The following is a 91,030-nucleotide window of genomic DNA, read 5'->3' on the forward strand; positions in this document are numbered from 1 at the left end:
AGCCCAGACGTTTTCGGGAACCCTGGTACAGGCAGGCCGGGACTTCCCTTCTTTACACCGGGACTCACACCGCTCACAGCGACGAGTCCCAAACGCTTTCGGGGACCCTGATACAGGCAGGTCAGGACTCCCCTTCTTTACACCGGGACTCACACCGTTCGCAGCGACGAGTCCCAAACGCTTTCGGGGACCCTGGTACAGGCAGGCCGGGACTCCCCTTCTTTACACCGGGCTCATACCGCTCACCGCGACGAGCCCAGACGTTTTTGGGAACCCTGGTACAGGCAGGCCAGGAATTCCCTCTTTAACACCCGGACTCATGGCGCCCAGCGCGACGAGCACGACAGCGGTTCCGGGAGCTTCGGTACAGGCAGGCCGGAGATTCCCTGTTTTATTCCTCCCGCAGATTGATCGCCAATCTCCAGCGGCCGTCCACCTTGGCCCCGGCCCACTCGCCGTGCAACGGACGCGCCGCCAGCAGCGTCAGCAACAACCCCTTGTCACTCAAGCGCACACGCCAGTTGGCGTCCTTGCCGGCCACCTGCAAGTGGCCGTTCTGCGCCTTACCCTCGGCATCGAACAGCAGCGCCACGGTACCGTCAACCTGCTCGCCATGTACCTTGGGCTCGGCGCTGAACCACAGCACCACCCCTTCGGGCACCACGTCGACCTGCTGCAACTCCAGGGGCTGGGGCGCGGTCAGGCGACCGATCATCATCCCGACCATCAAGCCGACAAGCGCCAGCGACCCCAGCACCCGCGGCAATAGCTTCGGTCGCGGGTCCTCTTCAGGGGTAGAATGCAGCTCATCTTTATCTTCGGAGCCGTGCATGTTTCACGTCATCCTCTTTCAACCAGAAATTCCGCCGAACACCGGCAACATTATCAGGCTGTGCGCCAACAGCGGCTGCCACCTGCATTTGATCGAGCCCATCGGTTTTGAAATGGACGACAAGCGCCTGCGCCGCGCCGGCCTCGACTACCACGAGTACGCCACGCTCAAGACCCACGCCGACCTCGCCAGTTGCCTGGAAAGCCTCGCTCACCCGCGCCTGTTCGCCTTCACCACCAAGGGCTCGCGGCTGTTCCACGATGCGCGCTTCGCCGAGGGTGATGCGTTTCTCTTCGGCCCGGAAAGCCGTGGCCTGCCAACCGAGGTGCTCGAGGCCCTGCCCGGCGAACAACGCCTGCGCCTGCCGATGCGCGAAGGCTGCCGCAGCCTGAACCTGTCCAACACCGTGGCGGTGGCAGTCTACGAAGGCTGGCGCCAGTTGGGCTTTGCCTGAAAACCAGGCGCCGCCTGAACAAAAAAAGCGCCGGACAGGCGCTTTTTTTCTGTGGGAGCCGGCTTGCCGGCGATAAGGCCCGTGAGGTTTGCATCGCCTGATCGGTCGCTATCGCCAGCAAGCTGGCTCCTACAAAGACTGTGCAATCCGCTTATTGAACGGTTTGCGCGCCTTCTTCCTGCAGACGCTGCAGCTCTTGCGCGTACAGGGCATCGAAGTTCACCGGGGCCAGCATCAACGCCGGGAACGAACCACGGGTCACCAGGCTGTCCAGGGTTTCGCGAGCGTACGGGAACAGGATGTTCGGGCAGAACGCACCCAGGGTGTGGCTCATGGAAGCCGCGTCGAGGTTCTTGATCAGGAAGATACCGGCCTGCTGCACTTCAGCGATGAAGGCCACTTCCTCACCGTTCTTCACGGTGACCGACAGGGTCAGTACCACTTCGTGGAAGTCGCCTTCCAGGGCTTTCTGACGGGTATTGAGGTCCAGGCCAACGCTCGGCTCCCACTGCTGGCGGAAGATCGCCGGGCTTTTCGGGGCTTCGAAGGACAGGTCGCGCACGTAGATACGCTGCAAGGAGAATTGCGGTTGGCTTTCTTCTTCGGTAGCAGCAGTGTTCTGTTGGTCAGTCATCGCAGCAGATCCTTCTTGATCTTCAGGTCTTTAAAGGGTTGGGGGAGTCAAGCTTCTAGCAACGCATCCAGCTTGCCGGCGCGCTCGAGGGCGAACAGGTCATCGCAGCCACCCACGTGCCGGTCGCCGATCCAGATTTGCGGCACGGAAGTACGCCCCGCTTTCTGGGCCATTTCAGCACGCACCTGCGGCTTGCCGTCGACCTTGATCTCGTCGAAGGCAACGTTCTTGCTGCCGAGCAACGACTTGGCCCGCATGCAGTAAGGGCAGTAATCACTGGAGTAGACGACGACCTGGCCCATATCACTTCACCAGCGGCAGATTGTCGGCTTTCCAGCTGGAAATACCGCCGGACAGCTTGGCGGCAATAAAACCGGACTTGAGCAGTTCGCGGGCGTGAGTCCCGGAGTGCTGGCCCTGGGCGTCGACCAGAATCAGGGTCTTGGCCTTGTGCTTTTCCAGTTCGCCGATGCGAGCCATCAGTTTGTCCTGGGGAATGTTCAGCGCACCGACGATGTGACCGGCGGCAAAATCCTTGCTCGGACGCAAATCGATGACCACGCCCTGCTCCTGGTTGACCAATGCAGTCAACTGGCCGGTGCTGAGGCTGGCGCCACCGCGGCTCATTTCATGGGCAATCAGCAAGGCCAGCAGGAGCACGAAGGCGCCGGCTAACAGATAGTGGCTAGTGGCAAATGCAATCAGGTGATCGACCATCAGGAGGTTCCAGGGCGTTAAAATGTGGGCCAGTATACACAGCCGTCAAGGTCGGCCAAACCCCGCCCGGCGGTGACGGCCTGTGAACTTGGCTTTAAACTGCGACTCTTTTTTCCATGTCCTTTCAATCCAGCCGCGAGAGCCATCCATGACTACCACGCCTAAACCTTTGGTCCTGATCATCCTGGATGGCTTCGGTCACAGTGAGAGCCATGACTACAACGCTGTCTATTCGGCGAAAAAGCCCGTATTGGACCGCCTCGTCGCCACCCAGCCCAACGGCCTGATCTCGGGTTCGGGCATGGATGTCGGCCTGCCGGACGGGCAGATGGGCAACTCCGAAGTCGGCCACATGAACCTCGGCGCCGGCCGCGTGGTGTACCAGGACTTCACCCGCGTGACCAAGGCGATCCGCGACGGTGAGTTCTTCGACAACCCGACGATCGGCGCAGCAGTCGACAAGGCCGTGGCCGCGGGCAAGGCCGTGCACATCCTCGGCCTGCTGTCCGAGGGTGGCGTGCACAGCCACCAGGACCACCTGGTGGCCATGGCTGAACTGGCGTTCAAGCGCGGTGCCGAGAAAATCTACCTGCACGCCTTCCTCGACGGCCGCGACACCCCGCCGAAAAGCGCCCAGTCATCCATCGAACTGCTCGACGAAACCTTCCGCACCCTGGGCAAGGGCCGTATCGCCAGCCTGGTCGGGCGTTATTTCGCCATGGACCGCGACAACCGCTGGGACCGCGTGGCCCAGGCCTACAACCTGATCGTCGACGGTCAGGCCGAATTCCAGGCCGCCAGCGCCCAGGAAGGCCTGCTGGCCGCCTATGAACGTGGCGAGAGCGATGAATTCGTCAAGGCCACTAGCATTGGCGAGAAAGTCACGGTCGAAGACGGCGACGCCGTGGTGTTCATGAACTTCCGCGCCGACCGCGCCCGCGAACTGACCCGGGTGTTCGTCGAAGACGGCTTCAAGGACTTCGAACGCGCCCGCCAACCGAAGCTGGCCGGCTTCGTCATGCTCACCCAATACGCCGCCAGCATCCCCGCGCCATCGGCCTTCGCCCCGGGCAGCCTGGAAAACGTGCTGGGCGACTACCTGGCGAAAAACGGCAAGACCCAGCTGCGGATCGCCGAAACCGAGAAATACGCCCATGTGACCTTCTTCTTCTCCGGCGGTCGCGAGGAACCCTTCCCGGGCGAAGAACGTATCCTGATCCCGTCGCCGAAAGTCGCGACCTACGACCTGCAACCGGAAATGAGCGCGCCGGAAGTCACTGACCGCATCGTCGAGGCCATCGAACAGCAGCGCTACGACGTGATCGTGGTCAACTACGCCAACGGCGACATGGTCGGCCACAGCGGTGTATTCGATGCGGCCGTTAAAGCAGTGGAATGCTTGGATTTGTGTGTAGGACGTATCGTCGAGGCCCTGGACAAGGTCGGCGGCGAAGCACTGATCACCGCCGACCACGGCAACGTCGAACAAATGGAAGACGAATCCACCGGTCAGGCCCACACCGCCCACACCACCGAGCCGGTACCGTTCATCTATGTCGGCAAACGGCCGCTGAAGGTCCGTGAAGGTGGCGTGCTGGCGGATGTCGCCCCGACCATGCTCAAGCTTCTGGGGCTGAAACAGCCGCAGGAGATGACCGGCACGTCGATCCTGACTGACCTCTAAACACCGTAAATCAGGCCGGCCGCTGGCCTGCGGCCTACCTCTTTATCGGAAACGCCTGAAAGCAACCGCTTTTGGGCGTTTTTTTTGCAGCGCGCGGCGGGCATACTAGGACGTCCCGTTCCCAGGTGTCGCCCGCCCCATGCTTCGCGCCCTTATCGCCCTAGCCCTGATCTGCCTGCTCCAACCGGCCTTTGCCGACGAGCGCGCGCAAACCCAGCAACAATTGGACGCCACGCGTCAGGATATCGTTGAGCTGAAAAAGCTCCTGGGCAAGTTGCAGGAAGAAAAATCCGGCGTGCAGAAAGAGCTGCGCGGCACCGAAACCGAGATGGGCAAGCTGGAGAAGCAGGTCGATGCCCTGCAGAAAGAGCTGAAAAAGAGCGAAAGCGAACTGCAGCGGCTCGATGGAGAGAAAAAAAAACTCCAGAGCGCGCGGATTGAACAGCAACGACTGATCGCCATCCAGGCCCGCGCCGCCTACCAGGGCGGCCGCCAGGAGTACCTCAAGTTGTTGCTCAACCAGCAAAACCCGGAAAAATTCGCCCGCACCCTGACTTATTACGACTACCTGAGCCAGGCGCGCCTGGAGCAGTTGAAGAATTTCAACGAAACCCTGCGCCAACTGGCCAACGTCGAGAACGACATCAACCTGCAGCAAGCCCAGTTGCTGGTGCAGAAAAGCAGCCTGGACAGCCAGCGCGACGAACTGGACAAAGTCCGCAAGGAACGCCAGGCGGCCCTGGCCAAGCTCAATGACGACGTGAAGGTCCGCGACCAGAAGCTCGCCGCCCGCGAACAGGACCAGGCCGACCTGTCGAAAGTTCTCAAGACCATCGAAGAAACCCTGGCACGCCAGGCCCGCGAGGCGGAAGAAGCGCGTCAGAAAGCGCTGCTCGCCCAGCAGGAAGCCGAAAAAAAGCGCCAGCGTGAGGCTGCGCTCGCCAACGACGACAGCCCACGCCCTCCGCGTAAAACCACGCCTGGAGCCCTGGTCTCGAGCGCGGGAGAATCCTTCGGCGGCCCTTTTGCTTCAGCGCGCGGCAAACTTCCATGGCCGGTTGATGGTCGATTGCTTGCGCGCTTTGGTGAAACCCGTGGCGATGACGCCCGGACCAAGTGGGACGGGGTGATGATCAGCGCCGCCGCCGGTAGCCAGGTGCACGCCGTGCACGGTGGCCGCGTGGTGTTCGCCGATTGGTTACGGGGCGCCGGTCTGCTGGTCATTCTGGACCACGGCAATGGTTACCTGAGCCTCTACGGGCACAACCAGACGCTGCTCAAGTCCGCGGGCGATGTGGTAAAAGCCGGTGAGTCGATCTCTACTGTAGGCAACAGTGGCGGTCAGGACGCACCCGCACTGTATTTCGCTATACGTCAGCAGGGTCACCCGAGTGATCCGGCCCAATGGTGCCGCGCCCAAGGATAGGCCCGCCTCTTAATCAGGAGTTCGTTCGACATGTTGCATTTGTCCCGCCTCACCTCGCTGGCCCTGACGATCGCACTGGTGATCGGTGCGCCCCACGCGTTCGCTGCGCAACCTGCCCAGCCCGCGCCGGCCGCCGCTCCGGCCGTCACCGCCAAGGCCCCGCTGCCGCTCGACGAGCTGCGCACCTTTGCCGAGGTCATGGACCGGATCAAGGCCGCCTATGTCGAACCGGTGGACGACAAGACCCTGCTGGAGAATGCCATCAAGGGCATGCTCAGCAACCTCGACCCGCACTCCGCCTACCTCGGGCCGGACGATTTCGCCCAGCTGCAGGAAGACACCAGCGGCGAATTCGGCGGCCTGGGTATCGAAGTCGGCATGGAAGACAACTTCGTCAAGGTGGTCTCGCCGATCGACGATACCCCGGCGTCCAAGGCCGGCGTGCAGGCCGGCGACCTGATCGTCAAGATCAACGGCCAGCCGACCCGCGGCCAGACCATGACCGAAGCCGTCGACAAGATGCGCGGCAAGGTCGGCCAGAAGATCACCCTGACCCTGGTGCGCGGCGGCGGTGCACCGTTCGATGTGACCCTGACCCGGGCGATCATCCGCACCAAGAGCGTGCGCAGCCAGTTGCTGGAAAACGGCTACGGCTATATCCGCATCACCCAGTTCCAGGTCAAGACCGGCGAAGAGGTCTCCAAGGCCTTGACGGCCCTGCGCAAGGAAAACGGCAAGAAGCTCAACGGCATCGTCCTCGACCTGCGCAACAACCCCGGTGGCGTGTTGCAGGCCGCGGTGGAAGTGGTCGACCACTTCATCACCAAGGGCCTGATCGTCTACACCAAGGGCCGGATCGCCAACTCCGAACTGCGCTTCTCGGCCACCGGCCACGACGAAAGCGAAGCGGTGCCGATGGTGGTCCTGATCAACGGCGGCAGCGCCTCGGCTTCGGAAATCGTCGCCGGCGCCCTGCAGGACCAGAAACGCGCCGTGCTGATGGGTACCACCAGCTTCGGCAAGGGCTCGGTACAGACCGTGCTGCCGCTGAGCAATGATCGCGCGCTGAAGATCACCACCGCGCTGTACTACACCCCCAACGGTCGCTCGATCCAGGCCCAGGGCATCATCCCCGACGTCGAAGTGCGCCAGGCCAAGGTCACCGGCGCCCAGGACGACGACACCTTCAAGGAAGCCGATCTGCAGGGTCACCTGGGCAACGGCAACGGCGGCGCGGACAAACCGAGCGTCAAGGCGACCAAGGCCAAGCCGCGCCTGCAGGATGACGACTACCAGTTGGGCCAGGCGCTGAGCCTGCTCAAGGGCCTGAGCGTGACGCGCGGCAACTGAGGTGCGCTGCTGGCTGCTGCTCCTGACCTGCTGTTGGATCGGCGTTGCCCAGGCAACGCCGGTCGAACCGCCGGTTCCCGCCAAAGCCTACCTCAGCCTGATTATCGATGACCTGGGGCAGAACTTGCCCCGGGACCGTCGGGTGCTGGCCCTGCCCGGGCCGGTCACCCCATCGATCATGCCCGACACCCCGCATGCCGCCGAACTGGCCCGCGAGGCCCATGCCGCCGGCAAGATCATCATGCTGCACATGCCCATGGACCCGGCCACCGGCCCTTTCGCCTGGCATCCCGAACTGCCCCTCGATGAATTGAAAACGCGCCTGGCCGCCGCCTTCAAGGCCGTGCCCTTTACCAGCGGGATCAACAATCACGAAGGCAGCCGCATGACCGCCGAACCAGTGGCCATGGCCTGGCTGATGGGCGAATTGCAGCGGCGCAACAAGTTTTTCGTCGACAGCCGCACCAGCGCCAAGACCGTCGCCGCGGCCGAAGCACAGAAGATCGGCCTGGCCAGCGTGTCGCGGGATGTATTCCTCGATAATGAACGCACCGAGCCGGCGATTACCGCGCAACTGGAAGAGGCGATCAGGCTGGCGCGCAAGCACGGCTCGGCGGTGGTGATCGGCCACCCGTACCCGCAGACCCTGGCGGTCCTCGAACGCGAGCTGCCCAAGCTCAAGGAGCAGGGCATCGACTGGATCGATATCAAATCGATGATCGCCCTACGCGGCAACCAGGCGAGCGAGGCCCACGGCAAGCAAGGCGTTTATCGCTGATATCTATCCATACACACCCGCTCCAACGGCGCCAGTAAGTTCAGGACTCACGAACTTGACTGAGCCGACATGAAACACACACAGAAAAATACCCTGTACCTCACGCTACTGTTCCTGCCCTTCAACCTCCACGCCCAGGTCGACACCCGCAGCGCACAAGGTATGGCGCCCCCCGGCCTCGTCAGCAACTTCGACGGCCGCTTCAAGCAATGGAGTGGCATCGGCCGGATCAAGAACCAGAGCCAGGCACTCTGCACCGCCAGCCTTCTCGACACTCGCACGCCAAACATCCGTGCCGATGCGCCCGCCTATATCGTCACCAGCAACCGCTGCCTGCACAAAGACAACCGTGAGGTCCAGAAAGACTTGCCCATTACGGGCACGGTCGCGTTCAACTACTTCGCCGACAGCATTGAGCAACTCCAACTCTATCGACTCAAAACCCTGGCCTGGAGCAGCAGCACCGGCATCGACCTGGCCATTATCGAGCTTGAAAAGCCCTTGGCCGAATTGCTCGCCGAGGGTATCGAGCCGCTGAAACTGGCTGCCGTCGAACCTCGTCCACGGAGCGATATATTGGCGCTTGGCGTACCCGAATGGGCGACGCTGCAGGTGTCCGCCTGCACACACCTGGCCAGCGTGGAGATCCTCGAACAGCCCTGGGTCTGGCGCTCGACCATGAAAAACCGTTGCCGCGGCATCACCGCGGGCAGCTTCGGCGGCCCTTTGCTGAACAGGGCGACCGGCGAACTGTTCGGCATTATCGCCACCACCACCCATGACACGCGCGAAGAGAAACAGTGCCTGGAGGGATCACCTTGCGAGATCACCAAAGGACAACCCGACTGGCAACCCGGCACCAACTACGGAAGCTCACTGGTCTTTCTGAACCACTGCTTTGCCGATGGCCGCCTGACGGCCGACCGGCAAAAGTGCGACCTGTATCCGACCACCTCGATCAGCTTTGAAAACCCACAGCCGATCCAGCAGTACTTTGTCGCGCGCCCCAACGGCAATAGCGACATTATCCCCAACTGGAAAGCCCCGCTCACCCTCAGTACGCCTTTCTACCGGTTCAAGACCGCGCGCCGGGCGACCGATTGCGAAGACCCGACAGGCTATGGCCCCACCACGCCCAGTAACAACGCCACGATCGACCTGCCCATCGGCCCGCAAACCGGTATCCAGATGCTCTGCATCCTGGGGACGGAAACCCAAACGCAGCAACATACCCCGGCGCAGATGAAAGGAGCCCTGACCCTGGCCGTCGAACTGGCGGAGCCGGGACCGGCGAGATCGCCAGACATGAGCATCGCCCTGGACAGAACACTGCTGGGAACCTACGCAGTGACCTGGCAGCACTACCCACCGTTCTATGCCCGCTATGAATACAAGTACGGGCCCGCCCACTCGACTGACTGCGACAGCGACACCGGTTTCCAGGAAATTCCTCCGCCGCTGGAAGCGGAAGAAGAAGATATCTTGCTGCCCACCGACCCTAACGTTCCGCCCATCATCGAAATAGCAACGAAGACGATCAAAGTCCGCATCGACGAACTGCCCAACGGGCAATACAAGGAGCTGTTCTCGGTGTACCGGGAGCCGATCAAGCTGTGCACACGCTCCTACGACCAGGCCAACCAAGTCTCGCCGGTCAGGACCGATATCCTCAGGCCGCGCTGATCGTCCTTACAGGTAGCGACCGAAAGCCAGATCCACCGCGCCTTCACGGCGCAACTGATCGAGCGCCGACTGCAACCTGGCAACGACTGTATCGGGCACCTCTTTGTTGAGGGCCAGGTAAAGGGAGGCACTGTTGAAGCGCAAGATCGTCTTGAGCCCGGCCACACCCTCCTGCCGGGCCAGGTAGCGTCCGGCGGGATCGCCCGAGGCCCACAGGTCGATCTGGCCGTCGACCAGCTTCTTCGCGTTATCCTGGTCACGCAGGGCCAGCACCGGGTTGAACCCGTGCTGCGTCAGGTATTGGCCGATAGCGTCGCCCTTGTAGGCGCCGATCCGGTAGCGGTGAGCCTGCTCCAGGCTCGACAAGGCGATCGGGCTACCCGCTTTGCCCAGCAGCACCCAATCGTCAGGACCAATCGGGCCGACCCACTTGAACAGCCTCTCGCGCTCCGGCAGCCGGGCCATGACGAACACCCCGTAGCCGGGCTTTTCCAGGGCGAGTTTGTAGATCCGCTCCCAGGGGAATCGCAGGGTCAGGCTGTAGGGAATACCGGCACGTTTGAAGGTCTCGCGCACAATATCGGCGGCGATGCCTTCGATGTTCTCGTCCTTGGCGAAGTTCTTGCCGTTTTTCGCCATGTTGTAGGGCGGGAAGTTCTCCGTCAGCAGGACAATGCCGTCATCGGCTGCGTCCGCCGCACCCGCCGTGCCCGACAACAGCCCGATCAGGCAAAACAGTGCAAGGAAAAAGCGTTTAGACATAGTAGGCAACCGGAATCCATGGCGGCCTCAAGAGTGACTTGAGGCCGCCATGCTGTCCAGTGGCCTGTTGCCCTCAGCGCACCACAATACCGCGCGCGGCCATATAGGCCTTGGCTTCCGGCACGGTGTACTCGCCGAAGTGGAAGATGCTCGCCGCCAGCACCGCGCTGGCGTGGCCTTCAAGAATCCCGTCGGCCAGGTGCTGGAGATTACCGACGCCCCCCGAGGCAATCACCGGAATGCCCAGGGCATCACTGATGGCGCGGGTGACGCCGAGGTCGAAGCCGTTTTTCATGCCGTCCTGGTCCATGCTGGTCAGCAGGATTTCACCGGCACCGAGGCCTTCCATTTTTTTCGCCCACTCCACCGCATCGAGCCCGGTGGGCTTGCGCCCGCCGTGGGTGAAGATCTCCCAGCGTGGGGTTTCGCCTGGCAGCGAAACCTTCTTCGCGTCGATAGCGACAACGATGCACTGCGAGCCGAAATGCTGCGCCGCTTCACCGACGAACTCGGGGTTGAACACCGCCGCGGTGTTGATCGAGACCTTGTCGGCCCCGGCATTGAGCAGGTTGCGGATGTCCTGCACGGTACGCACGCCGCCACCAACCGTCAGTGGGATAAACACCTGGCTGGCCATGCGCTCGACGGTATGCAGCGTGGTGTCACGGCCATCGACGCTGGCGGTGATGTCGAGAAAAGTGATCTCGTCCGCACCCTGCTCGTCGTAACGCCGGGCAATTTCCACCGGGTCACCGGCATCGCGGATGTTCTCGAACTTGACGCCCTTGACCACGCGACCGTTGTCGACGTCCAGGCAAGGGATGATGCGTTTGGCCAGCGCCATGGTGAGTCCTCAGCCTTGGTACGAATCGCAGAAGGCTTGCGCCTCGGCGACATCGAGGGTGCCTTCGTAGATCGCCCGACCGGTAATCGCGCCGATGATGCCCGGCGCCTTGGCGTCCAGCAGGGCCTTGATATCGCCCAGGTTGTGGATACCACCGGAAGCGATCACCGGGATCCGGGTGGCCGCGGCCAGGGCGGCGGTGAAGGGCACGTTGCAGCCCTGCATCATGCCATCTTTGGCGATATCGGTATAAACGATGGCGGACACGCCGTCGGCTTCGAATTGCTTGGCCAGGTCGATCACTTGCACGGTGCTGATTTCAGCCCAGCCGTCGGTGGCGACAAAACCGTCCTTGGCATCCAGGCCGACGATGACCTTGCCCGGGAACGCACGGCAGGCTTCAGCAACGAACGCCGGGTCTTTCACCGCCTTGGTGCCGATGATCACGTAGCTCACGCCAGCCTTGACGTAGTGCTCGATGGTTTCCAGGGAGCGGATACCGCCGCCGATCTGAATCGGCAGGTGCGGATAACGCTTGGCGATGGCAGTGACCACCTCGCCGTTGACCGGCTGGCCTTCGAACGCGCCGTTCAGGTCGACCAGATGCAGACGGCGGCAGCCGCCCTCCACCCACTTGGCAGCCATGCTCACCGGGTCATCGGAGAACACCGTGGAATCTTCCATGCGGCCCTGGCGCAGACGTACGCAGGCACCGTCCTTGAGATCGATAGCGGGGATAATCAGCATCTGGAAAACCTTAAAGTCGTTTTTTCAGCTTCACTCGGAAATCAGTTTTTCTCGAGCGCCCACAGGTCGCTTTCGATGCTCTCGAACCTTTCTTTAAGGTGCGTCTGCACATCGAAAATCGCCCTGTTGTAATAGTGCGGAGCAATTTCACGGGTAAACAGGTCGAGGATTTCCGCCGCTTCGAACGAACCCAGGTTCAGTTCGAAGCGATCTTCCATGAAGCGCTTGATCTTCTGATTGGCCTCGTTCTCCTGTTCGGGAGCGAGGGTCAGGATCGGCGGCTTGATCTTCTTCGCGGCCATTTACCAGCGCCCATCCCAGGCGGCGAAGTTCTGCAGCAATTGCAGGCCGTGGGTATGGCTTTTCTCCGGGTGGAACTGCACCGCGAAGCGCGAACCCTCGGCCAGCGCCGCGGCGAAGTCGACGCCGTAGTGCCCGCTACCCACCACCTGCCGCGGGTTGCCGGCGGCGATGTAGTAGCTGTGCACGAAGTAGAAACGCGCCAGGTCCGGAATGTTGTGCCACAGCGGGTGATCCACCACCTGTGTCACTTCGTTCCAGCCCATGTGCGGGACCTTCAGGTGCTCGCCGTCCTCGTGCTGGTCCTTGGCGAAGAGCTTCACCTGGCCGGGAAACAGGCCGATGCAGTCGACGCCGGCGTTCTCTTCGCTGTGTTCGAGCAAAGCCTGCATGCCGACGCAGATGCCGAGGAAGGGACGATCCTGGCTGACTTCACGCACCAGCGCATCGAAGCCCAGGCGGCGGATCTCGGCCATGCAGTCGCGAATCGCGCCGACACCCGGGAAGACCACCCGGTCGGCTTCGCGGATCACCGCCGCATCGCTGGTGATCAGCACCTTGCCGGCCCCCACGTGCTCGAGGGCCTTGGCCACCGAGTGCAGGTTACCCATGCCGTAATCGATAACCGCGACCGTCTGCATTACAGGACGCCCTTGGTCGAGGGCATTTGCCCGGCCATGCGCTCATCCAGTTCGACCGCCATGCGCAGGGCACGACCGAAGGCCTTGAACACGGTTTCGATCTGGTGGTGGGTGTTGCTGCCACGCAGATTGTCGATGTGCAGGCTGACCAGCGCGTGGTTGACGAAGCCCTGGAAAAATTCCTGGAACAGGTCGACGTCGAAGCCGCCGACGGTGGCACGGGTGTAGGGCACGTGCATCTGCAGGCCAGGACGGCCGGAGAAGTCGATGACCACCCGCGACAGCGCTTCATCCAGCGGGACATAGGCGTGGCCGTAGCGACGGATGCCTTTTTTGTCGCCGATGGCTTTGGCGAAGGCCTGGCCCAGAGTGATACCGACATCTTCCACGGTGTGGTGGTCGTCGATATGCAGGTCGCCCTTGCACTCGATATCCAGGTCGATCAGCCCGTGACGGGCGATCTGGTCGAGCATGTGTTCAAGAAAAGGCACACCGATATTGAATCGGGCCTTTCCGGTGCCATCCAGGTTGATCGAGGCTTTGATCTGGGTTTCCAGAGTGTCGCGCTCGACGGACGCCTTACGTTCGGCCATCACCAGCTCCGCAAAATCATTGGGCGAAAAAGGCAACCATTATAGGGGCGCGGGCGGCAAACCGAAACACACAAGGTGAACTCCCGGACGGGCTGAATCCAGCGGGTCGGGGATATACCTGTCAGGACCTGTAGGAGCGAGCTTGCTCGCGATGGGCGTCAACGATGACGTGGGGTATCAGATACCCCGCCGTGCCTCGACTACCATCGCGAGCAGGCTCGCGCCTACAGGGTGAGGACAGGGTTTTAGTGGAACAGCACCGCCGTCTTCTGCAGGGTGACCCACACGCCCCACACCAACGGAATGCCCACTACCAGCCAGGCGGCAATCGCCAGCGGCTTGCTGCCCGCAGCGGCCTTCCACTCCAGCACGGTCCGGCTGTCGGCGCCCTTGTCATGGCCCAGCGCCTGCTCGACAGCCAGTTCGGCGTCGCTCATAAAGTACTTGTCGGCCACCGGACGCACCAGCAGGTTGCAGATAAAACCCAGCACCAGCAGGCCGGCGAGGATGTACAAGGTGATGTCGTAGGCCGCGGCGCGCTCGACGCCGAGGCTCAGCTGATACTCACGCAGGTAGTTCACCAGCACCGGCCCCAGCACGCCGGCGGCGGCCCAGGCGGTCAGCAGGCGACCGTGGATCGCACCGACCATCTGCGTACCGAACAGGTCCGCCAGGTAGGCCGGCACCGTGGCGAAACCACCGCCGTACATCGACAGGACCACGCAGAACGCCGCCACGAACAGCGCGATGCTGCCCAGGTGACCGAGGCTCGGTACCGCCGCATAGAGCGCGAAACCCAGGGCGAAGAACACGAAGTAGGTCGCCTTGCGGCCGATATAGTCCGAGAACGAGGCCCAGAAGAACCGACCGCCGATGTTGAACAGGCTGAGCAAACCGGTGAAACCGGCGGCGATCGCGGCGATCTGGCCCAGTTGCGCGGCGTCCAGCTGACTGAAGGTCAGGCCGTTGCCGAGCAGTTTACCGGCGAAGACTTCCTGCAGCAGTGGCGAGGCCATGCCGAGGATGCCGATACCGGCGGAGACGTTCAGGCACAGCACCAGCCACACCAGACGGAACTGCGGGGTCTTCCAGGCCACGTTCACATGCACGTGACGGTGGGTGATCATCGCATTGCTGGCCTTCTTCACCGGCGCGGTCCAGCCCTCGGGCTTCCAACCAGTGGGGGGCACGCGGTACGACAAGGCGCCGCCGATCATGAAGACGAAGTAGATCGCCGCCATCACCGCAAAGCTCTGCCACACGCCGACGCTGGCAGGCGAAGCGAAATGACCCATCAAGGCCGCCGCCAGCGGTGCACCGACCATCGCCCCGCCGCCGAAACCCATGATCGCCATGCCGGTGGCCATGCCGCGCTTGTCCGGGAACCACTTGATCAGGGTCGACACCGGCGAGATATAACCCAGGCCCAGACCGATACCGCCGATCACCCCGGAACCGATCCACATCAGCCAGATCTGATGGGTATAGACCCCCAGCGCCGAAATCAGCAGGCCACCACACCAGCACAGCGCAGACACCACACCAGCCTTGCGCGGCCCGGCATGTTCCAGCCAGCCACCCCAGATCGCCGCCGAGCAGCCGAGGAAGATGAAGAACAGGGTGTAGATCCAGCCGAGCATCGAGATCGGCCAATCACACTGCGACGAGAACACCTGTGCGATAAAGCTCATGTCCGGCGCGCAGGCGACCGGCGCGGTGATGCCCAGTGCCTTGGACAGCGGCAACCAGAACACAGAGAAGCCGTAAGCCATGCCGATGCACAGGTGGATGGCCAGGGCGGCCGGTGGAACCAGCCAGCGGTTGAAACCGGGCTTGGCGATGATGCGCTCCTTTGACAGGAACGCGGGCTCGACGGCATAAGTGTCCGCCGTAATGCTGCTGCTCATGAAGTGTCTCCCCCAATTGGAATAATGGTCCGCCGGCCACACATCACTCCCGGCCTTGGTGCACGCAGGCTTGGCCGTGTTATCGGGTGATGCTGGTTACGCGACAATCAGTCGCAGAAGGACGGGCGGACCGGGAAAGGTTACCATTTACCCATGACAGAACAACCAGACTGATACGCTCGTTATGTAATGCAACGGCCCTGTTTTTGACATCCCCCCGACCCCTGTAGGAGCGAGCTTGCTCGCGATGGACGTCAACGATAACGCGGGGCGCCTGATACCCCGCGGTGCCTGGACTACCATCGCGAGCAAGCTCGCTCCTACAAAAAGCCCTTCCCGGACATTCGAGGATTTTATGCCCATCGTTGTCGAGTCCCTCACCGAAGCCACCTACCAGGACCAGCAGGACCTGCAGAAGATCTACCAGGACGCCCCGCCCTGGCTCTTCGCGCCGCAAGCCGACGGCCAGCAACTGATCGAAACCGCCCTGGCCGACGGCAGCCTCATCGCCGGACGCTTCAACGACCGCCTGCTGGGCGCGGCGCGCCTGGAACGGCACGCGGACTTCTGGCTTTTATCCCAACTTTGCGTCAGAAAAGTCACCAGGCGCCGCGGGGTAGCCGAACGACTAGTGGCAGAAGCCTCACGAATGGCCAGACTGTCAGGAGCGCAGCTGCGACTCCAGGCGCCCGCCGGGCATCTCGAGGCCCAGGCGCTGGCGGCCAAGCTGCAGATTGCCCTGGACCCGCTGTAAGGAGCATCCGTGTCCTGCCGCCAGCGCCGTGACGCTATACTCGCGAGCTAAATTTCAAATTCCACTGACTACAAGGATTCGCCCATGAAAGCGTTCGGCAAAATCCTGGGTCTGGGGCTTCTCGGCTTGTTGCTGATCATCGTGGCGGCAGGCTTTGCCCTGACCCACCTGTTCAATCCCAACGACTATAAAAACGAGATTCGCCAGATTGCCCGCGACAAGGCCCACATTGAGCTGACCCTCAATGGCGACATCGGTTGGAGCCTTTTCCCCTGGCTGGGCCTGGAGCTGCACGATGCCAGCGTGGCGACCCTGGCCACCCCGACCCAGCCGTTTGCCGATCTGCAGATGCTCGGCCTGTCGGTACGCGTACTGCCGCTGCTGCGCCGTGAAGTGCAGATGAGCGATGTCCGTGTCGAAGGCCTGAACCTGCGGCTCAACCGCGACAAGGACGGCCACGGCAACTGGCAGGACATCGGCCACCCGGCCCCTGGCGCCAGCATCACCGCGCAGACCGCCAAGGCCGCCGAACCGGCCATTGCAGAGGCGGAAGAAAAACCCTCGCAACCCATCCGCCTGGACATCGACAGCCTGACCGTCAACAACGCCCGGATCGAGTTCAATGATGAAAAGACCGGCCGCCAGATCACCTCGGAAAGCATCCAGCTGAGCACCGGCGCGGTGCATGATGGCAAGGAAATCCCAGTCAAGTTCACCGCCTTCTTCGGCACCAACCAGCCGGTCCTGCGGGCCCGCACCGAACTCAGCGGCAACCTGCGTTTCGACCGTGTGCTCAAGCGCTACCAGTTCGAAGACATGCGCCTCGGTGGCGAACTGTCGGGTGATCCGTTGCAAGGCAAATCGCTGACTTTCTCTGCCCAGGGCCAGTTGCTGGTGGACATGGCGGCGAACGTCGCCGAATGGACCAGCCTGAAGTTGTCGGCCAACCAACTGCGCGCCCTCGGCGAGCTGAAGGCCAACGACCTGAACAAGACCCCACAACTCAACGGGACGCTGTCGATTGCCCAGCTGGACCTGATGAAGTTTCTCGACAGCATCGGCCAGCCCCTGCCGAGCGTGGCCGACGGCAGCCTGAGCAAAGTCGAGTTGATCACCCACCTCACCGGCACGCCCACCAGCCTGGTACTGGACGGCCTCAACCTGAAGCTCGATGACAGCAACTTCACTGGCCGCGTCGCCATCGAGGATTTCGCCAAGCAATCCCTGCGCGTGCAACTCAAGGGCGACACGTTCGACGCCGACCACTACCTGCCGCCGAAATCGGCCGACGCCGACAGCGCCTCGAAAGTCCGCCAGGCCGACGTGATGAACAGCGAAGCCAACGCCATCGCCAGTAGCTCGCCATTGCCGGAATCCCCGACCAAGGGCGCCTGGAGCAGCGACAAGCTGCTGCCCATCGAACGCCTGCGCAGCCTCGACATCGACGCCGATCTCGGCTTCGACCAACTGACCCTGAAGAAGCTGCCGATCAACAACGCCGCCCTCAAGGTCACCGGCCTGGGTGGCGTGCTGACCCTCAACGACCTGCGCGGCGAGCTCTACGGCGGCAGCTTCAGCGCCAAGGGCAGTCTCGACGTGCGCCCCGACGTGCCACGCCTGAGCCTGCAACCGCGGCTGAACCGGGTGCCGGTCGAACGCATCCTGCAAGCCCAGGGACAGAAACCGCCGGTCAAGGGCGCCCTGACCCTCAGCAGCGACCTGACCGCCACCGGCAACAGCCAGAAAGCCCTGATCGACAGCCTCAACGGCACGGCCAGCTTCACCCTCAACGACGGACTGCTGCTCAACGCCAACCTCGAACAGCAACTGTGCACCGGCATCGCCACCCTCAATCGCAAGACCCTGAGCAGCGAACCGCGGGGCAAGGACACACCGTTCCAGGACCTCAAGGGCAGCCTGAGCCTGCACAACGGCGTGGCCAACAACCCGGACCTGAAAGTCAATATCCCGGGCCTGAGCGTCAACGGCAACGGCGATATCGACCTGCGCGTGCTGGGCATGGACTACCGCATCGGCATCATCGTCGAAGGCGACAAGAGCGACATGCCGGACCCGGCCTGCCAGGTCAACGAACGCTTCGCCGGGATCGAATGGCCACTGCGCTGCCGTGGCCCGCTGGAGCTGGGCGCCAAGGCCTGCCGTATCGACAAGGACGGCCTCGGCCAGGTCGCCGCGCGCCTGGCCGGCAACAAACTGAACGACAAGCTTGAAGAAAAGCTTGGCGACAAGGTCAGTCCCGAACTCAAGGACGCACTCAAGGGGCTGTTCAAGCGATGAGAGCCGAGCAGTTTTCCAGCGCCGTGCTGGATTGGTACGACCGCCACGGCCGCCACGACCTGCCCTGGCAGCAGGGCATCACGCCGTATCGGGTGTGGGTGTCGGAGATCATGTTGCAGCAGACCCAGGTCAGCACCGTGCTGAACTACTTCGACCGTTTCATGGACTCGCTGCCGACGGTGGAAGCCCTGGCCGCCGCGCCGGAAGATGAAGTGCTGCACCTGTGGACGGGCCTGGGTTACTACACCCGGGCGCGCAACCTGCAGAAGACCGCGAAGATCGTCGTTGCCGAGCATGGCGGCGAGTTTCCCCGCGACGTCGAGCAACTCACCGAGCTGCCGGGCATCGGTCTGTCCACCGCCGGCGCCATCGCCAGCATCAGCATGGGCCTGCGCGCGGCGATCCTCGACGGCAACGTCAAGCGCGTGCTGGCGCGCTACACCGCCCAGGAGGGCTACCCGGGCGAACCCAAGGTGGCCAGGCAGCTCTGGGCCAACGCCGAGCGTTTTACCCCCGCCACCCGGGTGAACCATTACACCCAGGCGATGATGGACCTGGGCGCGACCCTGTGCACCCGCAGCAAGCCCAGCTGCCTGCTGTGCCCGCTGAAAGTCGGCTGCGAAGCACACCTGCTCGGCCTGGAAACCCGCTACCCGATTCCCAAGCCGCGCAAGAGCGTGCCGCAGAAGCGCACCCTGATGCCGCTGCTCGCCAACCGCGAGGGCGCCATTCTGCTTTACCGTCGCCCTTCCAGCGGCCTCTGGGGCGGTTTATGGAGCCTGCCGGAGCTGGACGACCTCGACGACCTGCCGCACCTGGCGGCGCAGCACTCGTTGGAACTGGGGGCACAACAGGCGCTGCCGAACCTGACCCACACCTTCAGCCACTTCCAGTTGGCCATCGAGCCGTGGCTGGTGCAGGTCGAGGCGAGCGCCCATCACGTGGCCGAGGCCGACTGGCTCTGGTATAACCTCGCCACCCCGCCGCGCCTGGGCCTTGCCGCCCCGGTGAAAAAGCTGCTCAAACGGGCAGCCGACGTTTTGAATGCAGGAGAGTCGTCATGACCCGCACCGTAATGTGCCGCAAGTACCACGAAGAACTGCCCGGCCTTGAGCGCCCTCCGTACCCGGGTGCCAAGGGCCTGGATATTTTCGAACATATTTCGCAGAAAGCCTGGGGCGACTGGTTGAAGCACCAGACCCTGCTGATCAACGAAAAACGCCTGAACATGATGAACGGCGAAGACCGCAAATACATCCAGGGCGAGATGGACAAGTTCTTTTCCGGCGAGGAATACGCCAAGGCCGAAGGCTACGTGCCGCCGGCCGAATAATCAGGGCTGGAACAGCTTTGGGTCGTAAGCGACGGTAATAATTAAATATTTTTTGAAATCGTGCTTGACGACCCCTCGAAAAACCCGTTTAATGCGCCCCGTTGCCCAGATAGCTCAGTCGGTAGAGCAGGGGATTGAAAATCCCCGTGTCGGCGGTTCGATTCCGTCTCTGGGCACCACTAATTAGTTTCAGGTGGTGTCAGCATCATCTGAAAGCCCACAAGAAACCCGCCTAGTGCGGGTTTTTTGTTGCCTGAATTTCCTCCCCATCCTTTTCACCTGCAGCCCTGCCCACGGCCCGATTTGCGCAACGCCACTGGCCTCTTCCACTTCGCACCACCACGCTCCCATCCCCTCGCCCGGCAACTGTCATGGTCGACCAACAAGACAGTTCGTTGCACGCCTTCCCAACCGTACCGGTACTCACCCCATCAGGCTGATTAGTCTGCACCTGTCCTTCAGGCACGCAGGAGCCAAACATGAATATCGCCAACTGGCTGGACGCAGCCGGCCTTCGCCAGCCGAAGCGTGCGGCCTTGTTCGAGGGGCGGCAGCAAGTCGCCAACTACGGCGCCTTTGTCGCCCCCGAGAGACTGCCCCTGGGCTGCCACGAACTGGATCGGGAGGACATGGGCGCACTCACCTCAATAACTTCGTCACCGGGCACACCCTATCCGCGTCACGCCGATGACCTCGCCTGGTTGTTCTACACCGCCAGCAGCACAGACGACGCCAAGGCAGTGATGCTCAGCCACGGCAACTTGACGGCCATGTCGCAAGACTGTTCGCCCGATGTCGATCCGTTCGACGCCAATGAGGCCGTGGTGTATGCCGCACCGATGTCGCACTGCGCCGGGCTCTACAGCCTGATCCATGTGCGTCGGGCCGCTCGCCATATCGTCCCGGAATCCCGCGACTTCAAGGCCGAAGAGCTGTTCGAGCTGACCAGCGGGCTCGGCAATATCACCTTGTTCGTGGCCCCCGCCATGTTCACCGGCATGGTCGAGCAGGCCCGCCGCCAAGGCCACGACGGCAAGGGAATCAAGACCATCATCTATGGCGACGCGCCTATCTACCCGACAGACCTGCGCAACCTACTGCTCAAAAACAGCTACGGCGAGCTCCTCAAGACGGAGCTGCGTCTGTGGTTGAAGGCCAGCGCCAATGACGCCTGCACGCTCTGAAGAGCATTTTCACGGATCTCCAGCCAGCCCCGGATCCCTCCCCAGCACCGAAAGGAGCCGTCAGCATGACGCAAGCCAACGTAGCAAGCCTTCCCGAGATCAAGAGTCAAGACCTGCAAGCCTATTTCCTGGGCCTGATCTCAGTGGCGGCCTTTGCCATGACCCTGCCCGCGGCAAAAATGCTCGCGGGCGATCTGAGCGCCGTCCAGGTCGGGATCTTCCGTTCGGTGATCGCGGCCTTCGCCGCGATTCCCTTTTTGCTCATTGGCCGCGCCAAGTTTCCTAACCGCTCACAGATCAAGCGCATGCTGCTGACCTCCACCGGGATCGTCTACGGTTTCCCGATCCTCACCGCACTGGGCATGCAGTACGTGCCCGTCAGCCACGGCGGCGTGGTCCTGGCCGCCTTGCCGCTGTCCACGGCGATCTTCGGCACCCTGATCACCGGCACCCGGCCGTCCAAGGCCTTCTGGGCGATCTCCAGCCTGGGCTTCCTGGTGGTCATGTCGTACACGGTGATGAAGTCGAATGTTTCCGACATCTACGTCGGCGACCTCGCCCTGCTCGGCGCTGTCGCCCTGGCGGGCTTCGGCTATGCCCAGGGCGGCGCGCTGTCCAAGGAACTGCCAGGCTGGCAGGTCATGTGCTGGACCCTGGTCATCAGCCTGCCCGTGCTGCTGCCGGCCAGTCTGTGGCTCTTCGACAGCAACACCATCGCCCACCTGCCGAGCACCGGTATCGCCGCCTTGTTGTTCCTGGCGCTGGTCAATTCGCTGCTGGGCTTCTTTTCCTGGAACCGTGCCCTCGCACTCGGCGGTATCCAGCGAATCAGCCAGCTGCAGTTGCTCCAACCGTTCTTCACTTTCGGCTTCTCGATCTGGCTGATGGGGGAAGCCTGGAACTGGCTGACACCATTGGTCTGCGCTATTGTCATCATCTTGGTATGGCTGTCCAAACGTACCTGAGCCCCTGTTCGGCGGTCGAGCCGCTCTCATCCTTGAATAGAATCTCAACGACATCTTTTTGTCAGAGCGGTGAGCCGCAGCAAAGGGGCGTGTTGCGGGATGAGCCTGGATTGTTCGATTGCCCAATGGCTAAAAATGTTCGGTGGCCGCTACCTGGCACTGTTGCCCAGCGCCTCTCAAGATGGGTTTTTGAATGAACTGAGCGACGAACTGTCCACCGAGCTTCTGGACAGCAACAACCAGTGGACGCTGGACTGCACATGCCTGCGGTTCAAAGCCGAAAAAAAGTGAACTGGAGCCATCCATGTCGACGAAAACCACTGGAGCCGCACTGAAATCCTTTTATGCCGAGCCCGCCGTGTGGCTGAGCCATGACGGCAGGCCACTGCACTGGATCGAGAACATCAGACTGATCATCAACAACGCGGAAGTGGATGACGAGCTGTGCATTCAGAATTTGCAGGACAGCGATGAGGTCATCATCCTTGAGGGCACCATCTTCTCCTATCAGAACCTGAGCGAAGTCATGAGCCTGGAACGCTACTTCAAACTCTGGCAGCGCAGCCTCGGCTCGGTCTTCCTCGGCGCCTTCATCCCCGAAGCCCAATATGAAAAGCTCAGCTCGATAATCGAAGCGGCAGGCGGACAGATCCTACGCAGCACGACCAACGCCTGAGCTCACGCGCCACGCCCTCAGGCACCGTGCTCGATGGGCAGCACCGACGCGATATGCGCCTGGAGAAAACGCTTGAACCCAGGATGATTGCAGTGGCTGACATTGAAGCGGATGTACTGGTCATATTCGCCGGTATTGCTGAACAAGGCGCCTGGTGCCAGTAATATGCCGGCGTGATGGGCCTGTTCGACCAGGTTCGGGATATTCACCTGCTCCGGCAGACGCCCCCAGAGAAACAAGCCTTCAGCGCCGCGCTCATCAAACACCACACCGACAGCCCCCAGCCACTCCCGCGCCCTTGAGCGCTCCTGCATGACCCGCTGACCCAGCACATCCAGATGATGCTGATAACGACCGGACTCCAGCGTGTGGGTCACGATGGTTTCGTCAATCGCCGAGCCGCTGAGCAAGTTGTACATTTTCTGCTCGACCAGTCGCTCGACAAAGGCCGCTGGCGCCGCCACATAGCCCAGGCGCAGCGCCGGACTCAGTACCTTGCTGAAACCGCTGATATAGAAAATCCTTTCGCAGCCATCCAGGCTGGCGAGCCGAAGTGTCTGGCGCGACGACAGCGCTCCGAAAATATCGTCCTCAATGATATGAAAATCATACTGGCGGGCCAGCGACAACAGCTTGAACCCCTTCTCCGGAGACGTACTGCCGCCAGTGGGGTTGTGGATCAGGGTCTGGGTCAGGAACAGTTTCGGTCGATACTTGATCAGCATCGCTTCCATCGCCGCCAGGTCCGGACCGTCATCCAAGCGCGGCACGGTGATGATCTTGAAGTCGCGATCCTTGATCAGCTTGAGTTGCAGCAGCAGGTAACTGGGGTCCTCCACCAGCAGGTAATCCCCGGGACTCAGGAGGATGCTGCGCAGCAGGGAAAACGCATGGGTAGCACCCATGGTGACCACGATCTGGCTACTGGACACGCTGATATGGACTTCGCGCAATTTGCGCGCAATCACCGCGCGCAGGTCCGGGCTGCCGGCCGCCGGCGCTGGAGTGCTGCAGGAAAGTGTGTTACGAATCAGCCGCCCGGTCACGGATGCCGGGACCGCGTCGGCCAGCCAGGCCGGGGGAAAGTAGCCGGAACTGACGGGAATATCGTATTGCGTCGGATCCAGTGCACGGAAGATAAAACTCGAGTGCTCACTGGACGGCGGCACCAGCGTGTCAATGTCCTTGAGCGGGCCGACCGAATGGCAGGCCAGGATGAAATAGCCCGCGCCCGGACGCGACTCGATGATGTGCTGCGCCACCAGGTCCTCGTAGGCACTGCTCACCGTGAAGATGCTGACGCCCAGCTGCTTGGCCAGCGCACGGACAGACGGCAGTCGCCCGCCCTGGACCCACTGAAAGGATTCAATACGGGCAATGATCGCGTTTCTGATCTGGTCTACCAGCAGCGTCTTGCTGTTGCGGTCTATCTGGAACATGGCATTCCCTTGTTGAAACAGCCGCCGTCTGAAGGTGAGCGTCTCGTGATCCGATAGCAACGGCAGTATCGGGCATCGATTTGTCCAGCGGCAAGCACTGTATCGAGACGCCAATAGCGTTCAAGGATCAGACACATGCCATGCCAGGAAGCCGTCCAATGAGCTCGATCAACAGCCAACCCTGTCTCTCGCCCGACGCAGTGCGCGCCGAGCCGTTCATCGAACGGGCCGCCGACGGCTTCGCGCTGGGCGGTTTCGCCTGGCGCCACGGCGACGGCAGCCGCGTGCGGCCCGTGGTGATCATCAACGCCGCCACTTCGGTGCGCTGCCGCCATTACGCGCGCTTTGCCGACTACCTGTTTGCCAACGGCATGGATGTCATCAGCTACGACTATCGCGGCATCGGCGAATCGCGCCCGGCGACGCTGCGCGGGCTCAAGGCGTCCTGGACCGACTGGGGCGCGCTGGATTTCGAAGCCATGCTGCAACGGGCGGCGCGCGAGCACCCCGGCCAGCCCATCGATGTCGTTGCCCACAGCTTCGGCGGCTGCGCGGTCGGGCTGGCGGCCTCGGGCCCGTTGATTCGCCGGGTGGTCAGCGTCGGCGGGCAATTCGCCTACTGGCGCGACTATGCACCCGCCAGCCGCTGGCAGATGTTCGGCAAATGGCACCTGGTCATGCCGCTGCTGACCGGCCTCTACGGCTACTTCCCCGGCAAGCGCCTCGGCTGGCTGGAGGACACCCCGGCCGGAGTGGTACGCGACTGGAGCACCCCGACCGCGCGCTACGAAAAGCGCCCCAGTGGACGCCAACTGGCCACGCTGCCGTTTTCCCGGGTCAAGGCGCAAATCCTCGCAGTCAGCCTGACCGACGACCCATTCGGCACGGTCGCCGCCATCGAACGGCTGCTGGCCTACTTCAGCGCCAGTGCCCGCACTCACCTGCGCATTGCGCCTGAAGATATCGAAGAGTCAGAGGTGGGGCATTTCGCCTTTTTTCGTAGCCAATACCAGGAAAAGCTCTGGCCGATTGCGCTGCACTGGCTGGAGAAAGGCGCACTGCGGGCGGGAACGCCGGGGAAGATTGGAATTGCGGCGGCTCACGGAGGATAATTGCCCGCTTACCTCTTTGTGAAAGCACCCGAGTCCATGGCATCCCAGAACAAGCAAGACAAACGCGCGCAACGGGCGAAAGCCAAGGCCAAGCAGAACCGGACCCGCCGTGCCAGCGAGCCGGTCGAGGCGCTGCCGGTGGACGACGACCGGATCGACTTCGCCTCGGTCGACCTGACGGACCTGTTCAAAAGAATGCGTGATGCCGAGCATGGCAGCCAGTTGGCCATGTGCAGCGTGTTCCTGGGGGACCCGCTGCTGGAGCTGGTGCTGGAACAGGAGGGAGAGGAAGAAGCGACGGACTTTATTCTTTCGGCACTGATCGAGTACCGCCAGTGGTCCACCGAGGCCACTGAGGAAGCGGCCCTGGCCTGGATCGAGAGCCCGGCCTTCCAGGCCGATTATGTGGCGGCCTCGCAGGCGCTACAGAAAGCCGCCGGCTAGCAACGTGGGGGATCAGATGCCCCGCGTTATTGTTCACGGCCATCGCCAGCAAGCTGGCTCCTACAGTCCGGTGTCCTACGCAGGTTTTGTGTATGACACAACCCTTGTAGGAGCCAGCTTGCTGGCGATGGGGCCCTGACTAACACCAAAGACCCCACAGACAAACTACGCCAGCTCCGTCACCACCGCCCCACCAGCCCCTTATTAGTTCAACACCACCCGCCCGGCTTTCTCAAGTCGGCGACGGCGAGCCACCAGCAGCCCGGCGGCCACCACCAGCACACTGAGCAAGCCCGTGGCGAGAATTTCGACACGATGGGCTTCCTGGCACAGCATCACGGCCAACACCGCCACGATGAACACAATCACCGCCCAGGTCAGCCCCGGGAACAGCCACATCTTGAAGTCGATCTTCTCGCCCTTGGCCATGCGCTGACGACGCATGCGCAGCTGCGACACCGCGATCACCAGGTACACCAGCAGCGCAATGGCACCGGAACTGGCCAACAGGAACTCGAACACCGCCGCCGGCGCAACATAGTTGGCGAACACCGCCAGGAAGGCTGCCGCCGTCGACAGCATCACCGCCCAATAAGGCGTGCCGCTGTCATTGGTGCGTTTGGACACGGCTGGCGCATCACCACGCTTGCCTAGGGAGAAGAGCATCCGCGAAGCGGTATACAGCGCCGAGTTCAGGCAACTGGTCACCGCCACCAACACCACCAGGTCAACGATCAGTTTGGCATTCGGAATGCCCATGCGATCCAACACCACCTGATAGGAACCGACCGCCGCCAGGCTCGGGTCATTCCACGGCACCAGCGCGACAACGATGAAGATCGACACCAGGTAGAACAAGCCGATCCGCCAGATCACCGAGTTGGTGGCCTTGGAGATCTGCTTGCCCGGGTCTTTCGATTCAGCCGCGGCAATGGTGACGATTTCCGTGCCCATGAACGAGAACATGGTGGTCAGCATCGCGGCCAATACCGCGCCCATGCCATGGGGCATAAAGCCCACGGTGTCCACCAGATGCGACACGCCGCTGACCTGGCTGGTCGGCAACAGGCCAAAGATCGCCAGCACACCCAGCACGATAAAGCCGATGATCGCGATCACCTTGATCAGCGCGAACCAGAACTCGAACTCGCCATAGTTCTTCACGCTGAACAGGTTGGTCGCGGTCAGCAACAAGGTAATGATCAGGGTAAAGGCCCAGATCGCCACATTGGGGAACCAGGCATGCAGGATGGTCGCGGCGGCGTTGGCCTCCAGCGGGATCACCAGCACCCAGAACCACCAGTACAGCCAGCCGATGGTGAAACCGGCCCAGTGCCCGATGGCACGGTCGGCGTAAGTCGAGAACGAACCGGTATCCGGCGAGGCCACGGCCATTTCGGCGAGCATGCGCATCACCAGCACCACCAGGGTCCCGGCCGCGGCGTAGGCCATCAGCACAGCAGGGCCGGCTTCGGCGATTGCGTGCCCGGAACCGACAAACAGCCCGGCACCGATCACCCCGGCGATCGACAACATGGTCACATGCCGCGACTTGAGCCCCTGCTCCAAATTATTGGAATTATGCGTACTGCTCATTGAGGTTACCTTTGCAATGAAGAGCGCGCCCTACACATCGGGAGACCTTGTTGCAGGAATCCAACGGGGGCGTATTTTATTTTTTACGCAAGATTTGCGCCAAAATGTTACATATCTCCGGTTTCCGGGGCCTGCAAGCCGACACACCGTAAAATCGTAACCCGTTGAGATTAATGGCTATTTGCCAAGATGTTACCGAGACACTCAAATTCAGACGCTCGAATCGCACCAGAAACGCCCAATAAATAGCGTAACGCCCTATTTCGGGGCAAGCCTATGCCCACTCAGCGGGGTTACCCTTCCCACCCTTGGCCAAAGCTGGCACCATCGCGCCTTTTTTTAAGCGACTGCCGGGTCAGGACGACAGATCAAACAGCTGTTCGGTTGTTGATGGGGCGACAGACTGCTGTGCCGATGCGACAACCTGTCACCCATCCGTCCTGTACCGGCTTTTCCCTATGCTAGCTTGGCGCTCGCCAGGAAGGCCGCCAATAGCAGGAGCACGACAGAAGACAATGAGGACCGCACATGGCTGAGGCCACGCCCGCGCTTGAAATCCGCAACTTGCACAAACGCTACGGTGAGCTGGAGGTGCTCAAGGGTATCTCGCTGACCGCCCGCGACGGTGATGTGATCTCGATCCTGGGTTCCTCCGGTTCCGGCAAGTCGACCTTCCTGCGTTGCATCAACCTGCTGGAGAACCCGCACCAGGGCCAGATCCTGGTCAATGGCGAGGAACTCAAGCTCAAGGCTGCGAAAAACGGCGAGCTGGTGGCCGCCGACGGCAAGCAGATCAACCGCCTGCGCAGCGAAATCGGCTTTGTGTTCCAGAACTTCAACCTCTGGCCACACATGAGCATCCTCGACAACATCATCGAAGCGCCACGGCGGGTGCTCGGGCAGAGCAAGGCCGAGGCCATCGACGTGGCCGAAGGCCTGCTGGCCAAGGTCGGCATCGCCGACAAGCGCCACGCCTACCCGTCGCAACTGTCCGGTGGCCAGCAACAGCGCGCGGCCATTGCCCGGACCCTGGCCATGCAGCCCAAGGTCATCCTGTTCGACGAACCGACCTCGGCCCTCGACCCGGAAATGGTCCAGGAAGTCCTCAACGTGATCCGCGCCCTGGCCGAAGAAGGCCGCACCATGCTGCTGGTCACCCACGAAATGGGCTTTGCCCGCCAGGTCTCCAGTGAAGTGGTGTTCCTGCACCAGGGCCTGGTGGAAGAACAAGGAACCCCGCAGCAGGTTTTCGACCACCCGCTGTCGGCGCGCTGCAAACAATTCATGTCCAGCAACCGCTAACGGAGCAACACGTATGCAGACCTACAAAAAATTCCTCCTGGCCGCTGCCGTCTCCATGGCCTTCAGCGCCAGTGCCTTTGCCGAAACCCTGAAAATGGGTATCGAAGCCGCTTACCCACCGTTCAACAACAAGGATGCCAGCGGCCAGGTCGTGGGCTTCGACAAGGACATCGGCGACGCCCTGTGCGCCAGGATGAAGGTCGAGTGCACGGTCGTGACGTCCGACTGGGACGGGATCATTCCGGCCCTGCAGACCAAAAAATTCGACTTCCTGATCTCCTCCATGTCGATCACCGAAGAGCGCAAGCAGGCCGTCGACTTCACCGACCCGTACTACTCCAACAAGCTGCAATTCATCGCCGCCAAGAAAGACGCCGAGTTCAAGACCGACAAGGCCTCGCTCAAGGGCAAGATCATCGGCGCGCAGCGTTCGACCCTGGCCGGTAGCTGGCTGGAAGACCACCTGGGCGACGACGTCACCATCAAGCTCTACGACACCCAGGAAAACGCCTACCTCGACCTGCAGGCCGGGCGCCTGGACGCCATTCTGGCGGACAAATACGTCAACTATGAATGGCTGAAAAGCGAGGCCGGCAAGCCTTACGAGTTCAAGGGCAACCCGGTGGAAGAGAGCGACAAGATCGGTATCGCCGTGCGCAAGAAGGACAACGAACTGCGTGAGAAGCTGAATGCCGCGCTGAAGGAAATCATCGCCGACGGTACTTACAAGAAGATCAACGACAAGTACTTCCCGTTCAGCATCCTCTGACCTGCCCCGATGGCCGGCACCTCAACGCAAGGTGTCGGCTGTCCCTGGTAAAGCCGGCCTCTGCCCATGAATATCGACCTCTATGGATTCGGCCCGGCGCTCGCCGCCGGCGCGCTGATGACCGTCAAGCTTGCGCTCTCGGCCCTGTGCCTGGGACTGCTGCTCGGGCTGCTCGGCGCCTTGGCCAAGACTTCACCGTATAAGCCGCTGCAATGGCTGGGGGGTGCTTATTCGACCCTGGTCCGTGGCGTGCCGGAACTGCTCTGGGTGCTGCTGATGTACTACGGCAGCGTCAATCTGATGAGCGCAATGGGCGAAGCATTCGGTAACCCCGAACTGGCCCTGAACCCGTTCGCCGCCGGGGTGATCGCCCTGGGCCTGTGCTTTGGCGCCTACGCCACGGAAGTGTTTCGTGGCGCGATCCTGGCGATACCCAAAGGTCACCGGGAGGCCGGGGTTGCACTGGGCATGTCCAAGGTGCGGATCTTCACCCGGCTGATCATGCCGCAGATGTGGCGTATCGCCCTGCCGGGCCTGGGCAACCTGTTCATGATCCTGATGAAAGACACCGCGCTGGTCTCGGTGATCAGCCTGGAAGAAATCATGCGTCAGGCGCAGAACGCCGTGCTGTTCAGCAAGCTGCCGTTCACCTTTTACCTGGTGGCGGCCTTTATGTACCTGGGCCTGACCGTCCTGGCCATGACCGGCATGCATTTCCTGGAAAAACGTGCCGCTCGCGGTTTTGTGAGGACCACATAATGGAATGGGAAGTCATCTTCAAATGGCTGCCGAAGTTCTATCAGGGCGCGGTGCTGACCCTGGAACTGGTGGGCATCGCCGTGGTGCTGGGATTGATCCTGGCGGTGCCGCTGGGCATCGCCCGGGCTTCGAAGCTCTGGTATGTGCGATCCCTGCCCTACGCCTATATCTTCTTTTTCCGCGGGACGCCGCTGCTGGTGCAACTGTTCCTGGTGTATTACGGACTGGCGCAGTTCGACGCGATTCGCGACAGTTTCATGTGGCCTTATCTGCGCAACCCGTTCTGGTGCGCGACGGCAACCATGACCTTGCACACCACTGCGTATATCGCGGAAATCCTGCGGGGGGCGATCCAGGCCATTCCGCCGGGCGAGATCGAAGCGGCGCGGGCGCTGGGCATGTCGCGGGCCAAGGCAATGATCTACATCATCCTGCCGCGCGCGGCGCGGATCGGCTTGCCGGCGTATAGCAACGAAGTGATCCTGATGCTCAAGGCCAGCTCGCTGGCGAGTACCGTGACACTGCTGGAACTGACCGGCATGACCCGGACCATCATTGCCCGCAACTACCTGACCGTGGATATGTTCTTCACGGCGGGGGTGTTCTATCTGGTGATCTCGTTCCTGCTGGTGCAGGCGTTCAAGCAGGTGGAGCGTTGGATGCGGGTGGATGCCTGTCAGGGGCGGTGACTTGGTTGGCGCAAGGGACTTAAAATCCCCTGCGCCCAGCCCCTAGGATTTTTGCTGGCTTCAAGGGCCTCTTCGCGGGCAAGCTCCGCTCCCACAATGTATTTGAGTCGTACCTGAGTTTTAAGTACGACTGAAAACCCCTGTGGGAGCGGAGCTTGCCCGCGAAGAGGCCAGCCCAGCCACCCCGGAACCCGCAGCATGCCCCCAATCCTCCAAGGCCCCACCCTGCAAACCCGCTTCAAGGCCCTGGACACCTTCCTCTCGGCGCACCAACACCTCTGGCGCCCACGCCCCTTCACCCATCTGCATCTGCCGTGGGAAACCCAACACCCGGAACTCGCCACCTGGTTACGCCAACGCAGCCTCGACGACGCCGAAGCCAGCCACAACCACCCGGAACACCTCGCCGCCCCCGCGCCGTTTCCCGCGCTGGCTGCCGAATCCGCGGCGTTGACCACTGTCGGAACACTCCCCGACAGCGCCCTGCCCCCGGCCAATCAGCGCCTGAACGTCGGCGTCCCAGGCCGAAAATGGCAACAGATCGAAGCCTTCGCCAGCCGCCTGGACTTCGCCCAATCGCCCAGCCACTGGCTCGACTGGTGTTCCGGCAAAGGCCACCTTGGCCGCCGCCTGCTGCAACCCGGCCAACACCTGACCTGCCTGGAATACGACCCGTCCCTGATCGCCAGCGGCCAGCAGCTCAGCCAGCACCACCACCTGCCGGCCCAACACCTGCAACAAGACGTCCTCGCGCCTGATGCCGCCGCCCGCCTGAGCGCCGAGCACACCCCGGTCGCCCTCCACGCCTGCGGCGACCTCCACGTACGCCTGATGCAACTCGCCAGCCACGCTGGCTGCCGGCAACTGGCAATCGCCCCCTGCTGCTATAACCGCATCAGCGCCGCGAGCTACCAAGCTTTATCCTGCGCAGCCAAAGCTTCAACCCTGCATCTATCGCTGGACGACCTCGCCCTGCCCCTGAGCGAAACCGTCACCGCCGGCGCCCGGGTGCGCCGCCAGCGCGACAGCTCCATGGCCCGACGCCTGGCCTTCGACCTGCTGCAGCGCCGTCTACGGCAAACCGACGACTACCTGCCCACCCCTTCGCTGCCCAGCGCCTGGCTCGAAAAACCCTTCGCCGACTACTGCCGCGACCTGGCCGCACTCAAAGAGTTATCCACAGTCGGCGAGCAGAATTGGTCGGAATTGGAAACCGCGGGCTGGCAACGACTGGCGCAGGTACGCAATCTGGAACTGCTCCGCGGCTTGTTCCGCCGCCCGCTGGAACTCTGGCTGGTACTCGACCGCGCACTGTTCCTGGAAGAGCAAGGCTACGCCGTACGCCTGGGCCTGTTCTGCGAAAGCCCATTGACGCCACGCAATCTTCTGCTAATGGCAGAGCGCCACTAATCTCCAGATTACGTAGTGCAGCCTGTGGATAACTCTGTTGATTCTTTTCCAACAGACGCCCTGAAAACAACGCTTACAGAGGAAAAAGCTGTCTGGTTACTTTTTGCTCACAAAATAAAGCACCGAAAAAACAGATAGTTGCGCGCTTATGAGAACGCGTCCACAAAATCGCATTCTCGCCGCGCTAACGACCAACCACTTGTGCATAAGCGTTCTGGTCAATGGACATAACGCCGCCTTTTTCAGGGTCTGCCACCCCTCCCCCGAGAACACCACAAACCTCTGTAGGAGCCAGCTTGCTGGCGATAGCGGCCGATCAGGCGATACAAGACTCACTGGCCCCATCGCCAGCAAGCTGGCGCCTACAGGTTTCCGTATTAGCCTGAAGCTCCCTCAGCAACGCCTCCCGCATGACCGCCAGGCCTTGCTCAACCGCCTCACCACCACGGACGGTGCCTTGCAGATAGATAAACGTCAGCTGATGAATGCCGATGGAATTGAGAATCGCCTTTAAATAAGGCGCGAGAAAGTCCGGCTGACGCGCGTTTTCTCCCTCAACAAAGCCCCCGGAACTGACCAGTACAAAGGTCGGGCGATCCTTGAGCAAGCCAAACTTCTCCCCCGCACCGTTCACCCCGAAGCTGCGCTGAATGCGCACCACATGATCGATCCACAGCTTCATGGCGGCAGGCAGCGTGAAGTTGTGCAGCGGCGTGCACAACACCAGCAGATCGCTGGTCTCGAGCTCGACGATCTGCCGCTCGGACGCATGGATGGCCACATTGTCCATACCGGCTACCGAAGTCACGGCCGTCGCATAGTCGCGGGTCAAGGCCGGCAGCGGTTCACCGCCCAGCTGGCGATCCATGATGGTGCTGATGCCCGGCCAGTCGCCCAGCACGTCGGCGGCCAGGCGATAAACCCGAGCGGCCTTGCCATGGGGGCTGAAATTCAACAACAGGGCGCGGCTCATTGCGACGGCCCCGCATTCAAGTCCTGGGAAAAGTGCATGCCCTTGGCCAACAGCCCCTGGCGGAAATAGAAGCGTTGCGCCAAAGGCATATGCATCCCCGTATCGAGCACCAGATAGCGATAACCCAAGGCCCGCGCATGACGACGCACCTCCTCCAACAGCCCGGCGCCCAGCTCGCGACGCTGTTGCGAAGCCGTCACCACCAGGTCATCGACATAGACGAAGCGCCCATACAGGGTGTTCTCCGTCACCCGAAAACCGGCCAGGCCGATCACCTGCCCGTGTTCACGCAGCGCCAGTAGGCGAAAGCCCTGCTCGCCCTGACGAAAGACCTGCTCGACGAAGGACTCCACATCGATCAAATGCGGTCGTAGCTCCTGCATCACGGCAAAACACTCGCGGCACTGGGCTTTGCTTTCGATCAGTGCGTATTCGAGATCATTGCCCATGGGACACATCCTCCTGCTGGCGCACACCGGCTGGTACCAAGCGGAAACTGACACCCACACGGTTAAGCGCATTCATCAGGGCGACCGCCAGGGTCAGGTCGGCCACTTCCTTTTCGCCGAATACCGCGCAAACGGCCTGGAAGTCCTCGTCCGGCACCTCGGTCTCGTGCACCCGGGTCACGCTTTCGGCCCAGGCCAGGGCCGCGCATTCACGGCGATCGAACAACGCACCGCCTTCGCGCCAGACCGGCACCAGCAGCACCTTGTCGAGGCTCACGCCCAGCTTGATCAGGTCGCGGGAATGCTGGCTGATGCAGTAAGCGCAGCCGTTGAGCTGCGAAACCCGCAGGTACACCAGATCGATCAAATGCGCTTCGAGCCCGCAGCCTTGCAGATAGCTTTTAACGCCAAACAGCGCTTTGTAGCCCAGGGGCGCTGCGTCGAAGTAGTTGAGACGTTGAGTCATGGAGGGTTCCCCTTTGCGGTCGGTAAAGTCATGGCCGGCAGTCTGCGGTGCGTTGGCATCGGCCAACAGGGCCAAGATCGAGCAAGCCGTTTGGGACATAACCGCTGCTGATCCGCCCACCCATGGGGTTAAACTGCGGCCGATCTGCATGCCCACGGAAAACGCCATGCCCATTGCCAAAGCCGCCACTGAACCGGGTCTGCCCAAATACCTGGTGGTCTATCGACGCATTCGCAGCGCCATCGATGAGGGCCAATTGCGTCCCGGTGATCGCGTGCCTTCGGTGCGCGCCCTGGCGACTGAACTCAACCTGGCGCGGGGCACGGTCGAAGCGGCTTATGAGCTGCTGATCAGCGAGGGTTATCTGACGGCGCGGGGGCAGGCTGGGACCGTCATTGCCCTTGATCTGCCGGTGACAGCGGCTCCCAGCCCGCCAACGGAAAGCACCGCGCCGACGACCGAACAGGATCAACCGCTGCCCCTGCAAATGGGGCTGCCGGCGCTGGATGCTTTTCCGCGGAAACTCTGGAGCCGACTGATCACCCAACGTGCTCGGCAAACCGATATCGCCGGTCTGGGTTTCAGCGATCCGAGAGGCTACGCACCGCTGCGCTCGGCCATTGCCACGTACCTGGGGTTGTATCGGGGCGTGCAGTGCACACCGGACCAGGTGTTTATCTGCACCGGTTACAACGCCGTGCTCGAACTGGTCTGCGAAAGCCTGGAAATGACGGGCCAGGGTTGCTGGTTCGAGGACCCCGGTTATGTGCATGCACGGCAGATCCTGCTCAATCGCGGCGTAGAGTTGGTGCCGGTGCCGGTGGATGCCGATGGTTTGCGGGTGGCGCACGGTATTCGCCTGAGTCCGACGGCGCGCTTGGCGGTGGTCAGCCCGGCCCATCAGAGCCCATTGGGTGTGGCGTTGAGCCCGGAACGGCGGCGGGAGCTGCTCGATTGGGCGCAGGTGCAGTCAAGCTGGGTATTGGAAGACGACTATGACAGCGAGTTTCGTTATCGAGGCCGGCCGTTGCCCGCACTGAAGAGCCAGGATGTGCATGACCGCGTGCTGTACGCCGGGACCTTCAGCAAGATGCTGTTTCCGGGGTTGCGGCTGGCGTATCTGGTGGTGCCCCGGGAACAGGTCGGGAGTTTTGAACAGGTTGCGCGGCTGTGGCGCAATCGCAGCCCGGAACTGCTGCAGGCGACGGTCAGCGACTTTCTGAGCCAGGGCCACTTCACCCGGCATCTGAAGAAGATGCGGCAGTTGTACAGCGCGCGTCGGGCGTTGCTGGTCAGGGCGCTGGAAGAGGTGGGCAGTGGGATATTGAGGGTCGACCCGCAGGCTGGGGGGATCAATCTGCTGGTGCGGGTGTTGATTGATGTGCCGGATTCCCGGATAGCCGAGCAGGCACGGGCGGCGGGATTGTCGATTGAGCCTCTGTCGCGCTGGCAGGTGGCGGCCGGGCAGGAAGGCGGGTTATTGATGACCTTTACCAACGTGGCGTCGGCCAAACAGGCGGCTGAAATAGCGGGCCGGTTGCTCGCGGCGATTGAAGCGGCGCGGCCGGTGGATCAGGACAAAGTCTAGGGTTGCTGACGTGGGCGGATCACGAGAACGTTGCCTCCGCAAAAATAGTCAGATATCAGGGGTTTACAGAACCTCGCCAATCGCTATAATCGTCGCCCTAACACGCCGGTATAGCTCAGTTGGTAGAGCAACTGACTTGTAATCAGTAGGTCCCGGGTTCGACTCCTGGTGCCGGCACCATACATCAAAGCCCCGTAATACGGGGCTTTGGCGTTTCTGGACCTTTAGTTTTCGCGCTTTCAAAAAGCTGAAAATGTCCACAACGTGTCCACACTTAAAAAAATCCAAGGCACCAACCCGTTACAATTTCACATCAACGCGACGTTGACGGGCTCTGACACCTACCTATAATGCACCCCAACACACCCGCCAAGCCTAGGTTGACCCACAGTCAGCAAGCTCAAATCGTGCGGGTTTTTTTTGCCTGGAGAAAACTACATGAGGCCCTTCGACAAGCCGGCCCTCAGCGTAGAACAGCAATTGGAACTGTTGAAGCAACGAGGCCTGCACGTCACCAACGACGATAGGGCATTGCGCTTTCTCGAAGTGGTAACGCTGTTTCGCTTGAGCCCCTACATGCGTCCCTTTCAGGAGCCGGATCCCGAACACACCTTCAAACCCGGCAGTACCCTGAAAGCCGTGGTCGACATCTATCGCTTCGATGGTTCGTTGCGACGCATAACGATGGATGCTATCGAACCTGTCGAAGTTGCCATCAGAGCATCGATCAGCAATCACATGTGTCCAAAATATGGGCCTGACTGGATAGCTGACTCGTCAGTTTTTTCCTCGTCATACTCGCACTCTGACTTGCTACGCCCCCTGCGAGATCAGTTGAACAAGGAGCAGACCAGACTCCGACGCGAGATTGATCGCATAAAAAGCGGTCGTCATGTCGATGGCGTTCACCAACAGCGGATTGAAAATCGCATTCGCGATAACTATTTCCGATTCTACGGGGCGACTTATACCCATCCTGAGCTACCGCCCGCCTGGGCCGTTCTGGAAGAGCTCAGCCTTGGGACGGTCTCTACCCTATTCAACGCCATAGGTAAAAGCGCTGACAAAAAAGCGATCTCTAGCAGATTCAATCTGCCCTTCGATGTATTGGCCTCCTGGCTGCACACCTTGACCTTTATCCGGAACTGCTGCGCCCACCATTCACGGTTATGGAACCGAGAGCTTTCGATTCGACCGTCCTTACCCAAAGAGTGGGTGATTCCGCATGTACCTGGCGACGGTCCTCAACCAAAGCAACGCCTGTACATCGTATTGACGATGCTGGCCTATCTAACCGACCTGATCAGCCCAGACAGCCAATGGAAGCTTCGCCTTGCGGAGGTCATGGATCAGCGAGAGTTTGGGAGTTTGAGGCTCATGGGGTTTCCAAATGATTGGAAACGTCAGCAGCAATGGCATCTTGAGTAACGAAGCCAGTAGCTCGTCACGTCAACGCAGCTTGCCGTTGACCACATCGTCAGCATGCTTAAAAATGCCCACCGAGGACTGCAACTGCGCATCTTTGGGCTTGAGCTCCAGTATCGCTCCCCCAGACTTCGGCAGCAGAGAACTGGCGCTCTCTGAAGTAGTGACGACCAAGCCTTTGGGCGGATTCTGAACCCACGGTCAGCAATGATCCGGAGCTAAAGAATCGCTGCGACTACTCCTCGACAACATTTTAGAAGGCGCTCATTGAGCGCCTTTTTTATTCCGTTTTAGCCGGCCTCGTAAACACTTCGACTACCGCAATCATCTGATAGCGTCTATCGATCTTCACGCGTATGCCACAGCCGCAGCAGATAGACGGTGGACTCCTGAATCTCGTAGCGCATTTCATAATGGCCGATCAGGATTCGGCGCACATCTCGTGGTTCGAACTCTTCCAGCCGTTCGCCAATACGCGGATTAGTCAGCAATATGCTTGAAGCCCCCGTGAGCTGTTGAACCGTATGCGCGGCAGCGGGCCGGTTCACTGTAGCCAGAAACTCGTACAACCGAGCAACGTCTGAAAGCGCCTTGCTGGTCCACTTCAACTCCATCAGCGCGGTACCGGCAGCGGGGTGTCGGTACTAAGGCTGTCGGCCCAGGCCTGGACCGCTTGGTGGTCAATTACACGACCGGCATCAACATCCGCCAGCGCCTCGCGAGTCAGGCGACTGCGCTCTTCTTCCTGGTCTATCCAGGCGGACAGAGCCTGCTTGAGGATCCAGTTCTTGGAGCGCTCCAGCCGCTCAGCCATCAAATCGATTCTCTCGGCCAGTTGCACCGGGACGTGAGCCGTAACGGACCGGGTTTTCGCGCTAGCTGCCATGGTGGATGACTCCTGTGTTGCGAGAATCAGCAGGCTCTCGCTAGATGGATGGTCGCTTCGGGTATCGCGACCAGCCATCGTGATGAGTTTCGATTAATAGTTAATCATAATTAATAATCACACATCGTCAAGAACCATCGGCACCACGCCAGTCCCTCTTTCAGCACTTCGGCAGGGATTTTTCCGAGCATGGCCTCACCGGTTACCTACGCTGAGGGTACAGATAGAGGTATGAAAAACCATGCCCACGATATTTCCCTTTATTTTTCAATAACAAAGGGATTAGTTCGACTCCTGGTGCCCATACAAAACGAAGCCTCGCAGCGATGCGGGGCTTTTGTTTGTCTGCTGAACGTAATGTGACCGCTCCCAGCCAGACGTCCCATTCGTCGGACGCCCCCAATGCAGTGAAGTGAAAAAAAGCACTCGAAATCGTTTCCGGACTAATAGGTGAGTGATTTCCCTTCCTCGTCCGTAGCTCCCCAGCGCCTCGTAATGAGGAGAAATGGCTTTCCAAAAAAACTAATATTTCCTACATGTTTTGGTCGTGGGAGAATGTTGTGTGCGCTCGCGGCTGGAGCTACATTCCTGTCGTCGCTGCAAATTCAGCGATACGGGTTTCGCAGCCCGGCGGTTTCTGTTGGCGCACAGCGCCGCGTAAGCGGCTTTTTCATGTCTGCGTTATGGCGGGCTGTGCGCAGGAGGCTTATGCCTGCCGGTGTCCCAACAGACCGGTCTGCGAACCTGCGTACAGTTCGCCACCCTTGTATCGCAGCAAGAGTGGAGATCTCCTTAACCTGTTGGAGATTCACCATGGCTAAGAAAATCACTCCCGATCCACCTTCCGTTTCCAACGGCCCTGTGAAATCAATGCGGCCAGATGCGGCCCGCTTGCTCGATACCCTCGCTTTAACACTATCCAAAACCATCAATTACGCCGACCCTCTCAGACCCACGATTTTTGCCATCCAGCCAGGCGTCAACGCTCAGGACGCGCTGACCTACGTGTCGAAATTGCTCGAAGTAGCCGAACTGAACGGTGACGAAATCAGCTTGCATACGAACCCGGTGGAGCGGTCTCTGTTCTGGGGCATGCTTCACTCGGTAGAGATGGCGCGGGCTGTGGTGGATGCGCTGCTTGCGGGTTCGTCCTCGGCACATCACGCATCACCCGCATTAGACGACCATCCATTTAGTTGAAGTGTAATCAGTAGATTCCGGGGTCGTTTCCCGGCACCAAGCACCCTACAAAACGAAGCCCTCGCAGCAATGTGAGGGCTTTGTCTGGCTTTTCCCCTTCGCCGGGGAATCAACCCAACTGATCGATCATCACCGCATTGGTATAGATCAAACTGCCGTCGCTCGCCCGATGCCCGACCAGGTGGAACTGGCCGCGTTGGTCGCCTGCGCTCAAATAAACGCGCAATTGGCAATCAGACAACGGGCCGCATTCCTCAGGCGTGATCAACTCCATTGTGCTCATATCCACATCGATCATCACTTCAGGCTCGTGGGTCTGCTGCAGATGTTCTTCGGCCTCCTCCATACGCAAATGGTCGTCGTCATTGACGTGAAAATGGATCTCCCCCATCGGGGTGGACCGTTGATCGCTGCTGGCTTTGCACCAGCCTTTGATGGTTAAGGTGTTCATGACGAAAAACCTCCTGGGACAGTCGCTTTGGGGACGACCCGACCTCCTATTAAATTCTAGACAACAGGCAAGGAACCGCTACAGCCTCAACTCGCCCACCAGCCCGCCGCCCCCAACACCCGGACCAGGCTGTTGAAAAACCGGTCAGGAACAGCACGGGAGGTCTCCCGTGCCCTGGTGCATTGCGCACAGCCCAACGTGCTCGGGCTCCGGGCGGCCATGGCGTTGAAAAGGGCGGTGCTATACTTTTTTGGTAGCAATGAGCGTGCAACGTGATCCAGAGAGACAGGCTAACGCTCTGGAATTTCAGATAACCACTGCAGAAAAAAGGGGACACCTGCGGATAGGCGGTAGGAGGTGACTCATGAACCGACACTTTTACATCAGCGATAATCTCGACGACCTGGAAATCGTTGAAAGCGAACTGGAAACCAGCGGTATCAGTACTGAACAGATTCATGTGCTCAGCGATCGGGATGCCGAAGTGGAACAGCATCATCTGCATGATGTGAACTCATTCATGAAGCAGGATGTTGTCCGTTCTGGCGAGATTGGTGCGGTCATTGGCATACCGCTCGCCGCCTTGGCGCTGGGGGGGGCCTATCTGGCAGGCTGGACCGCCACCGCGGCAGGCTGGATGCCGTTCGTTTTTCTGAGCATCGTGATACTCGGATTCAGTATCTGGGAAGGCGGCTTTTTTGGTATTCAGGTGCCCAATGCCCACTTCCGCAAGTTGAAAGAGCGGATAAAAGAAGGCGAGTATATTTTCTTCGTGGACGTTGAACCCAATCAGGAGTCGACGCTGGATCGGGTCATCAAACATCACCCACAGCTGCAAGCGGCCGGTACTGGCCCAGCGGCCCCCCATTGGATAGTGGCCTGGCTGTATAGATGGCATCAGTTCAAGCGAACGATATAGGAGGCGGTCCGAGTGCGCAGGAGGCGGAAGCCTGTTATCACCCGAGGAACATCCCACGGGTGAAGAACACGTAGTCCGCCTCTGCCACCATCAGACCTACCAGCACCAGCAGACACAATGGCGGTACCAGTATGGCGTAGACCATCGCCAGACGCTCCCAGGCCATGTGCATGAAGACGGAGACGATCAGGCCAGCCTTCAACAACATCAGCACCAGAATCAGCGACCACCTGAAGTAGCCCTGGAAGTGAAAATAATCGACCAGATAGGACAGGGTACTGAGTACAAACAACAATCCCCAGATCTTCAGGTACAAGCTGAGTGGATGTTGTTGACCTTGTGCATGCGCCATCGCCAGTACTCCTCTACAGACTCACCATAAATAGAACAACGCGAAGATAAATACCCACACCAGATCCACGAAATGCCAGTACAGCCCGGCTATCTCGACGATCTGATAGTTTCCGGAGCGCTCGTAATCACCTCGCAATACCTTGAATGCAACGACGCAGAGGTAAATGACGCCGGCTGACACGTGCAGCCCGTGGAAACCGGTAATCATGAAAAAACTGGCGCCAAATTGCGCTGCACCCATGGGGTTCGCCCATGGGCGAACACCTTCGGCAATGAGCTTGCTCCACTCGAACGCCTGCATGCAGACGAAGGTCGCACCGAAGGCGGCGGTGGTCAGCATCAGGGCCGCGCATTTACTGCGCACACGGCGATAGGCGAAATTCACCGCCATGGCCATGGTGCCGCTGCTACTGATCAGCACGAAGGTCATGATCGCGATCAGGATCAGCGGGACTTCAGCGCCGCCGATGGTCAAGGCAAACACGTGGCTGGGGTTCGGCCAGGGGACGGTGGAGCTGATGCGTACCGACATGTAGCCAGTCAGGAAGCAGCTGAAGATGAAGGTGTCGCTGAGCAGGAAGATCCACATCATCGCCTTGCCCCAGGGGACGTGCTTGAATGCGTCCCGATCCGAGGACCAGTCGTTGGCGACGCCCTGCCATCCCGGTACCAGCGTATCGGGTGGGGTCAGCGGTAAGGACAGACCGGGCTCTTCCGGACCGGCTGGGGACGATGCCATGGCTTCACCTCAGACCGCAGAATGCGGCGATGCTTTCATAGGTTTCCGGCGTGCTGGTCAGCAGGGCGAAGAGGACGATCCAGACGCCCAGCAGGTAGTGCCAGTAGATGGCGCAGAGCTCCACGCCGGGCTCCAGCTGCGGCAGCGGAACACGTCGCAGGAACCGGGCGCCGACTCGACCCCAAGCCACCAGGCCGCCCAGCAGGTGCAGCCCGTGCACACCGGTCAACAGGTAGAAGAAGCTGTTGGCCGGATTGCCGGAGACGAAATAGCCCCAGTCGACGAACTGTTTCCAGACCCAGAGTTGCCCCCCCAAAAAGGCAATCGCAAAGACGCCTCCCAGGGCGAATCCGAGGGTGGCGCCGTTCAACGCGCCTCGCCGGGCCGCCACCCGCGCCCACTGCAGGCTGATACTGCCCAGTGCCAGCAGGATCGTGTTCAGCCAGAGTGGCCTTGCACTGGCCAACGGTGCCAGCGGCTCGGTGAGAGGCTGCCAGTCCGCCACTTGCGAGCGCGTAATGAAGGCCAGCAGCAAGAGAAAGAACAGCGAGGTCACCACACCCAGAAACACGCGCAGGCCCACTTTTGCGGTTTTCGCCCTGTCGATGCCATCCGCCGCCCAGGTGTCGTCGGGGGGCTGGCTCCAACGGCCTCCGGTGTTGGCGCTTGCCGTGTTTTTCAATAGCGGCCTGTTCATGGTCCTTCACCCGCAATCTTCGCCTCTGCGGTGCGCTGCCTCATCTGTTCCAGCGCCTCGGCGGAGACCGTCTGTGGAACGAAGTCCTGCTCTATCCCGGGCACGCTGTAGTCATAGGCCCAACGATGCACGACCGGCAGCTTCTCTCCCCAGTTGCCGTGTACCGGCGGGGTGTTCGGTGTCTGCCATTCCAGGCTGGCCGCACCCCAGGGGTTTCCGCCTGCCGGTTTGCCTTTGAAGGCACTCCAGAACAGGTTGAAGAGGAACAGCAACTGGAACACGCCGACAATCAGTGCGGTAACGGTAATGAACGCATTCAGCTGCTGCGCCGACTGCGGGATGAACTCGTAGTTCGGATAGGCGTAATAGCGCCGCGGCATACCCAGTAAACCCAGGTAATGCATGGGGAAGTAGATGCAGTAGGTCCCCAGGAAGGTGACCCAGAAATGCAGCTTGCCCAGGGTGTCGTTAAGCATGCGCCCGGTGATCTTCGGAAACCAATGGTAGATGGAACCGAATACCACCAGTATCGGCGCAACCCCCATGACCATATGGAAGTGGGCCACGACGAAGTAGGTGTCCGACAGCGGGATATCCACGATCACGTTGCCGAGAAACAACCCGGTCAGGCCACCGACCAGGAAGGTGAGGATAAAGGCCAGTGCAAACAGCATCGGCACCGTCAGGTGAATGTCGCCATGCCATAGGGTCAGCACCCAGTTGTAGACTTTCAGCGCGGTCGGTACCGCGATGATCAAGGTGGTCACGGCGAAAAAAAAGCCGAAGTACGGGTTCATCCCACTGACGTACATGTGGTGCGCCCAGACCACGAAGCTCAACACGCCGATGGCGATAATGGCCCACACCATCATGCGGTAACCGAAGATGTTCTTGCGCGCATGAGTGCTGATCAGGTCGGAGACCAGACCGAACGCCGGGAGGGCGACGATGTAGACCTCCGGATGGCCGAAGAACCAGAACAGGTGCTGGAACAGTATCGGGCTACCGCCCTGATGCGCGAGCTGTTGCCCCATCGAGATCATCGCCGGCATGAAGAAGCTCGTACCCAACAACTTGTCGAACAGCACCATCACCGCACTGACGAACAAGGCGGGGAAGGCCAGCAGCGCCATGACCGAGGCCATGAAGATGCCCCAGACGGCGAGCGGCATACGGAACAACGTCATGCCTCGAGTGCGTGCCTGTAGCACGGTGGTCACGTAGTTCAACCCGCCCATGGTGGCGGCAACGATGAAGATGGCCAGCGACACCATCATCAACACGATGCCCCCTGTGGAACCCGGGGTTCCCTGGGTCATGGATTGTGGCGGATAGAGTGTCCAGCCCGCCCCGGTGGGCCCGCCTGGGACGAAGAAGCTTGAGAGCAGCACCAGCACCGAGACCAGGTAGAACCAGTAGCTGAGCATGTTGACGTAGGGGAAGACCATGTCACGGGCGCCCACCATCAGCGGAATCAGATAGTTGCCGAAGCCGCCCAGGAACAGGGCCGTCAACAGGTAGATCACCATGATCATGCCGTGCATGGTCACTGTCTGATAGTAAGTGCCGGCATCCATGAATGAGAGACTGCCGGGAAACCCTATCTGCATGCGCATCAGGTCGGACAGCACCAGGGCGATGACGCCCACGAACATGGCCGTCAAGGAATACTGGAGGGCGATGACCTTGTGGTCCTGGCTCCAGATATATCGCGTGACGAAGCTTTTCGGTTCGTGCAGGACCGCTGTTTCCGCGTGCTCCACATAAGCCATCAAAACATCCTCCGAACGAGCGTGGGAGTGTTTCCGGCTGTTTACTTACGGCGACTTGCCTGGTTCCACCTTGCCGGTATCAGCGTCGACATTGCCTTTCGACTTGATGAAGGCGACCAGAGCATCCAGTTCCTTGTCACTGGGGGTAAAGGCCGGCATGACCGGGGGATAACCCTTGACCCTCTTGGCAGCAGGCGTGAGAACGCACTCCCTCAGATAGGCCTCATCGACCTTGACCTGAGTGCCACCCTCCAGGTTTTCCATTTTGCCGTACAAGCCCTGCCAGCTTGGGCCGACAGCCTGGCTGCCATCAAGACTGTGGCAGGCAAGGCAACCCATCGATCCGGCCAGCCGCTGTCCCTGCGCCACCCGATCACCCGCTGTGCCTGCAGCTTGGCTCGCAGCGCCTTGCTCCTTCTGCCCCGTGGCGCTCAGCGATTTGATGAAGGCAACCACGGCGCCCAGCTCATCTTGGGTGAAAGTATAGGCCACCATGACCGGCGGGTAGCCTTGGACCCGTCTGACCGTGGGCTCGAGGATCGCCGACTTGAGGTAGGTTTCGTCGACCTGAACGCGGCTGCCATCGGCAAGCTGTTCCGAGCGGCCATACAAGTCCTTCCAGCTCGGGCCCAGGCTGGCGCTGCCATCCTGGCTATGACAGGCCCGGCAGCCATGGCTTTCAACCAATTGCCGGCCTTTTTCCAGCAGGCTGTCCTGGCTGGGGGCGGCGGCGCTCGCCAGGGCCTGAGCAAACGTCGGTTGGCTAGCGAGCCATTGATCGAAAGCCTCCTGCTCCTCGACGATCAAATGGCCACGCATGTTGTAATGACCCAGGCCACAGTACTCCAGGCAAATGACTTCAAACTTGCCGAGTTTGGTCGGGGTAAACCAGAAGTAAGACACCATGCCCGGAACCATATCCATATTGGCGCGCATCTGCGGAACATAGAAATTGTGTATGACATCTTTTGAACGCAGCAGGACTTTTACCGGCCGATTGATGGGCAGCCGAACTTCATTATTCATGATGAGGACATCGTCCTGTCCCGCGGGGTCATTGCGGTCAATACCGAAGGGGTTGGTGGAATCGATCCATTTGACATCCGATTTGCCGAACTTCCCGTCGCGGCCGGGAAAGCGAAAGGACCACTGCCATTGCTGGGAGGCCACTTCGAGCTCAATAGCGTCTTTCGGTACCCGGATGAAGTCGTTGTAGACGACCAGGCCGGGCGCCAGCATGCCGATGATGCCCAGCGAGGTGACGATGATCAGCCACCCTTCCAGCTTCTTGTTTTCTGGCTGGTAGACCGCCCGGGAGCCTTCCCGGTGACGGAATCGAATCACCGCGATCGCCATGAATACCGTGATGGCGATAAAAAATATCCCGGTAATGATCAGGGTTATCAGTAGTGTGGTATCTATCGATCCCCAGTTGGAGGCGGCCGGAGTCAGATGCCAAGGAGCGAACAGGTGGAACAGGACTGAGGCGACAACGACTAGAACTAAGATGATTGCGATCGCCATTTTCTCTTCATCCTGCGCCTGTTGCCCTGTGGTCATGCGAACGCAACGGCGCCAAGCCGCAACGTTACGTCAATGACTCATCCACCTCCCGAGCCTGTTGGAAAATTGCCTCTTTCCTCGGGGCAAATTTCATAAAAAAGTATAGTGCGCATCAGGAGACGTGCGCCCGCGTTTCCCGTGGCGGGTGAAAAAAGCGGTAAGGCCCCTGCCGGTCATCTCAACGCAGATCAGGGGGCAGCGTGATTGAGTTCAGATCCATCACCACGACGCCTTTGGCCCTCTGCACCTATCAGGGGTCATCATTCCCAGATACCGCTCCTGCCTGGGGCCCGTTGCCGAGCAAAGGGGCGGTTTCCACCTCCAGCATCAGCAGCACCATTTCCGTCAACTCGGCGTCGGACTTGCGTCCCGCATAGAGGTCATGGAGGGCTTTGGCGAACGGGATGCGCAGGTCCTGGTTATCTTCGCGGGCGGTATCGCTGTATTGCATCAGCGTGCTGATGGCGCGCAGCACCGCCGCTTGCCACCGGGCGGTGGTCCTCGGACCATCGCCGGTGATTGCAATCAAGTGATCCTTCGTCAGTTGGCGAAGGGCGGGGTCCCGCAACGGCCTAAGCGGCCTTGGGTTGCGAGTGATCTTTGACATACCGAACGATACTCAGTGTTTCCTGACGGAACTGCTCGTAGTCGATCTGCTGGGCGTTAATAAAGGTGCTGCCCATCATGGTCACCGCCCCCATCAAGCTGGCTTCGGCAATTTCCTCGTCGCTCGCGCCAAACAAGCGCGCGGCTTCGGTATGGAACAGGGTGCAGTACTTGCAACGGGTCGCCCCGGAGACCGCCAGACCAATCAACTCCTTATACTTATTAGGGATTTTGGTATCTGCCAGCCAAAAGTCCCGAGCCACTCCCCAGAATCCGTTCGCGCCGCCTTCCGGCATCTGCTTGATCCACTCCGGTACCACACCGAGGGCCTCTTCAATTTCCCGATAGGTATCATAAATAGCCATTTGACACCTCCTGAACGCTCTGGAGACACCTGCTTCAGAGGTACAAGCAGTTTAGTTCGCGGGTGGCGATACCAGAGTCGGCAGCAGGACGACTCCAGTAACAAACTATTAAATGTCGTAGAAACAACAGGATGGACTTAGATTCTTTTGGAGCAATGACGTACCGCTAGGTACTTGGGGTTATCAACCGTGATGGGCGTGGGCCACGACGCGGCCCTAAGTACGAGCCACATTTTGAAAAGAATCAAAGCGAGACCTGGAACAGAGCCATACCTTTTTAAAAACAAAGAGTTGTGTCACTAAAGGCCGATCAGGCCCACCCCAGGTCGGGCAAGCTGGCTTGAAGCGGTTATCACCGATATCCATAATTGGGACGTTACCAGCGAACGCTGGCAGGAGCCTGGATCCCTCCTTGGTTGATCCAGTAGCGCGGAAAGGGCGATGCAAGCTCAACTGCGTATCGATTGAAGCCGCCTCCGGGCGGCTTTGCATTTTATGGGGATCAAGGGTTGCCTCTCTACTTTCCAGGCTTTCCGACTGATCTGAATCCAACCTCACCCTGATTAGACCACTACTTTTGAGTACGGAAACTGATCCGCCAAAAATCTCAGAAAAGAAAGGGCAACCTACTTGGCTTGATAGCAATCTGCCTGATTTGCGTACCCTCGAACGCGACCTTCGCTGCCAAGCGATGGAGGAGGTGCCGGATGCAGCTACGCATGAGGATACGATTGAAATCGTTGCTCAACACCTGGGCTTCAAACGCTGAAACCGCCTCAAACAGTGAAATTCTCTAATCGCCCCACCGTCCAAGACCGACGCCCAAAGCCCCCACCCCTACCAGATCTGGTAGGTGCCAAACCCCCACCGCTGCTCTATATAAATCGACGCCCGCCGTCCTTCACCAATAGAGAAGCCCTTATGCACATGGAAGAGCACACCCTGTCCTCAATGAGCGACAGTCTGCGGCTGTCACTCGGCCGATACCGCTATCAGCAATTCGTCGAGAAACTGGGTTGGCAACTGCCCCTGCCCCCCGATGCCCCGGGGTGTGAATGGGACGCCTACGACCACGTACACGCCCGCTACCTCCTGGCCCTCAGCCCAACCCGCGAACTGATCGGCTGTGCCCGACTGATCCCCACCACCGCGCCCAACCTGCTCGAAGGCGTATTCAGCCACACCTGCGCCGAGGGCGTGCCAGCCAGCGCCTTTATCTGGGAAATGACCCGCTTCACCACCTCAACCCCGGAGTTGGCCATGCCCTTGTTCTGGAAGTGCCTGGAAACCGCGCATCGCGCCGGCGCCGAATATATCGTCGGGATTGTCAGCAAGATCATGGAGCGCTACTACAGAAAAAACGGCGTCCACTATGAACGCCTCGGCGAGATGATCCGGCACCAGGATGAGCAGATTGTCGCGATACAACTGCCGACGGATCGTAAACGCCACTTCAGCAGTCTTGCACCAGTATTATTTATGTACGAGGAATTAAAGCAAATCGCCTGACACGCCAAACCCCCTGTTGCAGAACAGGCCTGACAACCCTGTTCCGCAACAAACACCGAACCTTGGTTAGATATAACCCAGCGCAACCGCATAGGTCACCGCCTGCACCCGGTTACTCGCACCGATCTTGCGCTGAATATTCTTGTGATGGTAATTAACCGTATCCGTACACACGCTCATGATCACACCGATCTCTTCTGACGTCTTACCATCCGCCGTCCAGCGCAACACTTCGCTTTCCCGCTCGGTAAACACGACGTCATTATCTCGTTCCAAGGTGCCCTCCAGTTCCGACAACTTGGCATAGGCGGCATCGGCAAAGGCTCTGGTAATGGGCGCCAATTCCGTAAACTCGTCGGCGCTGATCTTCTTGTCTTTACGCGCCAGGCTCAACAACCCCACACGCCCCCGGGCATTGAACGACGGCTGGGCCAGTCCATGACGCAGCTGCGAATCATTGGCCTCCGACCACAAGCCAGGGCTGCCCTTGAAGATGTCATCGCTCCACAAGATCGGCGTCGAGGCCAGCCGGCTGTGCTTTACCGTAGGATCGATCACCGCGTAGTTCATGGCTTGGTAACGCGCGACCCACTCCGCCGGGTAGTTGCTGTACAGGTGGGTTTTCGGCCGCATGAACGGCGTCAGGCTGCACAGGCCATAAGCATAGAAATCAAATTTCAAATCAGTGATGGCGTTCAGTGCGATGCCGGTAAACTCCTCCATGTTCATGGCTTTCGCAAAAAGCGAATAAAAGTAAATATCCCAAACCCAAAGCTGTGCTAAGTCCATTTTAGCTATCCAAGATGAAAATCGGTTTGTCATCCTAGTCCAGCTGTTCGCCCTGTCAATGGGGACAACCATAAAAAGACCATAACCATTTGCGCTAACTATAGAGCGATCTTATTTTTATATATACTACATGGCCATCTGCAACTACCTCACCACCCGTTTATGTTGCAACAACACCTCCAGCCCCCATTTTCCGAAGGCGCGCGGAGGTTAAGCCGGGCACAAAAACTTGACACCTACGAAATCTGGTAGCTTAACTTTTCCAATCGCGCCCCTGTATAAATTCCCTCCAGCCAGTTCGTCAAAACAGGAACGAGTAGTCCCTCTGTGACCGAACGGTATTGTTTATTACATCGTGCTTACCATTTAACCCCAGTTCTCCTGAAACAGGCCCGTATATCAATCACGACACCTCACTGTCGTCGTCATGAAAGTGTCTTGTATTGCTGAATAACCCGGCTGATTGAACACGCCCAAAGGAACATGAGCATGCCAACTACCGCGATCCAAACAGGGTTTGCCGACGCCCCGGAACTACGGCGCAAGAACCGCTCCACCGTCGAGCAGTACATGCACAGCCACGGCGTCGCCCGCCTGCGTCGACACGAGCTGTTCACCGAGGACGGCAGCGGTGGCTCCTGGAACACCGCCAGCGCCACCCCGCTGCTCTTCCACGGCCACGCCAAGCTGGCGGCCCTGGGCATCTGGCTGAACCAGTGCTTCCCGGACTGGCAGTGGCACAACGTGCGGATCTTCGAAACCGCCGACCCGAACCACTTCTGGGTCGAAAGCGACGGCCGCGGCATCGTCAAGCTGCCCGGCTATCCGGTGGGCCATTGCGAGAACCATTACATCCATTCCTTCGAACTCGAGGATGGCCGGATCAAGCGCAATCGCGAGTTCATGAACCCCTTCCAGCAACTGCGCGCCCTCGGCATTCCCGTGCCGACCATTCGCCGCGCCGGCCTACCCGCTTAATCCACCCGAGAGGCAAGACCATGTCCAATCCAGACAAACACGATGGGTTTGCAAGCAGCACCGAGCTTCGCCGCAAGAACCGCCAGGTCGTCGAGCAGTACATGCAGACCAAAGGCCCGGCCCGCCTGCGCCGCCACGAACTGTTCACCGAAGACGGCAGCGGCGGCCTGTGGACCACCGACACCGGCGCGCCAATCGTCATTCGCGGCAAGGACAAGCTGGCCGAACACGCGGTCTGGTCGCTGAAGTGCTTCCCGGACTGGGAATGGTATGACGTGCGCATCTTCGAAACCGATGACCCGAACCACTTCTGGGTCGAATGCGAAGGCCACGGGCAGATCCTCTTTCCCGGCTACCCGGATGGCTACTACGAGAACCACTTCCTCCATTCCTTCTCCCTCGAGAACGGCAAGATCAAGCAAAACCGCGAGTTCATGAATGTGTTCCAGCAACTGCGGGCGCTGAATATCCCGGTGCCCGAAATCAAACGCGAAGGCATACCCACCTAACGGCATTGCGCCAGGGGTCTCATCATGGAAACAATTGTGCGACGTGTTCTGGGTTGTGAAGCACTGCAGCAACCCCAGTGGAGCGATCTCTCACACCTGAGGGACGTACAGCAACACCTGAGAGACAGCCAGTCCTTGATCAGGGCCCAGGACATCCTGGCCCTGCGCGCGCTCCTGGCGCGAGTCGCCGAAGGCGAAGGCAAGGTCATCCAGTCCGGCGATTGCGCCGAGGATATCAACGACAACCAGCACGGCGCCGTGGCCCGCAAGGCTGCGGTGCTGGAGATCCTCGCCGGGGCCTTTGGCCTGGTCACCCAGCAACCGGTGATCCGCGTCGGGCGCATTGCCGGGCAGTACGCCAAGCCCCGCTCCAAACCCAGCGAACGCATTGGCGAGATCGAACTGCCGGCGTATCGCGGCGATATGGTCAACAGCCACGCCGCCCATTCGGACAGCCGCCAACCCGATCCGCAACGCCTGCTCAAGGGCTATCAGGCCGCCCGCGAGATCATGGAACACCTGGGCTGGCAGGACCGTCTCGCAACCGCTGGCTCGCCGGTCTGGACCAGCCACGAAATGCTGCTGCTCGACTACGAATTGCCGATGCTGCGCAACGATGAGCAGGGCCGGACCTTTCTCGGCTCGACCCACTGGCCGTGGATCGGCGAACGCACCCGCCAGGTGGACGGCGCCCATGTCGCCCTGCTGTCCGAGGTGCTGAACCCGGTGGCCTGCAAGGTCGGCCCCGATATGACCCCCGCGCAATTGCTGAGCCTGTGCGAACGCCTTGACCCGGCCCGCGAACCCGGGCGCCTGACGCTGATTGCGCGGATGGGCGCCGAGAAGGTCGCAGAACGCTTGCCACCGCTGGTGGAGGCGGTCCGCGCCACGGGGCACAAGGTCATCTGGCTGAGCGACCCGATGCACGGCAATACCATCCTCGCGCCCTGCGGCAACAAGACCCGCATGGTCGAGACCATCGCCCGGGAGGTCAGCGCCTTCAAACATGCGGTGCTGTCGGCTGGCGGGATCGCCGGTGGCCTGCATCTGGAGACCACCCCGGACGATGTCACCGAGTGTGCATCCGATGTCGCCGGGCTCCACCAGGTCAGCACCCATTACACCAGCCTGTGCGACCCGCGGCTGACGCCTTGGCAAGCGATCACCACCGTGCTGGCCTGGAAGAACCCACCCGCCGCCTCCCATGCAAGCTTTTGACAGGAGTCTGTTGCAATGACCGGTATTCCCGCGATTACCCCCTATGCGTTGCCCACCGCGCGCGACCTGCCGGCCAATCTGGCCCAGTGGCGGATCGACCCGCAACGCGCCGTGCTGCTGATCCACGATATGCAGCGCTACTTTCTCCGACCGCTGCCCACACCGCTGCGCGACGAGGTGGTGGGCAATGCCGCGCGCATCCGCCAATGGTCCGCGAGCCAGGGCATTCCGGTGGCCTACACGGCCCAGCCCGGGAGCATGACCGAGGCCCAACGCGGCCTGCTCAAGGACTTCTGGGGCGCCGGCATGCAGGCCAGCCCCGCCGACCGCGAGGTGGTCGACGCGCTCAAGCCCGCACCCGGCGACTGGCTGCTGACCAAGTGGCGCTACAGCGCGTTTTTCAACTCAGACCTGTTGGAGCGCATGCGCGCCCATGGTCGTGACCAGTTGATCCTCTGCGGGGTGTACGCCCATGTCGGGGTGCTGATTTCCACGGTGGATGCCTACTCGAACGATATCCAACCGTTCCTGGTGGCCGATGCCATCGCCGACTTCAGCAAGGAACATCACTGGATGGCCCTGGAGTACGCCGCCAGCCGTTGCGCCATGGTCGTCATCACCGAGGAGGTGTTGCCATGAGCCTGGCCGCCGAACACCTTATCGCCCAGGTCCTGCGCTCGGACCCACCGCCCTTCGCCCTGTTGTACCGCCCGGAGTCCAATGGCCCGGGCCTGGTGGATGTCCTGCTCGGCGAAGTCTCGCTGCCGTCGTCACTGACGCAGATCGAGTTGCGCGAGCCCCTGGCAGGCGAAGCCCGCCTGGAAACCCTGGTGATCATTCCCTACCGGCAGATCGCCGAACGCGGCTTCGAGGCGGTCGACGATCAAGCCCCATTACTTTCCCTCCAAGTGGTCGAGCAGGCGCAGATAGGTCTCGATACCCTGCTGGAGCGCCTGCCCGAAGTGCCCATCGCCTTGCTCAACGAACGCTTCGACCTCAGTGACGCGGCCTATTCGGAGATTGTCAGCCAGGTGATCGACAACGAGATCGGCACCGGCGAAGGCGCCAACTTCGTCATCAAGCGCACCTTTATGGCCGATATCGGCGACTACGGGATCGCCGGTGCCCTGACCTTTTTTCGCCATCTGCTGGAACGGGAAAAGGGCGTCTACTGGACCTTCATCATCCACACCGGCGAGCGCACTTTCGTCGGCGCGTCACCCGAGCGACATATCAGCCTCAAGGACGGCCTGGCGGTGATGAATCCCATCAGCGGCACCTACCGCTATCCGCCGACAGGTCCGAACCTGGCCGAAGTGATGCAGTTTCTCGCCGACCGCAAAGAGGCCGACGAGCTGTATATGGTGGTGGACGAAGAGCTGAAGATGATGGCGCGGATCTGCGAGGATGGCGGCCATGTACTCGGGCCTTATCTCAAGGAAATGGCCCATCTGGCCCACACCGAATATTTCATCGAAGGCCACACTCGCCGCGATGTCCGCGACATCCTGCGCGAAACCCTGTTCGCCCCCACCGTCACCGGCAGCCCGCTGGAAAGTGCCTGCCGGGTGATCCGCCGTCACGAGCCCAAGGGCCGCGCCTATTACAGTGGCATCGCCGCGTTGATCGGTAGCGACGCGCAAGGTACCCGCACGCTGGACTCGGCGATTCTGATCCGCACCGCCGATATCGACCGCGAAGGTCAATTGAAGATCAGTGTCGGCTCGACCATCGTCCGCCATTCCGATCCCCAGGCCGAGGCCGCCGAGACCCGGGCCAAGGCTGCCGGGCTGATCGCCGCGCTGAAAAACCAGGCGCCGGCGCGCTTCGGTTCGAATATCCAGGTACGCGCCGCCCTGGCCAGTCGCAATGCGCTGATTGCCGACTTCTGGCTGAGCGATGCACTGGAGCGCCAGCAGTCGCAGGCCGATCTGTCGGGACGGCGGGTGCTGATCGTCGATGCCGAGGACACCTTCACCTCGATGATCGCCATGCAACTGCGCGCCCTCGGGCTGGCGGTGAGTGTGCGCAACTACAACGACGCCTATGCCTTCGACGGTTACGACATCGTGATCATGGGCCCGGGACCGGGCAATCCTACGGCGGTCGAGCAACCGAAAATCGACCACCTGCATGTGGCCATCCGCTCGCTGCTGGACGAGCAGCGACCGTTTCTCGCGGTGTGCCTGAGCCATCAGGTGCTCAGCCGTTGCCTGGGCCTGGACCTGCAGCGCCGGGCCATTCCCAATCAGGGCGTGCAGAAGCAGATCGACCTGTTCGGTGCTCGCGAGCGGGTGGGTTTCTACAACACCTTCGCCGCCCAGAGCCGCGAGGATCGCATCGAGGTCGACGGCCTCGGGTTGGTGCAGGTCAGCCGCGACCTGGAAACCGGCGAGGTCCATGCGCTGCGCGGGCCGCATTTCGCCTCGATGCAGTTTCATCCCGAGTCGGTGCTGACCCAGGAAGGGCCACGCATCATCGCCGACCTGATGCGCCACGCCCTGTCGGCGTAAACCGTCGCGCCCCCCTTGAACACAATGGAGCAAACCATGCACAGGTATGTAGTGATCGACGCTTTCGCCAGCGTCCCGATGGAGGGCAACCCGGTCGCGGTGTTCTTTGACAGCGACGACCTCCCCGCCCAGCGCATGCAACAGATTGCCCGGGAGATGAACCTGTCCGAGGTAACCTTCGTCCTGACCCCACGCCATGGCGGTGATGCGCGCATCCGGATTTTCACCCCGGTCAACGAGCTGCCATTTGCCGGCCATCCGTTGCTGGGCACGGCCATCGCCCTGGGTGCCGAAACCGACAAGGACCGGCTGGCGCTGGAAACCGAGATGGGCACCATCCCCTTCGAGCTGGAACGCCAGAACGGCCGGGTGGTGGCGTGCAGCATGCAACAGCCGATTCCAACCTGGGAGCCGTTCGAACGCATGCCGCAATTGCTCCGGGCCCTGGGGATCGGCGGCTCGACCTTTCCGGTGGAGATCTACCACAACGGTCCCCGACATGTGTTCGTCGGCCTGGAAAGTGTCGCCGCGCTGTCGGCGTTGAACCCCGATCATCGCGCGCTGGGGCACTTCCACGACATGGCCATCAACTGCTTCGCCGGTTCCGGCCGGCGCTGGCGCAGCCGGATGTTCTCGCCGGCCTACGGGGTGGTCGAGGACGCGGCCACCGGCTCGGCGGCGGGGCCCCTGGCGATTCACCTGATCCGTCATGCCCAGGTCGACTACGGCCAGCAGATCGAAATCCTCCAGGGCGTGGAAATCGGTCGGCCGTCGCTGATGTTCGCCAAGGCCGAGGGCCATGGCGAGACGGTCACCGCGGTACAGGTCTCGGGCAATGGCGTGGCCTTCGCCCAGGGCACGGCTTTCATATGAACACCCAGGTCATCGGAGCACCCCAATGAGCGCACATCTGCTGTCGGAATCCCTTACAGGCACCATCGAGGCCCCGTTTCCGGAGTTCGCAACACCACCCGCGAGTCCCTTTATCGTGCTGAACAACTGGCTGGAGCGCGCCCGACGCTATGGCGTACGCGAGCCCAAGGCCCTGGCACTGGCAACGGCGGACGCTCGGGGACGGCCTTCGACCCGGATCGTGGTGATCAGCGAAGTGTCGGACGCCGGGCTGGTGTTCAGCACCCATGCCGGCAGCCAGAAAGGTCGCGAGCTGGTCGAGAACCCCTGGGCATCCGGGGTGCTGTACTGGCGCGAGAGCAGCCAGCAGATCGTGCTCAACGGCCGGGCCGAACGGCTCAGCGATGCCCGGGCCGACGCCGCCTGGCGAGCACGTCCCCACGTGACCCACCCGATGTCGGCGGTGTCGCGCCAGAGCGAAGACCTGACCGATGTCGAAGCCCTGCGCGCCAGGGCCAAGGCGCTGTCAGGTACCCAAGCGCCCTTGCCGCGTCCCGACGGTTACTGCTTGTTCGAGCTGCGGTTGGAGTCGCTGGAGTTCTGGGGCAATGGCCAGGACCGGCTGCACGAACGGCTGCGCTACGACCGCACGCCCGAGGGCTGGTCCGTGCGGCGTTTGCAGCCCTAGAAAGCGGAGGAAAAGAGGGGGGCTTGGATGATACGGACAGGCGAACGAGCCATCCCCCAATCACCCCTCCTCCCCACCTCGATAAACCCCACGCAAAAAACTCTCCAGCGCCTGCTCTTCAACTGACCATTGCCCATGCCCAAGATTGGCAATCAGATCACGCTTGCGCATCCGCTCCAACCCGGCCTGGACTTGCTGTGTAGTCGGCACCAGCCCGCTCGGCAGTTCATCGGCGAGTGACCGCCGATATTCATCGGCGTACAGCGACTCCCCGGTAACAATGCCCCTGAGCAACAATTGATCCAGTGGCGGCAAGTCTTGCAGCAATGTCGTGAACTGGCCTTCGTCCACCATCCCCGCCCAGACAATCTTGTCGGCCTCCTTGACGGGAATTCCCTGGGTCAGGCTCGTGGTAAACAGCGTGCGCAGATAATGCGGCGTCATGCCCCGGGCGACGTACAGGCGATAGGCTTGTTCCACTTCCCAGGTCTTGCCCGTGGTTTCCCAGTAAAGCCGGCCGAAATGCTCCGAGAACTCTCGTCCCAGATCAGGGAAATTCAGCTGTGAGCCAAACTGATAGAACGGCGCTTTGCTACGCCGAAACATATTCGTCAGACCGTCCTGGGAGGAGCCGGTGAAGACCGCGAAAACGCGCCCTTGGCTAGTCGTCAGCAGGGAGCGGAGTGTGGCGGTGAAGTTCTCGAAGGCCGGGCGGGTGGCCAGATGCTGCACCCCGTCAACGATCAACAACGCCTTGCCCTTGCCCGCGATGTTGAAGCGTTCGAATAGCTCATGGATGGAAGGAATCCAGGCCTCCGCCAGCTCGGCTTCCGCAGAAGCAGAGTCCATTCCCAAACCGACCTTCATGCTCTTGAGCGAACGCTTTGGTCTGGCCCACCAGGTTTCAATCCGGGTTAGTAGGCTCGTTTCATGCAGCGCTTTGGCGAGTGCCGCACAGATCACCCGCTCAGGATCGTCCTTGTTGGACCAGAGATCCGCATAGGCCACTACAAAGCCTTGCGCTTCAGCCATGGGCACAAGATCGCGCAACAGAAATTGCGTTTTGCCCTTACGACGCGGGGCGAACAGCGTGGTGGCTTGCTGAAGCTGGTTCTCGAAGCCCATCAATACCAGCTGGGCAAGGACTGCGCGAGGGAAATAGAGACGATCAGGCGTCATGGTTATGCCGAATTATGTGAAAAAACATAATTATGATTATTTGCATAATTCCACATATTGCAAGCCCGGCAATGACACGGCCCTCCTCACGTCGCCGCGAGGAGGGCCGATATCAACCATCACTTCATATCTCAGCCAGCAGAAAAGGCAGACCTCTTTCGCCTCAGTGATGCGCCCCCATCGTTGTCCCCCCCACTCCATCCGGCAGCTCGATGCTGACGTTCTGCATCATGCCCTGGTCCTCGTGATCGAGGATGTGGCAGTGCAGCACGAACTCACCGATATAGCGCTGGTAGCGGGTCCGCACATACAAGGTGTACACGCCGCTGTTATCGGTTTTACCTTTGACGAACAGCGTGTCTTTCCACACCCCTTTCATACCCGCATATTGCGCGTCGTTCTTGTCGGTCTTGTCCACCGCACCAGGCTCACTGAGATCCACGCCATCTGGACCGATGATTTTCTCGACCTGGAACGGGTTGACGTGAATATGGAACGGGTGACTGGCAAACGCCGATTGCAGGACCCAGGTTTCGGCATCCCCCAGCTTCAGATGCCGATCGACCACCCCCGGCTGATAAGGCACGGCATTTTCAGCGGTAGTGCCCACGGCGAACTTGGTGTGGTCCGGATCCTTGAAATCGATCAGGAACACCAGTTTCTGCTCACCCTTGATTTCGCTGTCGGTAATGCTCGGGTGCGGGATGAACTTGTCAAACCGCAGGTCCTTTTTCAGATCCGCCACCACCGTGGCCTTGATGTCCGCCGGCATGTTGCGCTCCGCCGCCGCTACCAGCTCCTGAGTCAGGCGCGCCTTGGTGTCCGCCACTTTCGCCCCAGGCCCCACATCGACAAAGCCCAGCAGTTGAAGACCGCTGGCCTCCTGGCCGACACCCCCCGAGGCCGTGGAAGCTTCATTGGTCACACAGTAGCGCCCGGGCTCGGGAAAGATGATCAACAGGTCGTTGCGATAGCCTGGCTGCAGGGTGATGACCTGACGACTCTGGGCCTGCTCCATGGTCAAACCGTCCGAGGCGATCACCTGGTAGTCGATCGGTTGGCCGGTGCATTTCTCCTTGATGAAGTCGGCGGAAGCCAGGGCCGCGATGCCCTTGTCACTGTCCGTCTTGGCGTTGTCCTTGAGTTTGCGGAACAGCGGCCGGATGGTGTCGCGGATCCCCGCGTGAACCAGGCGCCAGCGTTCAACCTGACCAGGCCGGGCATCCGTGAAGATCGGCTGCACCAAACCGTTGACGCTGGTGTAGCGCCCTGAGTCGGTCCAGCTGGAAGGCTGCAATTGGTCGAACGATTCGACAACCCCCACTTCGCCCGGCTTGCAGGTCCAGTCCAAGGTCATCTTGTCCTTGCCATCCTTGTCCTTGATGATATTGCCGTTCTTATCCCTCGCCGGCTTGTAGCGAAAGTTGCCGGCAGTGTCCTTGCACGCATAGGGAATTTGCTGGAACACCAGCAACCGTTCCTTGAAAGAGCGGCCATCAGCGCCCTTGAGCAGGGTGTCGATATCGCCATTGGCGTCGCGGCTCGGCTTGCGATCGCCATGGATGATCAGCGCCCCGGCCATGCCGCTGGCGACCTGGATCGCGGTGGAGCCATGACGATGCGGGTGATACCAGAAGGTGCCCGCCGGGTGGTCGGCCGGGATGTTGTATTCGTACTGGAAGCTGACCCCGGGGTTGATCGACAGCAGCACGTTGTCGCTATTGCCCGTGGGGCTGACCCACAAGCCGTGGGAATGCAGGTTGGTGCCATTGAAGCAATGCGGTACATCCGGCTTGCTGTCATGGGCGGTGCAGCTGGGATCGGCCGGCAACTGGTTGTTGAGGGTAATACGCACGGTATCGCCCGGCGTGACATCGATGGTCGGCGCAATGAACGGCGCCTTGGGGTCGACGCCGGTACCGACGTAACTGCGTAACAACACCGGCACGTCCTCGTTGGTGGCCGGATCGTGGATATGATTCTTGGTGTACTTGATGGTCAGGTCCAACTGCCGTTCACGCCCGACATGCGGCTGCGGTATCTGGACGGCCGCGTTGGACTTGAGCAACAGCGTGCCCTCCACGACCTTGGCGGTCGGGGCCTGCTGCTCCAGGGCCGGGGGGTTGTTGAACAACCGGGAGGCTTCCACTGCCTGTGCCGTGGTGGCGGCCCCCATCACCGCCAGGGCCAGCAGCCCCAGCGAATACGGATAACGGGACCTGTCCTTGCGCATTCCTGTCATGGTGTTTCTCCTGTGGAGCAACCGTGAACTTCGTGGTTTTGGCACAGGAAAGAGAGGGGAAGCAGGCGCAATGGCATGAGAATCCAACAGCAGCAATCCGTGCAGGCATAAAGCTAGTAGCTTATCCACGGAACGCAATGTTTATTGGGGGTTGCGCGTATTTTGACCCAGTGCCTCAGCGCGCCACGGGCGAGGCAAAACCGTCGAATGCCTGGCGCAAGGCCTTGGCGTATTCGCGGCTGCCGAGGGTCATGCTGTTGATATGGTTACCGCCTTTGATCAGCAGCAATTGTTTGGGCTGCGCGGCCGCTTCATACAGGGCCTTGCTGAAGCGCGACGGAACATAGGGATCGTCGGTACCATGGACGATCAGCAGAGGGATGTCGATCTGGTTGATCTTGTCGATGGAGTCGAATTTTTCCGAGAGAATCCAGCTGACCGGCAGCGAGGTCGGGATCGCCGCCCGCGCCGCATCGCCCAGGTCGGTAAAGGTCGACTCGATGATCAGGCCCGCGGCCTTGGGTGCCGCCTTGCCGCTGGCCAGGCGCTCGGCGAGGTCCACCGCCACCGCACCGCCCAGGGAGTGGCCGTAGATATAGCGTTTGCGCACGTCCGGTTGCAGTTGCACCAGACGCTTCCAGGCATTGTCCGCGTCCTGGTAGACGCTGCGTTCGGAAGGCAGGCTGCCGGGGCTATCGCCAAAGCCGCGATAGTCGATGGCCAGCACCGAGAAACCCAGGTCGCGCAGCTGCGTGATCCGTCCGACCTGCGCCGTCAGGTTCCAGCGGGTGCCGTGCAGGTACAGGATGGCCGGCGCATTCGCCCGGCTCGACGGCCACCACCAGGCATGCAGGTAGTCGGCACCGGCCAGTCCATCGCTGATCGGAATCCGCAGCTCCTTGACCCCCGCCGGTACACCGTTGAACCAGCTCGCGGTGCCTGGCTGGATATTGAACAGCAATTCGCGCTCTTTATAAGCCAGTCGCGAACAGCCATAGGGCAGTCCGACGGCGAGAAACACCGCCAGCAATCCCAGGGACAACCAGCGGCGACGGGCGATAAAGGTTCTGACGGTCATGGCGCCCGGGTCTCGCATTCAAGGGAAGCATTGGCTCACAAAGCCCACAGATTACTCGCAAGCGCGCGCACAAACAAAAACGCCCCGAACCAGTCGGGGCGTTGTTGTTCAACCTGGGATCAGATTGCTACAGCCTTGTCGCTCGATCAGAACACGCTGATCGGGTAGTCGACATACACGCGTACTTCGTTACCGCTGACGTTGTACTCGCTGGATTTCTCCGATACCCGCAGGATCGAGCTACGCAGCTTCACGCTCAGGTCTTTCGCCGGTCCGCTCTGGACCACGTATTTGACCTGGTTGAAGAACTCGCGCTCGGTACCGCCGGTGCTGGTGGAGGTGGTGATGTTGTCGCCACGCACGTAGGCCACGTTGTAGGTCAGACCTGGAACGCCGAAGGCGCCAAAGTCCAGGCCGTAGCCCAGCTGCCAGGAACGCTCGTCGGCAGCGTTGAAGTCCGACCAGTAGGAGTTCGCCAGGTTGATGGTGTTGCCACCGTCGCCCACACGCCCCTGATCCTTCTGGTAGCCGCCGTACGGGTAGCCCAGCAGGCTGGAGCCAGTGCTGCTCTGGTGAGCGAGGGTGAAGGAGTGAGCGCCCAGGGCGTAGGTAGCGGCCAGGCTCCAGATGCGGTTGTCGCGACCTTGAGCACCTTGGTCTGCTGCGTAGCCACGGTCCAGCTGGGTACGGTAGCCGTTGAAGTCCAGGGCCAGGGACTGGTCCGAGGCGATCGGGAACACGTAGTTCAGGTTCAGGTACTGCTTCTTCAGCACCTCGTCGACGTCGGAGGCATATAGCGACGCTTTGAACTGCTGGGTGAACTGGTAAGTACCGCCCAGGATGTCGATGCCTTTCAGGCCACCGCTGTCACGACCGTCGGCGCTCTTGCGCGATTCGGCGGTGAAGTGACCGGCGTTCAGCTCCAGCCCCTTGATCTCCTTGGAGGTGATCAGGGTACCGGTGTAGCTTTCCGGCAGCAGGCGCGAGTTGTCGTAGTTCAGCAGCGGCAGGGCCGGCATCTGGTCACCGTAGGTCAGCACGGTGTTGGACAGGCGGAATTTCACCGCAGCGCCGCCCTTGGCCAGGTCCTTGGCCGGATCGCCGTTGTTGTCCTTCTTGAAGAAGTCGATGCCTTGCGCGCCGGTTTCGCCGCGGCCGCCGTCCAGACGCAGTGCGTACAGGCCGAAAGCGTCAACACCGACACCGACAGTGCCCTGGGTGAAACCGGAGCTGAAGGTGCCGATAGCCGCTTGGCCCCACTCGATCTTGTCCGGGTTACCGCTTTTGTAATCGCGGTTGATGTAGGCGTTACGCAGCAGGACGTTCAGGTGGCTGTCGTCAACGAAACCCTTGGAGTCCGATTGGTCACTGGCCATGGCCTGGGTAGCGCCGAGAATGCCCAATGCGAGCAGGCCGATCCGTTTGTTCAACATGTTTTTTTCCTTATCGCTGGATGAAACGCCCTGCGGCTTCGAACTGAAACGTTGTGGGTCGGTTTTCACGCAAAACAAAAAGGCCCGCCTGCAATGGATGCAGCGGGCCTTTTATTATTTTAGGTGTATGGCGTATAGCCACAGGCGTGGAGAGAATCCTATCCGCGACACCACTAGTGTGTCAATTTCGTGAAACCTCAATGAATATAAGAAATTACCCGGTCAACCTCGAAAAATGACATATCCAAAACCGACAGAAAATGTGTCGCAAGGCGATATGGGGTGTCCCCATTGCTCAGCTCTTTTCAGGGAGAGCAACCGTCCAGGACACAGGACGGCCCCGTGGCGGCGGCGGTAGCGGGGGTCACCGATTGACCGAGCCAGGCGGCGAACGCTTCCGGTTTGCCCAGGTAAGGACCGATATCGATCAGGCTGAAACGACCATCCAGCTCCAGCGCCAGGGTCGGAAAACCCTGCCCGCCAACCCGGGACAACAAGCCGCGGCTGTATTTGAAGTGTTCTGCCGCCACCGCGTCGCTGTTGCGCTCAAAGGCAGCCTTGAAGGCTTCAGCGTCGAAGCCCAGCTCAGCGGCCAGCGCCAGCAGCACCTCGACATCGACCAGTCGCCGCCCCTCCACATAGTGGGCCGTCTGCAGGCGCCACAGCATCTCCAGCCCGCGCCCTTGCAACTGTTCGGCGGCGAGGACCGCACGGGTGGGCGGCGTGGAGTCGAAGATCGCCGACGAGTCCCGTAACAAGCCCTCGAAATAGGCTTGGCCAAACGGCTGGCCGGTGTACTCGGCAATCCGCCGGTCATGGGGCATGACATAGTCACGCAGGCTCGAGGAGACGAACTGGCGGTTATTCCCCGCCATCATGCCGCCGCCGTGCAGGACCACCGGCAAGACTCGGCGGGCGGCCTGGACCAGCGGCTCGGCACCGTAGCACCAGCCGCACAGCGGATCGTAGATGTAGTGAAGGACACTCGAGGCAGCCATGGAGATCTCCCGAAGGTATCAATGAATCGGATACCTTCAGACTAGTCGTCCGCGGCCCGGCGAAAAACACCGGATCGGCACCTGGTTTGTTGCGCAAACCGGTCGAATTGGCAAATCCGGCATCCAAGCCCCATAAAAAAACGCCGCTGCCCGGATCGCTCCGGCCAACGGCGTTTTTGTGCAACGTCCTTTTAACCCTGTAGAACCCCGAGCAAGGCCTCCAATTCAGCTTCACTGAACAAGCCTGCGGGGTAACGGTCGGTAATCATCCGACGAGGATCCTGAGCACGAGTGGCGCGCGTTCCATTGCTTTTCAACCATTGGGCCAGGACTTGAAGCGACTCGCTCGTCACCGACAGGGGGTGCGAAACCCGCTCACTGGCTACGTTCATCTCAGCGCTCTCCTGGTTCATGAGCGGCTAACTTACTCAAGGTTTATGACAGAACGTCGCACTGTAGAAGACGCTCCGTCATATAAACAAAGCCGATACAAGAGCTATGCCAAAGTGCCAGTTCAGCGGGCGAAAAACCTAAAAAAACCCACAGTCCAAAAGGGCTGCGGGTTTGCTAGGGGGGTTGCTTAGCAGTGATTCAAAAGTGCCATCATTTGTAGCATTGCATCTTTTGTTACAACTTCACTCAACCTTTGTGTGGGGCAGGCTGTTGTTGTGTAAGGCAATGAATATTGCCGCCACCCAGTAACAACTCACGCCCTGGCACCATCACCACTTCGTGTTGTGGGAAAAGGTTCTGCAGGATTTCCTGGGCCACGCGGTCCTGCGGGTCATCGAAACTTGGCGCGATGATGCCGCCGTTGACGATCAGGAAGTTCACGTAGGAGCCGGCCAACCGCACCGATGGATTACGCTCCTGGCTACCCGCCACCGCGTCGACCCCGGCACACTCCTCTTCAGTGGCATACAACGGCCCTGGAATCGGCATTTTGTGCACTACAAAGGGGCGACCCTTGGCATCACGGCTGCTTTCCAGCACGCTCATGGCTGCCTGGCAGCGTGGGTAGTTGGGGTTCTGTGGATCATCGGTCCAGGCCAACAGGACCTCACCCGGCCGCACGTAGCAGCAGAAGTTATCCACATGGCCGTCGGTTTCGTCGTTGAACAGGCCGTCCGGCAGCCAGATCACCTTGTCCACCGCCAAGTGCTCGGCGAGCACCTGTTCGATGGCTTCACGGCTCAGGTGCGGGTTGCGGTTGCGATTGAGCAGGCATTCCTCGGTGGTAATCAGCGTGCCTTCACCGTCGACATGGATCGAGCCGCCTTCGAGCACGAAGCCCTCGGTCTGGTAACGCGGGCAGCGCTCGATTTCGAGGATCTTGCCGGCGACCTGTTCGTCACGGTTCCACGGCGCATAGAGACCACCGTCGAAACCGCCCCAGGCATTGAAGCCCCAATTGACGCCGCGCACTTCGCCCTGGTCGTTGATGACAAAGGTCGGGCCGCTGTCGCGGACCCAGGCGTCGTCACTGGACATTTCCACCAAGCGGATATTCGGCACGTCGAGGCGCGCCCGGGCGTTTTCGTACTGCGCGGCGGACACCGCCACGGTTACCGGTTCGAAACGCGCAATAGCCCGGGCCACGGCGGCATGGGCCGCCTGCGCCGGCTTACCGCCCAGGCGCCAGTTGTCCGGGCGCTCGGGCCAGATCATCCAGGCCTGGGTTTGTGGCGCCCATTCGGCGGGCATATGGAAGCCGTCGGCGCGCGGTGTGCTGTGCAAAGTGGTCATGGCGATCAGGACTCCAGGGATCCGTCGAGGGTTTTCAGTGCGCCATACAGGTTCGGCCGGCGGTCGCGGAACGAGCCCCAGGCACTGCGTGTGTGTTCCAGCTCGTCGAGGTCGAAGCTGTGGACCAGGATGCCTTCCTCGGTTTCGTTGAGTTCTTCGACTTTCTCGCCGAATGGGTTGGCGATAAACGACGAGCCGTAGAAGGTGATGTCGTAGCCGTCCTGCTCTTCGTTGCCGATGCGGTTGCTGGCGACCAGCGGCATCAGGTTGGCGCCGGCATGGCCTTGCTGCACGCGCTGCCAGTGGTCGCGGGAAGAGATGCTCTTGTCATGCGGCTCGCTGCCGATGGCGGTCGGGTAGAACAGGATCTCCGCGCCTTGCAGGGCCATGCTGCGGGCACACTCGGGAAACCACTGGTCCCAGCAGATGCCCACGCCGATCTTCGCGTAGCGGGTGTTCCATACTTTGAAGCCGGTATCGCCCGGATTGAAGTAGTACTTCTCGTGGTAGCCCGGGCCGTCCGGGATGTGGCTTTTCCGATAAATTCCGAGGTTGCTGCCGTCGGCGTCGATGATCGCGATGCTGTTGAAACGCGCACGGCCGGCCAGTTCGAAGAAGCTGATGGGCAGCACCACTTGCAGTTCCCTGGCGACTTTCTGGAAGTGCTTGATGGCGATGTTGTCTTCCACCGGGGTGGCCAGTTGCAGGTAGTCCGGGTTCGGCTTCTGGCAAAAGTACGGGGTTTCGAACAGTTCCTGGATCAGGATGATCTGCGCGCCCTTGGCGGCGGCTTCGCGCACCAGCTTCTCGGCGGTTTCAATATTGGCTTCGAGATCCCAGGAACAGGCCATCTGGGTGGCGGCGACGGTAACGATACGACTCATGGATCATCTCCTGGGCGAATGCAATGGGGCGATTCTAGGCATCGACCGATGACAGATTGAGAATAGCCTGGCGTGGTGGGCCTAGCCGGGGTGATGGCGACTTTATAGCCGATAAAAATCGGCTTTTAAAGAGAAAAAATTAAAAATAGATGTGATGTATGTTTGTTTTGCCGATAAGAATCGATATTTACGGTGGCCGGCCTATCGCTATCGCCGGCAAGCCGGCTCCTACAGTGGACGGTGTCGAACACAAAGTTTGCGTACGACACACATCCAGTGTGGGAGCTGGCTTGCCGGCGATGGCGCCGGCACAAGCCCCACAAAATTCAAGGCTTCCATCGCTGGCTTGCGTTGGGCAGCGTTCCGGCGATGCGGGTTACAAACCTTCGTCCAGCACCTTGGACAGCATGTCGACAAAGAAATCCACGCTACGCCGGCTGGTGCACATCGGCGGCTTGATCTTGAGGATGTTGAGGTAGTCACCGGTCGGTTGCATGAAAATCCCCAGCTCGCGCAGGCGATCACACAACAGCGCGGTCTCCTCGGTCGCCGGCTCCAGGGTTTCGCGGTTGCGGATCAGTTCAGCGCCGAGGTAGAAACCGGAGCCGTGCACCGCCCCCAGCAGCGGATGGCGATCGATCAGCGCTTCCAGGCGCTCCTTGAAATAGCCGCCCACCACCTGGGCGTTTTCCCAGAGTTTTTCCTCGGCCATCACGTCGAGCACGGCGATCCCGATACGGCAACTGACCGGGCTGCCGCCGGACGACGAGAAGAAATAGCCCTCGGCCTCCAGCGCCTCGGCGATCTCCCGGCGGGTGATCACCGCGCCCAGCGGCTGGCCGTTGCCCATGCCCTTGGCCATGGTGATGATATCCGGCACCACGCCCTGCTCCTCGAAACCCCAGAAAAACTTGCCCATGCGCCCGTAGCCGACCTGGACCTCATCGGCGATACACACGCCGCCCTGGGCCCGGACCAGCGCATAGACCTGCGGCAAATAGCCCGGCGGCAACGAGATACCGCCGGCGTTGCCATACACCGGCTCGCAGATAAAGCCCGCCAGTTGGCGATTGTCTGCCGCCAGCTTGGCCAGGTTGTGTTCCACGCTGCGCACGTAGTCCGGCGCGCTGGCGCTGCCACGGAACGCTCCGCGATAGGTGTTGGGCGCGGTCACCGGGTGTACCCAGTCCGGGCGGCTGCTCAGGGCTTTGGGGTTGTCGGCGATGGAGGTGGACACCGCATCGGCCGCCACCGACCAGCCGTGGTAAGCCTCCAGCACGCTGAGCATGTCGCGCCCGCCGCTGTAGGCCCAGGCCAGGCGGATCGCCAGGTCGTTGGCTTCGGTGCCGCTGTTGACCAGGAACACCCGGTCCATGGCGTCCGGCGCCAGGGCCAGCAAGCGCTCGGAGAACTCGGCCACGGCGGCGTAGTGAAAGCGCGAGTTGGTATTGAGCAGCGACCACTGTCGCGCCGCCTCCGCCGCCATGCGTGGATGCCCGTGGCCCAGCACCGCGACATTGTTGAGCATGTCCAGGTAAGAGCGACCCTGCATGTCGATCAGATGGTTGCGCCAGCCACGCTCGATACGCGGCGGGTCGACGTAATAGTGCTTTTGCGTGCGGGCGAAGCTGGCATCACGACGGGCCAGCAGCGCTGCCGAATCCAACTCGGGTTCGGCATCGCAGGCCAGTCCCAGCAAGGTCGCCGGGGATGGACACAGCGCCTGCCAGGCGGCGGCCCGCGACGGGGTGCAGAACAGCGGCGGGGTGAGATCGGCGTGGCGGCACAGTTGCACCCGCAAGGCGCCGTCGGCCTCACCCAACACCTGCCCCTTGACCACGGCGGCACCGGACGCGAGGGACGCCTTCACTCCCCACAGCCGCACACTCAGTTGCGCACTGGCCAACAGTAAGGCGCCGTCGGCCGTGACCCGCAAGACCCCGGCAAACGGCGACTCCACGGTGGTCCAGGCCGGGACCTGCAAGGCCACGTGCAAGGGAAAGGTGTCGGGCTCGCCAGCGCTGTCGGGCCGGGTACGCGACAAGCGATATTGCCCGTAGCGGCTGGCCGCCAGACCATGGGCCGCGGCCGCCTCGGCCAGCAAGCGTTCGTCGATGCCACTTTGTTCCCAGTTGCCCGCCTCGAAATGCGGGCTGAGCACGCCCAGGTCGATCAACGCGAACTCGCGGCCCACCAGCCCGGGCAGCAAGGGCGCGAAACCTTCGCCGGCAATCGGCGCCAAGGCTTCGCCGACGGCCGTGAGGATCGCCGCCTCCATCAGCTCGAACGGTACCGAGGTGGCCACCTGGAAAATTTCCCACTCGTGGGCCAGATTGTCGCGGCTGTAGGTATTGCCCGGGTCGATGCCGACCTGCTGTTCACCGCTGAGCACCAGCACCGCCGCCCGCGCCACGATCAGCGGCCACAGCGCCAGCAGCTCCTCACGTTGCAACGGGTTGACCGCGTGGTAGGCCTGGACCGCTGGCAGTATCACCCACGGGTCGCCTTCGGCATGGTGCAGCAGCGCCGCACAGGTCACCGACAGGTCGGCGATGCGCCAGGTCCGGACCAGGTCGCCGAAGTCGATCACGCCCTGCAACTGCCAGTGACGTTGGCCATCACGCCGCCAGACCACGTTGTCGTCGGTGATATCCAGGTGAATGGCCTGCACCGGCAAGGCCGCCACCAGAGGTTGCAGGCGCTGCCCGGCCCGCGCGGCAGCGTCGCGAACCCGCACTTGCCGATCCGCGTCCTTGAGCACCGGCAACAGATGCTCGATCAGCGCCGCGGCATGCCGGGGATCCCACTGCAGGGTGCGCGTCAGGCCCGGGTGCTGGAAGTCGGCCAGGGCCAGGTCCATTTCCGCGCAGAGTTGCCCCAGGCCCACCACCAGTTCACGCCCCAGATGCTTGAGAGCGGTCAGCGACTGGCCTTCGATGTACTCCAGCAACCGCACGTGCACGGGCATGCCGTCCAGCACCAGGGACAGCAGGTCCGCGCCGTTGCGCGCGGCAATCACCCGAGGCACTCGCAGGCCGGCGCGCCCGCTCAGGTGCGCCAGGCCGGCATGCTGGGCCTGCAATTCCAGCGTGGCGTAGTCGCCATGGCAGATTTTCAGGACAAAGCGGCCTTTGTCGCTGTCGACGCGGTAATTGAGGTCCTGCTGGCTCCCCAAGGCCTGTAGCGTTCCAGAGCGGCCGTAGTGCTCTTCAAGCAGGTTCAGCGCCTGCTGCGCCGAGACATTCGGGCTGGGCAAACTGGCGCGGTGAATCAACGTGGCGAGCAACATGTAACGACTCCCTGAAATTTTTATTGGCGGCCTATATCGCCACTGGCGCCTTCAAGACGCAAGTGCGGCGCTAAAGTTCGCGCCGTGAAAACAGATACATCGCCATGGCACTTGCACCGCTGAACACCTACCCACAAGCTATGCTCCATTCAGTTTGAGTCTGCTTAAGGAAGAAGGCACACCGATATGCGTATTCTAGTCACCGGCGGCGCCGGTTTTATTGGCTCGGCCCTGATTCGGCAGCTGATCCGCCATACCGGGCACGAAGTCCTTAACCTGGATAAACTCACCTACGCTGGCAACCTGGAATCGCTGAGCAGTATCGCCACGGACAGCCGCTATGAGTTCGTCCAGGCCGATATCGTCGACCAGGCCACGGTCAGCGCGGTGCTGGCGCGTTTCGAGCCCCATGCCATCATGCACCTGGCCGCGGAATCCCACGTCGACCGCTCCATCGACGGGCCGTCGGACTTTATCCAGACCAATATCGTCGGCACCTACAGCCTGCTGGAAGCCGCCCGCGGCTACTGGTCGAAGCTGCCCGAGCCGGAAAAAAGCGCGTTCCGCTTCCACCATATTTCCACCGACGAAGTGTATGGCGACCTGCATGGCGTCGATGACCTGTTCAGCGAAACCACGCCATACGCCCCCAGCTCGCCGTATTCCGCGAGCAAGGCGGCGTCCGACCATCTGGTCCGCGCCTGGCACCGCACCTACGGCCTGCCGGTGCTGCTGACCAACTGCTCGAACAACTACGGCCCGTTCCACTTCCCGGAAAAGCTGATCCCGCTGGTGATCCTCAACGCCCTGGCCGGCAAGCCGCTGCCGGTGTACGGCGATGGCCGACAAGTACGCGACTGGCTGTTCGTCGAGGACCACGCCCGCGCCCTGTTCAAGGTGGTGACCGACGGCGTGGTGGGCGAGACCTACAACATCGGCGGCCATAACGAGCAGAAGAATATCGATGTGGTGCGCGGCATCTGCGCCCTGCTGGAAGAACTGGCGCCCGCGCGTCCGGCCGGGGTGGAAAAATTCACCGACCTGATCACCTTCGTCAAGGATCGCCCGGGACACGACCTGCGCTACGCCATCGACGCCGGCAAGATCGAGCGCGAACTGGGCTGGACCCCGGAGGAAACCTTCGAAAGCGGTCTGCGCAAGACCGTGCAATGGTATCTGGAGAACCTGGAATGGTGCCGTCGCGTCCAGGATGGCAGCTATCAAGGCGAGCGCCTCGGCGCGCTGGATCATAAGGAACTGTTGGCATGATGAAAGGTATTGTCCTCGCGGGCGGCTCGGGTACCCGGCTGCACCCGATCACTCTCGGTGTTTCCAAACAACTGCTGCCGATCTACGACAAACCGATGATCTACTACCCGATCTCGGTGCTGATGCTGGCCGGTATCCGCGAAATCCTGGTGATCTCCACCCCCCAGGACCTGCCGCAGTACCGCAATCTGCTGGGCGACGGCAGCCAGTTCGGGGTCCGCTTCAGCTACGCCGAGCAACCCTCTCCAGACGGCCTGGCCCAGGCTTTCCTGATCGGTGAAGCGTTCATCGGCGACGATCCGGTGTGCCTGATCCTGGGCGACAACATCTTCCACGGCCAGCATTTCGGCGATCAACTGAAACACGCCGCGCGACGGCCGAGCGGCGCGACCGTCTTCGGTTATTGGGTCAAGGATCCGGAACGCTTCGGTGTCATCGACTTCGACAGCGAAGGTCGTGCACTCTCCATCGAGGAAAAACCGGCCAAGCCAAAATCCGCCTATGCCGTGACCGGCTTGTATTTCTACGACAACTCAGTCATCCAGATTGCCAAGGCAGTCAAGCCTTCGCCTCGCGGCGAGCTGGAGATCACCGACGTCAACAACGCCTATCTCAAGCGCGGCGACCTGCATGTCGAACGCTTCGGACGCGGCTTTGCCTGGCTCGATACCGGAACCCACGACAGTCTGCTGGAAGCCTCGCAGTACGTGCAGACCATCGAGCACCGTCAGGGCCTGAAAGTCGCCTGCCTGGAAGAGATCGCCTACCAGAACGACTGGATCGATCGCGAGCATCTGCTGGAACGGGCCAAATACTTCGGCAAGACCGGTTATGGGCAATACCTGTTCACCGTCGCGGGGGAACAGCAATGAAGGCAACACCAACACGCCTGCCCGGCGTGCTGATCCTCGAACCCAAGGTATTTGGCGACGAGCGCGGCTTTTTCTATGAAAGCTTCAATGCCCGGGCCTTCCAGGAGGCCACGGGGCTCGACGTGCCATTCGTCCAGGACAATCACTCGCGCTCACAGCAAGGTGTCTTGCGCGGGCTGCACTACCAACTGGAAAACACCCAGGGCAAGCTGGTCCGGGTGATTGCCGGTGAAGTGCTGGATGTAGCCGTGGACATTCGCCGCAGCTCGGCGCATTTTGGCCAGTGGGTGGCGGTGCGCCTGTCCGCCGCAAACAATCGCCAACTGTGGGTGCCCGAGGGTTTCGCCCACGGTTTCGTGGTCCTCAGCGACTCCGCCGAGTTCCTCTACAAGACCACTGACTATTACACCCCCAGCGCCGAACGCTGCATTCGCTGGGACGATCCAACCCTGGCCATCGACTGGGAGTTCACTGGCGTTCCCCAGCTGTCGGCCAAGGACCTGAACGGTAAATCCCTGCACGAGGCCGACCTGTTCGAATGAGCACTTCACCCCTGAAAATCCTCATCAGCGGCCAGCACGGCCAAGTCTCCCGCGCCCTGCAACAGCGGCTCGCCGACCTGGGCGAACTGATTGTCCTGGGCCGCGGCCAGCTCGACCTGGCGCACCCGGAACAGATTCGTCAACAGGTCCGGGCCCAGCGCCCCGACCTGATCATCAACGCCGCCGCCTACACCGCCGTCGACCAGGCCGAAAGCGAAGCAGACCTGGCGTTCGCCATCAACGCCACGGCGCCGGGTATCCTCGCCCAGGAAGCCGCAGGCCTGGGCATCCCGCTGATCCACTACTCCACCGACTACGTGTTCGACGGCAGCAAGGAGACGCCCTACACCGAAGACGACCCGCCCCACCCGTTGAGCGTCTACGGCGAGAGCAAGCTGACCGGCGAACGGGCTATCGCCGCCGCCCATGGCCAGCACCTGATCCTGCGCACCAGTTGGGTCTACTCCACTCACGGGCGCAATTTCCTGCTGACCATGCAACGGTTGCTGCAGGAAAAGCCGGAGCTGCGCATCGTCGCCGACCAGATCGGCGCGCCGACCTGGGCCGGCACCATCGCCAACAGCACCCACGCGCTGATCGAGCGCTGGCAGGCCGGTCATGCCGGGGCCTGGGGCACCTATCACCTGACCGCCAGCGGCGAAACCTCCTGGTACGGTTTTGCCCAGGCCATCGGCGAGCAACTGCAGGCCCTGCACAAGCCCTGCGCGCGTCTCGAAGCCATTCCCTCCAGCGCCTACCCGACGCCCGCCCGCCGGCCGTTGAACTCGCGCCTGGATTGCAGCCGCCTGTTGCGCGAATGGCAGGTTGCCCAGCCTGACTGGCATACCGCATTACACGAGTGTCTTGCAGAGCAGGGCTGAGACATAATGCGTCGGACTCCACCGGCGCATTCTCTTCATGACCACGAGCCCCACCCTTCCCCGCAGACCCCGTTGGCGCAGCCTCGCCCTGCTGTTCCTGTGCCTGGCGCCACTGTTGTGGCCGCTGGAACACCTGGCCGAGCGCTACTACCGCAACGAACTGGTCAGCCAGAATCGCCAGACCCTTGACCTCTACGTCGCCAACCTGCTGGGCACCCTGCACCGTTATGAGGTCCTGCCGCAGATCCTCGGCGACCTGCCGGCCCTGCGTAACGCCCTGGCAGAGCCGGAGCAAAGCCTGCGGCTGAGCAATGCCAACAGCCTGCTGGAGAGCATCTGCGCCCAGACCGGGGCCGAAGTGATGTACCTGATGGACACCAGTGGCAAGACCCTGGCAGCCTCCAACTGGGACAAGCACGACAGTTTCGTCAACCGCAACTTCGCCTTCCGCCCCTACTTCACCGAAGCCATGGCCGGGCGCCTGGGGCGCTTCTTCGGCCTCGGTACCACCTCGGGCAAGCGCGGCTACTTCTTTGCCGCGGCCGTGCATGATGGGCAAAAGATCATCGGCGTGCTGGTGGTCAAGGTCGATCTGGACCGCACCGAAAGCCTCTGGGGCAGGACCCCGGAACAGTTGATGATGACCGACCACAACGGCGTGGTCATTCTCACTTCGAACGCGCAATGGCGCTTCCGTTCGACCCGCGTGCTCAGCGACCAGGAGCGCGACGCGATCACCGCCGTGCAACCCTATCCGACCCGCAATCCCCAGCCCCTGTACCTCAATCCCGACGCCTGGCTGACGCAGACGCAGCAGATCGAGGAAACCGGCTGGAACGTCAGCATCCTCGCGCCCCGGACCCTGGTCGATCGCCCGGTGCGGACCGTCGTCGCGGTCGGCGGCGCGACCCTGCTGGTGCTGATGCTGCTGCTCGGCCTGATGATGCAACGGCGCCGCCATTACCTGGAGCGGATCGCCTTCGAGGCCAAGGCCCGGCGCGAGCTGGAAATGCGCGTCGCCGAGCGGACCAGTGACCTGGAGGGCCTCAACCGGCGCCTCAAGCAGGAAGTGCTGGAGCGCGAACACGCCCAGCAGGGGCTGGTGCGCGCCCAGGATGACCTGGTCCAGGCCGGTAAGCTCTCGGCCCTGGGCACCATGTCGGCGAGCATCAGCCACGAACTCAACCAACCGCTGGCGGCGATCCGCAGCTACGCGGAAAACGCCGAAGTGCTGCTCGACCACCAACGCACCGACGACGCCCGTGGCAACCTCAAGCTGATCAGCGAACTGACCGGGCGCATGGCCTCAATCATCGCCCATCTGCGCGCCTTCGCCCGCCGCGACCGGCATGCCCCGGAAAGCGTGGCCCTGCAACCGGCCCTGGACGATGCCCTGGCCCTGCTGGCCAAACGTCGGCGCGCCATGGAAGTCGAACTGATCCGCGACCTGCCGGCGGCGACCCTGTGGGTTCAGGCCGGCGAAACCCGTTTGCGCCAGGTGCTCGGCAACCTGCTGGCGAACGCCCTCGACGCCCTGACCGAAAAAGGCCCGCCACGTAAGCTCTGGCTGAGTGCGCAATCCTCCGAACAGGGCGTCAGCCTGACGATTCGCGACAATGGCCCGGGCTTCTGCCTGGAAGCCCTGGACCGCGCCGGCGAGCCGTTCTACACCACCAAGACGCGGACCCAAGGCCTGGGCCTGGGCCTGGCGATCTGCGATTCGCTGATGCGCGCCTTCGGCGGCGAGCTGCTGTTCGCCAACCACCGTGAAGGCGGTGCCTTGATCACCCTGCGGATGCGCGCTGGCGCACCGGGGGTCAGCTTGCAACCACCCGAGGACTCGAGTGTATGAAAATCGACCACCAGATCCAGGTGGTACTGATCGACGACGATCCCCACTTGCGCCAGGCCCTGAGCCAGACCCTGGACCTGGCCGGCCTGAAGATCCTGCCGCTGGCCGAGGCCCAGGGCCTGGCCGCGCAGATCGAGCGTGACTGGCCGGGCGTGATTGTCAGCGACATCCGCATGCCGGGCATGGATGGCCTGGACCTGCTCAAGGAACTGCATGCCCAGGACCCGGAACTGCCGGTGCTGCTGATCACCGGTCACGGTGACGTGCCCCTGGCCGTGCAGGCCATGCGCGCCGGCGCCTATGACTTCCTCGAGAAACCCTTCGCCAGTGACGCGCTGCTCGACAGCGTGCGCCGGGCCCTGTCCCTGCGCCGCCTGGTGCTGGACAACCGCAGCCTGCGCCTGGCCCTGAGCGATCGCCAGGAACTCAGTGCGCGACTGGTCGGGCATTCGCCGCTGATGCGGCGCCTGCGCGAACAGATCGGCGCCCTGGCGGCAACCCGTGCCGATGTGTTGATCCTCGGTGAGACCGGTGCCGGCAAGGAAGTCGTGGCGCGGGCGCTGCACGACCTGTCGAACCGCCGCAACGGTCCCTTTGTGGCGATCAATGCCGGGGCCTTGGCCGAGTCGGTGGTGGAAAGCGAACTGTTCGGCCATGAGCCGGGGGCCTTTACCGGGGCGCAGAAACGCCGGATCGGCAAGTTCGAGTTCGCCAACGGCGGCACCCTGTTCCTCGACGAAATCGAAAGCATGAGCCTGGATGTTCAGGTCAAGCTGCTGCGGCTGTTGCAGGAGCGGGTGGTCGAACGCCTCGGTGGCAACCAGCAGATCCCGCTGGATATCCGCGTCATCGCCGCCACCAAGGAAGACCTGCGCCAGGCGGCCGACCAAGGGCGCTTCCGTGCCGACCTGTATTACCGCCTGAACGTCGCGCCGCTGCGGATTCCGCCGCTGCGCGAACGCGGTGAAGATGCCCTGATGCTGTTCCAGCACTTTGCCGACGAAGCCAGCACGCGCCATGGCCTGCCGCCCCATACCCTGCAACCGGCGCAACGCGGCCTGTTGTTGCGGCATGCCTGGCCAGGCAATGTCCGCGAGCTGCAAAATGCCGCGGAGCGCTTCGCCCTCGGCCTGGAGCTGGCTCTGGACAACAACCCCGAGCATCTCGATACGAGCATTGCCGGGCACCCGGGCAGCAGCTTGAGCGAGCAAGTGGAACACTTCGAGAAATCCCTGATCGCCGCTGAACTGGCGCGCTCCCACGGCTCGCTGCGCAGCCTGGCCGAAGCCCTGGGTATTCCGCGCAAGACCCTGCACGACAAGCTGCGCAAACACGGTTTGAGCTTCGATAGCGTCGGCAGTGCCGCCAGCGACGAACTCGAATGAATCACCGCCAAGAGGTCAGTGCATGAACCGCGACAGTCATTACCTGGAATCCGTCCTCCATCACGACATTCCGCTTACCCGTGACATGAGACTGAAGGTCCTCGACTGGCAGGCCGGGCAGTTGCGCTTGCACCTGCCGCTGGCACCCAACGTCAACCACAAGAGCACCATGTTCGGCGGCAGCCTCTATTGCGGTGCGGTGCTGGCCGGCTGGGGCTGGTTGCACCTGAGTCTGCGCGAGGCCGGCATCGTGGATGGGCATATCGTGATCCAGGAGGGGCAGATCGGTTATCCGTTGCCGGTGACCGGGGATGCCCAGGCGATCTGCGATGCGCCGCAGGAGAAGGTCTGGAAGAAATTCCTTGCGACTTACCAGCGTTATGGCCGGGCGCGGCTGACCCTTGAGACGCGGGTGGTGAATGAAGGTAGCGAGGACACGGCAGTGCACTTCAGCGGGCAGTACGTACTGCACCGCTGACAGGAAGAACGGGGCAGCCCCGTTGACCTTGCGGCGCCTGCCCCACCGCCTTCGCGGGCAAGCTCCGCTCCCACATTGGATTTTGCGTCGTACACGAAGGATCGCACGACTCAGAACCTGTGGGAGCGGAGCTTGCCCGCGAAGAGGCCCTAAAGGCCACCAAAAAATCTCTAAGGTGTTCGCAGCAAGTCCGGCAGTTGTGCGCGCCACGGCGCATTGGCCGGCAGCGCCAGGAAAAACGGATTGAGCAACGATTCGCGCGGCGGATAGCTGAAGCGCTCGCCACCCAGTTCCAACACCTCGCCACCCGCGCCTTCCAGCACACCCTGGGCCGCCGCCGTATCCCACTGCGAGGTCGGCGCCAGGCGCGGATAGAAGTCCGCCGCGCCTTCAGCCAACAGGCAGAACTTCAGCGAACTGCCAATATTCGCCAACGCCAGCTCGCCAAGGCGGCTACTCAGCCCCGCCAGCAGTTTCTCCTGCTCCGGGCTCGAATGCCGACGACTGGCGACAACGGTAAACGCTTCGCCCGCCGCCGGCACGTCACGGACCCGGATCGGCCGCGGCGCCGCGGCGGCGTCCGCACGCCAGGCGCCCAAGCCGGCGCCGCCGAAATAACAGCGGCCATTGGTCGGCATCGACACCACGCCGAACACCACCCGGCCCTGCTCGATCAAGGCAATGTTCACGGTGAATTCTTCACTACCGGAGATAAATTCCTTGGTCCCATCCAGCGGGTCCACCAGCCACCAACGCTGCCAGCCGGCGCGCACCGCCTGGGCAATATCGGCGTCCTCTTCGGACAACACCGGGATGCTCGGGTCCAGCGCCGTCAAACCATCGAGAATCAGGTGATGGGCGGCGATATCGGCGGCGGTCACCGGCGAGGCATCGGCCTTGTCCATGACCTGCACATTGGCCCGCCAGAACGGCAGGATAACCTCGCCGGCGCGGCGCGCCAGGTCGATCACCGGGGCCAGGTACGGGTGCGGCAGATTGGAAAAAAACTCACTCACGATTGAAAGACTCCACGCTGGGTCAACAGGTCTCGTACCAGATACAACGCCGCCAGGGCACGCCCCTCGCTGAACTGCGGGTTCTGCACCAGGGCGGACAATTCACGCAGGTTGACGCGCTCGACGCGCATCGGCTCCGGCTCATCGCCTTCCAGGCGCTCTTCATACAGATCAGTGGCCAGGACCACCTGGATCTTCTGGCTCATATAGCCGGGCGACAGGGACAGCTCGGTCAGGTGTTCCAGCTGCCGCGCGCCATAGCCCGCTTCTTCCTTGAGCTCACGTTCGGCCGCCGCCAGCACGTCTTCACCGGGTTCGATCAGGCCCTTGGGCAAGGACAGCTCGTACTCGTCGGTACCGCCGCAGTACTCCTCCACCAGCAAGGCCTGCTCGGCATCGATCATCGCCACGATCATCACCGCCCCATAACCGGCGCCCCGGCCGACCAGACGCTCATAGGTCCGCTCAACACCATTGGAAAAGCGCAGTTGCACTTCTTCAACACGGAACAAACGGCTACTGGCGACAATCTCGCGGGCGAGGACGGTGGGTTTCTGGCGCATGGGGCGGCTCCTGGGCGTGAACGGGTTACTATACCGTGGCTTTTCCGATTGTCTGTGTCGGATATCTTTTTACCGTTCGAGAAGTTTCCCATGCCCTCATTGCCCTGGCGCGACATCGACACCGTTCTGCTGGATATGGACGGCACCCTGCTGGACCTGCACTACGACAATCACTTCTGGATGGAGCACCTGCCCCAGCGCTATGCCGAGCTGCATGGCGTCAGCCGGGAGCTGGCCGAACAGGAACTGACGCCGTTGTTCAAGGACCATGCCGGCCAGTTGAAGTGGTACTGCCTGGACTTCTGGAGTGCCGAGCTTAAGCTGCCGGTGCGTGAGTTGAAGCTGGAGACGGCGCATCTGATCGCCCTGCGCCCGGATGCCGATACCTTTCTCGCAGCCATCCGTCAGGCCGGCAAGCGGGTCATCCTGATTACCAACGCCCACCGCGATTCCTTGTCATTGAAGCTGGAGCGGATCGAGCTGGCGCCGTATTTCGAACGGCTGATCAGTTCCCATGACTACGGCTTCGCCAAGGAAGCACCGCAGTTCTGGGATGCCTTGCAGGCCGATATCGGCTTCGACCCGGCGCGCAGCCTGTTTATCGACGACACCTTGCCGATCCTGCGCAGCGCCCGGCGTTTCGGCGTGGCGCATCTGCTGGCGGTCAGCGAACCGGACAGCCACAAGGGCCCCAAGGACACCGAGGAATTCGAAGCCGCAGATGATTACCTGACCTTGATCGAAGGCCTGGAATAACGCCGTTTTCGATAAGAAGACCGCCCACCCTTCGACTGCCGTTGCAACCTGTAGGAGCCGGCTTGCCGACGATGAGGTCCTTGATGATTGCATTGCCCTCACGGCCGTAATCGCCAGCAAGCCGGCTCCCACAACGACGGTATTTCAACCCAGCCCCAGCAGGCTAACGAGGGATTTTCAACTGCTGCCCCGGAAAGATCTTGTCCGGGTCCGGCAGGGTCGCGTGGTTGGCCTCGGCGATTTCCGGCCACCTGCCGGCATCGTGCAATTCTCGCTCGGCAATCCGGCTGAGCGTATCGCCCGGCTGCACCGTATAGGTATCGAACAGCGGCGCCGCCGAGGCGAGCGGATCCTGCACAGGCGGTGCCTGGACACTGCTGTCAGGCTGCGACTTATCGTCCGATGGATTCAATATCTTCTTCAGCGAATCAAAAAGGCTCATGGCTCTTTCTCCTTGGATGTAAACGCCAAGACGCGAAAGACCTGATCGGTGACGTCCGGCAAGGTTCCGATCCACCAATCAACAAGCATAGTCCAGGCACGTTAGAATCCACGGCTGTGCAGCCCGCAGAGCGACGATGGACATCAAACAGCTGAAATTCCTGATTGCCCTGGACGAGACCCGCCACTTCGGCCAGGGGGCGCCGCGCTCGGCATTGGCGGAAGCCTGTTTTGCCCTCTTCCAGCAATCATCGAACAAGGCTTGATCGACGCGCTCTATCGGCAGATCAGTACTAGCGATTAGACGCGACTCTTTGTCGCGCCTAATCTTGACACTGGATATTGCGCCGGTATTGCCCCCATGAAGCCCAAGGACCCGGTCTGCGTGCTGCCTGCCGTCTCGGCGGCCGCGCCCGCCGCCAGCCAGAGTTACCAGTACAGCGACCTCGAACGCAGCGAAACCGCTGAGACGGCGCTTGCCGAAGAAGTCGCCCTGGCGATTGCCTACAATGGCATCAACCAGGCAGTGATGCTGGTCACGCCCACCGACCTGGAAGACTTTATCGTCGGTTTCAGCATCGGCAGCGGCATCATTGCCGACGCCTCGGAAATCTACGACCTGAAACTCAGCGGCGACGGCTCGGCCCAGTACGCCCAGGTGGAAATCGCCAGTCGCGCATTCTGGAACCTCAAGCAGCAACGCCGGCAACTGGCTGGCACCAGCGGCTGCGGCCTGTGCGGCGTGGAAGCGCTGGAGCAGGCGCTGCCCGAGCTCGAAGTGCTGTCCGGCGCGCCCTTGCCGCCTGCCGCCTGGCTCGACGGCCTGCGCCAACGCATCAGCGCCTTCCAACCCCTCGGGCAATATTCCGGGGCGGTGCACGCCGCGTTGTTCATGAACGACCAGGGTGAACTGCTGCTGGGCCGTGAAGACATCGGCCGCCACAACGCTCTGGACAAACTGATCGGCGCGCTGATTCGGCAAAACATCCCGACCGCTGGCGGCCTGGCAATTGTTACCAGTCGCTGCAGTCTCGAATTGATCCAGAAAGTCCTGCGCGCCGGTATCCAGACCCTGGTCAGTCTGTCGTCGCCCACCGGCCTGGCCCTGCAGTGGGCACGCCGGCACAACCTCAATCTCATCCACCTGCCGCAAAAAAATGCGCCGCGGGTCTACAGCCCTGCGATGGAGAAACCCGCGTGAGCAATCATCAACAAGCCGAGCAGACCCCCACCCCACGCTACAAACCCTACAAGGGTGCGGCCGGTGGTTGGGGCGCGCTGATCAGCGTCGCTCAGGCCTGGCTGACCAGCGACAACGCGCTGAAGAACCTGCGCATGATGCTCAAGACCAACCAGAATGGCGGCTTCGATTGCCCGGGCTGCGCCTGGGGCGACTCGCCGGAAAGCGGCATGGTCAAGTTCTGTGAAAACGGCGCCAAGGCGGTCAACTGGGAAGCGACCAAACGGCGGGTGGATGCGGCGTTCTTTGCCAAGCACAGCGTCACTTCGCTGTTCGAACAGAGCGACTACTGGCTGGAATACCAGGGCCGCCTGACCGAACCGATGAGCTACGACCCGCTCACCGACCGCTACAAGCCCATCAGTTGGGAAGCCGCCTACGCCATGGTGGCCAAGCACCTGCTGAATCTGACCAGCCCCGACCAGGCCGAGTTCTACACCTCGGGCCGCGCCAGCAACGAAGCGGCGTACCTGTATCAACTGTTCGTCCGGGCCTTCGGCACCAACAACTTCCCCGATTGCTCGAACATGTGCCACGAGGCCAGCGGTGTGGCCCTGGCCCAGAGTGTCGGGGTCGGCAAGGGCACCGTGACCTTTGACGACTTCGAACACGCCGACGCGATTTTTGTCTGGGGCCAGAACCCCGGCACCAACCACCCGCGAATGCTCGAACCCCTGCGGGAAGCGGTGAAACGCGGTGGCCAGGTGATCTGTATCAACCCGCTCAAGGAGCGCGGCCTGGAACGCTTCCAGCACCCGCAGCACCCGCTGGAAATGCTCACCAACGGCGACAAGCCGACCAACACCGCCTATTTCCGCCCGGCCCTGGGCGGCGACATGGCGCTGCTGCGCGGCATGGCCAAGTTCCTGCTGCAATGGGAGCGCGATGCCCAGTCGGCGGGCGAGCCGTCGGTGTTCGACCATGACTTCCTCAACGAACACACGGTCAATGTCCTCGACTACCTGGCCGCCATCGACGACACGCCCTGGGAGCAGATCGTTACGCAATCGGGCCTGACCCTGGTGGAAATCGAGCAAGCGGCGCGGATGTACGCCAAAGGCAAGAACGTCATCATGTGCTGGGCCATGGGCATCACCCAGCATCGGCACTCGGTAGCGACCATCCAGGAAATCGCCAACCTGATGCTGCTGCGCGGTAATGTCGGCCGCCCGGGCGCCGGCCTGTGCCCGGTGCGTGGCCACAGCAACGTACAGGGCGACCGCACCATGGGCATCAACGAGTGTCCGCCAACAGCCTTCCTAGATGCCCTGGAGCGGCGCTTCCACTTCAAGGTGCCGCGCAGCAGCGGCCATAACGTGGTCGATGCCATCCATGCCATGCTGGATGGCCGGGCCAAGGTGTTTATCGGCCTGGGCGGCAACTTCGCCCAGGCGACCCCGGACAGCCCGCGGACCTTCGAAGCCCTGCGCAACTGCGACCTGACCGTGCAGATCAGCACCAAGCTCAACCGCAGCCACCTGACCCACGGCAAGGAAGCGCTGATCCTGCCATGCCTGGGCCGCACCGATATCGATATCCAGAGCGAGGGCGCCCAAGCCGTCACCGTCGAAGACTCGTTCAGCATGGTCCACGCCTCCAACGGCCAGTTGCAGCCACAGTCGAAACAGATGCGCTCGGAGCCGGCAATCATCGCCGGCATCGCCGCCGCGACCCTGGGCGCCACCCCGGTGGACTGGCACTGGCTGGTGGCCGACTACGGGCGCATTCGCGACCTGATCGCCGACACCATTCCCGGCTTCAAGGACTTCAACCAGCGTCTGGCGCACCCGGGCGGTTTCTACCTGGGCAACGCGGCTGGCACGCGTCGCTGGCACACCCCGTCGGGCCGGGCGAACTTCCGCTCGAACAGCCTGCCGGTCGACCTGATCCACGAGCGCACCCACGCCACCGGCAAGGTACCGCATCTGATCATGCAATCGATGCGCTCCCACGATCAGTACAACACCACCATCTACGGCCTCGATGACCGCTACCGTGGGGTCAAGGGCCAACGTGACGTGTTGTTCGTCAACGAAGCGGACATCATCCGCCTGGGCTTCAAGCCGGGCCAGAAGGCCGATATCGTCTCGCTCTGGGAAGACGGCCGCGAGCGCCGGGTCAAGGGCTTCACCCTGCTGGCGTTCGATATCCCCGCCGGGCAGGCCGCCGCCTACTACCCGGAAGTGAACCCGCTGGTGCCGCTGGAAAGTGTCGGCGACGACAGCCAAACCCCGACCTCCAAGTTCATCGCCATTGTCTTGGAGCAGGCCAGCGAAACCGGGCTGATCATGGCCAAGGCGAGCTGAACGACACCCCGCGAAACGTTCTATAACCAGGGCTTCGGATCGCCATCCGAACCATAGCAAAAGGCCATTCGACAAACCGCTGGCCCTTTACTAGAGTCTGCGGGCGGTGCTTCTCATCCACTCATGCGAATGCGATGTCCGGCACCCGCCCAGGGATCCTGCCCGCCGGTCGGGCAACATCCTCTTTAGCACGGATTGCGGAGAGCATTTATGTCGATCACGCCCGGTCATACCACGCATTACCACGGCGACACCCCTTCCTCCCCCAGCAAAGACAATCGCATCGTCAGCGCCGCGATCCACCCCGCCATCGGCGTGGCGCGGGTCGGCAACAGCGAATCGGAATACTTTGTCGGCCCCCTGGTCACCTCTCCGCGCCCCGAACCCCTGGGGTTCTACCGCGATGCCCAGGGTGCGCTGAAGCGCCAGGCCGCCGAGTTCCGGCTGTACGGCTACAATCTGGCCGGAGAAGTGGTCGCTGAACTAACCGCGGAAAACGCCGATATCGTCTGGTCGGCCCATGTCGCCAACAGCAAAGCGCAGTGGTACCAGTGGCAACTGGCGATGGACATTCCCGAAGCCGCCACTGTGGTGCTGCCCCTGCGCAATGCAAAAATCACCGACCCCAAGGCCCGCTCGGCCCTGACCATCGACGGCGGCCTGCAAAGCATCAGCGGGCCGAACCACAGCGGCGTCGAATTCAACGGAGACTACGAAGGGACCCCGGTCAACCTCGGCGAACTGCGCACCGATGCCCAGGGCCGACTGCTGTTCCTCGGTGGCCGCGGGATCTCGGCATCGCCCAAAGGCACACCGATCTTCAACCCGGCCGACGGCAACAGCTTCATCAACGCCGACGGCTGGTTCGATGACACCGCCGATGGCCCGGTCAGCGCCCAGGTCAGCATCGGCGGACGCTCGATCCCGGTGGAGTCGGCCTGGGTCGTCACCGCGCCGCCGAACTACGCACCGCAGGTCAAGGCCGTGCGCACGCTGTACGACCTGACCTACGACCTGTTTATCCAGGCCGGCTGGCTGACACCGAATACCTCAGTGTCGTTCCGCCATGACGTCTACCCGATCCTGCAACGGCTGTCGGGCCTGCAATGGGTCAACCAGGGTTTCGCCACCCAGTTCGGTCACAACGGCCGCTACAACTTCGAGGACCCGGTCTTTATCGCCCAACTGGCGAGCAAGCCGGCGCCGGGCAACTATGACCTGTTCGCCGAAACCCGCCGGCAGATTCTCAACAGCTTCCGCCTGCCCGATCCGACCGATGGCAATGTGTTGCCCTGGCCGTGGATCTACGGCGATGCCATGAGCTCGGTGCCTAACCCGAGCCCACGGCAGAATTCGGCGATTACCCAGACCCAGTACCTGACCCTCAGCAGTTGGGCGGCCGGCACCTTTGAATCCGACTGGACCAGCGAGCCGCTGCCAGGTCACCTCGACTCGGTCCCCATGGCCGAGCAGCCGGCAATGCTCGACCGCGCGGCCTTGGACTTCTGCCTGGCCGATGCCTTCCACCCTGGCTGCGAACTGACCTGGCCGATGCGCCACCTGCCGCTGTACGCCAAGCCCTGGCGTATTCGCCAACGTCCGGCGAACAGCTCGCAACCCGACTACGGACCGACCCTGGACCAGCCCCAGGCGCTGGCCGTCGGCGGGCCACTGTACGGACAAGCGCCCGGCGACCTGAGCCGCTGGATGGGTCTGCCCTGGCAGGCCGACACGGCGTATTGCCGCGGCGGCTACGACCAGGCTTACAACCCGTTCACTTCGACCTTCTGGCCGGCCCGCGTACCCAATCAAGTCCTCAGCGATGCCGATTACGAGCTGGTCATCGACCCCTCGGTGGCGCCGGAGCAACGTCGCGATGCCTTTGCCGAGCGCAGCAACTGGAACGCACCGCTGGACATCAACTATCCGAAAAAGACCCCGACCGCCGTGCAGATGCAGACCATGGTCGATATCTTCGGCTCCATGGGCCTGCTGGAAGTGCGCCAGGGTGTACCCGGCAACCCGCAGTACCCGGACAGCATGATGGTCGCCAGCTATGGCCCGGCCATTCCCCAGGCTCAAACCTTTGCCAGTCCACAGTTGGCCGCTGATTTTGCCGCGGCGGGCAGTCCGCCGAGCGCGGGCCCACGCCCACCCAAAGGCGCCAACTTCAGCAGCCCGGAAGAAGCGTTGCAGGCACCTCACGCCGTCAAACCCGGAAACCGTCCGGTCTAGATGGAGTCCTACGACGTCGCCATCATCGGTGGCGGCCCGGCCGGCTCGGCGACCGCCATTACCCTGGGTCGCCTGGGCTGGCGAGTGCTGCTGGCCGACTCGGCGCCCGTCGGACGCTTTCGGGTGGGCGAAGGTTTTCCGCCTTCGGCACGCTCGCTGCTCAGTGACCTGGGGGTGCTCGACGGCTTTCTCGGCGCCGGGCATCGCACCAGCTACGGCAATGTCTCCGTGTGGGGCTCGAACGAGCCGCAGACAGACGACTTCATTTTTCACACCCACGGCCAGGGCTATCAACTGGACCGTGCCGCTTTCGACAGCCAACTGCGCACGGCGGCGCGACAGGTCGGGGTCTCGGTTCACGCCTCCACGCGATTGAGCCAGACGGCCGCTGAAGACGGTTTCCACCTGTTACTGTCCCGCGACGGCCACGAACAGCTGGCCCACAGCCGCTGGCTGATCGACGCTGGCGGCCGCCCGGCCGTGTTTGCACGCCAGCAGGGTGCGCAGCGCCTGACGGATGATCGGCTGGTGGCGTTCTACCTGTTGCTGCACAGCCCACAAGGCACCGACCAGGACGGTCGAACCCTGGTCGAGGCGGTCGAGCACGGCTGGTGGTACAGCGTGCTGCTGCCGTCGGGGGAACGCTTGGTGTCCTACCTCAGCGATCTCGACCTGCTGGATCGCCAACAACTGCTGAACAGCGAAGGTCTCTGGCGGCAGCTGGCGCAGACGCGCCTGCTGTGGGGATTGTGCCAAGCGCACGGCTACCGCCCCGGCACCTCGGTCCATGGCATGGACGCCAGCAGCGGGCGGCTTTCGCTGTTCCATGGCGCACGCTGGACGGCTGTCGGCGATGCGGCCCTGTCCTTCGATCCGCTGTCCTCGCAAGGCATCGCCACCGCCCTTTACTGCGGCCAACACTGTGCCCAGGCGGTACATGCCGCGCTACAAGGCGACGTGCAGGCATTACCAGGCTATGCCGATCTGCTGGCACGGATCTATGCCGCTTACCTGGACAACCGGCAGCAGTTCTATGGGATGGAAAAACGCTGGGGGGAATCGATTTTCTGGAGCCGCCGCTAGGCCCGGAAAAACGCTTTCAGCAGCGCGGGTGCGCAAAACAGCTGGGTTCAAGCGACGTACGACCGTCTTAAATCAACTAAGTTCCCCAATAAAAACAGCAAGTTATGATTTTGTATACAACCCGTGTTATTCGTCGGATTTCCATTGTAACTATTCGTACATAAGCCTCAGGATCGCGCCGTCATCCCTTGGAGGCTCTTCTCACATGAAGTTCTCGTCGATTCTTTTGTTGTCTCTGAGCCTGGCCAGTGGCTTCGCCTCAGCCGGTGGTACCGCCGAAGCCGGTATCGGTGGAGCATTGGGCGGGGTACTCGGTTCGGCCGTCGGTCAGTCGCTGGGCGGCAACACCGGCTCGACCATCGGTGCCGCCCTCGGCGGCGCAGGCGGCAGCGCGGTCGGCGCGAATAGACACAGCCGTGGCGAAGCCGCCATCGGTGGCGCCCTGGGCGCAGCCGGCGGCAACGTCGTCGGGCGCAACATGGGCGGTACCAACGGTGCCCTGCTCGGCGCGGCGGCTGGCGGTGGCGCGGGCGGCGCGCTGGGCAACTACATGGGTAACTCCAGTGATGGCGGCGGCCGCCATTACCGTGGCGACCGCCGGGAATATCGCGAACATCGCGGCCACGGTTATGGCCATCACAAGCATCGTCGGCATTGGGAAGACTGACCGTACGTCGCAAGGGACGACGGCGTTGTAAGGAAGTCACCTAAGCCGTCGTTCGAAACGAGTTACAAAGCATTACATCTTTTCTGTTACCTGACCTTAAGCCTAATTCCTAGACGCCGCCAATTAGAGCCCTTGTACCACTCCCCCAGCAGGCAGCGTAATTGTTGAATGAGGGTTCAAATACCTAGCGGGGCAGTCAATTTCAAAACCCGTGTACACCCCCAAAAAACGGGCCTGCTACCCTTCGGATTAAGGGTTATCCCGATATTGATATCAATATGCTACCGATATGATCCGCCGACCTTGAGCTATGCAATGGAAGCAGGAGATGCGGATCTATCTTGGAGTCGGGTCAGGTATCGGGTTAAGTACTGCCGGGTTGTTCTTCAATCAGTCCCTTCTCACTGAAGCAGGTCTGGTCATTGTCACGGTGGCCCCCCTCGCCCCGCGTGCCACACAGCGTTCGATCGTTGCACCAGTCCCGCCCCTTGCGCCAGTGCCCGATAGCAACGAGAGCGACCTCGCGCACCGGCTCGAACTGCTGTTGGGATGACCACGCCATGTTCTCGCTGACACCCGCCAAGGACGATACCCTCGCGCAACTGCACGTGACCGGCGACTTGACCCTGTATGAGGTCAGCAGGGCACGCGACCAACTGCTCAGCCTACTACCGCTGCCGGCGGGCCCCTGGCAACTGGACCTGGGCGACCTGAACCAACTGGACAGCGCCGGTGCGCAACTGCTCCTGGCGATCCAACGGGCGCTGTCGTCCATCGACCAGCCGACCACCGTGTCGCGGGTCTCGCCCAGGGTGCATGAACTGCTGTCCCTGCTGAACCTGGAATCGCTGTACCCCGCCGCCCCGAACGAGGACTGATCGATGCTCAGTGGCGAACAATGGAATCTGCTCCTGCCGGGCTTTCTCAGTGTGCTGGGCGCCAACGAAGCGCACCAGGCGCCGTTGCCCGCCACGCTGTTCGAATCCCAGGGCCGCTGAGATGTCCAGCGAGCTCACACAGCCCCCCCTCAACGACAGCGAATTCCGCCGCTTGCAAAAGCTTATGGCCGACGCCTCGGGTATCGTCCTGGCGCCGAACAAAAAGCCGCTGGTGGCCGGGCGCCTGATGACGCGCCTGCGCCATTACCGGCTCGACAGCTACGCCGACTACCTGCACCTGCTCGACCAGCAGATGAACCTCAAGGAGCAGCGGCTGGTGGTGGATCTGCTGACCACCCAAGAAACCTATTTCTTCCGTGAGCATCCGCACTTCGACTATCTCGGCGAGTGGCTGGCCGGTCGGAAAGGTCCGCTGAAACTCTGGAGCGCGGCCTGTTCTTCCGGCGAAGAACCCTACAGCCTGGCCATGGTCGCCCAGGAGCATATGCGCAGCGGCGATTGGTCGGTCCTCGCCAGCGACCTAAGCCTGTGCATGCTGGAGAAGGCCCGCGACGCTAGCTACGACATGGCCCAGGCCAAGTACTTTCCCCAAGGCTGGCTACACCGCCATTGCCTCAGCGGCGAGATGAACGCGCGCTTCCAGGTCCAGGCCGCGCTGCGCGAACGGGTCAGCCTACGGGAGATCAACCTCGTCCAGCCGCTGCCCGATGACCTGGGGTTGTTCGACGTGATCTTCCTGCGCAATGTCCTGATTTATTTCAACAACGACGAAAAACGGCGCACCGTGCAACGCCTGGTCAATCAATTGCGTCCCGGCGGGCTGCTGTTCATCGGTCATGCGGAAAGCATCCATGGCTTCGACCTGCCCGTGCGGCTGCTCAACCCCGCGGTCTACGAACGCCTATGAAGCCGCCGCTATGTCTGCGCCCCAGCGACGACTTCTTCGCTCGGCACAAAGGCCGTGTGACCATCCGGCTCGGCAGTTATCACCTGACGGCCTGGAGATTGTCGTTGTTCAACACATGCTGGAAAGGTACTCGACGGCCCGCCGGTCAACCGGCACAAGCCTTCGGTGGACGTGTTGTGGCGTTCAGTGGCCAGACACAAGGCATCCGGCCCTTGAACCCGACATAAACCATCGCAGCCCGCCCAGGCGGCTGCGCCCTTCCCTTTGCGTCATTGGGCTTGAGCTTATGCTTTGTCGAATACTGCTTGCCGACGATTACCCGCTGTTTCGCGCGGGTATGAAGGCACTGCTGGAAAAACAACAAGAGTACGAAATTGTCGGCGAAGCGGGCGATGGCCAGGCGGCGATCGAACTGGCCTCGCGGCTCAAGCCGGACATCGTGTTGTTGGACATGTCCATGGAGCGAATGAACAGCGTGGCGGCGCTCAAGGAGCTGTCGCTGCGCGCGCCACGCAGCAAGGTGCTGATGCTGTCGATGCACACCGACAGCCACTTCGTGATGAAGTGCCTGCAACTGGGGGCCCACGGCTATCTGCTGAAAAACGCCACGGTGCTGGAGCTGGAGCTGGCGCTCAAGGCCTTGCGCCACGGCGGCCAGTACCTGTCCTCGGCCGTGGTGCCGCTGGTGGTCGACCAGGCCGTACGCCAGGCCCATAGCCAGCCGATCCGCGCCAACCAGGTCGCGCTGACGGCGCGGCAACTGGAAATCCTCAGGCTGATCGCCCGGGGCGAGACCACCCGCTCCATCGCGGTCGGGCTCGGCCTGAGCGTCAAGACCGTGGAGGCGCACCGCTCGCAGATCATGCACCGGCTGCGGATTCACGATATTGCCGGGCTGGTGCTGTTCGCGGTGCGCGAAGGGATCATTCAGCTCAACGACTGAAGCGCCTCGCGCAAGGCCGCGGGGATGCTCACCGGCTGGTTCGTCGCGCGTTCGACGAACACGTGGACAAAGCGCCCGGCCGCGCTGGCATCATCCTCACCGGCCTTGAACACCGCCAGTTCGTATTGCACCGAACTGTTGCCCAGCTTGCCGACCCGCAGGCCGATTTCGATGCGCTCGGGGAAGGCGATCGAGGCGAAATAGTCGCAGGCCGAACTGACCACGAAACCAACGACTTCGCCGTCATGGATATCCAGGCCACCCTGTTCGATCAGGTAGGTGTTCACCGCCGTGTCGAAAAAACTGTAGTAGGTGACATTGTTCACATGGCCGTAGACATCGTTGTCGTGCCAGCGCGTGATGATCGGCTGGAAGTGGCGGTAGTCGGCGCGTTGCGGCAGGCGGTCGGTCATGGCGGGCTCTTGGGTCATGGCTGCAGGTGCTCGCTGAGAAAGCGCAAGTAGTGTTCGCGATAGGCCGGGATTTCATTGGCCAGGTGGTGCCGGGCATCGGGCAGCATCAACACCTCGGGGCGGTCGAACTTGCCTCGCAGCACCGTGAGGTTATGCCGCCAGTCGACGGTCATGTCGGCCTCGCCTTGCACGATCAGTGGTCGGCGCGGGCTTTTCGCCGCGGACTCGATACCGGGGATCCAGCGGGCCAGGGCACCAACCCAGGCGGTCGGCAGGCGCTGCGGTTGCAAGGGATCGGCCTGGAGGAACGGCATGAACGCCGGGTCGTTGGTGTTCTCGCTGAAACGTCGGGCAATGCCTTTGACGAAAGGCTTGAGCAGGTAATAACTGAACTTCGACCAGCCCCAGGCCCGTGGCCGTATCAGCGGCGAGAGCAGGATCACCTGGCCCTGGGCCGGGCTGCCGCTGCCGTGTTTGAGCAGGTGGTCGATGATAATCGCACCGCCAGTGCTCTGGCCGAACAGGTGCCAGGGTTGCGGCAGGTCGAGGGCGCGAGCCTCGCTGAACAGGTCTTGCAAGGCCTGCTGATACCGGGCGAAGTCGTCGATGCTGGCCCGTTCGCCGCTGGACAGGCCGTGACCCGGCAAGTCGCAGGCAAGCACCGCGAAGCCCTGGTCCAGCGCCCAGTCCACAACATGGCGGAACAGGCCCATGTGATCGTAGAAACCGTGGAACAGGAACATCGTCGCCACGGGTTTGGCCGGCAGCCAGAGCTGACTCACCAGCTCGAAAGCGCCGCTGCTGAAGCGGCCCAAGCGACTGACGACAGGTGGACTGCGCTGGGGCAGGTCGAGGCCATAGAAGCGCTGATAGGCCCGTGCCTCTTCCGACAACGGCTGCGCCGCGGCCAAGGGTCGCAGGCTGGAACGCAGGGAATCGGCGGCAAAGGTGGCGGACATAGGCTTTCCAGGTAAAAGGCACGGCAACGCCAACGGCGTTTTACAGACCTGCGATATTCATCTGTCAGGGCAGGCATGGCAAGCTACGCGACCTTCGAGGACCGAATCACCATGCCCCAGATGCGTCACAAGACATTATTCGCCGGCCTGCTCGCCGTGGTTTGCGCGACGGCGCTAGGGTTCGCCTATGACTGGTTCCAGGGCCGTTATATCCGCGCCTTCAGCGAGCAGACCGCGCTGTTCGCCGGCGACAGCCTGAGCCTGCCAGCGGAACTGGCCGGGCCGGGACCGATCCGCCTGGTGCACTTCTGGGACCCGGCCTGCCCCTGCAATGTCGGCAACCAACAGCACCTGGGGGAGTTGATCGAGCGGTTCGCGCCGCTGGGCGTACAGTTCTACTCGGTGCAAAAGCCCGGGACTCACGGCCAGTTGCCGGCCACCTTGAGTGCGATCAAGGCGCTGCCTGGCTTGCCAGGGGCCGAGCAGCTGACGGTCAGCCCGGCGGTGGCGATCTGGGACCGCGCCGGCAAGCTGGCTTACTTTGGCCCCTATAGCCAGGGCGCCACCTGCAATTCCAGCAACAGCTTTATCGAACCGATCCTTCAAGCGTTGAGTGACGGGCGCGCGGTGAATGCCACCCACAACATGGCGGTGGGCTGTTATTGCCCGTGGCCGCCGCCCGAACACGATCGGTAGGAACCGGCTTACTGGCGATGAGGCCCTTGCGCCTTGCACCGTCTGTGGGAGCGGGGGGGGGGGGGGGGGGGGGGGGGGGGGGGGGGGGGGGGGGGGGGGGGGGGGGGGGAGGGGGAGGGGGGGGGGGGGGGGGGGGGGGGGGGGGGGGGGGGGGGGGGGGGGGGGGGGGGGGGGGGGGGGGGGGGGG

At 61.7% G+C, this 91,030-nt stretch carries 92 protein-coding genes, 2 tRNA genes and 1 pseudogene; 54 read left to right on the forward strand and 41 right to left on the reverse strand.

Going from position 1 to position 91,030, the window contains the following annotated elements; translation table 11 throughout:
- Positions 1-391: 391 nt before the first annotated feature.
- Positions 392-832 (reverse strand): hypothetical protein, encoded by a 441-nt coding sequence (locus AC07T0_RS24930; RefSeq protein WP_495003684.1) that lies wholly within the window; start codon positions 830-832, stop codon positions 392-394.
- Here AC07T0_RS24930 and AC07T0_RS24935 point away from each other — a divergent pair.
- Positions 831-1,286: a tRNA (cytidine(34)-2'-O)-methyltransferase gene (locus tag AC07T0_RS24935; RefSeq protein WP_495003685.1), complete on the forward strand. Its 456-nt coding sequence runs from the start codon at positions 831-833 to the stop codon at positions 1,284-1,286. The two genes, AC07T0_RS24930 and AC07T0_RS24935, sit on opposite strands and share 2 nt — an antisense overlap.
- A 151-nt stretch (positions 1,287-1,437) precedes the next feature.
- Here AC07T0_RS24935 and secB read toward each other — a convergent pair whose 3' ends face one another.
- The 3 genes from secB to AC07T0_RS24950 are packed head-to-tail and all read right to left on the reverse strand — an operon-like array spanning position 1,438 to position 2,637.
- Positions 1,438-1,920 carry a protein-export chaperone SecB gene (secB, locus tag AC07T0_RS24940; RefSeq protein WP_495003686.1) on the reverse strand — a complete coding sequence of 161 codons (483 nt, stop codon included), beginning with the start codon at positions 1,918-1,920 and terminating at the stop codon, positions 1,438-1,440.
- A 47-nt stretch (positions 1,921-1,967) separates the two neighbouring features.
- Positions 1,968-2,222, reverse strand: coding sequence for a glutaredoxin 3 (grxC, locus tag AC07T0_RS24945; protein WP_495003687.1), 255 nt, complete (start codon positions 2,220-2,222; stop codon positions 1,968-1,970).
- A 1-nt stretch (position 2,223) separates the two neighbouring features.
- Positions 2,224-2,637 carry a rhodanese-like domain-containing protein gene (locus tag AC07T0_RS24950; protein ID WP_495003688.1) on the reverse strand — a complete coding sequence of 138 codons (414 nt, stop codon included), beginning with the start codon at positions 2,635-2,637 and terminating at the stop codon, positions 2,224-2,226.
- A gap of 148 nt (positions 2,638-2,785) precedes the next feature.
- On the opposite strand from AC07T0_RS24950, the gene gpmI reads away from it, so the two are divergent.
- From gpmI to AC07T0_RS24975, 5 genes are all read left to right on the forward strand, one after another.
- Positions 2,786-4,321, forward strand: coding sequence for a 2,3-bisphosphoglycerate-independent phosphoglycerate mutase (gene gpmI / locus AC07T0_RS24955; RefSeq protein ID WP_495003689.1), 1,536 nt, complete (start codon positions 2,786-2,788; stop codon positions 4,319-4,321).
- A 139-nt stretch (positions 4,322-4,460) separates the two neighbouring features.
- Complete coding sequence (locus AC07T0_RS24960; RefSeq protein WP_495003690.1) at positions 4,461-5,747, forward strand: murein hydrolase activator EnvC family protein; 1,287 nt, start codon at positions 4,461-4,463, stop codon at positions 5,745-5,747.
- Between the two features lie 30 nt (positions 5,748-5,777).
- Positions 5,778-7,097 (forward strand): S41 family peptidase, encoded by a 1,320-nt coding sequence (locus AC07T0_RS24965; RefSeq protein WP_495003691.1) that lies wholly within the window; start codon positions 5,778-5,780, stop codon positions 7,095-7,097.
- Position 7,098: 1 nt separating this feature from the next.
- Positions 7,099-7,875, forward strand: a complete 777-nt coding sequence (locus AC07T0_RS24970; protein ID WP_495003692.1) for a divergent polysaccharide deacetylase family protein — start codon at positions 7,099-7,101, stop codon at positions 7,873-7,875.
- Between the two features lie 69 nt (positions 7,876-7,944).
- Positions 7,945-9,558: a trypsin-like peptidase domain-containing protein gene (locus AC07T0_RS24975; RefSeq protein ID WP_495003693.1), complete on the forward strand. Its 1,614-nt coding sequence runs from the start codon at positions 7,945-7,947 to the stop codon at positions 9,556-9,558.
- A 6-nt stretch (positions 9,559-9,564) separates the two neighbouring features.
- On the opposite strand, the gene AC07T0_RS24980 is transcribed toward AC07T0_RS24975, so the two are convergent.
- The 7 genes from AC07T0_RS24980 to AC07T0_RS25010 form a co-directional block, all read right to left on the reverse strand.
- Positions 9,565-10,320 (reverse strand): substrate-binding periplasmic protein, encoded by a 756-nt coding sequence (locus tag AC07T0_RS24980; protein ID WP_495003694.1) that lies wholly within the window; start codon positions 10,318-10,320, stop codon positions 9,565-9,567.
- A gap of 73 nt (positions 10,321-10,393) precedes the next feature.
- Positions 10,394-11,164: an imidazole glycerol phosphate synthase subunit HisF gene (hisF, locus tag AC07T0_RS24985; protein ID WP_017126987.1), complete on the reverse strand. Its 771-nt coding sequence runs from the start codon at positions 11,162-11,164 to the stop codon at positions 10,394-10,396.
- A gap of 9 nt (positions 11,165-11,173) precedes the next feature.
- Positions 11,174-11,911 (reverse strand): 1-(5-phosphoribosyl)-5-[(5-phosphoribosylamino)methylideneamino]imidazole-4-carboxamide isomerase, encoded by a 738-nt coding sequence (gene hisA, locus AC07T0_RS24990; RefSeq protein ID WP_495003695.1) that lies wholly within the window; start codon positions 11,909-11,911, stop codon positions 11,174-11,176.
- 41 nt (positions 11,912-11,952) lie between these two features.
- Positions 11,953-12,213: a DUF2164 domain-containing protein gene (locus AC07T0_RS24995; protein WP_495003696.1), complete on the reverse strand. Its 261-nt coding sequence runs from the start codon at positions 12,211-12,213 to the stop codon at positions 11,953-11,955.
- Positions 12,214-12,852 carry an imidazole glycerol phosphate synthase subunit HisH gene (gene hisH / locus AC07T0_RS25000; RefSeq protein ID WP_495003697.1) on the reverse strand — a complete coding sequence of 213 codons (639 nt, stop codon included), beginning with the start codon at positions 12,850-12,852 and terminating at the stop codon, positions 12,214-12,216. It abuts the gene before it with no gap.
- Positions 12,852-13,445, reverse strand: a complete 594-nt coding sequence (gene hisB / locus AC07T0_RS25005) for an imidazoleglycerol-phosphate dehydratase HisB (RefSeq protein ID WP_495003698.1) — start codon at positions 13,443-13,445, stop codon at positions 12,852-12,854. The genes hisH and hisB overlap by 1 nt, the downstream gene beginning before the upstream one ends.
- A gap of 245 nt (positions 13,446-13,690) precedes the next feature.
- Positions 13,691-15,352, reverse strand: a complete 1,662-nt coding sequence (locus tag AC07T0_RS25010; protein ID WP_495003699.1) for an OFA family MFS transporter — start codon at positions 15,350-15,352, stop codon at positions 13,691-13,693.
- A 355-nt stretch (positions 15,353-15,707) separates the two neighbouring features.
- On the opposite strand from AC07T0_RS25010, the gene AC07T0_RS25015 reads away from it, so the two are divergent.
- From AC07T0_RS25015 to AC07T0_RS25055, 9 genes are all read left to right on the forward strand, one after another.
- Positions 15,708-16,106: an acetyl-CoA sensor PanZ family protein gene (locus tag AC07T0_RS25015; protein WP_495003700.1), complete on the forward strand. Its 399-nt coding sequence runs from the start codon at positions 15,708-15,710 to the stop codon at positions 16,104-16,106.
- Between the two features lie 84 nt (positions 16,107-16,190).
- Positions 16,191-18,404 carry an AsmA family protein gene (locus AC07T0_RS25020; RefSeq protein ID WP_495003701.1) on the forward strand — a complete coding sequence of 738 codons (2,214 nt, stop codon included), beginning with the start codon at positions 16,191-16,193 and terminating at the stop codon, positions 18,402-18,404.
- Positions 18,401-19,468: an A/G-specific adenine glycosylase gene (gene mutY / locus AC07T0_RS25025; protein WP_495003702.1), complete on the forward strand. Its 1,068-nt coding sequence runs from the start codon at positions 18,401-18,403 to the stop codon at positions 19,466-19,468. Before AC07T0_RS25020 ends, mutY begins: the two co-directional genes overlap by 4 nt.
- Positions 19,465-19,737, forward strand: coding sequence for an oxidative damage protection protein (locus AC07T0_RS25030; RefSeq protein WP_248798071.1), 273 nt, complete (start codon positions 19,465-19,467; stop codon positions 19,735-19,737). The genes mutY and AC07T0_RS25030 overlap by 4 nt, the downstream gene beginning before the upstream one ends.
- 103 nt (positions 19,738-19,840) lie before the next feature.
- Positions 19,841-19,916, forward strand: a tRNA-Phe gene (locus tag AC07T0_RS25035).
- A 300-nt stretch (positions 19,917-20,216) separates the two neighbouring features.
- Positions 20,217-20,921 carry an AMP-binding protein gene (locus AC07T0_RS25040; protein ID WP_495003703.1) on the forward strand — a complete coding sequence of 235 codons (705 nt, stop codon included), beginning with the start codon at positions 20,217-20,219 and terminating at the stop codon, positions 20,919-20,921.
- Between the two features lie 65 nt (positions 20,922-20,986).
- On the forward strand, positions 20,987-21,886 hold the full coding sequence (locus AC07T0_RS25045; RefSeq protein ID WP_495003704.1) for a DMT family transporter: 900 nt from the start codon (positions 20,987-20,989) through the stop codon (positions 21,884-21,886).
- Between the two features lie 99 nt (positions 21,887-21,985).
- Positions 21,986-22,177 (forward strand): hypothetical protein, encoded by a 192-nt coding sequence (locus AC07T0_RS25050; RefSeq protein WP_495003705.1) that lies wholly within the window; start codon positions 21,986-21,988, stop codon positions 22,175-22,177.
- 13 nt (positions 22,178-22,190) lie between these two features.
- Positions 22,191-22,562: a hypothetical protein gene (locus AC07T0_RS25055; protein ID WP_495003706.1), complete on the forward strand. Its 372-nt coding sequence runs from the start codon at positions 22,191-22,193 to the stop codon at positions 22,560-22,562.
- Positions 22,563-22,579: 17 nt separating this feature from the next.
- Here the strand turns inward: AC07T0_RS25055 and AC07T0_RS25060 are convergent, their stop codons facing one another.
- Complete coding sequence (locus tag AC07T0_RS25060; RefSeq protein ID WP_495003707.1) at positions 22,580-24,001, reverse strand: aminotransferase-like domain-containing protein; 1,422 nt, start codon at positions 23,999-24,001, stop codon at positions 22,580-22,582.
- 158 nt (positions 24,002-24,159) lie between these two features.
- Between AC07T0_RS25060 and AC07T0_RS25065 the strand changes: the two genes are divergently transcribed.
- Together AC07T0_RS25065 and AC07T0_RS25070 are read left to right on the forward strand one after the other, a co-directional pair.
- Positions 24,160-25,113, forward strand: coding sequence for an alpha/beta hydrolase family protein (locus tag AC07T0_RS25065; RefSeq protein WP_495003708.1), 954 nt, complete (start codon positions 24,160-24,162; stop codon positions 25,111-25,113).
- A gap of 36 nt (positions 25,114-25,149) precedes the next feature.
- On the forward strand, positions 25,150-25,557 hold the full coding sequence (locus AC07T0_RS25070) for a hypothetical protein (RefSeq protein WP_495003709.1): 408 nt from the start codon (positions 25,150-25,152) through the stop codon (positions 25,555-25,557).
- Between the two features lie 204 nt (positions 25,558-25,761).
- On the opposite strand, the gene gabP is transcribed toward AC07T0_RS25070, so the two are convergent.
- On the reverse strand, positions 25,762-27,153 hold the full coding sequence (gene gabP / locus AC07T0_RS25075) for a GABA permease (protein ID WP_495003710.1): 1,392 nt from the start codon (positions 27,151-27,153) through the stop codon (positions 25,762-25,764).
- 528 nt (positions 27,154-27,681) lie between these two features.
- Here gabP and AC07T0_RS25080 point away from each other — a divergent pair.
- From AC07T0_RS25080 to AC07T0_RS25100, 5 genes are all read left to right on the forward strand, one after another.
- Entirely contained in the window at positions 27,682-28,455 is a 774-nt protein-coding gene (locus AC07T0_RS25080) for an ABC transporter ATP-binding protein (RefSeq protein ID WP_495003711.1), read from the forward strand.
- 13 nt (positions 28,456-28,468) lie between these two features.
- Positions 28,469-29,224, forward strand: a complete 756-nt coding sequence (locus AC07T0_RS25085) for an ABC transporter substrate-binding protein (protein ID WP_495003712.1) — start codon at positions 28,469-28,471, stop codon at positions 29,222-29,224.
- A gap of 66 nt (positions 29,225-29,290) precedes the next feature.
- A complete protein-coding gene (locus AC07T0_RS25090; protein ID WP_495003713.1) occupies positions 29,291-29,983 on the forward strand; it encodes an ABC transporter permease in 693 nt (230 codons plus the stop codon).
- On the forward strand, positions 29,983-30,672 hold the full coding sequence (locus AC07T0_RS25095) for an ABC transporter permease (RefSeq protein WP_495003714.1): 690 nt from the start codon (positions 29,983-29,985) through the stop codon (positions 30,670-30,672). Before AC07T0_RS25090 ends, AC07T0_RS25095 begins: the two co-directional genes overlap by 1 nt.
- A gap of 198 nt (positions 30,673-30,870) precedes the next feature.
- Positions 30,871-32,082: a methyltransferase gene (locus AC07T0_RS25100; protein ID WP_495003715.1), complete on the forward strand. Its 1,212-nt coding sequence runs from the start codon at positions 30,871-30,873 to the stop codon at positions 32,080-32,082.
- Between the two features lie 316 nt (positions 32,083-32,398).
- Here the strand turns inward: AC07T0_RS25100 and AC07T0_RS25105 are convergent, their stop codons facing one another.
- From AC07T0_RS25105 to AC07T0_RS25115, 3 genes are read right to left on the reverse strand one after another with little or no spacing between them, the layout of a single operon-like run.
- Positions 32,399-33,055: an FMN-dependent NADH-azoreductase gene (locus AC07T0_RS25105; protein WP_495003716.1), complete on the reverse strand. Its 657-nt coding sequence runs from the start codon at positions 33,053-33,055 to the stop codon at positions 32,399-32,401.
- Positions 33,052-33,504, reverse strand: a complete 453-nt coding sequence (locus tag AC07T0_RS25110) for a GNAT family N-acetyltransferase (protein WP_495003717.1) — start codon at positions 33,502-33,504, stop codon at positions 33,052-33,054. Before AC07T0_RS25110 ends, AC07T0_RS25105 begins: the two co-directional genes overlap by 4 nt.
- Positions 33,494-33,970, reverse strand: a complete 477-nt coding sequence (locus tag AC07T0_RS25115) for a carboxymuconolactone decarboxylase family protein (RefSeq protein WP_495003718.1) — start codon at positions 33,968-33,970, stop codon at positions 33,494-33,496. The genes AC07T0_RS25110 and AC07T0_RS25115 overlap by 11 nt, the downstream gene beginning before the upstream one ends.
- A gap of 166 nt (positions 33,971-34,136) precedes the next feature.
- Between AC07T0_RS25115 and pdxR the strand changes: the two genes are divergently transcribed.
- The 3 genes from pdxR (at position 34,137) to AC07T0_RS25130 (ending at position 36,986) form a co-directional block, all read left to right on the forward strand.
- A complete protein-coding gene (pdxR, locus tag AC07T0_RS25120; RefSeq protein ID WP_495003719.1) occupies positions 34,137-35,558 on the forward strand; it encodes a MocR-like pyridoxine biosynthesis transcription factor PdxR in 1,422 nt (473 codons plus the stop codon).
- A gap of 104 nt (positions 35,559-35,662) precedes the next feature.
- A tRNA-Thr gene (locus tag AC07T0_RS25125) sits at positions 35,663-35,738 on the forward strand.
- Between the two features lie 258 nt (positions 35,739-35,996).
- Positions 35,997-36,986: an Abi family protein gene (locus AC07T0_RS25130; RefSeq protein ID WP_495003720.1), complete on the forward strand. Its 990-nt coding sequence runs from the start codon at positions 35,997-35,999 to the stop codon at positions 36,984-36,986.
- 335 nt (positions 36,987-37,321) lie between these two features.
- On the opposite strand, the gene AC07T0_RS25135 is transcribed toward AC07T0_RS25130, so the two are convergent.
- Together AC07T0_RS25135 and AC07T0_RS25140 are read right to left on the reverse strand one after the other, a co-directional pair.
- Positions 37,322-37,597 carry a type II toxin-antitoxin system RelE/ParE family toxin gene (locus AC07T0_RS25135; protein WP_495003721.1) on the reverse strand — a complete coding sequence of 92 codons (276 nt, stop codon included), beginning with the start codon at positions 37,595-37,597 and terminating at the stop codon, positions 37,322-37,324.
- Positions 37,597-37,869: a CopG family ribbon-helix-helix protein gene (locus AC07T0_RS25140; RefSeq protein ID WP_248745410.1), complete on the reverse strand. Its 273-nt coding sequence runs from the start codon at positions 37,867-37,869 to the stop codon at positions 37,597-37,599. The genes AC07T0_RS25135 and AC07T0_RS25140 overlap by 1 nt, the downstream gene beginning before the upstream one ends.
- An 813-nt stretch (positions 37,870-38,682) precedes the next feature.
- Between AC07T0_RS25140 and AC07T0_RS25145 the strand changes: the two genes are divergently transcribed.
- Complete coding sequence (locus AC07T0_RS25145) at positions 38,683-39,069, forward strand: hypothetical protein (RefSeq protein WP_495003722.1); 387 nt, start codon at positions 38,683-38,685, stop codon at positions 39,067-39,069.
- A 109-nt stretch (positions 39,070-39,178) separates the two neighbouring features.
- On the opposite strand, the gene AC07T0_RS25150 is transcribed toward AC07T0_RS25145, so the two are convergent.
- Entirely contained in the window at positions 39,179-39,520 is a 342-nt protein-coding gene (locus AC07T0_RS25150) for a hypothetical protein (protein ID WP_495003723.1), read from the reverse strand.
- 364 nt (positions 39,521-39,884) lie between these two features.
- Between AC07T0_RS25150 and AC07T0_RS25155 the strand changes: the two genes are divergently transcribed.
- A complete protein-coding gene (locus AC07T0_RS25155) occupies positions 39,885-40,439 on the forward strand; it encodes a magnesium transporter (protein ID WP_495003724.1) in 555 nt (184 codons plus the stop codon).
- Positions 40,440-40,476: 37 nt separating this feature from the next.
- On the opposite strand, the gene AC07T0_RS25160 is transcribed toward AC07T0_RS25155, so the two are convergent.
- The 7 genes from AC07T0_RS25160 to AC07T0_RS25190 all read right to left on the reverse strand — a co-directional run bounded on the left by AC07T0_RS25160 (position 40,477) and on the right by AC07T0_RS25190 (position 46,535).
- Positions 40,477-40,791 (reverse strand): cytochrome C oxidase subunit IV family protein, encoded by a 315-nt coding sequence (locus tag AC07T0_RS25160; protein WP_495003725.1) that lies wholly within the window; start codon positions 40,789-40,791, stop codon positions 40,477-40,479.
- Between the two features lie 21 nt (positions 40,792-40,812).
- A complete protein-coding gene (locus AC07T0_RS25165) occupies positions 40,813-41,532 on the reverse strand; it encodes a heme-copper oxidase subunit III family protein (protein WP_495003726.1) in 720 nt (239 codons plus the stop codon).
- 4 nt (positions 41,533-41,536) lie between these two features.
- Positions 41,537-42,229 (reverse strand): cytochrome c oxidase subunit 3, encoded by a 693-nt coding sequence (locus tag AC07T0_RS25170; RefSeq protein WP_495003727.1) that lies wholly within the window; start codon positions 42,227-42,229, stop codon positions 41,537-41,539.
- Positions 42,226-44,001, reverse strand: coding sequence for a cytochrome c oxidase subunit I (gene ctaD / locus AC07T0_RS25175; protein ID WP_495003728.1), 1,776 nt, complete (start codon positions 43,999-44,001; stop codon positions 42,226-42,228). The genes AC07T0_RS25170 and ctaD overlap by 4 nt, the downstream gene beginning before the upstream one ends.
- A gap of 45 nt (positions 44,002-44,046) precedes the next feature.
- Positions 44,047-45,525, reverse strand: coding sequence for a c-type cytochrome (locus AC07T0_RS25180; protein ID WP_495003770.1), 1,479 nt, complete (start codon positions 45,523-45,525; stop codon positions 44,047-44,049).
- Between the two features lie 289 nt (positions 45,526-45,814).
- Positions 45,815-46,093, reverse strand: coding sequence for a hypothetical protein (locus AC07T0_RS25185; RefSeq protein ID WP_495003729.1), 279 nt, complete (start codon positions 46,091-46,093; stop codon positions 45,815-45,817).
- Positions 46,094-46,136: 43 nt separating this feature from the next.
- A complete protein-coding gene (locus tag AC07T0_RS25190; protein WP_103495397.1) occupies positions 46,137-46,535 on the reverse strand; it encodes a carboxymuconolactone decarboxylase family protein in 399 nt (132 codons plus the stop codon).
- Between the two features lie 577 nt (positions 46,536-47,112).
- Here AC07T0_RS25190 and AC07T0_RS25195 point away from each other — a divergent pair.
- Positions 47,113-47,304 carry a hypothetical protein gene (locus AC07T0_RS25195; protein WP_495003730.1) on the forward strand — a complete coding sequence of 64 codons (192 nt, stop codon included), beginning with the start codon at positions 47,113-47,115 and terminating at the stop codon, positions 47,302-47,304.
- Positions 47,305-47,456: 152 nt separating this feature from the next.
- A complete protein-coding gene (locus tag AC07T0_RS25200; RefSeq protein ID WP_495003731.1) occupies positions 47,457-48,044 on the forward strand; it encodes an acyl-homoserine-lactone synthase in 588 nt (195 codons plus the stop codon).
- 66 nt (positions 48,045-48,110) lie between these two features.
- Here the strand turns inward: AC07T0_RS25200 and AC07T0_RS25205 are convergent, their stop codons facing one another.
- On the reverse strand, positions 48,111-48,833 hold the full coding sequence (locus AC07T0_RS25205) for an autoinducer binding domain-containing protein (RefSeq protein WP_495003732.1): 723 nt from the start codon (positions 48,831-48,833) through the stop codon (positions 48,111-48,113).
- A 489-nt stretch (positions 48,834-49,322) separates the two neighbouring features.
- Between AC07T0_RS25205 and AC07T0_RS25210 the strand changes: the two genes are divergently transcribed.
- The 7 genes from AC07T0_RS25210 to phzG are packed head-to-tail and all read left to right on the forward strand — an operon-like array spanning position 49,323 to position 55,591.
- Complete coding sequence (locus tag AC07T0_RS25210; RefSeq protein ID WP_495003733.1) at positions 49,323-49,811, forward strand: PhzA/PhzB family protein; 489 nt, start codon at positions 49,323-49,325, stop codon at positions 49,809-49,811.
- A gap of 20 nt (positions 49,812-49,831) precedes the next feature.
- Entirely contained in the window at positions 49,832-50,320 is a 489-nt protein-coding gene (locus AC07T0_RS25215) for a PhzA/PhzB family protein (RefSeq protein ID WP_495003734.1), read from the forward strand.
- A 24-nt stretch (positions 50,321-50,344) separates the two neighbouring features.
- Positions 50,345-51,538 carry a 3-deoxy-7-phosphoheptulonate synthase gene (locus AC07T0_RS25220; protein ID WP_495003735.1) on the forward strand — a complete coding sequence of 398 codons (1,194 nt, stop codon included), beginning with the start codon at positions 50,345-50,347 and terminating at the stop codon, positions 51,536-51,538.
- A 15-nt stretch (positions 51,539-51,553) separates the two neighbouring features.
- Positions 51,554-52,177 (forward strand): isochorismatase family protein, encoded by a 624-nt coding sequence (locus AC07T0_RS25225; RefSeq protein ID WP_495003736.1) that lies wholly within the window; start codon positions 51,554-51,556, stop codon positions 52,175-52,177.
- The gene (locus AC07T0_RS25230; protein ID WP_495003737.1) at positions 52,174-54,051 is read left to right on the forward strand and encodes an anthranilate synthase family protein; all 1,878 of its coding nucleotides are present in this window, start codon (positions 52,174-52,176) and stop codon (positions 54,049-54,051) included. The genes AC07T0_RS25225 and AC07T0_RS25230 overlap by 4 nt, the downstream gene beginning before the upstream one ends.
- 36 nt (positions 54,052-54,087) lie before the next feature.
- Entirely contained in the window at positions 54,088-54,924 is an 837-nt protein-coding gene (locus AC07T0_RS25235) for a PhzF family phenazine biosynthesis protein (protein ID WP_495003738.1), read from the forward strand.
- A 25-nt stretch (positions 54,925-54,949) separates the two neighbouring features.
- Complete coding sequence (phzG, locus tag AC07T0_RS25240) at positions 54,950-55,591, forward strand: phenazine biosynthesis FMN-dependent oxidase PhzG (RefSeq protein WP_495003739.1); 642 nt, start codon at positions 54,950-54,952, stop codon at positions 55,589-55,591.
- A gap of 60 nt (positions 55,592-55,651) precedes the next feature.
- Here the strand turns inward: phzG and AC07T0_RS25245 are convergent, their stop codons facing one another.
- From AC07T0_RS25245 to AC07T0_RS25285, 9 genes are all read right to left on the reverse strand, one after another.
- Positions 55,652-56,770, reverse strand: a complete 1,119-nt coding sequence (locus tag AC07T0_RS25245; RefSeq protein WP_495003740.1) for an ATP-binding protein — start codon at positions 56,768-56,770, stop codon at positions 55,652-55,654.
- 163 nt (positions 56,771-56,933) lie between these two features.
- Entirely contained in the window at positions 56,934-59,012 is a 2,079-nt protein-coding gene (locus AC07T0_RS25250) for a multicopper oxidase family protein (protein WP_495003741.1), read from the reverse strand.
- A 175-nt stretch (positions 59,013-59,187) separates the two neighbouring features.
- Complete coding sequence (locus tag AC07T0_RS25255) at positions 59,188-60,090, reverse strand: alpha/beta hydrolase (RefSeq protein WP_495003742.1); 903 nt, start codon at positions 60,088-60,090, stop codon at positions 59,188-59,190.
- 146 nt (positions 60,091-60,236) lie between these two features.
- Positions 60,237-61,523, reverse strand: a complete 1,287-nt coding sequence (locus AC07T0_RS25260) for an OprD family porin (protein ID WP_495003743.1) — start codon at positions 61,521-61,523, stop codon at positions 60,237-60,239.
- Positions 61,524-61,828: 305 nt separating this feature from the next.
- On the reverse strand, positions 61,829-62,521 hold the full coding sequence (locus AC07T0_RS25265; protein WP_495003744.1) for a DsbA family protein: 693 nt from the start codon (positions 62,519-62,521) through the stop codon (positions 61,829-61,831).
- 191 nt (positions 62,522-62,712) lie between these two features.
- A complete protein-coding gene (locus tag AC07T0_RS25270; protein ID WP_495003745.1) occupies positions 62,713-62,913 on the reverse strand; it encodes a hypothetical protein in 201 nt (66 codons plus the stop codon).
- Between the two features lie 247 nt (positions 62,914-63,160).
- The gene (gene aguA / locus AC07T0_RS25275; protein ID WP_495003746.1) at positions 63,161-64,267 is read right to left on the reverse strand and encodes an agmatine deiminase; all 1,107 of its coding nucleotides are present in this window, start codon (positions 64,265-64,267) and stop codon (positions 63,161-63,163) included.
- Positions 64,268-64,272: 5 nt separating this feature from the next.
- Positions 64,273-65,151, reverse strand: coding sequence for an N-carbamoylputrescine amidase (gene aguB / locus AC07T0_RS25280; RefSeq protein WP_495003747.1), 879 nt, complete (start codon positions 65,149-65,151; stop codon positions 64,273-64,275).
- A 376-nt stretch (positions 65,152-65,527) separates the two neighbouring features.
- Positions 65,528-68,440 carry an aminotransferase gene (locus AC07T0_RS25285; protein WP_495003748.1) on the reverse strand — a complete coding sequence of 971 codons (2,913 nt, stop codon included), beginning with the start codon at positions 68,438-68,440 and terminating at the stop codon, positions 65,528-65,530.
- Between the two features lie 186 nt (positions 68,441-68,626).
- Between AC07T0_RS25285 and rfbB the strand changes: the two genes are divergently transcribed.
- The 7 genes from rfbB to AC07T0_RS25320 are packed head-to-tail and all read left to right on the forward strand — an operon-like array spanning position 68,627 to position 75,719.
- A complete protein-coding gene (gene rfbB / locus AC07T0_RS25290; RefSeq protein ID WP_495003749.1) occupies positions 68,627-69,709 on the forward strand; it encodes a dTDP-glucose 4,6-dehydratase in 1,083 nt (360 codons plus the stop codon).
- Entirely contained in the window at positions 69,706-70,581 is an 876-nt protein-coding gene (rfbA, locus tag AC07T0_RS25295) for a glucose-1-phosphate thymidylyltransferase RfbA (protein ID WP_495003750.1), read from the forward strand. Before rfbB ends, rfbA begins: the two co-directional genes overlap by 4 nt.
- On the forward strand, positions 70,578-71,123 hold the full coding sequence (rfbC, locus tag AC07T0_RS25300; protein ID WP_495003751.1) for a dTDP-4-dehydrorhamnose 3,5-epimerase: 546 nt from the start codon (positions 70,578-70,580) through the stop codon (positions 71,121-71,123). Before rfbA ends, rfbC begins: the two co-directional genes overlap by 4 nt.
- Complete coding sequence (rfbD, locus tag AC07T0_RS25305; protein WP_495003752.1) at positions 71,120-72,004, forward strand: dTDP-4-dehydrorhamnose reductase; 885 nt, start codon at positions 71,120-71,122, stop codon at positions 72,002-72,004. The genes rfbC and rfbD overlap by 4 nt, the downstream gene beginning before the upstream one ends.
- 37 nt (positions 72,005-72,041) lie before the next feature.
- Positions 72,042-73,856, forward strand: coding sequence for a sensor histidine kinase (locus AC07T0_RS25310; protein ID WP_495003753.1), 1,815 nt, complete (start codon positions 72,042-72,044; stop codon positions 73,854-73,856).
- Positions 73,853-75,241 carry a sigma-54-dependent transcriptional regulator gene (locus AC07T0_RS25315; protein ID WP_495003754.1) on the forward strand — a complete coding sequence of 463 codons (1,389 nt, stop codon included), beginning with the start codon at positions 73,853-73,855 and terminating at the stop codon, positions 75,239-75,241. Before AC07T0_RS25310 ends, AC07T0_RS25315 begins: the two co-directional genes overlap by 4 nt.
- 22 nt (positions 75,242-75,263) lie before the next feature.
- Positions 75,264-75,719 carry a YiiD C-terminal domain-containing protein gene (locus tag AC07T0_RS25320; protein ID WP_495003755.1) on the forward strand — a complete coding sequence of 152 codons (456 nt, stop codon included), beginning with the start codon at positions 75,264-75,266 and terminating at the stop codon, positions 75,717-75,719.
- A gap of 170 nt (positions 75,720-75,889) precedes the next feature.
- Here AC07T0_RS25320 and cysQ read toward each other — a convergent pair whose 3' ends face one another.
- Positions 75,890-76,735, reverse strand: coding sequence for a 3'(2'),5'-bisphosphate nucleotidase CysQ (gene cysQ, locus AC07T0_RS25325; protein ID WP_495003756.1), 846 nt, complete (start codon positions 76,733-76,735; stop codon positions 75,890-75,892).
- Positions 76,732-77,298, reverse strand: a complete 567-nt coding sequence (nudE, locus tag AC07T0_RS25330) for an ADP compounds hydrolase NudE (protein WP_495003757.1) — start codon at positions 77,296-77,298, stop codon at positions 76,732-76,734. Before nudE ends, cysQ begins: the two co-directional genes overlap by 4 nt.
- A gap of 90 nt (positions 77,299-77,388) precedes the next feature.
- On the opposite strand from nudE, the gene yrfG reads away from it, so the two are divergent.
- Positions 77,389-78,054, forward strand: coding sequence for a GMP/IMP nucleotidase (yrfG, locus tag AC07T0_RS25335; RefSeq protein WP_495003758.1), 666 nt, complete (start codon positions 77,389-77,391; stop codon positions 78,052-78,054).
- A gap of 163 nt (positions 78,055-78,217) precedes the next feature.
- On the opposite strand, the gene AC07T0_RS25340 is transcribed toward yrfG, so the two are convergent.
- Positions 78,218-78,496, reverse strand: a complete 279-nt coding sequence (locus tag AC07T0_RS25340; protein WP_495003759.1) for a LysM peptidoglycan-binding domain-containing protein — start codon at positions 78,494-78,496, stop codon at positions 78,218-78,220.
- A gap of 136 nt (positions 78,497-78,632) precedes the next feature.
- Here AC07T0_RS25340 and AC07T0_RS25345 point away from each other — a divergent pair.
- The 9 genes and pseudogenes from AC07T0_RS25345 to AC07T0_RS25385 all read left to right on the forward strand — a co-directional run.
- Positions 78,633-78,734 (forward strand): annotated as a pseudogene (locus tag AC07T0_RS25345) (LysR family transcriptional regulator); the annotation flags it as partial.
- A 122-nt stretch (positions 78,735-78,856) separates the two neighbouring features.
- Entirely contained in the window at positions 78,857-79,696 is an 840-nt protein-coding gene (gene fdhD / locus AC07T0_RS25350) for a formate dehydrogenase accessory sulfurtransferase FdhD (protein WP_495003760.1), read from the forward strand.
- Positions 79,693-82,041 (forward strand): FdhF/YdeP family oxidoreductase, encoded by a 2,349-nt coding sequence (locus AC07T0_RS25355; protein ID WP_495003761.1) that lies wholly within the window; start codon positions 79,693-79,695, stop codon positions 82,039-82,041. The genes fdhD and AC07T0_RS25355 overlap by 4 nt, the downstream gene beginning before the upstream one ends.
- Before the next feature lie 210 nt (positions 82,042-82,251).
- Positions 82,252-84,276 carry a LodA/GoxA family CTQ-dependent oxidase gene (locus AC07T0_RS25360; RefSeq protein ID WP_495003762.1) on the forward strand — a complete coding sequence of 675 codons (2,025 nt, stop codon included), beginning with the start codon at positions 82,252-82,254 and terminating at the stop codon, positions 84,274-84,276.
- Positions 84,277-85,359: an NAD(P)/FAD-dependent oxidoreductase gene (locus AC07T0_RS25365; protein ID WP_495003763.1), complete on the forward strand. Its 1,083-nt coding sequence runs from the start codon at positions 84,277-84,279 to the stop codon at positions 85,357-85,359.
- Positions 85,360-85,564: 205 nt separating this feature from the next.
- Positions 85,565-86,026, forward strand: coding sequence for a hypothetical protein (locus AC07T0_RS25370; RefSeq protein ID WP_495003764.1), 462 nt, complete (start codon positions 85,565-85,567; stop codon positions 86,024-86,026).
- Between the two features lie 560 nt (positions 86,027-86,586).
- Positions 86,587-86,904 (forward strand): STAS domain-containing protein, encoded by a 318-nt coding sequence (locus tag AC07T0_RS25375; RefSeq protein ID WP_248797993.1) that lies wholly within the window; start codon positions 86,587-86,589, stop codon positions 86,902-86,904.
- Between the two features lie 121 nt (positions 86,905-87,025).
- On the forward strand, positions 87,026-87,832 hold the full coding sequence (locus AC07T0_RS25380) for a CheR family methyltransferase (RefSeq protein ID WP_495003765.1): 807 nt from the start codon (positions 87,026-87,028) through the stop codon (positions 87,830-87,832).
- Positions 87,833-88,118: 286 nt separating this feature from the next.
- Complete coding sequence (locus AC07T0_RS25385) at positions 88,119-88,775, forward strand: response regulator (RefSeq protein WP_495003766.1); 657 nt, start codon at positions 88,119-88,121, stop codon at positions 88,773-88,775.
- On the opposite strand, the gene AC07T0_RS25390 is transcribed toward AC07T0_RS25385, so the two are convergent.
- On the reverse strand, positions 88,760-89,188 hold the full coding sequence (locus AC07T0_RS25390) for an acyl-CoA thioesterase (RefSeq protein ID WP_495003767.1): 429 nt from the start codon (positions 89,186-89,188) through the stop codon (positions 88,760-88,762). The two genes, AC07T0_RS25385 and AC07T0_RS25390, sit on opposite strands and share 16 nt — an antisense overlap.
- A 14-nt stretch (positions 89,189-89,202) precedes the next feature.
- Positions 89,203-90,147 (reverse strand): phospholipase BipL, encoded by a 945-nt coding sequence (bipL, locus tag AC07T0_RS25395; RefSeq protein WP_495003768.1) that lies wholly within the window; start codon positions 90,145-90,147, stop codon positions 89,203-89,205.
- Between the two features lie 111 nt (positions 90,148-90,258).
- Here bipL and AC07T0_RS25400 point away from each other — a divergent pair, with 111 nt between their 5' ends.
- On the forward strand, positions 90,259-90,843 hold the full coding sequence (locus tag AC07T0_RS25400) for a DUF6436 domain-containing protein (RefSeq protein ID WP_495003769.1): 585 nt from the start codon (positions 90,259-90,261) through the stop codon (positions 90,841-90,843).
- Positions 90,844-91,030: the final 187 nt, after the last annotated feature.

It is taken from the genome of Pseudomonas sp. GW821-FHT04D07, assembly GCF_059420225.1.

What these genes read in the sequence shown, in the direction of transcription:
- AC07T0_RS24935 (WP_495003685.1), top strand. Translation starts at nt 831, where the DNA reads ATGTTTCACGTCATCCTCTTTCAACCAGAAATTCCGCCGAACACCGGC.
- AC07T0_RS24930 (WP_495003684.1), bottom strand. Translation starts at nt 832, where the DNA reads ATGCACGGCTCCGAAGATAAAGATGAGCTGCATTCTACCCCTGAAGAG.
- secB (WP_495003686.1), bottom strand. Translation starts at nt 1,920, where the DNA reads ATGACTGACCAACAGAACACTGCTGCTACCGAAGAAGAAAGCCAACCG.
- grxC (WP_495003687.1), bottom strand. Translation starts at nt 2,222, where the DNA reads ATGGGCCAGGTCGTCGTCTACTCCAGTGATTACTGCCCTTACTGCATG.
- AC07T0_RS24950 (WP_495003688.1), bottom strand. Translation starts at nt 2,637, where the DNA reads ATGGTCGATCACCTGATTGCATTTGCCACTAGCCACTATCTGTTAGCC.
- gpmI (WP_495003689.1), top strand. Translation starts at nt 2,786, where the DNA reads ATGACTACCACGCCTAAACCTTTGGTCCTGATCATCCTGGATGGCTTC.
- AC07T0_RS24960 (WP_495003690.1), top strand. Translation starts at nt 4,461, where the DNA reads ATGCTTCGCGCCCTTATCGCCCTAGCCCTGATCTGCCTGCTCCAACCG.
- AC07T0_RS24965 (WP_495003691.1), top strand. Translation starts at nt 5,778, where the DNA reads ATGTTGCATTTGTCCCGCCTCACCTCGCTGGCCCTGACGATCGCACTG.
- AC07T0_RS24975 (WP_495003693.1), top strand. Translation starts at nt 7,945, where the DNA reads ATGAAACACACACAGAAAAATACCCTGTACCTCACGCTACTGTTCCTG.
- AC07T0_RS24980 (WP_495003694.1), bottom strand. Translation starts at nt 10,320, where the DNA reads ATGTCTAAACGCTTTTTCCTTGCACTGTTTTGCCTGATCGGGCTGTTG.
- hisF (WP_017126987.1), bottom strand. Translation starts at nt 11,164, where the DNA reads ATGGCGCTGGCCAAACGCATCATCCCTTGCCTGGACGTCGACAACGGT.
- hisA (WP_495003695.1), bottom strand. Translation starts at nt 11,911, where the DNA reads ATGCTGATTATCCCCGCTATCGATCTCAAGGACGGTGCCTGCGTACGT.
- AC07T0_RS24995 (WP_495003696.1), bottom strand. Translation starts at nt 12,213, where the DNA reads ATGGCCGCGAAGAAGATCAAGCCGCCGATCCTGACCCTCGCTCCCGAA.
- hisH (WP_495003697.1), bottom strand. Translation starts at nt 12,852, where the DNA reads ATGCAGACGGTCGCGGTTATCGATTACGGCATGGGTAACCTGCACTCG.
- hisB (WP_495003698.1), bottom strand. Translation starts at nt 13,445, where the DNA reads ATGGCCGAACGTAAGGCGTCCGTCGAGCGCGACACTCTGGAAACCCAG.
- AC07T0_RS25010 (WP_495003699.1), bottom strand. Translation starts at nt 15,352, where the DNA reads ATGAGCAGCAGCATTACGGCGGACACTTATGCCGTCGAGCCCGCGTTC.
- AC07T0_RS25015 (WP_495003700.1), top strand. Translation starts at nt 15,708, where the DNA reads ATGCCCATCGTTGTCGAGTCCCTCACCGAAGCCACCTACCAGGACCAG.
- AC07T0_RS25020 (WP_495003701.1), top strand. Translation starts at nt 16,191, where the DNA reads ATGAAAGCGTTCGGCAAAATCCTGGGTCTGGGGCTTCTCGGCTTGTTG.
- mutY (WP_495003702.1), top strand. Translation starts at nt 18,401, where the DNA reads ATGAGAGCCGAGCAGTTTTCCAGCGCCGTGCTGGATTGGTACGACCGC.
- AC07T0_RS25030 (WP_248798071.1), top strand. Translation starts at nt 19,465, where the DNA reads ATGACCCGCACCGTAATGTGCCGCAAGTACCACGAAGAACTGCCCGGC.
- AC07T0_RS25040 (WP_495003703.1), top strand. Translation starts at nt 20,217, where the DNA reads ATGAATATCGCCAACTGGCTGGACGCAGCCGGCCTTCGCCAGCCGAAG.
- AC07T0_RS25045 (WP_495003704.1), top strand. Translation starts at nt 20,987, where the DNA reads ATGACGCAAGCCAACGTAGCAAGCCTTCCCGAGATCAAGAGTCAAGAC.
- AC07T0_RS25050 (WP_495003705.1), top strand. Translation starts at nt 21,986, where the DNA reads ATGAGCCTGGATTGTTCGATTGCCCAATGGCTAAAAATGTTCGGTGGC.
- AC07T0_RS25055 (WP_495003706.1), top strand. Translation starts at nt 22,191, where the DNA reads ATGTCGACGAAAACCACTGGAGCCGCACTGAAATCCTTTTATGCCGAG.
- AC07T0_RS25060 (WP_495003707.1), bottom strand. Translation starts at nt 24,001, where the DNA reads ATGTTCCAGATAGACCGCAACAGCAAGACGCTGCTGGTAGACCAGATC.
- AC07T0_RS25065 (WP_495003708.1), top strand. Translation starts at nt 24,160, where the DNA reads ATGAGCTCGATCAACAGCCAACCCTGTCTCTCGCCCGACGCAGTGCGC.
- AC07T0_RS25070 (WP_495003709.1), top strand. Translation starts at nt 25,150, where the DNA reads ATGGCATCCCAGAACAAGCAAGACAAACGCGCGCAACGGGCGAAAGCC.
- gabP (WP_495003710.1), bottom strand. Translation starts at nt 27,153, where the DNA reads ATGAGCAGTACGCATAATTCCAATAATTTGGAGCAGGGGCTCAAGTCG.
- AC07T0_RS25080 (WP_495003711.1), top strand. Translation starts at nt 27,682, where the DNA reads ATGGCTGAGGCCACGCCCGCGCTTGAAATCCGCAACTTGCACAAACGC.
- AC07T0_RS25085 (WP_495003712.1), top strand. Translation starts at nt 28,469, where the DNA reads ATGCAGACCTACAAAAAATTCCTCCTGGCCGCTGCCGTCTCCATGGCC.
- AC07T0_RS25090 (WP_495003713.1), top strand. Translation starts at nt 29,291, where the DNA reads ATGAATATCGACCTCTATGGATTCGGCCCGGCGCTCGCCGCCGGCGCG.
- AC07T0_RS25095 (WP_495003714.1), top strand. Translation starts at nt 29,983, where the DNA reads ATGGAATGGGAAGTCATCTTCAAATGGCTGCCGAAGTTCTATCAGGGC.
- AC07T0_RS25100 (WP_495003715.1), top strand. Translation starts at nt 30,871, where the DNA reads ATGCCCCCAATCCTCCAAGGCCCCACCCTGCAAACCCGCTTCAAGGCC.
- AC07T0_RS25105 (WP_495003716.1), bottom strand. Translation starts at nt 33,055, where the DNA reads ATGAGCCGCGCCCTGTTGTTGAATTTCAGCCCCCATGGCAAGGCCGCT.
- AC07T0_RS25110 (WP_495003717.1), bottom strand. Translation starts at nt 33,504, where the DNA reads ATGGGCAATGATCTCGAATACGCACTGATCGAAAGCAAAGCCCAGTGC.
- AC07T0_RS25115 (WP_495003718.1), bottom strand. Translation starts at nt 33,970, where the DNA reads ATGACTCAACGTCTCAACTACTTCGACGCAGCGCCCCTGGGCTACAAA.
- pdxR (WP_495003719.1), top strand. Translation starts at nt 34,137, where the DNA reads ATGCCCATTGCCAAAGCCGCCACTGAACCGGGTCTGCCCAAATACCTG.
- AC07T0_RS25130 (WP_495003720.1), top strand. Translation starts at nt 35,997, where the DNA reads ATGAGGCCCTTCGACAAGCCGGCCCTCAGCGTAGAACAGCAATTGGAA.
- AC07T0_RS25135 (WP_495003721.1), bottom strand. Translation starts at nt 37,597, where the DNA reads ATGGAGTTGAAGTGGACCAGCAAGGCGCTTTCAGACGTTGCTCGGTTG.
- AC07T0_RS25140 (WP_248745410.1), bottom strand. Translation starts at nt 37,869, where the DNA reads ATGGCAGCTAGCGCGAAAACCCGGTCCGTTACGGCTCACGTCCCGGTG.
- AC07T0_RS25145 (WP_495003722.1), top strand. Translation starts at nt 38,683, where the DNA reads ATGGCTAAGAAAATCACTCCCGATCCACCTTCCGTTTCCAACGGCCCT.
- AC07T0_RS25150 (WP_495003723.1), bottom strand. Translation starts at nt 39,520, where the DNA reads ATGAACACCTTAACCATCAAAGGCTGGTGCAAAGCCAGCAGCGATCAA.
- AC07T0_RS25155 (WP_495003724.1), top strand. Translation starts at nt 39,885, where the DNA reads ATGAACCGACACTTTTACATCAGCGATAATCTCGACGACCTGGAAATC.
- AC07T0_RS25160 (WP_495003725.1), bottom strand. Translation starts at nt 40,791, where the DNA reads ATGGCGCATGCACAAGGTCAACAACATCCACTCAGCTTGTACCTGAAG.
- AC07T0_RS25165 (WP_495003726.1), bottom strand. Translation starts at nt 41,532, where the DNA reads ATGGCATCGTCCCCAGCCGGTCCGGAAGAGCCCGGTCTGTCCTTACCG.
- AC07T0_RS25170 (WP_495003727.1), bottom strand. Translation starts at nt 42,229, where the DNA reads ATGAACAGGCCGCTATTGAAAAACACGGCAAGCGCCAACACCGGAGGC.
- ctaD (WP_495003728.1), bottom strand. Translation starts at nt 44,001, where the DNA reads ATGGCTTATGTGGAGCACGCGGAAACAGCGGTCCTGCACGAACCGAAA.
- AC07T0_RS25180 (WP_495003770.1), bottom strand. Translation starts at nt 45,525, where the DNA reads ATGGCGATCGCAATCATCTTAGTTCTAGTCGTTGTCGCCTCAGTCCTG.
- AC07T0_RS25190 (WP_103495397.1), bottom strand. Translation starts at nt 46,535, where the DNA reads ATGGCTATTTATGATACCTATCGGGAAATTGAAGAGGCCCTCGGTGTG.
- AC07T0_RS25200 (WP_495003731.1), top strand. Translation starts at nt 47,457, where the DNA reads ATGCACATGGAAGAGCACACCCTGTCCTCAATGAGCGACAGTCTGCGG.
- AC07T0_RS25205 (WP_495003732.1), bottom strand. Translation starts at nt 48,833, where the DNA reads ATGGACTTAGCACAGCTTTGGGTTTGGGATATTTACTTTTATTCGCTT.
- AC07T0_RS25210 (WP_495003733.1), top strand. Translation starts at nt 49,323, where the DNA reads ATGCCAACTACCGCGATCCAAACAGGGTTTGCCGACGCCCCGGAACTA.
- AC07T0_RS25215 (WP_495003734.1), top strand. Translation starts at nt 49,832, where the DNA reads ATGTCCAATCCAGACAAACACGATGGGTTTGCAAGCAGCACCGAGCTT.
- AC07T0_RS25220 (WP_495003735.1), top strand. Translation starts at nt 50,345, where the DNA reads ATGGAAACAATTGTGCGACGTGTTCTGGGTTGTGAAGCACTGCAGCAA.
- AC07T0_RS25225 (WP_495003736.1), top strand. Translation starts at nt 51,554, where the DNA reads ATGACCGGTATTCCCGCGATTACCCCCTATGCGTTGCCCACCGCGCGC.
- AC07T0_RS25230 (WP_495003737.1), top strand. Translation starts at nt 52,174, where the DNA reads ATGAGCCTGGCCGCCGAACACCTTATCGCCCAGGTCCTGCGCTCGGAC.
- AC07T0_RS25235 (WP_495003738.1), top strand. Translation starts at nt 54,088, where the DNA reads ATGCACAGGTATGTAGTGATCGACGCTTTCGCCAGCGTCCCGATGGAG.
- phzG (WP_495003739.1), top strand. Translation starts at nt 54,950, where the DNA reads ATGAGCGCACATCTGCTGTCGGAATCCCTTACAGGCACCATCGAGGCC.
- AC07T0_RS25245 (WP_495003740.1), bottom strand. Translation starts at nt 56,770, where the DNA reads ATGACGCCTGATCGTCTCTATTTCCCTCGCGCAGTCCTTGCCCAGCTG.
- AC07T0_RS25250 (WP_495003741.1), bottom strand. Translation starts at nt 59,012, where the DNA reads ATGACAGGAATGCGCAAGGACAGGTCCCGTTATCCGTATTCGCTGGGG.
- AC07T0_RS25255 (WP_495003742.1), bottom strand. Translation starts at nt 60,090, where the DNA reads ATGACCGTCAGAACCTTTATCGCCCGTCGCCGCTGGTTGTCCCTGGGA.
- AC07T0_RS25260 (WP_495003743.1), bottom strand. Translation starts at nt 61,523, where the DNA reads ATGTTGAACAAACGGATCGGCCTGCTCGCATTGGGCATTCTCGGCGCT.
- AC07T0_RS25265 (WP_495003744.1), bottom strand. Translation starts at nt 62,521, where the DNA reads ATGGCTGCCTCGAGTGTCCTTCACTACATCTACGATCCGCTGTGCGGC.
- AC07T0_RS25270 (WP_495003745.1), bottom strand. Translation starts at nt 62,913, where the DNA reads ATGAACGTAGCCAGTGAGCGGGTTTCGCACCCCCTGTCGGTGACGAGC.
- aguA (WP_495003746.1), bottom strand. Translation starts at nt 64,267, where the DNA reads ATGACCACTTTGCACAGCACACCGCGCGCCGACGGCTTCCATATGCCC.
- aguB (WP_495003747.1), bottom strand. Translation starts at nt 65,151, where the DNA reads ATGAGTCGTATCGTTACCGTCGCCGCCACCCAGATGGCCTGTTCCTGG.
- AC07T0_RS25285 (WP_495003748.1), bottom strand. Translation starts at nt 68,440, where the DNA reads ATGTTGCTCGCCACGTTGATTCACCGCGCCAGTTTGCCCAGCCCGAAT.
- rfbB (WP_495003749.1), top strand. Translation starts at nt 68,627, where the DNA reads ATGCGTATTCTAGTCACCGGCGGCGCCGGTTTTATTGGCTCGGCCCTG.
- rfbA (WP_495003750.1), top strand. Translation starts at nt 69,706, where the DNA reads ATGATGAAAGGTATTGTCCTCGCGGGCGGCTCGGGTACCCGGCTGCAC.
- rfbC (WP_495003751.1), top strand. Translation starts at nt 70,578, where the DNA reads ATGAAGGCAACACCAACACGCCTGCCCGGCGTGCTGATCCTCGAACCC.
- rfbD (WP_495003752.1), top strand. Translation starts at nt 71,120, where the DNA reads ATGAGCACTTCACCCCTGAAAATCCTCATCAGCGGCCAGCACGGCCAA.
- AC07T0_RS25310 (WP_495003753.1), top strand. Translation starts at nt 72,042, where the DNA reads ATGACCACGAGCCCCACCCTTCCCCGCAGACCCCGTTGGCGCAGCCTC.
- AC07T0_RS25315 (WP_495003754.1), top strand. Translation starts at nt 73,853, where the DNA reads ATGAAAATCGACCACCAGATCCAGGTGGTACTGATCGACGACGATCCC.
- AC07T0_RS25320 (WP_495003755.1), top strand. Translation starts at nt 75,264, where the DNA reads ATGAACCGCGACAGTCATTACCTGGAATCCGTCCTCCATCACGACATT.
- nudE (WP_495003757.1), bottom strand. Translation starts at nt 77,298, where the DNA reads ATGCGCCAGAAACCCACCGTCCTCGCCCGCGAGATTGTCGCCAGTAGC.
- yrfG (WP_495003758.1), top strand. Translation starts at nt 77,389, where the DNA reads ATGCCCTCATTGCCCTGGCGCGACATCGACACCGTTCTGCTGGATATG.
- AC07T0_RS25340 (WP_495003759.1), bottom strand. Translation starts at nt 78,496, where the DNA reads ATGAGCCTTTTTGATTCGCTGAAGAAGATATTGAATCCATCGGACGAT.
- fdhD (WP_495003760.1), top strand. Translation starts at nt 78,857, where the DNA reads ATGAAGCCCAAGGACCCGGTCTGCGTGCTGCCTGCCGTCTCGGCGGCC.
- AC07T0_RS25360 (WP_495003762.1), top strand. Translation starts at nt 82,252, where the DNA reads ATGTCGATCACGCCCGGTCATACCACGCATTACCACGGCGACACCCCT.
- AC07T0_RS25365 (WP_495003763.1), top strand. Translation starts at nt 84,277, where the DNA reads ATGGAGTCCTACGACGTCGCCATCATCGGTGGCGGCCCGGCCGGCTCG.
- AC07T0_RS25370 (WP_495003764.1), top strand. Translation starts at nt 85,565, where the DNA reads ATGAAGTTCTCGTCGATTCTTTTGTTGTCTCTGAGCCTGGCCAGTGGC.
- AC07T0_RS25375 (WP_248797993.1), top strand. Translation starts at nt 86,587, where the DNA reads ATGTTCTCGCTGACACCCGCCAAGGACGATACCCTCGCGCAACTGCAC.
- AC07T0_RS25380 (WP_495003765.1), top strand. Translation starts at nt 87,026, where the DNA reads ATGTCCAGCGAGCTCACACAGCCCCCCCTCAACGACAGCGAATTCCGC.
- AC07T0_RS25385 (WP_495003766.1), top strand. Translation starts at nt 88,119, where the DNA reads ATGCTTTGTCGAATACTGCTTGCCGACGATTACCCGCTGTTTCGCGCG.
- AC07T0_RS25390 (WP_495003767.1), bottom strand. Translation starts at nt 89,188, where the DNA reads ATGACCGACCGCCTGCCGCAACGCGCCGACTACCGCCACTTCCAGCCG.
- bipL (WP_495003768.1), bottom strand. Translation starts at nt 90,147, where the DNA reads ATGTCCGCCACCTTTGCCGCCGATTCCCTGCGTTCCAGCCTGCGACCC.
- AC07T0_RS25400 (WP_495003769.1), top strand. Translation starts at nt 90,259, where the DNA reads ATGCCCCAGATGCGTCACAAGACATTATTCGCCGGCCTGCTCGCCGTG.